The organism is Selenomonas sp. KH1T6 (genome assembly GCF_900108415.1).
Taxonomy (GTDB): domain Bacteria; phylum Bacillota; class Negativicutes; order Selenomonadales; family Selenomonadaceae; genus Selenomonas_B; species Selenomonas_B ruminantium_A.
Genome location: NZ_FNWN01000009.1, coordinates 1 through 113888, shown reverse-complemented (window position 1 = coordinate 113888; position 113888 = coordinate 1). Strand labels below are relative to the sequence as shown.

Sequence of the window (113888 nt, the reverse complement as noted above, 5' to 3'; positions counted from 1 at the left end):
ATTTATATCCTTACCACTACCAGTCACGTCAGTAGCTGCAGTTACGTTAACAGCCTTCAATTCGTTGGTAGCCGTCATGGTCACAGCGCCGCCCTTGGCTTCGACCTTGCCGGTGGTATTTACATCATTGCCTTCGGCTTTTACATTCTTGCCAGCAGTGACATCAGTGGTCTTCAGTGTTTTTCCAGCCTTCATGGAGACTTCACCATTGGCTGCATTAACAGCAACATTGATAGTTGCATTATTACCCGCCTCGGCGGTGAAATCCTGGCCAATAGTAACAGCGCCGTTAACATTCACATTATTGTTAGTTGCAACAAGCTCAATCGAACCATTTTCAGCTTTGATAGCGCCTGCTTCTGCCGTCGTTACATTGTTGCCAGCATGAGCAGACATATCCTTGCCAGTGGTAACTGCAGCATTGATATTTACATCTTCGCCTGCCGTCAGGGTGACATTATCCTTCTTTGCCGTAACAGTGCCAGAAGTTGTCACGCTGCCTTTTTGGGCATCCAGATTGACATCGAGCGCTTCGGCAAGGACAGCGCCATTGGTGATTATATCACCATCTGTAGAAGCATGCACATAATTGCCAGCGGTGATATTTTTCTCTGCCGTCACATTGCCAACAGCCTTCATGTCAACATTGCGGACTGCAGTAACATCGCCCTTGGCCAACACATTGCCCTTAGCATCCATCGTAACATCGCGGCCTGCTTTGACTATGTCACCGGAGGTCACATTTTTTCCGGCATTCATGATGATATCAGTGCCGGCTTTAACAGCACCGTCAGCAGTCACGTTGCCTTTGATTGCTTCAAGTTTTACATAATCCTTCTTTGCATCGATAAACTTGTTGAAGGTGGCATTATTCTGAGCTTTGGCATCCACATGGTTATCCACCTCAATGGAGCCATTGACAGTAACAGAACCGGTGGAGTCAATGTTCAGGTTGTTCAGCTTGTTGGTATTACCAACAGACCCTTTGATAAGGGTATCATCAGCTTTGATATTCAGTGAAGTATGATCCAGGTCAGTCTCTACGACATAGTAGGTAATAGGGTTGCCGGACGTATGGTCATTGATGTCATCCCACTGTGAATACAGCAAGTCTTTACGCTGATTGCTCTTGTAGGTATCATAGTTCACAGCCAGAGCCGTCTGACCGGTCTGCGACTTATCATCATTAGGCTCGCCGGGAGCAAAATTGGTATAGTATTCACGGCCGAACTCATCCTTCAGCGCGTAACCATGTGACTTGCTCTGCCAAGCAGTATCACTATTACCTTCATGATTTTCAATGACTTCGCCCACAGTCTGCACATAGAAGATAGTACCTTTCTCCTCACCTTCCGTCCAGGCCCAGAAGCGGGCATGGCTGCCATCCTTCAGATTGTACCAGCCACTTGTATTGCCAGGAACATTTTCGGAGATGCCATCCAGAGTCTCTACCGTACCCTTACCATTCTTCGGCACCGGGTCAGCGCTCAACACACCATCGGTCATGGTAATGAAATTGCCGTTGGCATCCACAGGATAGGAATTGCCATCTGCATCCTGCTCCATGGCTACCGCCACCACATGGCCGCCAATAAAGGCCTCGGCAGTATCCGAGAAGTCTGTATTGATAGTGGAGGTGGCAACTGCATCCTCCAGCGCCCCTGTAATAACAACCAGGTGTGATTTCTCAGAAACATCTTTAGCTTTTTGGGTAGCCTCGCTCCAGATCAGCCGCTTTGACTCATGCTTGGACTGATAAGCATTGGCAGAGTTCACGGAGCCTTCGATGGTCACCGTGCCATTTTTACCTTCGGTGGTTGTAGTATCCAGCTCCACTGTGCCGCCAGTAGCTAACAGCACCTCTTGGCCGCCCAGGCTGATGTTACCACCATTGGTCTTGACATACCTTTTGGCATCCGAGCCTGCCTGAGCAACCTCCTTCATGCCAAAGTAAGTACCCAGCTCGCCCGTAGTAGTGAAATCACCACCATTGGTTTCAATGTCTGCCTTGATGATGTTGGCACCATCCGTACGACCAGAGTTGGTAATCTCATCCTGAGTATTGTCTTCTGCCGCATCATTCTCCGTATGCTTTTTCACATCGGAATTCAGCTTTACATTCAACGCACCGGCCGAACTCTTAATGTCGTCTTCCACAATGACATTACGTCCAGCAGTAAGCGTAAGGGTCGTCGTCTTGTCCCCGGATGTTTTTTCAACAGCCTTGTTTACACGTACATCAGAGTAATAAGTTTCCTTGTCAGGGCTTGCCTCCACACTGACATTTGTATTTGCCAGGGAATTGCTTACGACAGTGTTGCTGATTTTATTGACACCCTTGGTAACACCATTATTGTCATTCGACAGGTCTGTACCCGTCACGCCACTGTCAATAGTTGCGTTTTTGCCGATTACATTCCAAGTGCCTGCTTCACCATCCTTCGAAGCTGCATGTACTTTAGAACCATCGTTGACCTGCATCACCTCATAGCCTGAGGTGGTGATTGTGCCGCCCTTGTCGCCATCTGCGTTAAGCTCACCGTTCACCAGCACCCTGGCCGCTACCATGTCAATTTTGCCGCCATCGCCGGAAAGAGTCAGCTTGCCGTCCTCATCCTTCTCAATTTTGGTGGCAGCGTTGATGGTACCGCTGTTGTTGATGATGCTGTCACCTATAATATTGCTGGCATCTTCAGCAGTCATCAGCACGTAGTTGTTCTTTGTATCAACAGTCGCCTTCTTGCTGTCGTTGGACACATTCACAACCAGGTTTATCTTATCGTCATAGCTGAGCTCTATGCTCTTGCCCGCTGCCATGGCCACTTCCGGTGCCGTGATCGTGCCCGCATTATTTATCTCATGGGCAAAGATTGCCACATAGCCGTCGCGGGCTGTAATATCTGCACCTTTTTTTATTGTAACGGCTTTGTTTTTTCCCGTTTCGTTAAATAAAAAGGTATTATTAATAAAGTCATCCGGTTCGATATCCATGGTGGAAGCCACCAGGCTGCCCACATCCACCTGAGCACCCTTACCAAAAAGAATGCCATTAGGATTCACCAGGAAAATCGTGCCATTGGCACCACTGGTAAGACTGCCGTAAATATCTGATGACTCCGTGCCAGTGACACGGTTCAGTACCATCCATCTAAGAGCTTCCGGGCCGTTAAAATTGACCTTTTCACCAGAGGCTATGTCAAAGCTTTTCCAGTCCACTGCGCCTCTGGTGAACCCCTCTTTTAGGGTTATTTCCAAGTCCTTGCCGTTTATCTTGCCATTTTCAGGCAAATTCTTTTCATCAATCGTCATGTCAAGATTCTCGACGTTCCCCGGATTCTGCGGCAATGCCCAGGCTGTCGGCGTCCACGCCGAAGCAACCACAGCTGCCGTTAGCAGCGCTACCTTGCGTTTTCTATATTTCGCAATATCCCCCATTTTCACATCTCCCTTTTATTTCATCAACCAGTTTATTTTCAGATTATTCATCCCACGGAGAGGTATTGACCTCTCCGCAAAGCCATGAAGCAACTTAGAATTAGAAGTAAATCCCGCCGCGAACCCAGAAGTGGCCTCTATCGTGGTGGGTATCGCTCAAAGGATGCTCCTTGCCTACACGCCAAGCGTAGTCAAGACGGAGGAACCAGTCTTCCCAGCGGGACCAGATAAGGCCAATGCCTACACCATCCAGATGGCGGTAGTTGCCACCATAAGAGGTGTTCTTATCCTTGTTGATACGCAGGGCGCCATGGTCGAAGTAGGCAGCCAGCTGGAGCTGCTGATCCTGCTTCTTTAGGGGCAGGAGCCAGCGCAGCTCGGCGCGGGCGATAAGGCCGCAGTCACCGGAAGCCTCACTCTGGGGATAGGCACGGACACCGTTGAAGCCGCCCAGGCTGATATGCTCAGAGCTGTCCAGATTGTGGTCACTCCACTGGCCACGAACGGAAAGCAGTGCATAGGCTCTTGGTGAAAGATCCTGACGGCGCAGGAGGCTGCCTCTGAGTTTGAAGAAGCGCCCGTTGGTGCGGGAGCCGTCAGCAAACACTTCCGTTTCCCAGCTGTCAAAGCCCACACTGCCCAGCTTGTTCTCCAGGCGCCACCAAGTAGTACCGTGAGCATCACTCTCATCACCATAGATGGAGAGGATGCCGGCATTGCTGTGCTTTTTAGCATAGGTCAGGCCCAGTTCACGATACTCATCCTTCAGCTTGTTGTACTCATATCTGAGCCCTGCATAGAGGTTGTACTTCTGGCTGCGGCGGATGGCATAGTCAAGTCCCAGCGAAGCCACCCGGGCGGTGCCACGGCCATCCAGTTCCTCATACTCCTTGCCCAGATGGTACTGAAGCACATTATAACCCAAAGACAACTTCAGACCATCTGTGAGAATGGGCGTAGTGTAGTTGAAACCGTAGTTGTTGAGGTGACGGCCGGTGGTAAGGCCACCCACAGCGAAGTGGTCACCTTCCTTGGCCAGGTTCAAAAAATCGTAGTCGAGGCTGAGTTCACCATAGCCGGTATAACGGTTGCCATAGTTGTCCACGGTGACAAGGCCCTGCTTGCCCTTGTGGTTATTCAGGTCAATCTCCACATGGACAGTGCCCGGCTCGCTGCCCTGGGAAAGGGTAGCCTTGGCATCAGCCCCGGCCAGGTCTGACAGCAGCCAGACAGCCCGCTGGAGCTTGTCTTTCGTCAGATACTCGCCTTTTTTCAGGCAACGGATTTCACGATTCACGGCCCGATCCCTGATTTTCGTATGGTTCCTGATTGTCAGCTGGTCGAAGCGTCCCACCACGATGGCATATTCCACTATACCATCGGTGATCTTCTGCACCGGCAAATACACACGCACAGCTACATAACCACGATTACGGAAATAAGCTGCCAAATCATCGGCTCCTGCCTCCAAATCCTTGAAGGACATTAGACCTCCCTTGCGCTTCTCCAAAACAGCCTGCAAATCTTCCTCAGGGAAAAGATCCTGACCGGTAATCTTGAAGCCATTTACCTCGACTTTCAATTCCTCAGGCAGGTTCAGCTGGGGCCGTTCCTCCGGCGCCTCAACTTTTGCCTTGCCCGGGTCTTCCTTGAATTCCTGTGCCTCACGGTTTTCCCTCTGCTCGTTTGCCAGCTCACCAGAGGTGGGTGGCAGTTCGAATTCAGGCGCTGCCTGAGCCGGTGAAACTGTCAATCCCCCAGCCAGCAAGCTGATAGCCACAGCACCGGAAATTTTCTTCAGTTCACTACCCTTTTTGAGTTTAAGCAATTAAATCAGCCCTTCTAAATTAAATATCCTTGATTTAATAAATATCCCTAAACCTGTCAATTCCCCTCTTTCGGCAATTGCCACCGAAAGAGGGGAATCAAGCAAATGTAAAATTATGCGTCCTCAGGACAAACAGCCAAGGCCTCTGCATCCAGCACTATGCCGTCATCGCATTCAGCCACCTTGATGGGGCCGCTTCTGTCCTTGATATCCTCAATGATTACGGCCGCTTCATACGTCTCATTAGCGACGAAAGGAGCGCACCTTTATGCTTTCGAAGTGGGTGTAAACACCGTCCAAATCACCAAGGGAAATGCCCATGTGGTTGAAAACCTCGTAGAGAGCCTGGGACTCGATGTCCTCATTCTTTTTCCCCTCACCTGCTACAAGCATGTCCTTGGCAGCGCTATCCGCCGGATAGATGTCCAGGGTAGAGCCGTTGTAAGTAAGGTGGAACATCCCTCTGCCGTTCTCAGTCACCAGCTCACGCTCCAGTTCACGATACTGAGTCCTGGGCTGATCCGGCTCAGGCAGAACCTTGGCCACAGCTTCCATCTTCACCTTGTCCAGGGCAACGGACACATCATAGGTACCGTAGAACTTCACTGTGCCACGCTTCTCATTGAAGAAGGGAAGCTCAACGCTCTGCAACCCCAATACCCTGTCAACACCGGGAACCTGCGATTCCTGTCCCTCAGCGACAGCGGCATTACCGGCAAGATTCGAGGTGGGGAGAGCATCAAGCTGCGGCTGCTCCATCTGATCTGCGATAGTTGCCTCCGTCTCCACCAAAGGTTCCGTGGTTTCGGAACCACCGGAACCCGCAGACTGTGATTCCGCCTGTGGCTCAGGCTGCGGTTCCGTATCAGGTTCTTCAACCTTAGTGATATTCGTACTTGTAACAGGTGTCCCCTCTTCTACTTCCGAGCCGTCAACTGCATAGTTGACGGAAGTTGTATTACTGGACGCGCCATCTATACGCTCAGATTTACCGTCCAGTTCATTATTAGAGTTCAAAGTGAGATTTATTTTGCCGTCCGTACTCGTAATACCTGCATCCACACTGATACTACGTCCGACCGTCATGGTAAGGCTTGTGTCTTTTCCTTTGTCCTTGTTTATTTTACTGGCAACCTTTATGTCTGCGCAATCAGTCGGGCTGCCCCATTTCGCCAAAACATTGACATTGGTGGTCCTTAGCGGTGAGTTAATGACTCTGTTGTTGACCACATTACCGCTGTCTGTTATTACATCTTGGCTGATATTGTGCTCCTCCTGCGGCAAGGCCAGCGCCGTGGGCATATACGCCATCGCCATCACTGCTGCCGCGAGGTATCCCATCTGCCTCTTTCGGAATTTAGCAATACTCCCCATTTTCTTGCTCCCTCTCAAACAATCATTTACGGAATCTTACGCTCAATTACAACTTTCTAATTCTGTTTTAATACTCAGGCGTAATTATACAACACAAATAAACCTATACGCAAGCAAAAATTCAGTAAAAGATTTTATTTTCAGAAATATTTGTAAAGCAAAAGTGACTATATCTACTTTTTCTTTTTAAAAAACAGAGCAAAAATCCCCCTTCCCGGCAGGTCACCCGCCGAAAAAGGGGATTCAAACAATGCAAAATTAAAAAATACGATGTTTTATGCGGTTTCCTTGTCATTGGTTCAATAAACAAAAAGAAAAAGGACTATAGCAATATCTGCTATAGTCCTAATGTCCTAAGTCTGGGAGCACCGATCAGGCTCCTGCGAAGAGCAGTGACCAGTAGTAATGCCCATCTGCACCTCTCTGGCAATCAACGCCGATATAGGCGTAATGGCGGTTGAGGATATTTGCCCGGTGGGTAGGAGATCCCATCCACGCCTTGACAATTCTCTGGGCATCATTGGCCTGGCTTACGGCCAGGTTCTCGCCAAACCAGCCGCAGTCTTTATTTACAACTGACTTCACATCGCTCCCATCGGGTCTCTGGTGAGCAAAGTTCACCTGAGCTTCCTGCGCCCTTACTGCAGCGCCAGAATTCATGCTGCTATCGAGCTCCACTGGCCTAAGGCCGGCGGCAGCCCTTTCTACGTTCACATAGTACAGTACCTCTGATTGGATGCTGGAAGCAAAAACGGGAGTTGCTGCTACAAAAACCATCGCCATGACCAGAAAGAAAAACACACGCTGTGCAGCTTTCATTAGAATCGCTCCCTCGTTTTTTATCCAGATCCCTTCGTCTTTGAGCACATTGTCTCCACACGCTATACCTTCCCACCTCCAAAGAAGCAGGATGACTCCAGTTTCTGTCTAAAAAACCAGCGATACTCCAGCTGTATTACTACAACCAAAGCCGTAAACTTACCGGCCCAGCTATCTCATAGCTGACATGACGCTAGTATTGTTTTTATATTCAGTTATATCTAGACTACAGTTTTATTTTAGCACCATATCATTCCCTTGACAAGATGGTTTTTAATAATTCATTAATTTTTTGTGCCTTTTATGTGCTACGAGCACACAAAAACCTCCCCCGCAAAAGGGAGGAGGCTGTCCTGTCAAACTTGTTTTTACTTCTTTTTCTGCCCGTAGTAAGCATTGGGCCCATGCTTTCTCAAAAAGTGCTTGTCCAGCAGCACCTGGGGCATGGGATCCCGATCGCTGGTGAGCATCTGGGTGTGGAAGGCCATCATGGCTACTTCCTCCAGTACTACGGCATTGTGGACTGCATTGAAGCAGTCTGTGCCCCAGGTGAAGGGGCCGTGGTTCTTCACCAGCACAGCAGGTACATAGTCAGGATTGATGCCGTACTTCTCAAAGCGCTCCACTGCCACTACGCCGGTGTTGTACTCATAAGCGCCCTTGATTTCTTCCTCGGTCATATCGCGGGTGCAGGGAATCTCGCCGTAGAAATAATCTCCCTGTGTTGTGCCATAAGCACGCACACCCTGACCGGCCTGTGCGAAAATTGTGGCCCACCGGGAATGAGTGTGCACTACGCCGCCGATGTTCTTGAACTTCTGGTAGAAAATGCGATGTGTTTCTGTGTCGGAGGAAGGATTGAGGTCACCCTCCACCTTCTTGCCCTCCAAATCCACTACCACCATATCCTCCGGCTTCAACTGGTCATACTCCACCCCGGACGGTTTGATGACGAAAAGCCCCTTTTCACGGTCAATGCCTGACACATTGCCCCAAGTGAAAGTGATCAGGTGATGCTTCGGCAGAAGCATATTGGCTTCGTAGACTTTTTTCTTGAGTTCTTCTAACATATTGAATTCCTCCCGATTGTTCTATCTCATTTGCACGCCTTTTACATTATACTACAAAGTGTGCTCGGACAAAATAGCGAATAATATTTTTTATGAGCAAAAGTTGCTAGCAGGCCTTACCTGCCCCCGTGAAACGGGGAAGGCGGTGGAAGGGGCGAGAAGGGCAAAACGGCTTCGAAGCCCCCCCTTCCGTCAGCCGTCGGCTGCCACCGCCCAGGGAGCCCACCGGGCTCCCGCGCTTACGCGCCCCCGCAAGCGGTGGAGGTAAGACCTACTATATACTTTTGCTTTTATATTTTTCGTGCTTATATATAATAAGGAAGCTTTTAGCACGAAATTTCGTATCTTGCTATCTCATTGCTCTCCCTGTTGGCAGCCATGAGGATGTTCTTGTCGCCCAGATGATACATGAGCACGTTGGCTGCGCCGTAACCTTCATCCAGTTTCTCGGCATGGTAGCCCTGCTCTTTGTCATAGGAGAAAGCCAGCAGGTCGCGGTTGCCCTTGCGGTTGCCCAGGAACCAGTACGGTTTTCCGTTTATTACGTCAGCGCAGATGGCATGGAGGAATTCCAGCTTCTCGGGATAGGTGTAGTCCAGCACGAACTTGCCGCCTTCCTTGCGGTAGATGTTCACCGTGTCGCCATGGAAAGGAGCAATGGTGCAGAGCTCCTCTACCCCGTCGCCGTTCAAGTCAACCAGGAGGCCGTCGCTGGCAGCATCGGTGGTGAGGGTCTCGATGGTCCAGTCAGCTCCGTCGCTGGCAGGAGGCACGAACTGGAACACGCCGTTGTCCGTGGAGACGATGGCAGAGGTCTGGCCTTCCCCATCCTCATGGACATAGTAACCGTGGTTCTTCAGCAGGTCTTCCTTCAGCACCTTCAGCTCCAGCTCTTTGCCGTCGCCATAAGCAGACAGGTCCGTGGGCAGCTCAGCACCGAAGACCTTGCCTGGGAAGCGCCAGTCATCGCGATACTCAGCATCAGACTTCAGAGCGCAGGCAATGAGATAGTTCTTGCCATGGGACTGGAGGATGCCGAAGCGGTGCACAAAAGGCAGCGTGCACAGTGTGCGCACCTCCCAGTCACCTTTCCCCTTCGGGGTGCAGATGATGATGGAAGCTTCCTTGCCATCATTGGGAGAGTAGAACTTGCGGGTAGCCAGGAACTGCCCGTCGGGAGCGCCTTTCGGCATCTGGATCATGGTCATAACCCCGCCGGGGCCTTCCCAGACGGTATCTTCAATCTCACCCTCAAGAGAGATCAGGTAGCACTCATTCTGCTTCTCAGCAGCACAGAGAAAATGGTCTTTGCCCTGATAGTTCAGGACAGCCAAAGAATAGCATTTTTCCAGTTCGCCTACGACTTTTTTAGTTGCTTTCATGTTAAAACCTCCAATTAGAAAGGTGAATGTAAATCGAGTTCATACCTCCACCGTGAAACGGGGGAGGGGGACCGTCGAAGACGGTGGAAGGGGCGTTAAGGGCAACGCGGCTCCGAAGCCCCCCCTTCCGTCAGCCTCCGGCTGCCACCTCCCCCGCAAGCGGTGGAGGTAGGGCCTGCTCATCATTTTGCCTCAGCTTTGTCCAAATACCCTCTAAGGAAATCATTGGCCTCTTTCTGAATCTTTGCCCAGTCGGTGCCTTCCTTATACCAGAACTCACCCACGAAGCGCCTTACCCCCAGGGCAAAGGCGGTATCAGCAATTGCCTGGAAGTCCACATGGCCGGTGCCGAAGGGAATCTCGCGATACTTGCCGGGGACGGTTTCCTTCAGATGCACAGCCACCAGATGGCCCTTGCCGGTCTGCAGGTCCTCAGAAGGAGTGCCGCCATAGATCAGCTTGGCATTGGTGATGTTGCCGGAGTCGGGATAGACACCCAGGTACGGGGAATCCACCAGCTTCACATACTCCATGGCCTTTTCCGTGGTGTCCATGAAGGGAGTCTCCATGGTCTCAAAGCCCATCTGCACCCCATACTTGGCAGCCAGGAGAGCAGATTTCTTCAGCCCTTCGATGAAATCCGCACGGGTCTGCTCGGAACCTTCCTCATAATAGACATCATAGCCAGCCAGCTGGATGGTGCGTATGCCAAGTTTCGCAGCCAGGATAATGGCCTTTTCCATGATCTCCATACTGCGGGCCCTGTCCTCCGCCTTGGTAGCCCCAAGAGGGAAGCGGCGATGGCCGCTGAGGCAGATAGAGCCAAAAGGCACGCCAGTTCCCTTCATGGCAGCCTTGATTTCCTCAATCTCAGCTTCGCTCATGTCAAGACGGGCAAGTTTAGCATCCGTCTCATCAATGCTCATTTCCACATAGTCGAAGCCTGCAGCCTTGGCAGCTTCCAGTTTTTCCTTCCAGGAAAGCGTTCCCGGCATGGACTTCTCGTAAAGTCCCAATAAGTAACTTCTCATAAAGCACCTCATTCTAAGGTCATTTGCTCGCACTAGCCCCCCTTCCACCGTCTTCGACGGTCCCCCTCCCCCGCAAGCGGTGGAGGCTTGAGCTAACCGTAACGAACCAATGACAAATCAAATATCCGAACCCCGGCGCCCCATGGATGGGGCGCTCTCGCAGACCTTTGGACTCGCGTGAAGCGATCCAGGTCTGCAGTCTCTTTTGGTACTTTTCTCTGCATCAGAGAAAAGTACGGGCGCAGCCCGCAAAAAGGGCGAAAAATAATAGAGGCCGCCACCTTTCATGCGGCGGCCTCCACTAATTAAAGACCTAAATTTTACTTCGGCAGGTTAGCTGCCTCGATCTTCTCCGTCATCTCAGCCTCGGACAGGAGGTTCTTCAGACCAATCACAGTAGCCTTGCTGCCGGTGAAGGTGCCTACCAGAGACTCGGAGCAGAAGACCACATCGTAGTTGTTAGCCTGGGACTTTGCATCACCAACGTTGGTATGATAAATCTCTGCCTGATAGCCCAGCTTCTTGAAGACTTTCTCGAGCTTCATCTTGATGATCTGGGAGGAACCCATACCGCTGCCGCATGCTGCAATAACTTTTAACATATTGATGCACTCTCCTTTATATTTGGGAAGCCGCCAGGCCCGGCGGCCTCCCCATACTATATAGCTTAGTTACTATTCGCCACAAGGCGGGCTTATTCCTGCCATAAAAGTATTTTTTATGAAGGAATTTAGTCAATAACCACCTGATCAACAGGCACGCCCTGCTTCTTGGCCATGATTTCCTTGTACTTGTCGAAGTCCTCGGCAATGACGAAGTAGGTGTCCTTATGCCGCTGATAGAGAATCTGCGGGATAGCCAGCAGGAGGATTACCACCGCTGCTACGCCTACATACTGCAGGTTCTCCATGATGACGCCGATGATGGGCCATACGGTATCCCAGTCGAAGTTGCCATGCCAGCCGCCGAAGTTACCGGTGGTGAAGTGATAAGCAGCAAAGCCGCCGCCCAGCACCTGAATCATGCCGCTGAAGAAGGGGATGATAGCCGCTGCGCGGATGCCGCCCAGACGGTTTGCGAACACTGCAAAGGTTGCGTTATCGAAGAACAGAGGAACGAACCCGGAGATGATCAGGATGGGGCTGTTGAACACAATCAGACCCATGATAGCCAGGAACTGGCCGAATGCACCGAAGAGGAAGCCGAAGGTCACAGCGTTGGGGTGACCGAAGCCGTAAGTAGCGGCGCAGTCTACTGCAGGCACGGAGCCGGGCAGCAGCTTCTCAGAAATACCCTGGAAGGAGTTGGTGAGCTCGGATACGAAGGTACGGACACCAAGTTGCAGGATGGTGAGGTAAACGGCGAAGTTCAGGGACTTCTCAAGGATGTAGAAACCGAAGTTCTGCTTGGCACCGAAGCCCTTATCAATCTGATGCATGAGGTCCGGACCAAGGATGGTGATGATGGTACCGAAGAAGATGGTCATGAGCACACCGGTTGCAACCATGTTCTCATTGAAGATGGACAGGAAGCCGGGGAGCTTGAGGTTCTCGAGGGAGTTCTTGGGGTTGCCGATTTTCTTGGCAATCTTGGAAACGATGAAGATACCGAACATCTGCTGATGACCAGTTGCGAAGCCGCCGCCTTCGGTGAGCTTTGCTACAGGCTCAACGGTGAGGTTGGAAGCAACTGCCCAATAGGTACCCAGGAGGATACCCAGCATGACAACGACCTGGGGATCCTGGAGGCCGGGGAAGCAGAAGAGCACCAGCCAGAGGGCGGTGGAGGACTGCTGCACCATAACGTGGCCCGTGATGAAGAGGGTACGAATCTTGGTGTACTTGCGGAAGAGCACCAGGAGGATGTTCATGGTGAAAGCGATGAGCAGCACCATCATCATCATGGAGAAGGAGCGCCCGATATTCTCAACGGAGGCCTGGGCTGCAGCCTGGCCGAAATAAGGATCGATAACTGCTGCGGAAAGTTCAAAACGGTCTTTCAGACCTGCCAGCACCGGACGGAAGTTGCCTACCAAGCCGCCGCTTGCTACGTTCAAGATCATGTAACCGACAGTACCTTTGATGAAGCCTGCCAGACATTCATACCATTTCTTGCCCAGAAGTGCATAACCTGCGAAGACGATAAAGCCGATGAAGAAGGCCGGTTTCGTCAGGATGTTGTTCTGGAAAAATTCCCATACGGATAACAAGATTTCCATAACTTTCTTTCCCCTACTTTCTCAAATTGCTTACTCTAAGGCGTTCGGGTCACAGGCACAGCAGCGCTTCACTTGGAATTTTACGAATGAATCTAAGCTCCCACTGCGCCTGACGGCTTGTGCTCGCTAAGAATCATTGTAAAATTCCACACGTTACGCTTTTGCTGTGCCTGCGTCCCTCACTTACTCCTTATCCCTCTACTGCCAAGAGGTCATCCCCCGTCTTGGCCTTCAAGAGTTTGTCCACGATTTCCTCGTCGGAAAGGGTTTCCGACAGCTGCATGAGGTTATTCAGATGAACCTCATCGTCGGTGGCTGCCAGCACTACGAAGATGCGGGCATCCTTGTCCGGGTCATTCGGGTCGAAGGACACGGGCTTCTCGGTCTTCATGAAACACATAGCCGTATCGTTCACGCCGCGGCCGCGCTCTGCATGAGGAATGCAGATGTTCGGGGCGATGACGATGTAGGGGCCAAGCTCCTCCACCTTCTCGATGATGATCTCAGGATATTCCTTCTCGATGGTGCCATCAGCCAGCAGGGGTGCGCAGGCAGCCCGTACGGCATCACGCCAGTCATCGAAACCTTCATGGAAGGAAAAATGCTTTTTCTCAACGATTTCCTTGAACATTTATCTGTATCTCCCTTCGCATAATTACAGGCAGGAACGGAAGGGGATGTTCTGGGGATGCTCGAAGCAATCCTCGAAGCCCCGACGATGATGGAAGTAAATCTTATCCTTATCCTGCGGATAGGTGTAATGTCCGCCCACCTGCCAGAAGAAGGGGTGGAACTTGTACTCGTTGCGATCCTTCTTGAAATCGTAGAGGAGCTTGATCTCCTCGCAGTCAGCCTGGAAGTTGGTCCATACATCCCAGTGAATGGGAACGACGACCTTGCACTGGAGGTTCTCAGCCATGCGGAGCACGTCGATGGAGGTCATCTTGTCCTGCATGCCGATGGGGTTCTCGCCGTAGGAGCCGAAGGCCACATCGATGTCGTAATCCTTGCCATGCTTTGCAAAGTAGATGGAGAAGTGGCTGTCACCGGAGTGGTAGATGTTGCCGCCCGGAGTCTTCAGCAGGTAGTTGACTGCCTTGTCGTCCATGTCGGAGGGGCACTTATCAGTGAGCTCTTCGCGGTCCGGACCAGTGCTGTCGGTGGTGACGATGCAGGTGCGGTCGAAGCTGTCCAGAGCTACGATTTCGATGTCCTTCAGCTTGATGACATCGCCGGGCTTCACAACCTGGCAGCGCTCTTCAGGTACGCCCCACTTGACCCAGGTCTCAACGGACTTCTTGGGGCCGATGAAGGGAACCGGTATCTCTTTGCCGTTCTCATCGGTGGTGGTCATGCCGCTGTTGATGACGTGGGCAGCCCACTCAGCAGACATGTGATCCTGATGATAATGGGTGGCCAGCACTGCATCAACCTGCTTGAAAGCGAAGGGGTCAATGACGAAGGGCACGTTGCGGAGATTCGGCTGCATGGAGCGGCATCCGCACATGTTGGCCATCTGATGGCCGACCTTCATCTTGCCATCGCCGTGGGTGCGCTTGCCATTGCCGCACCAGAGGTCAACGGTCACATTTGCACCGCCCGGGGTCTTGAACCAGATGCCGGTGCATCCCAGCCACCACATACCCACATTGCCTTCGGGGATGACGGCGTTCTCGATGTCTTCCACCAGCCAGGTGCCCCACTCGGGGAAGGTGCTCTTGATCCAGCTGTCTCTGGTCATCTCGCTGATCTTGCTCATTGTTTTGCCTCCTAATCCTAAACTGTTCAAACTGCTCATAAACAGCTTCACAAACAAATCGTATACAGGGTAATTTTTCGCTTGTTTTTGTTTACATGCTTATCATACGCTTATTTTATGCTCAAGTCAATACCCAATTTGATAAAAATACATAAAAAAATCATCCGACAATTTTTATTGCATATTTTATGCTCGTTTATATTGATATTTTCCATATAAAGGGTTATAATGTGGGTAAGGTCCCAAAGGAATGGGCAGAAGCAACATATAAAAGCAAAAAGCGTGGCGAAAGGAGCCATTATATATGAAGAACAGCAAGAGTGTAGTCTTCAAGCGCCAGCAGGCCTTGCTCAGACTATTAAAAGAAAGAAAGACCATCGACGTGGATACTGCCTCCCAAAAGCTGGGGGTCTCCCCCACTACCATCCGCAGGGACCTGGATATGTTCGAGCAGCAGCATTTAGTAGAAAGATTCCACGGCGGCGCCAAGTTATTGGAAGGAACCCTCCACGAAGAAGACACCACTTCCAAGGACAGGGCCTTTGTGGACAGGGAACAGAAGGAAACCATCGCCCGCTATGCAGCAGGCCTTATCAATGATGGGGATACGATCTTCATGAACTCCAGTTCCACGGCGCTTTTGATGCTTGACTACATTAAAGACAAGCATGTCATCATAGTCACCAACAATACCGGCGTCATCGGCTACCCCCATGCTCCTGGGGTGAGCATCATCCTCACAGGCGGTGAAATCTACCAGCGGCGCAAGACCCTCATTGGCGAATTCGCCCTGCAGACCCTCACCAAGATCAATGCAGACAAGGTCTTCCTGGGTGTGGGCGGCATCAGCGTAGAGGGAGGCCTCACCACCTCCGTGCTGCCTGAGACGGCCATCAACGACATGATGATGCGCCGCTGCCAGGGGCCCTGCTATGTGCTGGCCCCCACTGGCAAGATAGGCCAGGAGCATAACTTCCTCTCCGGCCCCATCAGCAACATCAGCACCCTCATCACCTGCGAAGGTGCCGATCAGGAAGAATTGCAGAAAATGCGCAACCAGGGCCTGGAGGTCATAGAGCTGGGACCGGAAGCGTAAAGTCACAAGCGAAAACGTGCATAAAGCAAATAAAACAGAGCAGCTTTCCCACTTGAGAGAAAGCTGCTCTGTTTTATTTGCTTTATTTTATTTTCTCCAGCATGGCCTGGCATCCCAGCAGCACATCCTGATAGGTAGTCTCAAACTCCCCGGTATACCAGGGGTCAGCCACCTCCCGGTCAAGTCCTGCCCAGGAAAGCAGGGAGCTGCACTTGCCCGCAGGGTCCTTGCCCGTCAGCCGCATCAGGTCACGCCTATTCTCCTCGTCCATATAGACGATATAGTCCCAAGCCTCGTAATCCGCCCGGGTAATCTGCCGTGCCTGCCGGGGCGTGAAGGGCACCCCATGCTCCTTCAGCGCCCGTTTGGTACCGGGATAAGTATCATTCCCCAGCTCATCCGTGCGGCAAGCCTTGGAATCCACCTCTATCTCCTGCTCCAGACCTGCTTTCCTGACCAGATCCTTCATGACAAATTCGGCCATGGTTGACCTGCAAATATTGCCATGGCAGACAAATAAGATTTTCTTCATACTTTGAAAACTCCTTAGTCCCTAAATATATAGGGCCTCACAGCCGTCAACAGTCACCCCAAACCAGCCTTAGGTTCGGGGCACCACTTTCCTTTAGAATAATTCACCAGTTGTTATCCACAAAGGACGCAGCCTCTTCCAGAGGCATATTATACCGCTTAGACAGCTCTTGAACCGCTACGTCTTTACTGAAGTTGAGTTCTCTTAGCATGGCTATGATATTGAGCCTTCCCTCGTTGATGGCTATATTTCGACCTTCGTTACGGGCATCGGTGAGCATATCTTCTATTGCCTTGCACATTTTGCTCATTACCAATCACCAATTCTGATTTACAAAAGACATAGCATCATCCTGAGACAAAGTATATCTCTTTGCCAGTTGCTGTACGGCCGCCTCCTTGCCAAGATTATAGTCTCTTGCCATAGCTATGACATTGAGCATTCCCTCATTGGTAGCCTCCTTACGCCCCTTGTCCATTCCTTCATTTAGGGCATCAGTAAGCATATCATCTATCGCCTTGCACATGTCAATCCTCTCCTCTCCCACCGGAAGGTTGAAATTCAGACCAGCACAGACGCTTATGGTCTGGGCTGCCAGCCGATCCAGTGATTTATAAGCCTTGTTGCTGTTTACCAAGTTGGCCAGCTCTGCCTTGCTGACGGAGTGCTTGATGAACTTCAGCACATCCTTCAAATCTGACTTGAAAATATCCAACTGCTGATCTGTCATCATAGCCGGAGCAACCAAATTCACCTTATAATCATTGGCGTACCTCAGCACGCTCTCGCCTATCCCCTCAGGATACATCTCCCGCAGGGTAGTTGGCGCATCCCATGCCTCCGCGCCCCAGTATACCACTATGGTTATGACTGGCAGGATTTTATCTTCACGGTGGAAGCCGCTCAGATACTCAGCATCATCACTGCCATGGTTATTCGCCTTTCTATGGGAACTTGCCGTAGCCACCACCTGCTCAGTCAATGTCATTGCATCGTACAGCATATTCCGGACTGGCATTGCCAGATGGATTTTGGACTGGTTTTCCACGCCCAGTATGCAGTAAGCCACCCTGCCATCTGTTTTCAAGGCCAGCTTCAGCACATCCCTGGCCTTCTGCTCCGGCAAGGCTGCCCCAGCAGAACCATAGGGCAGGACAATGCTCGCGGTATCCATATCCCTAAGGTCTCCCGGCTGAATACGCTGCTCCCCGCCATAGCAGAAACCATTGAACAGGTCAGCAAAGCGCTCAGGCTGCTTCATGTACTCTTTAGTTACAGAATCCTTGTCGCCCAATTATCGGCACCTCGTTTCTTACCTACGATTATAGCACAATTGTTCAGTTTGCCATAGCCAAGGCTCTTCCCATTCAAATGTTGTAAAAAAGTTGTAAATTCATGACCGCACTGCTCAAGGAGCCTGTAATATCAAGGGTTGGAAAGTTCAAGTTCGTATGCTGCCGTGACAAACAAAAAGCACTTTTTTCATTGCCAATCTCCTTTGCCTAAATCTCATTCCAGCTTCAATCCCCCGGTAATCTCCTGCATGAAGGCCTTGGGGGTGGTATGCAGGTATTTCTTGAATACCTGGGAGAAATTCTTGTAGTCACCAAAGCCTGTTTCCTCGGCTATCTCGTAGACCTTCCAGGTGCCCGCCTGCAGCATCTCAATGGCTTTCTGCAGGCGGTACTGGGCCAGCAGGCTGCCGAAGGTCTGGCCTGTTTCCTCCTTCAGCTTGCGGGAAAGGTAGCTGGCAGAAACGCCCAGTTCATCAGCCAGCGCCTCGCTGCTCAGACGCTTCTGATACCCCCCCTCAATCCGTTTGAGGACGGACTGGACGTAAGGATTGCCCGTGTGGTAGGCAGCCCGCAGGCCCTCATCCCAGGAGAGCTCCTCCTGCTGTGGAGCTGCGGGCTGTTTTTCAATTTTCTGCAGGGCCTTGGCCAGGTCCTCTTCATTGACAGGCTTCAGCAGGTAGTCACTGACTTCCAGCCTCAAAGCCTGCTGGGCATAGGAAAAGTCGGCATAGCTGGTGAGGTAGATGATTTTAGCCTTATTGCCCTCAGCCTTCAGAGCTTCCGTCAGGGCAATGCCGTCCATGACGGGCATCTTGATATCCGTCAGCACCACATCAGGCTGTTTCTCCCGGATAAGGGCCAGGGCCTCCTTCCCGTTGCCTGCATCTCCCACCACCCTGGCCCCCAGTTTCAGCCAGTCAATGGTGCAGACCAGGCCCCGGCGGATGATTTCTTCGTCTTCTACTATTACCAAGTCAAGCATGACTTTCTTCCCCTCACAATTTTTCCACCAGCCATGCAATAAGATGGTCTTCCACGGCTGGCCCTTTCAGTTTGGCAGCTTTTCCTATCTCTGCGTGAGCATTCTCCGGTGCCACGGAAATGTCCGCCGCTTCCAGCATTTCCTTGTCGTTGAGGTAGTCACCGCAGGCGATGATCTCAATGCCGGGGAGCATTTCCCTCACATGGGAGAGCATAGAGCCTTTGGATACCTCCCTGGCCACGAACTCGTAGTAATTGTCCTCGGAATAGAAGCCGTTGGCCAGCTGTGCCACCCCCATTTCCTCTGCCAGCTTCACATACTCCTCCAGATGCTCATGCTTGTCGCAGGCAAAGAATTTCAGCCAGGGGGTTTTCTTCGTATCCACCAGAGTTTCCAGCTCTGTGTGGTCATAGCGGTAGTATTCGAAGGGCAGTCGGGGGTCATCGTTGGCCTCCGGGGTCACCACATGGCAGTTGTCCGCCGTGTAGACCTCCAGGCAGGCCTCGGGAAAGCGCTTGAGACATTCCCTGGCAAAGGCAGGCCAGCGATTCTCCTCATCTCCTGCAGTCAGGGGCAGGGTCTTCAGCACTTTCTGCCCCTGCCAGTCGTAGAGCATGGCCCCGTTGAAGAACACTCCGGGGGCATTGATGGGCAGGCCCTCCACATAGCCCGCAGCCGCCTCAGGGGTGCGGCCCGTGGCAATGGCGAAAAGGCCGCCCTCGCTGACGAAATGCCTGATGGCCTCTCGGTTCTCCACGGAAATCTTCCCTCCGCGGGGAATCAGGGTTCCGTCCAAGTCAGAAATGATAAGTTTGCCTGTGAATTTACCCATCTTCTTCTACCTCATCCTTCTTTTTCAAAACTCCCGGCAATCTCAGGGAAATCTCCGTGCCGCCCTCCGGGGGGCAGGCAATCTGCAGCCCGTATTCTTCCCCATACAGCAGCTGCACCCTGCGCTGCACATTGAACAAACCTCTGTGGTCAGTCTCATTGGACTGGGACTGCAGCAGTTCCAGGAGCTCCTGCAGCTTCCCTGCCTCCATGCCCCTGCCCTTGTCCTTGACCAGGATCATCAACTGATTGTCTGTGACGCTGACCTTGAAGGAAATCGCCAGCTTCCCTTCCTCGTCCTCTCCATACTTGATGGCGTTTTCCAGCAAAGGCTGGAACAGCAGCTTGGGAATGGCAAAATCCATGGCTCTGGGGTCAATATAGCGTTGGAACTCCAGACGGCTGCCGAAGCGGTATTGCTGGATTTTCATATAGCTTTCCAGATATTTCAGGTCTTCCCGGAACTCAGCCTGCCGCCCCCCGCTGCCGATGCTGTAGCGGAGCAGCGACGACAGAGCCATAATCATCTCCACCGCCGCCGCAGGATCCAGACGCACCATGAACTTGATGTTTTCCAAAGTGTTGAACAGGAAATGGGGATTGAACTGGGATTCCAGCTCCTTGAGTTCTGCAATGGCCGTAAGGTTGTCCACCGCCTGGGCCGTCAGGCGGCTCTCCCGGGCAATGCTCCTGAGCAGCAGGGGTATCATCAGCAGCACCGCCAAGAGAAGCGCCCCTGCACCGATGGCGTAACGCACAAAGAGGTCAGACACGTTGGAAATAACATAGACCCTGTACCTGCCCCCGGCAAAATTCACGGGCTTGCTGGTTTCGTAGTAGATGTTTTTCTCCAAAAACACCAGCCCGTTTTCCTGGTCCAGGAATTCCCCTCTCAGCTTGCGGAAATCCGTCAGCTGCTCATTGCCGCGCAAAAGGCGGGCGTTATCCAGCTCGTCCACCAGAAAGATATCCGCCTTGCCGTCCCCTGCCAGCTGGCTGAGATAAGCTTCAGGCAGGACATAGAAGAGGTAGCCTGCCACCTGTCCGCCATGCTCCACCGCCTGACCGCAGACCAAATCGCAGGGGCTGCCCTCCGCTTCCTGCAGGAACTCCTGCCTTGGCAGCCCCGGCTCCTTTTCAAGCCTGGAGGCAATGCCCCACCCCTGCCCCACATGGAGCAGATAGTCCGGCAGGTAATCCCGGCTGCCCAGCACCAGCTGGCCCTGCCTGTCCAGCAGGTAGAAGTCAATCTTCCTGTGCCCCGTATCCCTATAGAGCTGCCCATAGGCCTCCGCCCGCTTCGCTGGGACTTTGCCCCAACTAGAAAAGTCCTTCTCCTGCCCAAAGAACTCCGCTTCCTCTGCCGAATACCAGAGAAATTCCTGGCTGACATCCGTCAGCACAGCCGCCGCCAACTCCCGGGAAGTATCACTGACCCGCACCACAGAATACTGCCAGCTGATAAGCATCAACGCCGACCCCAGCACAGTCATAACCAGCACAGGCACCAAAGCATACCAGGCCAGCGCCCTATGAAAGCGTGATTCAAAATAACGGTGCATGAACGGAGCTCCCTTCCTAAATCTCTATCCCTAGTATAACAGAAAAACGGGGGCCAAATGACCCCCGCCCTGCAAAAACTTGCTTACTGCACGCTGGTGAAGATATCCTTGAACTTATCCAGCCATGCCTTCTTGTTCTTGTTCACTACTTCCTCATCATCAGTGATGGACTTGATCTCAGCCTTCGGCAGGAGCCCTACGGGTGCATCCACATCATCGCGGACGCTGCGGCGATGGAGCTTCTGGGTGATGAGGGTCTGAGCCTCTTTGCTGGTGATGAAGTCGATGAACTTCTTGGCATTTTCCATGTGCTTGGCATTCTTGATGATGTAGATGCCGTCCGGCTTGGAGATGACGCCTTCCTTCATGTAGACCAGCTTCACGGGAGCGCCGTCAGCCACGTACTTGGCGCCGCCTTCCTCGAAGGTCAGGCCCACGGCATACTCGCCGTCAGCCACACCTTTGTAAACAGCGGAGGAACCGGAGAGGAGCTTGCCATCCAGGTTCTTGGCCAGCTTCTCCACATAATCCCAGCCGTTGTCCGGGTTGCCATTGCCCATGGCGTAGAGCATATTGATGATGTGCTCATAGGAGGAGGAGGACTTGGAGGGATCTGCAAAGGCAATCTTGCCCTTGAGAGCAGGATTCAGCAGGTCCTCATAACCTTCCACCTTCACATCACCGATGAGGTTGGTGTTCACCATGATGACGCTGGGGATATCCGTGAAACGGGTGATGGAGCCTTCCACGTTCTTGAAGTCCGGCTGCACATGGTCTTCGTTGACGGAACGATATTCCTCAAAGAGGGCTGCCTTAGGCTTCATGGTGGAGAGGGAACCGCCCCAGAAGATATCTGCCAGGGGGTTGGCCTTCTCGGATTCCACGCGCTTCAAGAGCTCGCCGGTACCGGCTGCCACTACTTCCACCTTCACACCGCTCTGCTTCTCAAACTCTTCCACGAGGGGATTGATGAAGGCCAGGGGGTGCGGGCAGTAGATAACTACTTTGTTCTCCCCGCTGTCAGCGGTGGCAGAGGTAGAGGACGCTGCCTTGTCCCCGCCGCCGCCACAGCCTGCAAAGCAGGTGGTGAGCATGGCGGCGCCCAACAGGCTTGCCAGGATCTTTTTCAGCTTCATGATGAAACCTCCTTAGAAAAAACAGCTGTTTGGACAACTTCCAAGAAATCCCATACCTCATCTGCTTGTCTAAATTCGACAATACTACGTCATCGTCGGTCGACATAGCGCCGCTATGCCTCCCTCCTCTTCCTTGTCTTGACGAATTTATCCTACGCATCTGTGGCATGTTCTTTCTTTACAGTTGCCCCCTAATGAGTTGCAACTCACAACGTCACATCACGGCGGCCGGAGACTTTGAAGAAAATCACCATGGCCAGGATGGTTGTTGCCGTAAGGATGGTAGAAAGGGCTGCCGCCGTGCCGTAGCTGGCCCGGATGACCTCCGTGTAGATGGCTACGGACATGGTCTTGGTGGCCCCTGTAAAGAGGATTACCGAGGAACTCAGCTCATTGATGGCAGTAATCCAGGAAATGATGGCCCCGCTCATGACCCCGGGCAGCATCATGACTGCCGTGATCTTAAAGAAGGTCTTCACAGGAGATGCCCCCAGGCTTATGGATGCCTCTTCAAGGCTGGGGCTCAGCTGATAAAGGATAGCGGAGCTGGAGCGCAGGGTGTAGGGCAGGCGGCGTATCACCAGGGAAATGATGATGATGATGGCCGTGCCGGACAGCAGCATGGGCTCCTCATTGAAAGCCAAAAGCAAAGTGATACCCAGGACAGAGCCGGGGATGATATAGGGGAACATGGTCAGGGTGTCAATGACATCCGTGAGCCAGCTCTTCTTGCGGGTAGTGAGATAAGCCACCGTCATGCCCAGGAAGACAATCATCAGCATAGCCGCCGTACTGTAAGCGTAGGTGTTGCTGACAGCCGTGCCCAGAGACTCAAAGATGGTGCGGTAGCTGTCCAGAGAGTAGCCCTCCACGAAAATGGAGCCGTTGGTCTTCAGGAACGAAGTGTAGATGACCACCAGCTGGGGAATCATAGACAACGCCACTAAGAGGTAAATAGCCACATGCATAATGACGTTCTTGATGCCCGTCATCTCCCCCACAGGCAGAGGCCTCAGGGAGCTCATGGTAAAGGACTTCTTGTTCACCACATACTTCTGCAGCATGAAGATGGTAGAAGTGATCAGCACCATGATGGCAGCCATGGCCGCCGCGAAGTTGGCCTGGTCACCCACCTCGTTGATGAACTCGGAGTAAATCATGACCGGCATGACGTTGAAGCCCTCGCCTATGAGCATGGGGGTACCGAAGTCTGCCATGGCGTTCATGAAAACCATCAGCGAACCTGCCAGGATAGTCGGGGTAATGAGTGGCAGCATGATGGTGACCACCTTCTTGATGCCGCTGCAACCCAGGCTTTCCGCCGCCTCGATAAGGGCCGAGTCGATGTTCTTCATGGCCCCAGCCACATAGAGGTAGATGAAAGGATAGAGCTTCAGAGTCAGCACCAGCAAGATTCCCGCAAAGCCGTAAATGGAGGGGAAGTCGATGCCGATACTGGCCAGCCACTGGGTCAGGATGCCGCTGCGGCCGCCAATCAAAATCCAGGAATAAGCTCCGATGAAGGGCGGTGACAGCAGGGAAATGATGATGCAGATTTCCACGATGCTCTTGCCCTTCACCTTGAACAAGGTCATGAAATAGGCCAGAGCCGTACCGATGATTACCGCCAGGAGCGTCACGCAGGTGGTGACACTGAAGCTGTTGATCATGGACTGGTAGTAATACTTCCGCTCAAAGAAAAGGCCGAAGTTGGACATGGTGAATTCCCCGGTCATAGCGTCCTGGAAGGCGCTGGCAAACAGGGAAAACAGGGGATACATGAGGAACAGGCCGAAAACCACGATGGACAGCAGGGTAATCCATGCCCAGAAGTCCCACTGGAATTTCTTATTCATGCTCCACCACACCTTCCATCAGGCTCTTGGTACCGTCAGCTCTGAAGACATTGATCTTGGCAGCATTGGGCTTCAGATAGACTATATCTCCCTTCTCCAATACCTTTTCCGCATGGCCCAGGTCCTGACTGAACTCGATGGCAGGCTGGTCAGGCACGAGCATATCCTCAGGGAACTCCAGTCCGTAGGTGATGTACTTGCCCAAGAAGACTTTGGTCTTGATGGTGCATTTCACGCCCTCACCCTCGCCGCAGATGGCAAATTCTTCGGGGCGCACGGCGATGGTCACATCGTCCCCCACCTTGGCTTCCTGGGAAAGGTTCGTCATGGGCAGCACAAAGCCGTCGGCAAAGACCACAGCCTTGCCGCCCCCCTGCTCCTCGATGCGTCCCTTGAACAGGTTGGAGTGGCCGATGAAGGTAGCCACGAACACATTATAAGGTCTGGTGTAGATGGTATGAGGGGAGGCAGTCTGCTGGATCACGCCCTTCTTCATAACGGCGATGCGATCCGAGATAGCCAAAGCCTCCTCCTGATCGTGAGTGACGTAAACGGTGGTGATGCCCACCTGCTTCTGAACTTCACGTATAGCCGAGCGCATTTCCACACGCAACTTGGCATCCAGATTGGAAAGGGGCTCATCCATCAGCAGCACGCTGGGATGGATGACGATGGCGCGGGCCAGAGCCACACGCTGCTGCTGTCCGCCAGAGAGCCTTTCCGGCAGCCTGTCCTGGTACTCGGTGATCTGCACCACATCCAGGATCTTGTCCACCTTTTCCTTCATCTCATCCTTGGGGATGCCCCGCAGTTTCAGGCCGTACTCCACATTCTGACGCACGGTGAGATGAGGGAAGATGGCGTAGCTCTGGAACACCATGCCGATATTGCGCTTGTGGGCAGGGATATCATTGATGACCTGCTCATTGAAGCGAATCTGCCCGCCCTCGATGGTATTGAACCCCGCAATCATGCGCAACAGGGTGGTCTTGCCGCAGCCCGAAGGTCCCAGCAAAGTAAAGAATTCCCCGTTTTTGATCCCCTCTGTAAGCTGGGGGATGATGGTCAGGTCCCCGTACCGCTTCACCACTTTGTCTGCCGTAATGGCAACACTCATTGACCTCTCCTCCATTCCGAATGCCTATTGTTTCTTAGGTTATATATATTTTACAGCCCTCAAAAATAACAAACAATCCAGAATAAAGGATAAATGTCAGCAAAAATGAACTAGCCTCCCTTTTACGGGAGGCTAATATTCTGGCTGCCCATGCGGTAGCCTGTCATATCCAAAGTCACATAGGCAAAGCCCAATTCCTTCAGCCTGCCAGCAATCCCTGCTCTCTGCTCTGCCACCAGGCCAAAGGCTTCCTCTGCCACCTCTATCCGTGCCAGATCCCCGTGGTCCCTCACTCTCAGCTGCCCTTTGACCCCCAGCTCTCTGAGGAAGGTTTCTGCCATATCAATGCGTTGCAGCCGCTCCGGCGTCAGCTCAAGGCCATAGGCCACCCGGGAGGCCAGGCAGGCGACGCTGGGCTTGTCCCAGACAGCCAGCCCCCACTCCTTCGCCAACTTGCGAATATCCTCCTTATTGAAGCCGCACTCAGCCAGAGGGGAGCGAATGCCCAGCTCCTGCAACGCCCGGGCCCCGGGCCGGTAGTCGCTCCTGTCCGACACATTGGAGCCGTCCGCCACCACGGCAAAGCCTGCCTGCTTCGCCCAAGAGAGCATCTTCTCCATGCGGTGCCGCTTGCAGAAATAGCACCTCTCCCTGTCATTGCGCCTGATTTCCTGCAGGGCAAGGTCATCTGCTTCCAATATGACATGACGGATGCCAACAGCCTCAGCCCCAGCCCGGGCATCCCTGCGCTCCTCCTCTGACAGCAGCTCAGACGCCGCCGTCACCGCCACAGCCCTGTCCCCCAGGGCCATATAAGCCGCCCTGGCCAAAGTCATGCTGTCCACGCCCCCGGACAGGGCCACGGCTGCGCTGCCGTAGCTTTCCAGCAGCGATATGAGCTTTTTCTTCTTTTCTTCCATGCCAACCTCAAGCCTTTTCATCAAGTTATCCGCTTCCAGTACCAGCCCTTCAAAACCGCTCACATACGCCTGGCATATCCATCCTTCACCTTTTCCTGACCGCCAATAACAAGCGGTTGCCCAAGGGCTCCCCTTCCCTGAACTCATACTCCACAATATCTGCCATGCTGCGGATAAGTCCCAGTGACAGAACGTTATCGCTGAACCTGATATCGAAGGGCTTTCCATTGTAGTCAATCCTGACCATTACCTGCTCTTCAGCTTCTGAGTATTCTGCCACCCATCTGATGTCAGGCATCAAAATACGCTTAAGCAAAATCTGCACGCATATTTCTTCGAACAGCAGCAGCATGGAGTAGTTCATGCCCAAAGGAATGTCATTCTTCCGGCAGAAGAAGGCAATGCTCTCATTGCAGCCGTAAAAATCGAAGTCCTGGGAGTCGACGTGGATTTCCAGCACCTTCATCCGCCCTACGAACTGGCGGGTGCGCTCTTTTTGTGGATTGCCGAAGATTTCCTCCGGGGTGCCCTCCTCGTAGATGCCCCCTTCATCCAGATAGAGGATGCGGCTGGACACTCTCTGAGCCAGTTCCATGCTGTGGGTCACCATCATCATGGTGACGCCGGAGGAAGCTACCTTGCGGATAACGGCCTCCACCTCCCCTGTCATGGTGGGGTCCAGCGCCGAAGTGGGCTCATCCAGCAGCAAGAGCTCAGGCTCCATAGCCAGAGCCCGGACGATGGCCACCCGCTGCTGCTGGCCGCCGGAAAGTTCATCAGGGTAATTGAAGGCCTTGCTCCCCAGGGCCACACTTGCCAGCAGTTCTTTCGCCTTGTCATAGGCCTCCTGCCTGGACATTTTCTTCAAATCAAGGGGAGCTGCCATGATATTCTCCACCACTGTCAGGTGGGGAAAGAGATTGAAAGACTGGAAGATCATGCCGATTCTCTGGCGCACCCGGCTCATATCGCAGCCAGGCGAAGTGATATCCTCCCCCTGCAGATAGATTTTCCCGGCGGTAACTTCTTCCAGCCGGTTGATCATGCGCAGCAAGGTGGACTTGCCTGTGCCAGAGGGGCCTATGATAGAGATGACCTCCCCAGGGCTTACCGTCAGATTCACATCCTTCAGGGGAGTTACATTGCTATAGGCTTTTTGCAAATGCTCGATTCTCAGCAGGCTCTCACTCATGGTGTCACCCCCCGCAGGATTTCTTCTTTGGTGCGGGCCTTGGGATTGAGTTTCCCCAGGATTATGCCCGTGACTTTCTGCAGCAGCCACACAAAGGCCAGATACAGGACAGTGATGACAATCAGCGGCGCAAAGGCATCAAAGGTCTGGGCCCTGACGATATCCGCCATCTTGGTGAGATCCTGCACCGCAATATATCCCACAATGGCGGTGGATTTCAAAAGCCCCACGATTTCCGCCTGATAAGTGGGAAAAGCATGGCGCACCGCCTGAGGGATAATGAATTTCACAAAGGTCTGCCGCTCCGAAAAGCCCAGAGCCAGAGCCCCCTCTGTCTGCCCCCTGGGAATATTGGCTGCAGCATTTTTCAGCATTTCAAAAACGGAGAAGCCAAAGAGCAGGGAGAAGGCCGCGATAGCCACAATAGTGCCGCTCACATCCCAGCCGCCAAAGACGATGTAGTAGAAAATCATCAGCAAAACCACCGTGGGCATCCCCGCAAAGAGACCGGAGAGGAAATCCAGCCCCTTGTTCAGCCATGGCTTCTTCTCCCGATAGGCGAAGCACTCCCCAAAGCCCAGCACCGTGCCTATGAGGACAGAGGCAAAGGTAATGACTACAGTGGTGACCAGGCCGTTGGCAAAAAGCTTCCACCTGCTCTCCCGCAGGAAGGTGTCGTGGAGCTTCTTCTTGAGACCGGCCAGGAACCCCGACCCCGCGCCTCCGTCGGAGCGGACTGCCAGCACGCAGTCGGCCTCACAGGTCTTGTCCGAGAAGTGGAAGTGTTCCTCCCGCTCAGGCCGGCATTCCACGGCGCTGATCCCCAGGTCAAACTGCCCCGTGCTCACCCCTGCCATGCCCGTCTCAAAGGCTGCCACGGTGACCTTGCAGTCATAGCCGTACTTCGCGCAGAAGTGCATGCACAGCTCCATCTCGTAGCCTGAGATCTTATTGTCCTGCATATATAGCATGGGAGGAAAAATCGGGTTCATCACGATATTCAGACTGCCATTCTCCCCGGTCAGAGGAATATCCTCCAACGCCCGGCCTTCCCCCTCCCCGGCCAGCCACTTGTTCTGCCAGGCGTAGAGATTGCCGTTTTCCCGGCTTTCCTGCAGGAAAGCATTGAACTCACGGCAGAGCTTACCGCCCTTTTCCGAGTTGGGAAATACAAAGCCGAAGCCGGTCCTGCCCAGGGAATCCCCCAAAATTTCCACGTCATTTTGCCCGGAAGCCATCAACTCGTCCACAAAAATGCGGTTCATGGCAAAGGCCTCTATCTTTTTCTGCCTGAGGTTCTGGGCCATATCTGCCACAGTTTCAAAATAAACTATCTCAGCCTCCGGTAACCTCGCCCGGGCATATTCCTCCGCCATGGACCCCGGCCAGGTGCCAATGCGCCCATGAGACACCTCATCCTCCGTGGTCAGAGGAGCAGCCAGGCAGACACCGGCCCAAAAGACTAAGCAAACGGCAAGCAGGATCTTTTTCATGGACATCACCTCGGTCTGGTATGAATATGGCAGGAAATATCAGTTCTCCGCCCCCGGCTTGTTCACAGGAAAATCCTTGCGGATAATCATCTCTATATTGTCATCCTGCACAGAGACCCTCACATCATCGGCAATATTGGCCACCAGGGATTTTTCCAGTTCATCCAGCAGTTCAGCTGCATCGTCACCCTCATACTGCCCCTGCTCCAGGCAACGGCGGTATTGTTGCAGAGACCACATCTGTATTTCCTCATAGCTCATGCAGCCTGCCATGTGATAGTCCCCCACTGGTACCTTCCTGCCACTGCCCAGGAAAAACATGCAGCCTTCTATGAAATCCTTTACCTTGCCCATAACCCCCACAGAAGCTTCATTGCGCTGGGCTGTAGAGGTATCGATGAGTTCCTGCCTTTTCCCATAATCCATATCAGCCACAGCCAGCAGGTGCATCTCACAGCTGCAGTCTTCCGTGCTTTCCACCCAGAATTCAGCCTCAAAATCCTCCACAATGGCCCTGACCATGCTCATGGTCTCCTCAGCCAGCAGCCGCCCACGCAGGGTGCTGCGCTCGTCAAAGCCCATGGCCTGGCTGAAAGCATCCACTTCGTCCAGGGCTTTCACCATCCCGATGCCCTTGCTGCTCACCTTTATCTTATTTGTCTTGATGTTCATGTCTCAACCACTCCTATTTTCTAGCAAGAATCATTTCGGAACGCCGCCCAAAGTCATAGCAGCTATGATGAATAAACCCTTTCCTCCACCTTGCCCTCCAGCCGCGCCAGCATGAATGAGGAGGAAATATTTCCCGCCGCATTGATAGCATTGACAACACTCTCTTTCAGCCATCAGCCTTGGGGCTGAATATCCATCAATTTCGTAAAGCCCGTGATGCTGAAAATCTCCATCAGATTATCGTTTACCCCCATAATAATCATAGGTCCCTGCTCCTTCATGCTGCTTTCAGCTGCTATCAGCACCCTGAGCCCTGCGCTGGAAATATAGTCCACCCCGCTCAAATCAAAGACCAGCCTGGTCAGGCCGGAAATGCTATCCATCACTTCCTGGCTCAGCTGCGTAGATGTACCGGCATCAATGCGTCCCGTTATTTTCAAGGTCAGCTCCGTGCCGTTTGCCTCTTTGACGATTTCCATGATGATTGTCCCCCTTATATATCTGTTATCTACGCCAACCAACTACTGCATCCTAGATTCTATATATCCATTGAAAATCCTGCACAGATAGGTCTTCGCCCCTGGTGAGAACCCACATCATCTCCGAGTAAGCATACCTCGTGACATAATTCAGATAGGCATCTTCTCTCCTTGCCAGCAATCCTTGGCAACAACCTCCCCATGCCTAAGTTTCAGTAAACGGGCATGCTTTTTACCTTTGCAGATAGGCGTTGACTTCCTTCTGGAGCTTGCGCAGCCCCATGGACAGGGGGCGTTTCCCTGCATAGATTTCCTGGATGGCATTCTCCGCTATGATGATGGCAGCCCAATGGTCGCGGAACTTGGGATGGCTGATGGCTTCATCCATGACCCGGCTGATGGCTTCCAAATCTACGGACTCAGAACCTGCGCTGCCCCAGCCCCACTTAGCCCTGGCTGCACTCAGCACCACTTCCCGGCGCACGGGAAGCCCCTGGGACTTTTCCAGCACGGCCTGCTGCACCTCCGGGTCCATGGAAATCTTCTTCATGAGCTGCCAGGCCAACCCTGGCTCTGCCGTGCGTTCACTCATGGCAATGAGCAGGGTGCTCACAGGAGAGACATTCTTGCCAGAGGGCCCTGCCGGCAGGCGCACGCAGTCCCACTCAGAATCAGAGAACTTCTTGATGCGCCAGGGGTAGGGCTTGTAAGTCTTGTACTCAGCGAAGGTGAAGGGGCGGAAAGCCACCTTGCCCAAATCCACCTCACGGCTGGTGACCTCATGCCCCTGCTGCAGCTTTTTCAGGCTCATGACAAATTGGACACACTGCTCGATATTGGGAGAGGCAAAGAAACAGGCCCTGCGCGAGGGGTCGAAAAGGCCGCCCCCATTGGTGGTCACTGCCAGCTGCCAGTCATAATCATACATACCGAACTGGTCAAGATCCCCATCCCCGTTAGTGTCCTTGGTGACTCTGGCGCAGATATCGTAAAAGTCCTGCCAGGTCCAGTCATCAGAGGGCATCTCGATACCCTCCCGTTCCAGCAGGGTCTTGTTCACGAACATCAGGGTGGGAGCGCACTCCACCGGCAGGGCATAGAGACTGCCGTCCTTCCTGCCGTACTCCAGCACCGCAGGATAAAATCCCTCCTCGTCGAAGCCCTTGTCCCGGGCTATGGTATCGGAAAGATTCCTGATGGCCCCCATGGAGGCATAGGCCTCGAAATCATCATCGGGCATCAGGAACACATCCGGCTCTGTCCCGGCCAGGATCTGCTCTGCCAGCCACTCCTCATAATCCTCCGGCTTGATGCCGCTGACGTAGGTCACATCCACATCCGGATGCTCTGCCTCAAAGCTCTTGATGGCCGTGTCCATGACAGCGTAGCCGTCGCTGCTGGGCACATCCCAGGCGCTGCCTACGAAGGTCCCCACCCGCAGGTGAGTGCGGGCATGGGCCGCCTGCCAGCTCCAAAGGCCAAAAGCCGCCAACAGGATTATGACCAGCAGATGCCCTCCAAAGGAGAGTTTGCGTTTCATCCCCATCATCTTTCCACCGCTTCAGCGGCCAGCCCCGTCTGTACGGCCCAGATAGCCAGCTGGGTGCGGTCACGGAGCCCCAGCTTTGAGAGTACAGAAGAAAGTCCGTTGCGCACAGTGCCCTCGGAGAGCTTCAGCTTGTCAGCGATTTCCTTATTAGAGAGTCCGTGGCCCACCAGCAGGGCAATATTCCTCTCCGTGCGGGTGAGGAGCTCCACTCCCCCCAAAGTTTCCACCGTGGAGGAAGAACTGCTGCCTTTCTGGGCCATCTGGCTGAAAAGCTTCACCACTTTGGTGACCACCTCGGGATTGATCATGGCGCCCCCGGAAGCCACCGTGCGAATGGCATTGGACAGCTCCGACACGGACACACCTTTCAGCATATAGCCGCTGGCCCCGTACTTCAGGGCATTGTAAACATACTCATCATCATCAAAGGTGGTGAGAATAATGATGTACACTTCAGGATACTTTTTCTTGATGATGCGGGTGGCCTGCACCCCGTCCACCTCAGGCATGCGCACATCCATTAGAATGACATCCGGCCTGTCCTGCTCCAGCATGTCCAGGCACTCCTGGCCGTCCGAAGCCAGGGCTGACACCTTCATATCACCGTTCTGCTCCAAAACTATCTTCAAGCTGTCCCGGATAAGCTCCTGGTCGTCAGCTATCATAACCTTAATCATGTCTTTCCTCCTTAGCCCCCTGGCCTACTGGTATCACAGCCTCCAGCTTGAAGCCCTTATCCGACTGGCAGGACAGGCTGCCGTGCAGGAGATCAAGCCGTTCCTGCATGTGCCGCAGGCCAAAGCCCGGCACTGCCTCCTTGCAGCCCTGTCCGTTATCCACAATGGCAATAGTGAGCCTGCCTTCCTCCATTTGGAAAGTGACAGAAGCCTTAGTGGCATGGCCGTGACGATTGGCATTGGTAAGACCTTCCTGCACAATGCGGTAGATGACCTCCTCCACATCCTGCCGCATGGCCTCGGGCCAGCCCTCGATGGAGAGCTTCACTTCCATGGAGGTGGTATCAGCATATTCCTTCACCATGTGGGTCAGTGCCTCCCTGAGAGGCAGCCGCTCCAGATCGTCCGGGCGCAGTTTCTTCACGGAGCGCCGCACATCCTTGAGGCCGTGCTTGGCCACATCCCTGAGCTTTTCCATCTGCTCCTTGGCCTTCTGGGGAGCCACATCCACCAGCACCATGCAGGCATCCATGCCCGCCGCCAGCCCTGTAAGGGTATGGCCCAGAGTATCGTGGATCTCACGGGCCAGACGGTTGCGCTCACGGGTCTCTGCCGTACGCTCCGCCTCGGCAGCGTAGAGCCTGAGCTTCTCATTGGCAGACTCCAGCTGCTCATTGAGGGACTGGATGCGCTCCTTTTCCTGATGCTTATTCTGTATCAGCATCACCAGATAGAGGGCAAAGAGCACCACATTCACCGAAGACAGGCCGCTCTTGAGGGCGGAAAGCACGCCGCGCACAGAACTGTTATAATAGGCGGCATAAGCATCAAAAGGCTCCACGCCTCTCAAAAAGCCCAGCATATTGTAGTCAGCCAGGAAGAACAGCAAAAGCATGGCTCCCACCAGCAGCCCCCCCGTATTCTTGCCGTCATAGCGGTGCATGAGGTCAGCCACCACCAGCAGCACCAGCCCGTCATAGGCCAGGCTCAGGGTGCGCATGACCACCAGGCAGGCAATGGTCTCTGCCAGCAGGGCCAGATACCTGCCGCTCTGGGTGATATCCTGCCTGTGGTAGATCCTGCCGCAGACAAAAAGCACCCCGAAGGACAGCCAGGAAAGGGCCACCACCTCATCAGCAGGCAACGGCAGCACCGGCAAAGCCTGCAAGAAGGAACGGGCGGTCATGGCCTCGATGATCTTATGCTGGGTCACATAGTAAAAGCCGGAAAAGAGCACTACCACCATGCCGTTGTAAAGCCACAACAGCTGGTGCAGCCGCCCTGCCAGGCTCTTGGTCTTGAAAAGGCTGCGCCAGAGGAAAAAATCTATCTCCATCATTCCCATCCTTCCCCATTGGACGCCTTCACATTCTCACGGGTAATCAGCACCGTAGGCAGCTTCACCAAGGGTTCCGGCTGCCCGCCGCCAAGCACCTTGTAAGCCTGCTCCACCGCCATGCGCCCCAGTCCCCGGGGGTCCTGGCCTGCCGTGGCCTGCATGTGGCCCTGGGCGATGAGGTCCCGGGTCTCCGTCACCCCGTCCACCCCGTAGACAGCCACCCCTTCCAAGCGTCCCGCCTGCCTGAGGGCGGCCATAGCTCCCATGGCCGCCGGGTCATTGAGGGCCATGACGATATCTATTTCCGGGTGGCGCCCAATCATCTTTTCCATAGCAGGCATGGCAGTTTCCAGCTGGCCCTGGCACTCTGCCTGGTCCACCACCTGAAAAGCCGGATAATGGGCGAGGGTGTCCAAAAAGCCCTGTATGCGCTCCTGGGCCGAGCGGGCCTGAACATGGGTCAGCAGCGCCACCTTGCCCCCCTGGCGGGTACCCACCAGATGCTGGGCGCACTGCTGCCCTGCCAGATAATTGTCGGACACCACCGTAGAGGCCACCAGAGACTCGTCCTCCACATTGGTGTCAATGACAATCACCTGCACCCCTGCCCGCCGCGCCTTTTCTATGGCAGGCACGCACTTCTGCCAGTCCACCGGGTTGATGAAGATGAGCTTCACCCCATCTTCGATAAGCTCCTCTATCTCCTCATTCTGCCGCTCCACGGACAGGGCCGGGTCCCGGGAGATGAGCACATCTCCCCGGTTCTCCACCGCTGTGCGGATTTCTTCGTCCACCACTTCATAAAAGGGATTGTTGAGGGTCATGTAGACGGCACCCAGTTTCCGCCGTCCTTCTGTCTGGCGGGCAGAAAGATCCTGCCCCGCCAGGCGCATGAAGCCCAGGACTACCAGCGCCAAAGCCATCAGGACCATCAGGGCCCAGAAAGCATGCTCCCGTCTTTCCAAAAAGATACCTCCAGAAAAATTACGTTATGTTTAATCTTTTCTATTATATGCTTTTAATAGTTGGATAGCTAGCCCCCTAATAATAGTTACGGCTGTTCATTTTCTTTGGCGCAAAGAAAACGAACCAAAAGGTAAACATGCCGGTGGCATGTTTACGCGGACTGAAATCACATCGTGTGATTTCCGCGTCCGCGGGGCCCATCCATGGGCCCTGGGGTTCGAGGGGTTCGGGGGATGGGGGTTCGGGAGTTCGTTTTTTTGGGGGTTCGGGAGTTTGACATTTTGCAACAAAAAAGGGCTGCCGCATTCGCGGCAGCCGAGTAGAGAATCAATGGATTGTGAAAAATTGTATCTTATGCGAAGAGACCGATGGCGTAGCCACAGATGCCCAGCGCAAAGAGACCGATGATGATGATGAGGGGGTTCACGCCCTTCTTCAGGAGAGCCATGCAGGCGAAGGTCATGAGCAGTGGCACGATGCCAGGCATCAGGCTGTCCAGGATGCTCTGGACGGTAACCACTACCTGGTCGCCCTGGCTGTTCACATAGGAGGACATGACCAGAGGCATATTGACCGTGGTCCACTTGGCCACCAAGGCGCCCATGACCAGGAGGCCCAGGACGCTGGCGCCCTCAGTGAGGTAACGCATGCGGTTGCCGCCCACTTCGTCCACCAGCTCCGTGCCCTTTTCAAAGCCGTACATAACGCCGTACCAATGAGTGAGCAGACGGATGGCATTGAAAGCGATGAAGAAGATCAAGGGACCGATAATGCTGCCGGTGAGGGCGATGCCTGCACCAAGAGCTGCCAGCACCGGACGGAGAGTACCCCAGAAAATAGGATCGCCTACGCCGGCCAGAGGACCGATAAGACCGACCTTCACGCCGGAGATGGTCTGGTCGCTGATGTCAGCACCGTTGGCACGCTTCTCCTCCATAGCGGCAATGATGCCCATGATGGGGGTTGCAAGGAACGGCTGGGTGTTGAAGAATTCCAGGTGGCGCTTCAGAGCCTGGTTCAGCTCCTCGCCCTTGTAGAGCTTCTTCAAAGCCGGGATCATGGAGACGCAGAAGCCGATGGACTGCATACGCTCGAAGTTGAAGGAACCCAGCAGGAAGTTTGAACGAATAAAGATATTGATAAGGTCGCCCTTAGTAAGCTTCTTTTCCATATTTGCTTTCCTCCTTACATGAGATCGGAATCATCAATGTCATCCACGGGGTTGCCGCTGCGCACAGGGCCAGCAGCAGCGCTCTCCAGCTCACGCTGCAGGTTCTTGATGTGGAAGAAAGCGCAGATGAGGCCGATAGCACCGAAGCCGATGAGGTTGACGTTGGTGAACACAGCAATGAGGAAGCCCAGGAAGAAGTAAGGCATGAGGCTCTTGGCGTTCATCATGTTGATGACCATAGCATAACCTACGACCACGATGAAGCCGCCGGAAACCTGGAGGCCGCGGGTGATGACTTCAGGAATGGAAGCCAGCGCGCTGTTGACAGTGTCGGTACCAGCCACAGCAGCGATAGCCATGGCAGGCAGGGCCACACGGAGAGCCTGCAGGAGCAGACCGCCTACATGGCACATCTCGATAGCGAAGCAGTTGCCCTTGGCAGCAAAGCCATCCGCAGCATGCTGGAAGAACACGGTGATGGTACGCACGAAGATGGTGAGCACCTGGCCGGCAGCAGCGAGAGGCACGGCGAGAGCGATACCAGCGCCGATGCTCTGATGGCCCACGATAACCAGGATGGAAGAAACAACGGAAGCCAGAGCGGCGTCAGGAGCCATGGCGGCGCCGACGTTCATCCAGCCCAGAGCCAGCATCTCCAGCGTACCGCCCAGGATAATGCCGGTGGTGACGTCACCGAGAACCAGGCCAACCAGCGTGCAGGCCACCAGCGGACGATGGAACTGGCACTCATCCAGCACGGAGCCCATGCCGGCCACAGCAGCCACGATAAACAGCATGATAAATTGCATTGTGGTCATAAATTAGCACCCCTTTAAAATTCCCACATAGTTCAATAAAAGATAAATCCCAAAAATACCTCAAACTTCAGCCCATGGATGGGCGTTAATGCGGCCGTTGGCTTTCATGGATGAAAGGCAAGGCCGCGCTTTCTTTTGGTTCGTTTTCTTTACTATAAAGAAAATGAACAGCCGAAACCTAACAAAGCGTTTGTCCCTAGACAGCCAGGGCAAATCCCTACGCCCTGGCCAGTCACGAATTAGAGCCCCTTGGCATCCAGAGCTGCGATGGCATCGCCCTTATTATCAGCCGGAGTCTTCTGGATCTCCACCTTGATGCCCATCTGCACCAGCTCGCGGATAGCAGCTGCATCCTCCTTATTCACAGCCACAGCCGTGGAAATAAGGGTATCGCCTTCCTTGTAGCACATGCCGCCCAGGTTCACATAGGTAAAGGGAATCCCGCCCTTCACAGCACGAACCACATCGCCGGGCTTCGTGAAGAGGAAGAGAGTCTTGAAAGCTTCGTACTTCGGATTCTTGTAAGCCTCTACAGCCTTGTCCACAGGCACCACATATCCCTTGAGTCCGGGAGGAACAACCTGCAGGAGGAGCTTCTTCCTCATCTCGTCCTTGGCCACCTCGTCACTGCAGCACATAATGCGGTTGCAGCCCGTAATCTTGCTCCAGGTAGTAGCAACCTGACCGTGAATCAAACGATCATCGATACGGCAGAATGCGATTTCCATTTTGCATAAACCCCTTTCAATAAATCCCCAAAATCACAAATCATCCAAACTCAGTCACGAAAACTTCATCGCAGTTAATTATTTTCTGACTATACATATTATATTTTACAATCAATAAAAAGTCAGCTGAAAGCTGTCACAATCTGAAAGGATTTTGTATGACATTTGTCATAGTAACCGTTACCAATTCATATTTTTTTCAGCGAAAATCTCAAACAGCTTCACAGAACGTCAAAAAAAGCCAGCCCTCAAAGGACTGACTTCTTCATAATTATGCAATTTAATCAGAGCAAACAGGTAAGGCTTCAACTAATGTCAGTCCTGAACAGCACGTTCAGCACTGACTTCCTCATCCTTTCCCAAATAGTGCTCTGTCTCAGCCACTACCACCCCGGACAGGGCGATCAGGGCAATCAGGTTCGGTATGGCCATGAGGCCGTTGACGATATCTGCCAGAATCCAGATGGCCTCCAGCTTCAGGAAAGCACCGGAAGCAATGAGGGCAATGAAAATCAGGCGGTAGGGCAACACGCCCTTGGTGCCCATGAGGTAAATCACAGCACGCTCGCCATAATAGTTCCACCCCAGGATAGTAGTGAAAGCGAACAGCGCCAAAGCGATGGTCAAGAGCCAGGTGCCCACATCACCGTAAGCGGAAGCAAAGGCAGCACTGGTCATGGCTGCACCTGCATTTTCTCCCTGCCAGACACCCGTGAGCACGAGAGCCAGGCCCGTCATGGAGCAGATGATGATGGTGTCGATGAAAGTGCCCGTCATGGAGATAAGGCCCTGCTCAGCAGGTTCCTTGGTCTTGGCAGCCGCAGCTGCAATGGGAGCGGACCCCAGACCAGACTCGTTGGAGAACACGCCGCGGGCAATACCGTTCTGCATGGCCATCATGATGGTGGAGCCTGCAAAACCGCCAGCAGCAGCAGAACCGGTGAAAGCACTCTCAAGGATCAGGCCGATAGCCGCAGGCACAGCCTCGATGTTCATGAGGATCAAACCGAGACTTATAATAATGTACATAACCGCCATGAAGGGAATGACCTTGCCGGCCACTTTCGCAATGCTCTGGAGGCCGCCAATGGTGATGGCGCCGATAAGCACAGTCAGGACAACGTCCGTAGCCAGCTTGGGCACCCCGAAGGAAAGCTCCACGCTGTCCACGATGGCGTTCACCTGGGGGAAGGTGCCGATGCCCAGCCAGGCCACCAGCACCGTAGCAATGGCGAAGAAGGTAGCCAGAGGCTTGTACTTCTCGCCCATGCCGTTCCTGATATAGAACATGGGACCGCCTGCAATCTCGCCCTTCTCATCCGTGGTGCGGTACTTCACAGCCAGGAGGCCCTCAGCATACTTGGTAGCCATGCCGAAGAAAGCCGCCATCCACATCCAGAAGATAGCACCGGGGCCGCCCACTTTCACTGCGGTAGCCACACCGACAATGTTGCCCGTACCCACAGTAGCAGCAAGAGCCACGCAGAGAGCCTTGAAACTTGACACATCACCCTCGCCGTGGTTCTTGGCCTTGAAGATGAGGCCCAGAGCCTTGGGCAGGCGCATGACCTGAAGAAGCTTCAGCCTGAAGGTCAGATAAATGCCGGTACCCACCAGCAGGGTGATAAGGGGCGGGCCCCACATAAAGGAATCAATCGCGTCAAGTGCAGGTATAAGTCCTTCCATATTGTCCTCCTCAGAATGATGTTTACACTCACTGTCCGCAATACACGGACATTAGTTTGCCTCTCTCGAAGATGTTTCTTATATTACCACACTTGCGGACATTTGTCTTTAGGTTTCTCAAAAAAAATTTTATATTTCTTTTTCATTTTCGGCTGTTCATTTTCTTTGGCGCAAAGAAAACGAAGCAAACTGCGTGTGACACACCGTGTCACACTTCGCCCTCGCACTAAATCTAAGCGATTACAAGTCCTTCGGACTTGAAATAGCCAAGATTTCGTAGCGAAAGAAAACGTGGCCTTGCCTTTCATCCTTGAAAGCCAACGGCCACAGAACGCCCATCCATGGGCTGAAGATTGAATTGTCTTTAATGTGGTTCAGTAGATTATTCCTGCCATTTTCAGCAGGTATTGGGCATTGGTGGTGGTGCAGCGGCCTTCCTTCAGTTTGAAGTCAAATTTTATCTTGTCATCTTCGTAGTGTTCCTCGAAGTGGAAGTTGCGGAGGGGCTGGCCTTCCGGGCCTTGCAGTTCACACAGCTCGAAATCATGGGTTGTGATGAAGGCCAGGATATGGGGACGGGTCAGGTGCTGGATGGCTGCCCTGGCGCCTACTATGCGGTCGGCGCTGTTAGTGCCCTTGAAAATCTCATCTATGCAGCAGAGCATGGGACGTCCCTGCCCTGCCGCCTCCACCATCTGGCGCACCCGCAGGAGCTCTGCGTAGAAGGTGGAGATACCTTTGGAAAGGTCGTCACTCACCTGTATGGAGGTGTAGATATCCATCAGTGACACCTCAAAGCTCTCCGCCGGCACCGCCGCCCCGGCATAGGCCAGCACTGCTGTCCCTGCCAGAGTCCTCAAGTATGTGGTCTTGCCGCTCATGTTGGAGCCGGTGATGATGATGCTCTCACCTGTGAAGTCTGCCCCATTGCCCACAGCCCTGCCCTCCTCTATCAGCAGGGATTCCGCCCCCCGGGCCCTGAGCCTGGGGGCACTTTCCTCCAGCAGGACAGGCAGGGCGGTTTTCTCACGGGTCAGGGCAGGTAAGGCCAGGGACAAGAGCATTTCCATCTCCTGCAGGGCTGAGAGCCAGCCGGAGAGCTGGCACCCTGCCCCCCGCTGCCACCTGAGGAAGCCTGCCGTCAGATGGCTGTCCATCAGGAAAAGGGCATTGAGCAACACGAAGGCCAGGATATTCTGCCGGTAAAGGAACCGCTCCGCCAGCCCTGCCAGCCTTGCCAGTCCCTCAGAAGCCTTCATCCCCCTGTCCTTGCCCTCTGTTTCCCCCAGGAAGTGGCGGCGCAGGTCTCTTAGGTAAAGGCTTTTGTTTTCCCTGGTTTCCAAAAAGGCAAAGACCCCCGCATAGCCTCTGAGGGCCTGCTGGATTTCCAGCAAAGGGGAGAGGATTGCCCCATGGGCCCCTGCCGCCCAAAGGGAAAGCAGGAGGTTCAGCCCCCAGAGATAAAAAGCAGCTTCCCAGGGCAGCCTGCCCACCAGTGACAGGGCCAGAGCCAGCCAGGGCAGCAAAGGCAGGACATAGCGAAGTTTCCCAAGAACCCGGCAGGGCAGGGCTTCCTCTGCCCCCTCCCCCTTTATTTTCTCCGCCAGAGGTGCCAGGTCATGCCCCTCCGGCACCGCCTGCAGCAGGCCGGCCAATTTCAGCGCCCCTTGCGGCTCTTTGGCAAGCTCCGCCACGGCCTCCTGCCGCAGGAGGATAACGTCCCGGCTGCCAGGAAAGGGAGAGAGCACCTCCGCCAACCTCTCCCTGCCCCCCAGTGTCCGGGCAAGGCAGAGATACTGAAAAAACGAGGCCCTGCCAAAGAGGTGCAGGTCACGTCCCTGGGGCCGTTCCTCCTGCAAAAAATCTTCACCGTCCAAAGCCAACTCCCGCCAGCTGCCCTCCATACGGGCAAGAAAGGCCTCCACCGCCTGCAAACGCTCCTGAAGGGCGGCCATTTCCTGCCTGAACCTGCCGTGCCGTCTTATCAGCAGGACAAACACCGTCAGCAAGGCCGCTCCTGCAACGTAACCAAACAAATAGCCATCATACCCCGCCGCCAGCGCCAGCACCGCCAGCATAAAGGAAAGTGAGCGCCACAAACTCAGCCGGCTGTCAATCTTCCCCGCCTTGAGCAGGGCATCGCAGAGTTCTTTATGCTGTTTCTGAAAAAATTCCTTTTTCTTCATCTTTACCATCCTAAAGTCCAAAAACCGCCGCGGTTGCCCGTGGCGGTTCTCTTGCGTTCATTTACTTATTGAAGACAGAAAAATCCAGTGCATCGAAGCCTGCCAGGAGTTCCTGCACCTGGCCTGCAATCTCCTTGGCACCGCCAGCCTTGCGGCTCTCGATATTGAGCGGCATCTGGGGGTCATGGAGGGAGAGGCGCAGGAGAGCCCAGCCCTGGGGAAACACCAAGCGCACGCCCTCGAAGGAAGGCTTGGCAGCCTTGATACCCTTCTCTGCCGCGCGGTTCTCAAAGGCCTGCAGCACATTCTGCCCATATTCTTTGAAATCTTCACGGGCTATCTTCATGCGGTATTCCACCGCCTCCACCGGCTCGCCCAGCGTTGCCACCAGGCCCTCAAGCTTCTTGCCCTTGGCCTTGGCTTTGGCAGCAGCAATCAGGAGCTTCACAGCCAGATAGGCGCCGTCATCCAGATAGTAGTTCTCGGACAGGGCTCCGTGGCCGGAAGTCTCGATGGCCAGCGGGGACACAATGCCGCTGTGGTTCAGGCGGACACACTCGTCAATGACGTTCTTGTAGCCGCGCATATAGCGGTGATGCTTGAGGCCCAGCTCCTCCTTGAGGAAAGTGGTGAGCTCGTCAGAGGTCACGGAGTCCGTGACAATGGTGCTGCCGGGATAGTCCGGTGCCAGAATGGCGGCCATCATGGCAATGAGGGCATTGCGGCTGATTTCCTTGCCATTCTTCAGCACAGCGCTCATGCGGTCCACGTCCGTATCGAAAATCAGGCCCAGGTCTGCCTTGCTCTTCAGCACGGCCTCCCTGATGGCGGCCATGGCCTGCTTGTTCTCGGGGTTGGGAATGTGATTGGGGAAATGTCCGTCCGGCTCCAGGAAAATGCTGCCGGTGGTGTCAGCCCCCAGGCGGCCCAGAATCTGGCTGGCGAAGAAGCCGCCTGCGCCATTGCCTGCATCCACTACCACGTGCATGCCCTTGAGGGGTTCATTCTCGCCCCCCAGAGCCTGACGGATTTTCTTCCGCAGGTGATGGCAGTAGCGCTCCATCAGATCATACTGCTGGACCTTGGACAGATCGCCCTGGGCTACCGGCTGGCGGGCAGCAGCAGAGAGAATGGCATCGATATCCTCATGCTCCACGCCCCCGTCCTTGGTGAAGAACTTCAGACCGTTGCGGTTATAGGGCAGATGGCTGGCGGTAATCATGATGGAGCCATCCATGCTGGTTTCCGGGAACACCGTGGACATGAACATGGAAGGGGTGGAAGCCATACCGCAGTCCACAGTGACACAGCCAGCGGCAGTCAGAGCCTCCAGCACAGCCTTCTTGAGAGCCGGGGCAGAAATACGGGAATCGTGTCCCACCGCCACCCTCAGCTTCTTCTTCTCCTTGTCGGCCTTCTCAGCCAGGAATTCCAGAAAGCCACCGGTAATGACATTGGCTGCCTCTACAGAAAGAGTCACCGGCTCATCGGGCACGCCTTCCACAGCTACCCCTCGCACATCACTGCCGTTGGCAAGTTTCTTGAGTATTTTTTCAGATACTAGCATAATAAAAAGCCCCCTACCATGATTTTTACGATTTACTGCTACTCATACAGTTTATCATAATTCCACGCCAAGGGGGCTTTATCCTGCTTATAAAGTTTTATTCTCCAAAGAATTCATTCTCTGCCGCAATGCAGAGCATGTGATAGACAGGCAGATGATACTCCTGAATCTTGAAAGTCTCGTCCTCAGGCACGCAGATGGTGATATCTGCCATGTTCTTCGCCTTGATCTTGCCGCCTGATTTACCGGTGAGGGCAATGGACTTCACGCCCTTGGCCCGGGCCATGTCCAGGGCATAGATGACATTGGTGGAGTTGCCGGAGGTGGAGATGGCCAACAGCACATCACCCTCATCCCCCATGCCCAGAAGCTGCTGGGCAAAGGAAAGGTCCGGCGCCTGGTCGTTGGCAAAGGCAGTGTTGAGGGCCACCTGATTCACCATGGAAAGGGCAGGCAGGGCCCCCTGCAGATTCTCCATGAAGTAATCAGCAGAATCCGGGCAGACCTCACGGAAGCGCTGCTCCATCTGCTTGTCCAGCTTGCGGGGCAGCAGAAAGCCCTTCATGAGCTCACCTACCACGTGCTCTGCATCAGAAGCGCTGCCGCCATTGCCGCAGGCAATGAGCTTGTGTCCTGCACGGTAGCTCTCACAGATGACCTCCACTGCAGCTTTCATATCCTCCTTGCAGACAGCCAGGGCAGGATAACGCTCAATGAGATCATCAACTTTTTTGATTGTACTTTCTTTTACCATAAAAATTCTCCTTACCGAAAAAGCCTCCCCCGTAAACAGGGAGGCTATATATCACCTGTTACGATACCTGTCCGCCATGGACTTGGCATCGTACTCACCGCTGGAAATACGGCTGATATCCTGATAGGCAGGACGCCCCTGGCTGTCCCGGGGTGTCACATCCACAGGCTCTGATGAACGCTGCCAGCCACGGTCATAGGAAGGGCTGCTGCCCTTTCCACGGAACCTGTTCCAGGCCCAGCGAAGGAGCATGATCAAAGCCCCGAAAAGAATGACATTGGCCACCAGGCCCAAGATATCCCCCAAAATTCCGCCAGAGCCAATGAGGCTGGCCAACATGTGGCCCAGGAACATACCGCCTGCCAGAATGCCCACCTGCCTCAGAGCAGAGCCCCAGCCGGAAGAGCTTTGGGCAGCGGTGCCAGCAGCCGCCGCATTGCTTTTGGCTGCTGCATTAGTCCCCGGCGCATCCTTTTCCAGGCTCTTGGCATCCTTGGACGGCTTGTAGTCCTTGCCATTACCGGACACGGATTTGGAATCAGAAGCCTTGCTGCTGGGGGAACTTGCCTTGGGAGCCGCCGGCTTCGGTGCCGGTTTCGGCGCCGAGAACTTGGCCCCGCCCTTGGCTGCCGCAGCCACAGAATAAACAGCCTGATTATCAAGAGCAACGCCTGCAGGCGCTGCCACTGCAACCATAGTTCCAACCATTAACGAAGCAAGGATTTTCCTAGCATTTACCATAAAAAATTCTCCTTCAATAAATAACTGAACTCATCCTTCGTAGGATTTGATATCGTCTTCAAAAGCGTAGATTTCACCCACAGTGTCCAATTCCCCGGACAGATACCTGTCGATATCATCCACATCAATGTAGAGCTTGCAGTCAATATCCAGATAACCCTGTTCCCGGCCGCCGGAAAGGTCACGTATGGCCATGAGCTTTTCCCTGAGCTTCAGGAGCTCCGTACGGGTAGCGTGGATATCCAGCTTGATCTGGGGCACACCGTATTCCTTCAATACCTCATCCATAGTCATGCGCTGGGACATATCATTCATCCTCTCTTTGACCTTTTGATGTTTAGTCTAACAAAGCAGTTTGTAAAATATCTGAAAGACTTATTCCCCGGCATCATTACCATTCATATGGTCCAGTATGCTCTGGAGCTCCCTCTTCTGCCGCAGGTGGCTCTCATAATCCAAATCGTTGGAATCCACCCTCATGCGCCGCGTCAGCTCATCAATACGCGCCTGCAGGCGCCCCCTGATCTTGTCATCCATCTTAACTTTCATCCCTTCCCAAATAAATAACGTATTTATTATAACGCAGTTGTTCAAATTTTGTCGACAGACAAAATATACATATTGGCGTTTCAACGGGGCTTGTCCCCGTTATAACGCTATTGTTCAGATTTTGTCGACAGACAAAAATTCGCTCTCTTTTTCTTTCGCCGCCTTTTTCGCCTCTGCCTGCTCTTTTTTCAGCGCCTTATAATCCTTCTCGGAAATCTCCTTCAGGTACTCCTCGGGGATTCTCCTGAAAGCCTTGGGGCGGAGCCTGTAAAGCTCCTTGTAATTCAGCAGGGCATTTTCCCCGTCTCCCATCTCCTCGTAAATCTGCGCCGTCAGCAGCCAGGCCACAGCATTCTTCTTGTCCAGGGACTTTGCCTTCTCGCAGTCGGAAAGGGCCGCCTCCCTATCACCTCTCATGCGGCAGACATCGGCGCGGTTCAGGAAGTTGTAGATATTCTTGTCATCCATGGACACGGCCTTGTTGGCATCGGCAAGGGCACCTTCGTAGTCTCCCTCCACCGCCCGGGCACGGCCGCGAATGGCGTAGTTTTCCGCAGCATTATCCTGATGTTCTGCCGCGAAGGCGCGCTCCATCTGAAAGAGGGCAGCACCGCCCATGCCGTAGTCGCTGTAGGTATCGGCGTTTTCCCGCATCTTCTTCACCACTTTGGCAGGAGCGGCCAGAGCCTTTGCCTGCTCCTGCTGAAGCTCCTCACGGCGCTTTGCTTCTGCCAGCTTCATCTGCTCCCGGAAGCCCGTGGCCTTTTCCACTCTGTAGGCCTTGGTCACCATTTCCTGCAAGCGGGCGCCAGTGCCGGTTCTTGCCAGGAAGTCATGGAGCACCTCATTTACCCGGCTGTCCTCCAGACAGGTCACGCCGCCCCTGCCATCGCTGCGGAACTGCCATTCCTCCGGGCTGTCGTAATCATGGAAAGCCTTGGACAGGGCTCCTGCCACATAGTAGGCATTTTCTGCCGTATTGTCGAACTCATCCCCGGTCCAGTCCACGGTGAGCAGCCATTCTCCATCTATATAGATATCCTTGCGCCCCTGCACCGTCACATGACCTGCCCCATAAGCACTCATGAGCTGTGAAAGCTTCGCCTCCCGCAGATCCGTATCAGGGTGGTCGTTGTAGTTCTCCTGCTCCTTGAGCTTGGGGTCAAGGTCCTGATACTCCATGACATTCTTTGTTTCATAAGTCAGGTAATAGCCCATGCGGTACATGGCCGCTGCCCCGCCACCGGGATTGAAGCCAGCTGAGGCCATGAGGTAGAAGCCCCCCTCGTCAGCCTCGTACTCCGTGGGCAGGGTCACATTCTTGGCAATGGAATAGTTCACCAGTGCGTTGAGCTTGTTCCAGTCCATAAGTCCTGCATCCATATTGAGGAAGGCCATGCCATAGTACTGAGCCACCGCCTTGGCATAGTTATGGGCGCTGTGCTGCCTGAGGCCGTGGGTCATCTCATGGGCCAGCACCGCCGCCAGCTCATCCCTGTCGCACTGGAGCCCCCGCACCAAAGCCCGGTTGATGCTGATGTAATTGGTGGGATAGCAGGCAGCATTGAAGTCATTGCTGTCATTGACGCTCCACAGGAAAGGCAGGGAATTGACCTTCAGGGCATAATCCCCCTTCTCCACCAGCTGCTCCATGACTTCGTTCACTATGGCCCAGTCATGGTCATTCCTGTCCCTGCCATTGGCCCGCAGATCCTGGATCCGCCCGCTGACCTGGGCCCTGGGGTCATTGCCAAGCAAGAGCACGCTCTTGAGACTGGACTTGTAGGCGGCATAGACTCCCAGAGCTTGGGCAGCTGCCGCCCAGGGGTCCACTCCTGCCTCCACCCGGGCAGCAGGCAACGCCACGCCCATGCTCATCATGACAGCAAGGCACAGGGACAGGGCTTTATGTTTTATTAAAGAAAGTTGATTTTTCATATCATATCCTCCGTGCCCCCATTGTACCACAAAGAAACCAGAATTCAATCAAAAGTGGAAGAAGTTCAGGCACTTCATAGCCAGCTTCCTGCCCTCCTCCTCAGGGTGTGCCAAAATATGCTCCAATGTGTACACGTAAAAAAAAGAAGATATGGGTACATAGCGGCGGCCCTTCACCATATCCGCCTCCCGCAAGAGCTTCTTGTAGGCTTTCATGAAATCTTCCTCCGTAGCCTGATATTTTTTTATGATTTTTTTCAGTTTCCGGTCACGGGCACAGTAGGCATATATCCGGGCAATGAGCTCCTGCCTCTTAGGGCCCGGAATTTCGCCTGCGTACTCATTTATCAACTCATTTGTCAAAGATGAGCGCTCCAATGACCTTTTCATCTCAAAAACGAAAAGTGTGCACAAAGCAACAAGCACACCAACCAGCAATACATTCATCATTCTCTCTCCTCCTCAGCAAACAGCCGCGCATTCATCTTTAATAATAACAAACTTTTTGCTCATTTTGGCACTTGGTTACATATTTTTTTCATATTTCTCTGTTAGTATAATACCTGTCAGCGAGAGGGATGCCTTGTCAATCCCCTAGGTATTCGGGACTCTTGTTGATTTCCCTGCAAGGGGGTTTATCCCACCCTCCTTGTTATCCCATTTCTCAAACGCTTTATCATCCCTTCCAAGCGTTTGTCCCTCCTGGATCGTGCAGGAGGGACTTTTTCTTTGCGCAAAAGAATTTTGTGCCCGTATCACAAACGCCCGGTGTGCACACTCGTCAAGTGTGCCACCGGGCGTTTTGTTCAACATATCAGTTCATATCAACTGCCTGGGTGTCGTTTTTTACCGTTACTTCTCCCCGCAGAAAGGAAATGCCAAGACCAATCCCTGCACCGATGATGGCCGGAATCAGCCAGCCCAGCATCAGGCTGTAGAATGGCACGTACTGAGCAAGGATGCCGTTCAGCACCGGCAGCTGGAAGCCAGCGGCATTCAGGGCATCCACCACGGCAAAGGCCAGAGTGAAATCAAGGGCCCAGCGATACACCGTACGGCGCTCGCCGATAACGCCATGGAACAGGGACAACACCACCATCACAATCACCAGCGGATAGATACCCACCAGGAAGGGCACAGCCAAGGTGATAATCTGAGTGAGACCGATATTGGAAACCACGAAGCTGAACGCTACGCCGAAGCGGAGCAGATTCTTATAAGTTACCTTATTATTAAAGAGTTTGTTGAAGAACCAGGCAGTGCCGGAAATGACGCCGCAGCTGGTGGTCAGGCAGGCCAGGCCGATGATGACTGCCAGCAGGAGGTTGCCTGCAGGTCCAAAGAAGATGCCCACTGCCTCAGCCAGCAACTGGCCGCCGTTGGCAGAATGGCCCAGGACGCTGGCGCTGGTAGCACCCAGATAAGCCAGAGAACCATAGACAAGAGTCATGAGGAACAGGGCGATAAGGCCAGCCATCAGGCAGACCCGGCCAAGGGCTTTGGACCCCTCCACCCCACGGGCGCGCACGGCATTGACCACGAGAGTACCAATGGCGATGGAAGCCAGAAGGTCCATGGTCTGGTAGCCGTCCTGGAAGCCCTGTGCAAAAGCGGACTCTACATAGGAACCGGTAGCGGGCATGATGTCACCCAGGGGTGCGCCGAAGGCCCGCAGGAACATAATCACCAGGAAAACCAGCAGCACCGGGGTCAGCATCTTGCCCACCCGGTCGATGAGCTTGCTGGGGTTCAGCGCCAGCCAGTAGGTGGCACCGAAGAAAAAGGCCGTGTAGATGGCCTGGCCCATAGTCATGGTATCTTCCGTGAGGAAGGGGCGGATGCCGATCTCAAAGGACACAGCCCCCGTGCGGGGCACGGCAAACATGGGACCGATGGTGAGATAGAGAATCACCAAAAGGGCCGTAGCGAAAGCCGGGCGGGTCATGCGGGAGATAAACTCAATGTACTTGCCTCCCTGCATGGCGATAGCGGCAATGCCCATAAGGGGCAGGCCCACGCCGGTAATGAGGAAGCCTGCCATGGCGGGCACCACATTATCCCCTGCTGCCTGTCCCAAGGCCGGCGGGAAAATCAGGTTGCCTGCGCCGAAAAAGATGGAAAACATCATGAGCCCCACACCCAGGAGCTCTCCTTTACTAAGGCTGTTCATTCTGCACTCTCCTTACAACATCATACATTGTGCGCTCGCAGTGTACATCTGATGACATATAAAAAATCATGCCCCATGATGCCCGAGCACGACCGAACCCGTATGACTATTGATTTTTGCTGAAGTAATTATAGCACAGGCCCATGTTACAATGCAACACATGATGCAAGAAAATCTCTCTCCAAAGTACACAGCCAAAATTTTTACATCTTCCCTGAAAATAACTATTTTTTCTTCATTAAGTGTAAACTTGACAGTCTTTTCCTTTCATCATTCTTCCATTGACTTTCTTTAGTACCTAGTATAAAATTCAATTTAAGTCATTTTATTATGTTTCGAAGTCCATTTCTATAGAAAAGGATGTGCACTATGCTGGTACATGAGCTTATCAATCAGGGCGCAGCGAGTGATCTTGCCATCATCGATCATGAGCGCCGTTTCACTTATGCCGAATTGCAGGAAGCGGTAAAAAATTGCCGCAACCGCCTCTACGCTGAGGGCGTGAAGCCCGGCGACCGGGTTGCCATCTTCTCCCGCAACAGCGCGGAGTTCGTCTTTGTCTACATGGCTGTGGCTTCCCTGGGCGCCATCTCCATCCCCATCAACTTCCAGCTGTCCAACCGTGAGATTGCCTACATTATAAAAGACGCCGGCGCCCGCTTCCTGGTGACCTATGAACTCCTCAATCTGGTAGATGCCATGGCAGCCCTGCGCTGCGATATCCGCCTGAAGCAGATCGACACCAAGAACATCGGCACGAAAAAGGAAGGGCTGGAAGAAGCCCCCAGCTTCCCCTCCCATCTGGATGAGCACGCTCCCTGCGTCATCATCTACACCTCAGGCACCACCGGCAACCCCAAGGGCGCAGTGCTTTCCCACCGCAATCTGGTAGCCAACTGCGAGCAGATTGTCTACATGGGCTGCAAGTCAGAGCACAATGTGCTCTGCGTACTGCCCATGTACCACTGCTTCGGATGGACCTGCGCCGTGCTCTATCCCCTGCACTCCGGAGCCACCGTGGTTATCCTGGACTCCTTCACCCCGAAGGAAACCATCAAGACCATCCGGGAAGAAAAGGTCACGGATATGTACGTGGTGCCCTCCATCTGCTCCCTGCTGACCAAGCTGGCCACCAAGGAAGACATGGCCTCCATGCGTCTGGTGGTCTCCGGCGGCACTACCCTGCCCTTGAAGATTGCCGAAGACTTCATGGAGAAGTTCGGCCTGGAAATCTGCGAGGGCTACGGCCTCTCCGAAACCTCCCCGGTTGTCACCATGAACCCTCCCGGCGCTTCCAAGGTGGGCTCCAGCGGCGTGCCTGTGCATGACATCGAAGTGCGCATCGTGGACCCCCAAAACAACGATGTGCCCCAGGGTGAACCCGGCGAGCTGATCTGCCGGGGCGAAAATGTGATGCTGGGTTACTGGAACCTGCCCGAAGCCTCAAATGAAGCCCTCAGAGGCGGCTGGTTCCACACCGCTGATGTAGCCCGCATTGACGAAGATGGCTATGTCTACATCGTGGACCGCATCAAGGACATGATCATTTCCATGGGCGAGAACATCTACCCCCGTGAGGTAGAGGAAGTGGTCTATCAGTTCCCCGGCATCGCCGAGGCAGCCGTCATCGGCATTGAAGACAAGCTGAGAGGCCAGGCAGGCGCCTGCTTCTACAGCCTTCACGAAGGTGCCAGCGTGAACATCCGTGAGCTGAAGAAATTCCTCCAGGAAAACCTGGCCCTCTACAAGATTCCCCGCGAATTCCACGAACTCCCCCACCTGCCCCGCACTTCTACGGGCAAGATTGCCAAGCGCATGATCTGGGACGAGTTCCAGAAGAATAAGTCTTAACTCAGACAGGATTCATACCTCCTTCCGTCGAACTTATGCCGTAAGAGCAACCGCAAAGTTCCCGCGAAGGAGGTATTTTCATGAGCAACAGCCGCAAGTTCCTTAGCCTGCGTCCCTTCCTGCTGGCCCTGTGCCTGATTTTCGCCGCCACCCTGCCTGCCAGCGCAGAAAAGACCAACTGGGTGGACGATAGCTACGATTTCCACAAAATCCAGAAGGCCCTTATCTACGATATCGAGTTGACGGATACGGAGGAATTCGAAAGTGACCTGCTGGAGCAGACCTTGCAGGAGGACTACTGGAAAAATGCCATGCGTCCCAAGTACCAGGTGCTTGACGCCGCCAAAGCTTCCCTGCTGTCGCCGGAAAACCCCCAGCTGGCAGCTGATGCCTACATCAAGGCAGAGCTTCTGAAATGGCACGATGATTCCTATGTGAAACCCGCCTACACCTCCTGGGAAACCCGGAAAGCCACCCGCACCAAAAGGATGCCCAACGGAGAGAAAATAGAAGAGACCTACTATACAGAAGTACCGGTCTACCATCCTCCCCAGACTGTCTATACCTCCACTGTGCGCCTGCGCTTCGAGGTCTTTGACAGCAAGACGGGGAAGAAAGTCATGGCCCGGGACGAGCTGCGGCTGCGGGACGATTCCCACCACGGCCAGAAAGGAATTTTCGGGCGCATCTGCAAGTCCTTCTTTGACGACCTGAACAAAAAAATCACCAGATAGCCCCTCACGGCACCTGTCAGCAGGCAACCCCTTCACCGACGTTCCCCGGGAGCACTGGGCCTACGATGCCGTCGAGCAGCTGGCTGCAGACAACGTCATCGAGGGTTATGGCGATGACACCTACCGTGGAGACCGCCTCCTCACCCGCTATGAAATGGCCCAGATAACAGCCAGAGCCATGAACAGGACCATGCTTCCCCCCATAGACCAAGTCCTGCTGAACTGCCAGAGGCTTCCTGGGAGAAGTGCGCTGCTACTTCTGATGACAAATCCACAGAAAAAATAGCCCGAAGGCTGTTGGACCGCTTCCCATCAGGAAGCGCCACAGGCCTTCGGGCTTTTCTACGCCTTCAAGCAAAAGCAAGCTCAGTCGCGCAGCTCGCACTTGATTTTCACGATAGTCCCATTCACTACTTTGAATTCCATCTTCTTGCTGTAATCGCTGCTGTAGTAAACGTACTCCGTATCATCGTAATCACGGTCTACCTTGTCTGCCCTGCCATACACATCAGACAGCACAGCTTCGCTCATGCCCACCGTGACACCGCCGGGAGTAGCGCCTGCACTATGAGTCTCGATTTCCTCCACCAGATTGGGGTTATGGTCAGCTACATCAATTACAATGCCATTGGGGAAGTAGATCTTGTCACCGGCGACAGCGTCAGGAGTGCCCAGTTTCGCCCTGGCAGACTCTAAGGTGGAGCCAGGAGCCACTCCGTCGATGGCGATGCTGTCACTGGAAACGCTTGCCACACAAAAAGCTGAAGCCGTAAGCATAAGCCCTGCCAGCAGAGCTGTTACCTTCTTTTTCATCTCATTTCCCTCCTAACTCACTCGAGCAATCTCTCCGTGCGCCGGATTAGTTCTATAAAACCAACCAAAAATCCTGCCCTGAGTACTGCTCATTAAGCATACTTGTATAAAAATCCCTTCAGTAGTCTATACGATTGAGAAAGGAAAGCATTACAAGAAATTCAAAAAATCACAGAGGTTTTTTCGTAGGCGTGCCCGCTTTGCGGGGATAGGCCTTCGGCGTGAGCTTCAATTTCTTCACCGTCACAATAGCCCGCTTGTCCTCAAGGCCCGGCAGGGCCACTTCCTGGCACCTGGAAGCAGACCCTCCCAGCAGGGAGAGGGCCCGGACTGCAGCCTCCGCTTCCTCCGCATATTTAGCCCCCTTGAGAGCCACCAGGAAGCCGCCTTTTTTCACAAAAGGCAGCGTGTACTCTGCCAAAACAGGCAAGGCCGCCACGGCGCGGCTTACAGCAAGGTCGAACTTCTCGCGATAGGCCTTATTCCGCGCCCCCTCCTCAGCCCGGGCATGGACACAGGCAACTTCCTGCAGGCCCAATTCCTCCACCACTGCTTCCAGGAACCCCACCCGCTTCTGCAGGGAATCCATAAGAGTGAGCTTCAGGTCTGGCCGGTAGATTTTCAGCGGCAGCCCCGGGAAGCCGGCTCCCGTGCCCACATCAATCACCGTTGCCCCCTCTGCAAATAGCCCCGTCTCCAAGGCCGTCAGGCTGTCCACCATGTGCTTCACCGCCACTTCCTGCGCTTCCGTGATGGCGGTGAGGTTCATCTTCTCATTCCACTCTATGAGCATTTCATAATAACGGGTGAACTGCTGCAGCTGGTTATCACTTAACTGCAAACCTGCCGCCTCTGCAGCCTCTGCCATAAACTTTTGAAACATTTTGTCTACCTCTTGCACACTAATATACTTATTACAAGCAAGTTTCCATACTTGCAAACTAGCGAAAACTCCTTATGAAATCAGTATAGATTGCCCCTCTTGCTCTGTCAATGCACCCATTGTTTATGATTACTTTTGTCCTCTTATTAAAAACTATAGTTTACAGTTATCATTCTATTCTTTTTAAATATTGGCCTTTCTGTCAAAAATCATTATAATAGGGAACATCACTATTTTACATAGTTGATATACCGGTAACATATATCATAGCATTTTGCCGGTCAGAGAAGGAATTTATACTCTGTGCCTCCGCAAGTGAGGGGCACAGGTACAGCATAAACGGAACGTGTGGAATCTGGCCGCAGGCCGGAGTCCAATTGCAGCGTTGCTGTACCTGTGAACTGAACGCCTTAGCGCAGAAAGGCCGGCCATACAGAAAGGATGTTACTTATGAAAAAGGAAAATGTAAACCAAGCTTCTCTCGAACTCCATCAGGAAAGCCAGGGCAAAATCGAAATCATGAGCAAGGTGCCCCTGAACACCCAGCGCGACCTGACCCTGGCCTACAGTCCCGGGGTGGCGGCCCCCTGCCTGGCCATCAAAGACGAGCCAGAGAAGATTTACGACTATACTTCCAAGAGCAATCTGGTGGCAGTGGTCACCAACGGCACTGCTGTCCTGGGCCTGGGGGCCATCGGCGCAGGCGCAGGCCTGCCTGTCATGGAGGGCAAGGCCATCCTCTTCAAGGGCTTCGCAGGTGTGGACTCTGTCCCCATCGCCCTTGACTCCAAAGACCCCCAGGAAATCATCCGGGCCGTGGAAATGATGGCCCCCACCTTCGGCGGCATCAATCTGGAGGACATCAAAGCTCCCGAGTGCTTCGTCATCGAAAACGAGCTCAAGAAAAGACTTGATATCCCCGTCTTCCACGATGACCAGCACGGCACCGCCATTGTGGTAGCTTCTGCCCTCATCAACGCCCTCAGAGTGGTGAAGAAGGACATGGGCGCCATCCGCGTAGTAGTGAACGGCGCAGGCGCCGCCGGCCAGGCCATCACCCGCCTGCTGGTCTCCCTGGGCGTGCAGGACATCCTGCTCTGCGACACCAAGGGCGCCATCTACGAAGGCCGTCCCGAGGGCATGAACCCCTTCAAGGACGACATCGCCAAGATCACCAACCGCCAGATGCACAAAGGCAGCCTTGCAGAAGTGCTGAAAGGCGCCGATGTCTTCGTAGGCGTTTCCGTGGCAGGCTGCGTCACCGAAGAAATGGTGCGCTCCATGGCCAAGGATCCCATCATCATGGCCATGGCCAACCCCACCCCGGAGATCATGCCGGAGCTGGCCAAGGAAGCCGGCGCTGCCATCGTCTGCACGGGCCGCTCGGACTATCCCAACCAGGTGAACAACCTGCTGGCTTTCCCGGGCATCTTCCGCGGAGCCCTGGACGTACGGGCCAAGGAAATCAACGAAGAGATGAAGCTGGCCGCCGCCCATGCCATTGCAGGGCTGATTTCCGAGAAGGATTTGGATGCCGACCATATCATCACCAGCCCCTTCGACCCCAGAGTAGCCCCTGCCGTAGCCAAGGCCGTAGCCAAAGCCGCCCAGGAGACCGGTGTAGCCAGAAGGCACGACATGACCCCTGCCGATGTGGCCGCCCATACCCGGGCACTGCTGGCTGCCCAGAATGGCAGACAGCAGGCTACTGCATAATTCCCTGAAAACAAAGAAGCAAACTCTAAAAGAAAGGCAGCTGCCGCTTATCACCTCCGATATGCGGCAGCTGCCTTTTTTATTGTGCAAGATTTATAGTAAACATCTGAATAGTTGCCAATAAGCCTTCCCCTTGAGGGGAAGGTGTCAGCCACAGGCTGACGGATGAGGTGGCCTGCTAAGGTGAATTTCGCTTGGCGAGACACCTCATCCACCGCTGACGCGGTCCCCCTTCCCCTCAAGGGGAAGGCTTTGTTTTTTCAACGACGTTTACTATAATTCACGCCTTGCCCCGCAAAAACTTCACGGCAGCCAGTCCGGCCTCAGCCCCTTGATAGACCGCCTTGGCAATCTGCAGAAGTCCCCCTGTGCAGTCCCCGGCGGCAAAAATCCCCGGCACATTGGTGGCCATCTGCCCATCCACCTTGATATTGCCGCCCTCCAGCATCACGCCCAGCTTTCGGGCCAGTTCCGTACTGCCAGCAGTGCCCAGGGCCACAAACAGGCCGTCCAGAGGCAGTTCCCTGCCATCGGCAAAGACGGTTTTTTCCACCCTGTCCGTACCTTGGAGGGAAGCCAGCTTTCCAGGAATGACCTCCACCCCGGCAGGAACTTTCCCTGCTTCTTCTCCATTGGTAAAAAGATAGACCTTGGCGGCATGAGGCAGCAGGACTTCTGCCTCATGGAGGGCATAGTCCCCCGCCCCCAGCACCGCCACAGTCTTGCCCTTGTAAAAGAACGCATCACAGGTAGCACAATAGCTGACTCCATGCCCCTCCAATTCCTTCAGTCCCGGCAAAGGCAGGCTGCGCCGGGAGGCACCGGCGGCAATAATGACTGCCTCAGCCCTATATTCCGCCTTGGCAGACTTGGCCTTGAAGCTCTTGAAATCATCGCCATAGCCAAGCTCCACCAGCTCGTCCTCTACAAAATCGATGCCCAGAGCCTTGGCACCTTCTATCCCCCGGCGCTCCAGCTCCTCCCCGGAAACGGCCTTTTCCAGTCCATAGTAATTCTGAATCAACTCCGCCTTGCCCAAGGCCCCGGTATCATTGCCTTTATAAACAACAGTAACCTCAGCTCCGCCCCGCTTGGCATAAAGGGCGGCAGAAACACCTGCGGGCCCGGCCCCCAAGATCAAAACCTTCCCCATTATCACACCTCCTAAAAATCCCTGTGAGCCAAAGCCCGCAGGGACAGAATTCATGCCAGCAGGCTTTCCACCTGCTCCTTAGGCATCAAGCCCACAGCCTCATTTACTTTCTTGCCATCCTTGAACACCACCAGGGTAGGAATGGACATTATATTGAACTGCTGTGCCAAAGCCTGCTGCTCATCCACATTGACCTTCCCAACCTTCACCTCGGGATGGCTGGCTGCCACCTCGTCAATGATAGGTGAAAGCATGCGGCAGGGCCCGCACCACTCAGCCCAGAAATCCAAAAGCACCGTGCCCTTGGCCTGCAATACTTCCTCGGCAAAATTTGCACTCGTAATAACCTTTGCGCTCATATCATAAACCTCCTAATTCACTCATTTATCTTCTGCAAACAATATTTCCAGTATTTTTTCCACTCGCTTGTCCTTCAGGGAATAGCAGATCTCCAAGCCCTGCCTGTCCCCCTGGATAATCCCTGCCTGACGCAGTTTGCCCAGATGCTGGGACACGGTAGACTGGGGAATGTCCAGACACTCCTGCATAAAGGTCACATTGCAACCGCCTCCCCGGCGCCAAAGCCCCCGCACAATGCAAAGCCGCACCGGATGGCCGATGACCTTCAGCAGTTCCGCCAGCTCGCAGAGCTTTTCCTTGTCCTCAATCATGTTTCCTGCCTCGCCCTCCTAACTTTGTGTCGCCGTCTGTATTTATATATTACGATTTTTAAATATAAAAGTCAACCATTATTTTGAGCAAGCAAAAAATGCCCCTTGAAAGGCCCATCGAGCCTGACAAGGGGCATTTGCCACCATAAATTAAAGCTTTTTCTTTTGCAGATCTGCTACTTTATAGGTTTCTTTTTCACCATACTCATTGATAAGGTTAAGCGAAGAATTCACTCCCACATCTTTCAGCCACAAAGCGCCATCACCTACAGTAAGGAGAACATCCTGCACATCACCAGTGCCGTATTTAGAATGTATTGAGCCAACCTCAACACTGCTCACGCTGCCAGACATAATCTTGATAGTCTGATTGCTCGTATACGAGATAATGGTGTCAAAGCCGTCCCCATCTGCATAGAGGTATATATCGTTGCCAGGACCTCCATTCAGTGTGTCGTTCCCTTTGCCGCCACGCAACGTATCATTGCCTGCACCACCAATCAGGGTGTCATCGCCGTTGCCACCTTCAAGCCAGTCACGGCCCTTGCCGCCCACCATTTTGTCATCGCCATCCAGACCGTAAAGTTTTGTGTTGCCACGCCCGGCTTTAAGCACGTTACCTTTGGCATTGCCGTAAATGGAAAGCTTTTTGGTTGTCTTCGTAGCATCTACATTCTTGATGCTGTCAGCATACAAACCAGCATTAAACGTGGTGCCAGCATATGCTGAGCCCAGATTCACCTGCTTCGCTGCCTTGCTGGTATATTTGGCATGATTTGGCAAACTGTTGACCACGGGCTTCAGCACTGATTTATTGCCATTGGCATCCACCACCGTGATTTTCTTGCCCACGGCATTCTTCAATGTCATGGAGCCGCTTCCCACACTCAGTATGACATCCTTGCCCTTTGCCTTCTTGCCTGTGATAGTGCCCTTGATGAGCTTTATAACATCCTTGCCTGTCTCGTAGTCCTTGATGATATCCTTGCCCTCCCCGGCTGCGTAAGCAAAGGTATCCTTGCCTGTACCACCGACAAGAGTGTCCGTCCCTGCGTCGCCACGCAGGTAATCATTGCCTGCACCGCCGACCAAACTGTCATTGCCCGTGCCGCCGTCAAGGGTATCATTGCTCTTACTGCCCACCAGCGTATCATTGCCACTCATCCCGTAAAGCTTCGCCTTAACCGCACCAGCCTTCAGGACATTGGCCTTGGCATTGCCTTTGACCGTAAGGTTAACTGCTGAGGTTTCGGTATCAAACAAGCATATGCTACCTTTGCCCACCTTCAGCACTACATCAGAGCCGCTGGCTGCCGACGTGAAGGAATCTGCTGACAGGATCTGAATGGCATCGGTGGAATTATAACCCCTTACACCATCTTTTCCGTCTCCACCGCTATAGCGCAGAACCTCCCTATTGCCCTGCAAATGAATCGAATCATTGCCCGTTCCACCGATAACAGTGACACGATTGCCACGAGCTATCAGGTAATCCGCTCCCGCACCGCCATTCAGCACAGTTTTGTGGGCATTTTCTCCTACAAAGAGATAATCACTGCCAGCCCCGCCGCTGAGGCTGTCACCTTCACCATAAGCAGTCAGAGTATCCATGCCCTGGCCACCAACCAAGGTTACTTTGCTGCCGCTGGCCGTCAGAACATCATCCCCCTGGGTTCCGTCGATGCTCACGGAATCCTTCCAGGAATAGGTTTTGGAAGCATCATATGAATCAGCAGTCTGCTTGGCCAAGTAACGCCAGAAAATATAGCCGGCCGCATAAACTTCCTTAATGGAACCGGTTGAGTTATACGAATTGAGATACTCCCTAAGCTTTGCAGGATCTTTGGCAATTTTCTCAAGGACTTCACGATCAGAATAATCATATTGCTTTCTTCCTGCGGTAAGCTCCGTCATCCCCTCCAGCATATACTGAGGCAGTTTTTCGTCCAACCCCATTGCCGACTGCACCACATGGGTAAGCTCACGCGCAAAAAGCCGGCCAGCTTCGTCGCCGCCATCAAAATGATCTTTATTTATTGTTATTCTTCCATTTTCAGTGCGCGCCTCATCATCGTCATCTGGCAGCCAATCAAAGTCCAGTTCAAGATATTGGGGATTTTTTTCGAATGAAAATCCATAGGTTTTTTCAATCAAATCTAAGGAATCATCCATTCCCCAAGAATAAATATCATCTACTGCCCCCCGGCAATAATACTCCAGCTGCTTAGAATTAGGAACAGTTACTGTAAGTCCACGTTTAGTAAAAGTATCCGCATTACCCCTATCCCCATATTTCTTGGGCATAAGCTCATCAAAATTCCTTGCCGAGCCACCAGCCCCCCAGCCTGTAATAGCCCCGCCGTAATACTCTCCTTCGCTGTCAGATATGCCGCAGTATTCTCTCAAGAAGGTATATGGCCCTGCTTGCCAACAGTCTGTCACCATGCTGTTGACCAGTTCATCAAAACTGCTGTACGAAGAGCATGCTTTCACTGCTTCATCGAGGGCTGCCTTGCCTTTCAATGGTGATTCACTGACAGTCTGGATAAAGTTCCTTACAACCTCAACACCTGAGTAATCAGTGCCATAATACTGGGAGAAAACATTGCCGTATTCATCCTTGAGCCTGACCTCACGATTCTTCATATTCTTCAAGGTTATGCTTCCGTCGGCATTCTTTCCATCCCCAATTTCTAAAACCACATCATTTCCTTCAAAGTGGCAATCTTGTACACTTCCAGATTTAAGATAAATAATGTCGTTTCCATCATAGTACTCAATGACATCACGCCCGTCACCAATTTCATACTGGAATACATCTCCACCAAAGGTTCCAGTTATAGTATCGTTACCCTTACCCATATTCCAGGTTACTGGCATATTTTCTACATAAGTGCTTTCAAATACGGATACTTTATCATCACCATTGCTGCCTATAATCTTGGCATTTGCACTTGATTTTTTCCCAAAGTCCAAATCAAAATGGATATATTTTTCCCCACTATCCACATTAATAGTGGAATTACTGGCATGGACAAATATTGAATCGCGACCAGTTCCAGTATTCACAATAGAATTTTTATTATTAACTTCAAGAAGATCATCCCCTGAAGTTCCATTTACAATGGAAGCGTCATATATCATAGATGCATTATTATTTTTTAATGCCACAACTAATTCCCCCTAATTTGCTGCTATTACTTCCGATTTAACGGATTATCACTCTTATCCGCACAGGCTGATATTTTCGCCGTTTCCTCCATAGGCGAAGCTCCTGTAGCCAATGGCATAGTGCCAATGCCTGATGTTTCTTCACTAGAAAGAATCGCCATATCCTGCCCAGGCAATGAGGTAGCGTTTTGAGATACTGCCTCCAGCTTCATGCTGTCAGAATCAACATATGCTGCACTATCATCAAAATACAACGAGGTATCTCTCTTGTCAGCACTTAAATTATCGGATTTGGAAATGACTTCGGCGGTCTCCTGCCAATTTGTTACTTCATTGCCATCAGAATCCAATATCGTAACATCCGACACCATAGTGTTTTTTAGTGTGAGTTTTAAACTACTATATTGGTCTTCATTCCACAAAACCAAGTCATTTCCATTAATTTCATAGCGGCTTACGCTATCCTTATATCCCAGTTTTATATTATCCTGTCCTTTTTGATAACCATATACTGTAATCTCACCTTCATAGAAATTATCGAAATATAGATTATCCTCGCCTTCGCCAAAGTATACCGTATCACTGCCACTGCCTGTATGAATATAGCCACCACCACTGCTGGCTATGATGGTATTATCGCGTTCATCGCCCCAAATGCTAAAACCATAAGGACGGTTCACAGCCGATGCATCCACAGTAGCTGTAGTCGTGGGGAGTGAATGAAAATCAAACATATCATTCTCATTGCCAAAAGATGCACTCACTACATATTGACCTTCATTGCTGTCGTAGTATATCCCCTCTGGCAGTTTTCCATCATACCAATATGTATCATACTGCCCAGAAAAACTATTATATACCGTTATGTCTTCTGGCTTGACATCTTTCACAGTTAATGTAGCTTTCCCGCTTTTGAGAATCACATCACTGCCGGATAACTCATAGCCATCAACTCTGCCATAATACACATTTATCCTATCCTGACCTTTAGTATAGTTATACACAATGTCATTGTCGTCATTGTGGTTCCAACGAAAATCATTCTTCCCACAACCACCGTAAAGGGTGTCATTGCCCCAGCCTCCATATACGTCCATGTCGCCACTGCCTGCAATGAGCACATCGTCGCCATTGCTCCCCCAAAGGAGGCTATGGCCTTCTTTATAAGCCGTAGCATTGCCTGTATGGACACCTTCACCATAATTACTTATGTTAAAGATATAATCAAAATATGTATTCTCTCCCAGAATTACTTCCGTCCCATCATCATTGTATGACACACCAGAATCCATGGGAATATTTTCCGCTACCTTATAGGTGGCCTTTACCCCATTCCCATCAATCACACTAAGAATCTTGTCCTTCGTATCGGCCAGGCGAATATCACCCAACGTACTCTTGAAGACAACATCATTATCAACGAGAGAGAACTCATCAATGGTACCTTCGCTCAATACCAGAGTAAGATTCTGGCTATCATAGGTGACACCATCGGGAAGGCTGGTCGTGGTAGGTGCATTGTAGATTTTCTCAATCTTTTCCCCATCCGTTCCCTGAATGGTAATCACTTTGCCAACAGCTTTTTTTATAGTGAGGGTATTGCCTGTATTGGATGTAAGAATAACATCCTCTCCGGAAACCTCGCCACTATCCAGGCTTCCAGCACTAAAAATCACAACATCCTTGCCACTGGCGTAGTTATAGATCGTATCATTGCCCAGGTCAGCGCCCCAGTAGAACTTGTCACGTCCCCTGTTGCCATAGAGCTTATCATTGCCCATGCCACCAATAAGAGAGGCCCCGCCACGTCCGGCCTTCAAGATATCATTCTTTGCGCTGCCATACAACTTGGAGGCTTTAGACCCACCGGTCAGTTTAACAGCCTTCTTGGAACGTCTGGCGTCCAAGGTATCAATAGCATGATACAATTCAGTATTACCCAGAGAAACTGTTGCCCCTGTTTTTATCTGCAACGTGTCTTTATATTTAGTGCTGCCATAGTAATGATTACTATACCCGTAAACAAAAGTATTGGCTTTATCCTGACGGCCAAAATAATAAGCCGCAGTATTATCATCAGCATCAGTAATATCTACCCGCTGATTAGTCTTGCCCACCAATTTCACCGAGCCAGTATCAGATTCCAGGACAACATCAGTACCAACGGTTGCAACACTGTCCAGGTATGCCTCATTATAGAAATGAAGCATATCCTTGCCGCTCTGGAAATTGTGAATGGTATCTGCGCCATCACCATTACCGTACCAGAAGACATCCGTGCCAGCACCACCATATATGATGTCATCGCCACCCTGGCCATATATATTACTGCCCTTCTTGCCAGCTTTGATGGTATTATCATTGTTGCCAGCCTTAATGGTAATATTATAGATCTCCTTGGAAGCATCTACCGTAAGCACAGTGTCTGCATAAGCCTCTGCATCCCAAGTGCCCTTAAAAGGAGCTTTGATAATGGCGGTAGTTTTATCGTCATCATAGGTGACACCAGCGGGACTGTAAGTCTTATTAGTCACATTACCCTTAGTATCTGCCACCACAATTTCCTTATTGGCAGCATTTTTAATTCTGAGCGTGTTGCCAGAAGTAGAAGTCAGTATTACATCAGAGCCGGAAGCCTTGCCACTCTTCAGACGGCCTGCACTTAGCACAATGATGTCCATTTCGCTATCGTACCCATAAAGGATATCATTGCCCAGGCCGGCCCCCCAATAGATCTTATCTGCGCCAATGCCGCCATAAAGCAGGTCATTGCCCTTGCCGCCAATAAGGGAAGCTCCGCCACGGCCGGCTACCAGGGTATCATTCTTCGCACTGCCATAAAGTTTGGAAACCTTAGCCCCACCGGTGAGCTTCACTGCTTTCTTTGACTTTCTGGCATCCAGATTATCAATATCATGGTACAGCGTAGTGTTCTCCAGAGAAACATTTGCCCTGGTATTTACCCGCAGTGTATCCTCATATTCGGCACTGCCGTAATAGCTCTTATTGACACCATAGACAAAAGTATTGGCCTTATCCTGGCGGCCAAAATAATATGCTCTGTTCCTGCCGTCAGCATCAACAATATCTACCCGCTGATTGGCCTTGCCCATCAGCGTTACTGAACCACTGGCAGAACTCAGGATCACATCGTTGCCAGAAGTGGCCACACTTGCCAACTGGGCATTGTCATAGAAACGCAAAACATCCTGGCCGCTCTTGAAATTGTAGACGGTATCCTCGCCGTCAGCATTGCCATACCAAATGACATCTTTGCCAGCACCAGCATATATGGTATCATTACCACCCTGGCCGTAAATATCCCCGCCATTGCGGCCAGCCTCGATCATGCTGTCATATCGCCCTGCCTTAATGGTTATGCTGTCATCTGCCTGGGATGCATCTATATCACGCACAGTATCGACATAATCTGCGGCATCCCATATACCTTTGAAAGGCGCTGTTATGGTGACAGCCGTCTTTGTTTCATTGTAATAAACGCCCTCCGGCAGGCTGCCAACCACATCATCAGCGGCCTGCTTGGCCAAATAGCGGAACAGCATATAGCCGCCGGCATAAGTATCGGAACCGCAATCATAATAAGTGCCACGAATACTAAACAGACTTTTAAGATAATCTTCATTGCCCGTGACCGCCAAATCGCGGATTGAATACTCACGCTCATCGTCTATGCCATGAACCAGTTCTGCCAGACCTTCCTTCACAAACAGGGGCAGATTGGCAAAGTTATCTATGTTGGCAGCCATTACAGCATGGACAAACTCATGTGCCAAGGTACGATCAAGATAAAAAGATGCTTCTTCAGCAGCACCATTCACATCCTGTTGGTCAAAACCGCCGTAATAACACATATTCACTTTCAGTGTCAACTCTTCAGTTAGCCCTGTAAACATATCATAGGAAGACCTCACCGCAGCAAGAACATTATCGTCCTCGTTGTAGAAGCTCAGGGAAATATCTTTTACTGAAGTGCCTGCTTCCGTGAAGTTCAGGCCAAAAGATTCCTGAATAAGGTCCAAAGCGCCCTTGGTCCACCAGCTATAAAGACGGTCCACAATGGCCTGCTCATCGCTGCTCAGGGTACTCCTATCCGGCCAATGAAAGGTCAGACCATTGATAGTGCTGCTGCCACCGTCAGGGTAGGTCTGAACTTCGCCAGATTCAGGCACAATACTATCAGCGGTTTTAGTCACGGCAGCACCTGCATCAGAACCGGTAATTGCCCCAGTATCCTCATTATCCAGAATTATCCCACAATAATCCTTCAAGAAGCTGTCTATTTTTTCATCATAGCCACGGTAAAAGTCATAACTGCCGCCATGATTACTCACATCACTAATAAAACTGTCAATCAGGTCCTGCATGTCGGAGAATCTTCCTCCTGAGCAGTTTTTGATAGCCTCGTCCAAAGCAGCAGCACCAGACAGGGTGGTGTTGTCCAATGAACGCATAAAGGCCTTGATCACATCCTGTTGCGTAGCCATTCCCTTCACATCCTTTTTCTCGTGGGAGAAGGAGTTCATTTTGCAGCACTGACTATCCTTCTCATTAAACAAATTTATCATACCATTAAACCTACATTAGAAAATTTTACACCTGTTCACACCATAAAGCAAGTGCCGCCCTCTTATTTCCAACAAAAGCCGGCAGCAAAACAAGCGCCCCCAACAGCCGGCTAAAAGGCCAGAACTGTCAGGGGCGCTTGTTGTCAGGTCAGTCACTTGCTGCTAAGAAAATCATCCTTCTTCACGGAACCTGCATACAGGGGGCCGTTTTCCCCTACAGGGGCAAGCCCCTGGGTTGTCACAACATTCCCTGCCAAGAGTGTCCCGGCAGCATCAGAGTTCATTTCATTAGAATAGGCCACCATATCCTGAGCCAGCTTCTGGGCAGCCAGGTCAGCCTGATTCTGAGAAACAGACTCCATCAACATGCTGTCATGGTCAACATAAGTCTTGTCATCATCTAAATACAAAGATGTGGTGTCTGCCGATACAGAACCCATATCCTCCGAAATACCAGCTTCCTTCAAGGTTACCAGGCATTCTTTCTTTTCCTCTGCCACAGCCAAAGACTCGTTGCCATTAGCTAACGTTTCTTCAGTTGTTACTGCGCAAGCGGAAGTAGATGTTTCTAACAATGCAGCGTTCTGCTGCCAGGCCGTCACTTCCTTGCCGTAGGAATCCAACACAGTAACATCTGATAACTGAGTATCTTTCAAGGTAAGCTTGGATTTCCAATAACTGCCTTCATTCCACATAACCAGGTCATTTCCATTGATTTCGTAGCGGGTTACAGTATCACCATATCCCAGTTCTATAGCATCCTGTCCTTTCTTATAGCCATATACTGTAATTTCTGCCCCATAAAAGTGACCCCAACCAAGACTATCCCTGCCATCACCAAAATACACCGTATCACAACCACTGCCTGTTTGAATGTAGCCACCGCCACGGCTGGCAATAATGGTATTGTCACGCTCATCGCCGTAAATACTAAAGTGAGAGCTATTTACAGCTGTAGCATCCAAAGAAGCGGTCAGATCAGGAAGAGAAGCCATGTCTACCAAGTAGTTTCTATTGCCAAAGAAGCTGCTTAATATGTACTGGTTCTTAGCACTATCATAAGTCACACCATCTGGCAGTTTTCCATCGTACCAATAGGTATCATACTGATCTGAGAAGTCATTGTATACCGTAATATCTCCCGGCTTGACATCTTTCACAGTCAAAGTAGCATTGCCACTTTTTAGGATTACATCGTTACCAGATACCGTATAACTCTCAATTCTGTTAGATTCCAGCTTAATCCTATCCTGGCCCGTCGTATAATTGTAGACAACATCATTCCCAAAGCTGCGACTCCAGCCGAAATCATTTTTGCCGCTTCCACCATAAAGCGTGTCATTGCCAAAGCTTCCATACAATTCCATCTCTCCGCTGCCAGCAATGAGCACATCATCATGGATGCTACCCCAAAGAATACAATGGTCTTTCTTGGAGGCCGTGGCATTGCCGGTACGGACAGTTTGTACATCCTCGTTTATATCGAATATATACTTAATGTACGTATTCTCCCCCAGGATTACCTCCGTATTACCATCATTATATGCGGCCTCGGTGCCTGTGGGGATATTCCCAGCAACCTTATAAGTGGCTTTAACCCCGTCCCCATCTACCACACTAAGGATCTTATCCTTGCCATCGGCAATGCGGATATCGCCCACCGTGCTCTTGAAGATGACATCATTACCCTCCAGTGAGAAACTATCAATGGTGCCATTGCTGATCTTCACTGTCAGTGTATTACTGTCATAAGTGACACCGGCAGGAAGTGATGTATCAGTAGTGGGCACATTGTAGATTTTCTCCACCTTTACTCCATCGGTCCCCTGGATGGTAATGGCCTTGCCGGCAGCTTTTTTGATGGTAACCGTGTTGCCGGTGTTGGAAGTGAGTACTACATCCTGCCCGGAAACCATGCCACTCTCAAGGCTTCCTTCGCTGAAAACTAAGATATCCTTACCGCTGGTGTAGTTATAGATCTTATCGTTACCCAGATTAGCACCCCAATAGAACTTATCCTTACCTTTGCCACCATAGAGCGTATCATTGCCCATGCCACCGATAAGAGAAGCACCACCGCTGCCGGCTACCAGTTTGTCACTTTTTGCGCTGCCGTACAATTTCGAGGCCTTCGTACCACCTGTAAGTTTCACAGCTTTCTTGGAGTTTCTGGCATCCAGGGTATCAATATCATGATACAAGGTTTTATTAGCCAGGGAAACCGTTGCCCCCGTATTTATCTGGAGAGTATCTTTATACTTGGTACTGCCATAATAACTCCGGTTAGCAGCATATACAAAGGTATTGGCCTTGTCCTGGCGGCCAAAATAATAAATTGTGTTCTTCCCGGCATTATCCGTAATATCTACCCGCTGGTTGGTCATCCCCACCAGTTTTACCGAGCCAGTACCGGATTTCAAAACCACGCTGGTGCCTGAAGTCGTCACACTATCGATTTGAGCTTCGTTGTAAAAACGCAGGACGTCAGTGCCGCTCTGGAAATTGTAAATAGTGTCCGTACCATCGCCAGTGCCATACCAGATAACATCCTTCTTGGCACCGCCGTAGATTTTATCATTACCTCCCTGGCCGTAGATATTGCTGCCGTTCCCGCCGGCTTTAATGGTGTTATTGTAATTGCCAGCCTTAATGGTAATTTTATTGGTTTCTTTTGATGCATCAATAGTGCGTATGCTGTCAGCAAATTTGGCAGCATCCCAGGTGCCGCTGTAAGGAGCCTTAATGATGGCTTTAGTTTTAGCGGTATTATAAGTTACACCAGGAGAAAGATACGTCTTCCTGGTCTGGGTGCCCTTGGTATTTGCCACCACAATTTCCTTATTGGCAGCATTTTTTATCTTGATAGTATTACCGCCACTGGAAGTCAATATCACATCGGAGCCAGATACCTTGCCACTCTTCAGGCTGCCTGAACTAAAGGCGATGATATCTTTACTGATTTCATAATTATAAACGACATCATCCCCCCAACCTGAGCCCCAATAAAATTTATCCGTACCTGCACCACCGTAGAGGGTATCATTCCCCTTGCCGCCGATAAGAGAAGCACCGCCGCTGCCAGCCGTCAGTTTGTCATTTTGTGCACTGCCGTACAACTTGGAGGCCTGTGTCCCACCGTAAAGTTTCACGGCCTTCTTCGACTTTCTGGCATCCAAAATGTCAATATCATGATACAGGGTGGTATTAGCCAGGGACACTGTGGCCCCCTTATTTACCTGCAGGGTATCTCTATATCCGACACTGCCATAATAAATACGGTTGGCGGCATAGACAAAGGTATTGGCCTTATCCTGGCGGCCGAAATAATAGCCCATGTTCTTCCCGTCTGTATCCGTAATATATATCCGCTTGTTGGTCCTATCCGTCAATGTCACCGACCCATTACCGGATTTCAGGATCACATTAGTACCATCAGTCGTGACACTGTCCAGTTGGGCCGTATCGTAAAAGCACAGAATATCAGTGCTACTCTGAAAATCGCAGATGACATCATGCCCATCACCATTGCCGTACCAGAAAACATCCTTCCCGGCGCCGCCGTAAATGATATCATTACCGCCCTGTCCGTAAATATTCGTGCCATTCACGCCGGCTTTGATGATGTTATTATATTCTCCCGCCTTAATGGTAATGCTATTGGTTGCCTGGGAAGCGTCCACCGTACGCACAGTAGAGGCATAATCCTGCGCATCCCAGGTTCCCTCAAATGGATCTTCGATGGTTACGGCTGTCTTGTCGTAATTGTAAGTGACGCCAGTTAGATCATAGACCTTCTGGGTGGTGATGGTGCCATCGGCATTCTCCATCACGATAACCTTACCACGGGCATCTTTTATGGTAATTACACTGCCGGTATTGGAAGTCAGGACCACATCATTGCCGACTACCGTACCACTCTCCAGTTCTCCCTCCTCGAATGAGATGACATCCTTGCCGCTTTCATAGCCGTAAACCACATCGTTGCCAGGGTAAGCCCCCCACCAGAATGCATCTATTCCGCTGCTTCCATAGTAAATATCATCCCCCGGTCCACCCAGCAGGGCTGCATCTCCAGGTCCGGCTGTCAGGGTATCATTTTGAGTCCCACCATATAACACCGTATGCCTGGCACCGCCAGTGAGGTTCACTGCCTCATTGGAGCCAGTGGCATCCACTATATCAATATTATGGTACAACTCGGTATCAGCCAAAGAGACCGTAGCCGCAGAATTTATCTTCAGCCTGTCCGTATGTATCAGGCTGCCATAATAGTGGCTGCCAGCTTCATAAGTAAAGATGTTATCTGCACCCTGCCGGCCAAAATAATAAGCTGCATTATTCCCACCTGCATCCGTAATATCTACCCGCTGATTGGTCATGCCAACCAGCTTCACTGAGCCATTGCCAACAGTCAGGAGAACATCGGTACCGGAAGTAGCAACACTATCAAGCTGCGCCGAATTGTAAAAGTGGAGGACATCAGTGCCACTCTGGAAATCATAAATGATATCCGCACCGTCACCAGTGCCATACCAGATAACATCTTTCCCTGCGCCGCCGTAAATAGTATCATCGCCACCCTGACCGTAAATATCGCTGCCATTAAGACCAGCCTTGATGGTACTATCATTACTTCCTGCCTTGATGGTAATATTGTTAGTTTCCTGGGAGGCATCCACCAATTGCACAGTATAAGCATAATCCAGGGCATCCCAGATACCGACGAAGGGCGCTACTATGGTAACAGCAGTCTTATCAGCATTGTAGTAAACACCACTGGGCAGTTCCACCACATCAGAGTTAGCAGCCTGCTTGGCCAAATAGCGAAACAACATATAGCCGCCGGCATAGGAATCACTCCCGCAGTCATAATAAGTGCCACGGATGGTGAACATGCTCTTCAAGTAATCCACCATGCTGTTCGTTGCCAGCTTGCGGATTCTCGAAGTGCGTTCATCATCAATGCCGTGAACCAGCTCCGCCAGACCTTCCTTGACAAACTTAGGCAAATTGTGAAAATGATCAATATTCGCAGCCATAACAGCATGAACAAATTCATGCGCTAAAGTGCGATCAAGGTAAAAAGAAGTATTACTGGCAGCACCATTCACATCCTGCCTGTTGAAGCCAGCATAATAATACATATTTACGCTCAGTGTCAACCTAGTTGCTTTACCTGTATATGAAGAGTACCTATGGTTTACAGAAGCCAAAATAGACTCATTTGCATTGGTATAGAACTCTATCGAAATCTCCTTTACCGACGTGCCTGCCTCCATAAAATTCAGACCGAAAGATTCCTGAATAAGCTCCAAGGCCCCCTTGGCCCACCAGCTGTAGATGCGGTCCGCAACGGCCTGTTCATCACTGCCAAGACTGCTCCTGTCCGGCCAATGAAAAGTCAGTCCGTTGATGGTAGTGCTGCCGCCACTGGGATAGGATAAAAGGGAGCCTGATTCCACCACAATGCTTTCAGCAGTTTTTGTCACGGTGCCACCCGCATCGGAGCCGGAAATTGCCCCCGTATCATCATTTCCCAGAATTATCCCACAGTAATCCTTCAAGAATTTTTCGGTTTGGGAATCATAATAGGTATAGTTCCCGCCATAATTCTGCACATCACTAATAAAGCTGTCAATCAAATCCTGCATATCGGAGAACCTGCCCCCGGATGAGTTTCTTATAGCTTCATCCAAAGCATCAGCACCAGACAAAGTAGTGTTATCCAGAGAACGCATAAAGGCCTTAATAACATCCTGCTGCGTAGCCATCTCCTTAACCCCTTTCCTTAGAAAGCATTCCTCTTAGCAGATGTCTTTTTCAAACTCAAACATACACCTGTTAAATATTTCTCTTCTCCAGCGTTGCCACACCATAACTTGTCCTTTTATCATTCGCATCTATAACACTAAAAGAGGAATTACAGCCCATATCTTTCAGTGTCATGCTCCCAGTCCCAACGGTCAGTATCACATCCTGCACACAACCGGCTCCGGCCAGGGAATGTATCTGGCTGGCGTACATGTCATCCACATTACCGGACATAACCTTGATGGCCTGATCACCTGTGTAGGATAAGATCACATCATCGCCGTCACCGTCGTAATAAAGGAAGACATCTTTGCCAGTGCCGCCATAGAGAGTGTCGTTGTTCTTGCCTCCACCGAGGGTATCATTGCCGGCTCCACCAGAAAGGGTGTCCTTGCCAACACCGCCGTAGAGACAGTCATGACCTTTGCCCCCCACCAGGCTGTCGTTACCATCCTGGCCGTAGAGCTTGGAACCTTTGCTGCCTGCCTTAATGACATTGTTGTTGTCATTGCCATAAATAGTGAGTCTCTTGGTTGTTTTCGTAGCATATATCTTCTTGATACTCGTAGCATACAGGCCAGCATCGAAGCTGGTGGAAGCATAGGCCGAGGCCAGGCTCACCTTGGTCTGCTTGGTGTCCGTATACTTGGTATTATCTGGCAAATCATTTACCAAAGGAGCAGTAGTTGACTTATTGCCACTAGCATCTATCACCGTGATTTTCTTGCCTATGGCATTCTTCAGTGTCATGGAGCCGGTGCCTACGGTCAGGATTACATCCTTGCCACTAAGCTCATGCCCGGTGATGGCGCCTTTTGTGATTTTAACCACATCTTTGCCAGTTTCATAATCACGAATGATATCTTTGCCATCTCCCGTTGCATAAAAGAAGGTATCATTTCCTGCACCACCGACCAGGGTATCAGTCCCAGTTCCGCCGTACAGGGAATCATTTCCGTCACCGCCGCTCAGGCTGTCATTCCCTTTGCCACCTTTTAGCAGATCATTTCCACTGCCGCCAGACAGTGTATCCTTGCCGACACCGCCATATAGGCTGTCCTTGCCATCCTGTCCGTACAGTTTCGAGCCAACCTTCCCTGCTTTCAGCGTATTGGCATTTGCATTACCGTAGATCGTGAGGCCCTTTTCAGTTTTCGTTGCATCTACGGTCTTTATACCCGTTGCATACAATTCAGCGTTAAAGGTGCCTGAGTATCCCGCAGCCAGACTAACCTTGGTCTGCTTGGTGTCCGTAAAACTGGCGTTATTGGGCAGATTATTTACTATGGGGTCAAGGGTTGACTTATTGCCATTGGCATCTGCCACCGTAATTTTCTTACCCACGGCATTTTTCAAGGTCATGGAGCCACTACCTACCGTCAGGATAACATCTTTGCCACTGGCTTTCTTGCCAGTAATTGTGCCCTTCGTAAGCTTAATTACATCTTTTCCTGCCTCGTAATCTTTGATAATGTCTTTCCCATCACCTGACGCATAAAGGAACGTATCGTTGCCGGTGCCTCCTACCAAGGTATCTGCCCCTGTGCCACCGCGCAGACAGTCATTGCCGGTACCTCCATCAAGATAATCCTTTCCTTTGCCGCCTATCAGGGTATCCTTGCCACCCAGCCCGTAAAGTTTAGTTCCAGTGCTTACTGCTTTAAGCTTATTGGAACCACTGGTACCATAGATACTAAGCTTTAATGCTTCATCCTTAGCATCTTTTAAAAGAATGCTATCTGAGCCAACCTTCAGGACAGCATCATTGCCACTGGCAGTCACCGAATAGGATTTTACTGATTCGAGCTGGATAGTATCCTTCGCATATTTGTAGCCAAAGACTACATCGCTGCCATCACCATTTACATAACGGACCACCCCGCCTGAGCCCTCCAGATAAATGGTGTCGCTCCCAGCCCCACCATATAAAGTAGATTTGTCACCTACTGCTTTTAAGATATCTTCTCCAGCACCACCATCCAGCACCGCTTTGCTGGCACTTGCTCCGGCAAAAAGATAATCATTGCCCACGCCGCCGCTGAGGCTGTCGCCTTCCCCGTAGGCCGTCAGCGTATCCATACCATCGCCGCCAGCCAGGGTTACTTTAGCCCCTCTGACTGCCAGCAAATCATTTGCGGATGATCCGCTTATCTTCACACTGTCATCCCAGGCGTGCGCCTGGGTGACATCGTAGGAATCAGCAGCCTGCTTAGCCAGGTAACGCCATAAAATAAACCCTGCTGCATAATTGCAAATATCAGTCGCATTATCAGACGCAGAACCATAAATATACTGCAATAGCTTCGCTGGATTGTCTGCCAGATACTCAAGGGCCCACCTTACATCATCTTCCCGGCCTGCAGTGAGATCAGCCATCCCCTCCACCACTGCCGGGGAAGCATTGCCCATCTGTCCAAAGGTGTTTTGGGCAACATGGGTGAGCTCATGGGCCAAAACAGCATCCATCCCTCCGCCACTTTTATCTGATGCAGTAAAATCGGCGTAAGCCAAATTCAGCCCGATCGTCCCCCATCTGGTAACCCCTAAAGTCTGCGAATCCGGGTCATTATAAAAAGTCAGGGCAATAGAAGTTGGATTGTCCTCAAAGGAGATGCCATAGGACTTTTCAATCAAATTCAAAGCGTCATCCAGCCACCATGAATACACAGCCTGTACAACCTGCTGTTCTTTTTCCGTCAAGGTGGACTTCTTGGGCACAGTCACAGTAAGGCCGCGTTTAGTAAAGGTTGTTTCCGCAGGATATACCGCTGCCCCATTTTTGGGCATAAGCTCGCTTATGCCGGCGGCTTCCGGGTTGCCGGCTTCCCAGCCTGTGATAGCCCCCGTGTCCCCATTGGCAAAAATGATTCCGCAATATTTTTGCAAAAAAGTCTCCGCATTTCCGGCAGCCTTGCAGTCAGCAAATAGTTTGTTTAATAGATCATCAACGCTCTTGTAGGAAGAACACGCCTTCACAGCCTCTTCCCGAGCCTCAAGGCCTTCCAGGGGGGATTCACTCAGAGTCCGCACGCAGTTTTGTATGACAGCCAAAGGAGAATAACCCGTGCCATAATATTTTGTGGTAACTTTGCCCTTCTTGTCCATAATATTTATGTTGTGATTGGTCATGTTTTTCAAGGTAATACTGCCGTCCCCTACCTTCAGCACCAAATCACTGCCTTCAAAGGAATAGCCGTCCACCTTCCCTGATTTCAGCTGAATCGCGTCCTCAGCACTGTAATTTTCAATAACATCATTTCCATCACCGCTTGTATACTGGAATATATCCCGCGCCTTGGAGCCATATAAGGTATCATCACCTTTGCCGCCCTTCAAGGTCATACTCTCTATATTTGAGGTGTAGAAGTAAGATTCATCAAATTTGATTTCTTCAGCACCATCACTGCCAAAAATCTTGGCCTTTTTCATATTGTAGCCCAAACTGATGATTTTCTTCCCACCTTCAGCATAAATAACAGGGCAGTCATTTTCATCTCCGCTTATGCGAATGGTATCATTGCCGCTCCCGGAATGCACTGTAACTTGGCCAGTGCCAGCAAAAATAGAATCATCACCAGCCCCCATATCCACCAAAACTTTCATAGCAAGGCAATTGATAGAATCATTGCCTGCACCACCGATGATGGTTACATTGTTGGCACCATTGGAAATGTAATCATTTCCAGTGCCGCCATCTATGGATGATTTCACTCCGTAATTTATAATGGAATCATCGCCTGAACCTGCCTTGATGGTAACATTTGTGCCTTCGCCAAAATTAACAATATCATCCCTGCCGCTTCCGGCATCGATTACCGATTTCGCCCCGGAATTCAGGACAGTATCATCCCCTGCGCCGGACTTTATCTTCGCCCTTATTCCACCGTCCGAATTATGGATAATATCGTTACCCTTCCCAGCATCTATCACCGTGCGTGCCTCAGCATTATTGATACAATCCGCTCCTTCTCCCCCATATATACTGGCCTTGACTCCATTATTTACGACAGAATCATCCCCGCCTCCAACACTAATACGCACGCTTTCCCCTTCATTGTAAACGTAATCTATTCCAAGCCCCGCATTGATCCGTGCCTTATTACCAAAATTGGTAACAGAATCATTTCCCATATCAGAAGTTATTGTTACCATTTCTGTCTCTCTATGGTTATATATGTAAGTACCGTCATTCACGGCATTAATTGAAGCCCCGTTTCCAAAATTTATAACAGAATCCTTCCCTGCTCCAGCGACTATTGTTACCTTGTTTCCCTCGTTATATATGGAATCATCGTCTTTCTCGCCATCTATCAGGACATAGTCGCCATAATTTCTAAGATTATCATTGCCAGTGCCACCTTTTAAAGTGACATTAGTGGATTCTTTGCTATTTTCTATATTATCATTACCTTCTTCACCATAGACTACAACGCCTGACCCAAAATTATAAATACTGTCATCTCCCGCACCGCCCTTAATGGTCGCACCAATACCATTATTAAAGATCAGGTCCGCATCGCCACTTCCGTAATAAACTATATAATCTTCAAGCGTCAATGCCATGATAATTACCCCCTCCAGATAGACGATGAGCTACACCATCCTGTACAAGAAGCACCTTCCTTTGATAAGATAAAACGTTCGTTGTTATTTATAGTTTAATAAATAACATTTATCCATTTAAGCTATCATTTATGAGTATATTCCACCTTAACGTTATAAAATATTATCGTTAAATTAAGCACCATTCTTAAATTTTTATGTTTTTTTATGATTGCATCAAATTTCACTTATTTTTCATATACAAAACAGCCTTTTCCTTAAGCTCTCATCCCACTGTATGCAAAAATGCCTCCATCAACCTAAAAACTCAGGCTGATGGAGGCGTCTACTTTTTTCATTAGCTATACGGGCAGTGCAAGTTAGGGGGTGTCTTGCATCATTTATTTGTGGTTAAGTGAATCATCACTTTTTGCATTACTGGTTGAAAAGGCTGCAGTTTCCTCGATGGGCGAGACTCCTGGGACAGCCGTAACATTACCTGCAAAAAGCGTCCCTGTAGATGCATAAGCATTTTCTTCGTAAAGAGCTCCCATATCCTGAACATAATTTGAAGAAGCCACGGCCGCCTGGCTCTGGGAAACAGCTTCCAGTCTCCTGCTGTCAGAATCAACATAAGATGCTTCATCATCAAAGTACAAGGAAGCGCTTTCTGCAGAAGCAACCTTCTCGGACAAGGTCGCAGATTCCTGCCAATTTGTCACTTTATTGCCACTATCATCTAGGATAGTAACATCCGATAACTCAGCCTTCTTCAATGCAAGCTCGGAACTGCGATACTGATTTTCATTCCACAAAACAAAGTCATCTAAGTTAATTTCACCAAAATCGATACTATCTACCGTGATATCCCTAGGTTTAGCATCCTTCACAGTCAAAGTTGCAGTACCGCTTTTTAAAATCACATCGTTGCCAGATACCGTACAGCCGTCAATTCCACCATCATACAAATATATTCTATCCTGTCCCTTAGTATAGTTGTATACAACACCATCGCCATATATATTCCCCCACAAGAAATCATTCTTGCCAGCACCACCGTAAAGCTTATAATTGCCAGACCATCCACATAGGTCCATATCTCCGCTACCAGCAATAAGCACATCATCATAGGAGCTCCCCCAAATAGTATAATGATCGCCTTTATAGGCTGTAGCATTACACATACGAACATCATTTCCATAGTCGCTTATTCTAAAACTATAATTAACGGATGTGTTCTCCCCAAGAATTACTTCCGTCCCATCAGCATTATAGGACACGCCATCCCCATCAGGAATATTGCCAGCAACCTTATATGTAGCTTTTACCCCATTTCCATCGACTACACTCAATATCTTGTCCTCAGTATTGGCAAGGCGTATATTGCCCATAGTACTCTTGAATACCACATCATTGTCCACAAGGTAAAATTCCTCAATGGTGCCCATGCTGAGCTTCACAGTTAAAGTCTTGCTGTCGTAAGTAACGCCGGAAGGCAAAGAAGTCGTTGTATAAGTTTTCTCCACCTTTTTCCCATCCGTTCCCTGAATGGTAATCACCTTGTCAACAGCTTTTTTAATCGTGAGGGTATTGCCTGTATTGGATGTAAGAATAACATCCTCTCCGGAAACCTCGCCACTATCCAGGCTTCCAGCACTGAAGACCACGACATCCTTGCCACTGGTATAGTTATAAATCGTATCATTGCCCAGGTCGGCACCCCAATAGAACTTATCACGCCCCTTGTTGCCATAGAGCTTATCATTGCCCATGCCACCAATAAGAGAGGCCCCGCCACGTCCGGCCTTCAAGGTATCATTCTTTGCGCTGCCATACAACTTGGAGGCTTTAGACCCACCGGTCAGCTTAACAGCCTTCTTGGAAAGTCTGGCGTCCAAAGTATCAATAGCGTGATACAATTCAGTATTCCCCAGAGAAACCGTTGCCCCTGTTTTTATCTGCAGCGTGTCTTTATATTTAGTACTGCCATAGTAACGGTTATTAGCTCCGTAAACAAAAGTGTTGGCTTTATCCTGACGTCCAAAATAATAAGCCGCAGTATTACCGTCAGCACCCGTAATATCTACCCGCTGATTAGTCTTGCCCACCAGTTCCACCGAGCCAGTGTCAGATCCCAGGACAACATCAGTACCAACGGTTGCAACACTGCCCAGATATGCCTCGTTATAAAAGTGCAGCACATCCTTGCCGCTTTGGAAATTGTGAATGGTATCTGCGCCATCACCATCGCCGTACCAGAAGACATCCTTGCCGGCACCACCATATATGATGTCATCGCCACCCTGGCCATAGATATTACTGCCCTTCTTGCCAGCTTTGATGGTATTATCATTGTTGCCAGCCATAATGGCAATATTATAGGTCTCCTTAGAAGCATCTACCGTAAGCACAGTGTCTTCATAAGACTCTGCATCCCAAGTCCCCTTAAAAGGAGCTTTGATAATGGCGGTAGTTTTATCGTCATCATAGGTGACGCCTGAAGGAATGTAAGTAATTCTAGTCACATTACCCTTAGTATCCGCCACCACAATTTCCTTATTGACAGCATTTTTAATTCTGAGCGTATTGCCAGAAGTAGAAGTCAGTATTACATCAGAGCCAGAAGCCTTGCCGCTCTTCAGACGACCTGCGCTTAACACAATAATATCTTTTTCGCTATCGTACCTATAAAGAGTATCATTGCCCAGGCCGGCTCCCCAATAGATCTTATCTGCGCCAATGCCACCATAAAGCAAGTCATTGCCCTTGCCGCCGATCAGGGAAGCTCCGCCACTGCCAGCCACCAGGGTGTCCTTCTGCGCACTGCCATACAGCTTGGAAACCTTCACCCCACCGGTGAGCTTCACAGCTTTCTTTGACTTTCTGGCATCCAGATTATCAATATCGTGGTACAGCGTAGTGTTCTCCAGAGAGACCTTGGCCCCGGTATTTACCCGCAGTGTATCACTATATTCAGCACTGCCGTAATAACGTTTATTGGCACCATAGACAAAAGTATTGGCCTTATCCTGACGGCCAAAATAATACGACCTGTTCTTGCCATCAGCATCAACAATATTGACCCGCTGATTGGTTTTCCCCATCAGTGTTACTGAGCCATTATCAGATTCCAGAGTTACATTGGTACCAGAAGTGGCCACACTCACAATTTGAGCATCATCGTAGAACTGCAGGACATCCTGGCCGCTCTTGAAATTGTAGATGGTATCCTCACCATCACCGGCACCATACCAAATGACATCCTTGCCAGCACCAGCATATATAGTGTCATTGCCGCCCTGACCGTAAATATCACTGCCATTGCAGCCTGCTTCAATCAAATTATCATATTGGCCAGCCTTAATGGTTATGTTGTTATCTGTCTGGGATGCATCTACAGTACGCACAGTGTCAGTATAATCCTTGGCATCCCATATACCCGTGAAAGGTGCTGTTATACTGACAACTGACCTGTTATCATTATAGGAAATACCCTCCGGCGCCCCTGCCTGCTTAGCCAAATAACGAAACAGCATATAACCGCCAGCATAGGCATCCAAATATTTTACTTTATTGTTGCCCAACTCGGTTTCCAGCATCTCACGAACATATGATGCATTTCCCTTAGTGGACAGCGATTTAATGTCGTAAGTGCGTTCATCGTCAATGCCATGCACCAATTCTGCCAGACCTTCTTTTACAAAATGAGGCAGTTTATAAAAGTGGTCAATGTTGGCAGCCATTACAGCATGGACAAACTCATGCGCTAAAGTACGATCAAGATAAAAGGATGTTTCCTCAGAGGCGCCATTCACATCCTGATGGTCAAAGCCGCTGTAATAATGCATGTTTACCTTCAATTGCAACTCATTGGTTTTTCCTGTAGATTCATAATAGGAATAATTTACCGCAGCCAGGATATCATCATCCTCATTGTAGAACTTAAGGGAAATGTCCTTTACTGAGGTGCCTGCTTCCGTAAAGTCCAAGCCAAAAGATTCCTGAATAAGGTCCAAAGCACCTCTGGTCCACCAGCTATAAAGGCGATCCACAATGGCCTGCTCATCGCTGTCCAGCGTACTCCTATCCGGCCAATGAAAAGTCAGACCATTAATAGTGCTGCTGCCACCATCTGGATAAGACTGGACTTCTCCAGATTCTATCACAATGATATCGGCACTTTTAGTCTTGGCACCACCTGCATCAGAACCAGTAATTGCCCCTGTATCATCATTGTTAAGAATTATCCCGCAGTAGTCCCTAAGAAAACTATCTGTTTGCGTATCCCCGTAATAATCGCCTCCGTTACTGCTGACATCACTAATAAAATTATCAATCAATTCCTGCATATCGGAGAACCTTCCTCCGGAGCAGTTTTTTATGGCTTCATTCACGGCATCAGCACCTTTTAACTGGGTGTTGTCCAATGAATGCATAAAAGACTTGATTACTTCCTGTGGCGTAGCCATTTCCTTCACGTCTCCTATCTAAAACAAAGAGCACACATGTGCTATATCAATAATACCTCTCATTTAAACACAGCATCCACGCTATCAAGGAAACGATTATCAGCGTTTCCTTAAGCTTTCATTAGAGGATTTTACACTACCCGCGACCCCAAGGCAAGCCTTTTTATCATTTTGCGACAAAAGTCCTATCTATAATGTCACCAACATAAAGCCCCCTAACGGCCTAGCTCTCCCCCCATAGCCGTTAGGGGGCTTTTCATCATCCACTCCTATTTTAGTAAATCATCTCTCTTACTGGGACTTTCGGACAAAGTCGAGACTTCTTGGAGAGGAAAGATTAGTGTCTTAATTTTTTTAATCTTCCATATTTTACTCCATGCTGTACCGAATAACTAAAAACCACAAATAATTCCAGTTAAATATGAAAAAACTGTTGACACGTCCTTGTCACTGATATATAATTATTTGTGTTCTTAAGGGATGAGTTTTCCATAAGGATAGATAACTTCAAATAGCCATCATGACTCAGTAGCTCAGCTGGATTAGAGTATTTGACTACGAATCAAAGGGTCGGGGGTTCGAGTCCCTCCTGGGTCACCATTTGAAATTGCAAGCCCTGTCACACCTAGTGTGGCAGGGCTTTTTCGTACGTCAAAGATATCTCGAGGACTGAGCTTCCACGGCAAAAGAGCCGCTGCATCCGCAACGGCTCTCACTTTTATGAACTTAGCAGGTATGGCACTCCTCGTAGATGCCAGCCTTCTTCAAGGTTTCCACTACCGTATCACCGATATGGGCTACAGTGTCTGCCACCTCGATGCCCACTTCGTTGAGGGCCTTGATCTTGTCAGCAGCGGTGCCCTTGCCGCCGGAGATGATGGCGCCGGCGTGGCCCATGCGCTTGCCCGGAGGCGCCTGACGGCCAGAGATGAAGGCAGTCACCGGCTTGTCCGGCATATTGGCCTTGATCCACTCAGCAGCAGTCTCCTCAGCGTTGCCGCCGATTTCGCCAATCATCAGCACAGCCTTGGTCTCGGGGTCCTCCTTGAAGAGGGCCAGGGCGTCAATGAAGTCAGTGCCCTTCACCGGGTCGCCGCCGATGCCGATGGCAGTGGTGACGCCGATGCCGGCGTTCATGAGCTGGAAGGCAGCCTCGTAGGTGAGGGTTCCGGAGCGGGAAACCAGACCTACATGGCCTTTCTTCTGGATATTGCCGGGAATGATGCCCAGCTTGGCTTCGTCAGTGGTGAGGATGCCGGGGCAGTTGGGGCCGATGAGGCGGGTCTTCTTGCCCTCCATGTAGCGGCGGACTTTCACCATGTCCTCCACGGGAATGTGCTCGGTGATGCAGACCACCAGGTCAAGGCCTGCGTCTACGCCCTCCATGATGGAGTCAGCAGCGAAGCGGGCAGGCACATAGATGACGGAAGCAGTTGCCCCCGTAGCCTCCACAGCATCCTGCACCGTATTGAAGACGGGCACGCCCTCCACTTCCTGGCCGGCCTTGCCCGGGGTGACGCCGCCTACGATTTTCGTGCCGTAGTCCAGCATCTGGCGGGTGTGGAACGCAGCCTGCTTGCCGGTAATGCCCTGAACGATGACTTTTGTATCTTTATTTACTAAAACTCCCATGATATAGGCCTCCCCTGCTCACGCCTGTGCTTCTTTGACCAGCTTGACAATCGTCTCTGCGCCGCCCTCCATGGTGGGGGCCATGATGACGTTCTCAATGGGCGTATTCTTGAGGATTTCACGACCCTGAGCGGCATTGGTGCCCTCCAAGCGCACCACTACAGGCACCGGCAGGCTCTTGCCGTCCGGGGAGATGATCTTGGCAGCCTCCAGTATGCCCTGAGCCACCTGGTCGCAGCGGTTGATGCCGCCGAAGATATTCACAAAAATGCCCTTGGACTGGCCGCCCTCCAGCATGATGTTGAAAGCCTTGGCAATCTTCTCGGGATTGGAGTCGCCACCTACATCAAGGAAGTTGGCCGGCTCGCCGCCGAAGTATTTGATGATGTCCACGGTAGCCATGGCCAGGCCTGCGCCGTTCACCATGCAGGCCACGTCGCCGCCCAGGTTGACATAGTTCAGGTCAGCTGCCGCTGCCTCCAGCTCCTTGGGATCTTCCTCGGTCTCGTCACGGAGCTCTACGATATCCGGATGACGGAACAGGGCGCTGTCGTCAAAGTTCAGCTTGGCATCAAGGGCCATGACATCATTGTCCCCGGTGAGCACCATGGGGTTGATCTCAGCCAAAGAACAATCCTTGCCTACGAAGGCATTATACAGGCAGCCCATAAGCTTCTGGGCCGGGCGTACAGCCTCTTTGGGCAGGCCCAGCTTGTAAGCCATGCGGCTGGTCTGGAAGGGCAGCAGCCCTACAGCCGGGTCAATGGTTTCCTTGAAAATCTTCTCCGGGGTCTCAGCGGCCACCTTCTCGATTTCCATGCCGCCCTCGGTGGAAGCCATCATCACCACGCGGGCAGTATTCCTGTCAATGACGAAGGAAAGGTAATATTCCTTCTTGATATCTGCTCCAGCCTCGATGAGGAGACGGTTTACTTTCTTGCCCTCGGGGCCGGTCTGGTGGGTCACCAGCACCTTGCCCAGAATCTCGGAAGCGTAGGTCTTGACCTCGTCCAGAGATTTTGCCACCTTGACGCCGCCTGCTTTGCCGCGGCCGCCGGCATGGATCTGGGCCTTCACCACGCACACAGGGGTGCCCAGTTTCTTGGCATTCTCCACCGCCTCTTCCACGGAAAAGGCCGGCAGCCCTTCCGGCACCTTTACGCCGTAGGACTTCAGAATCTGCTTGCTCTGATACTCATGGATGTTCATGTAGCACTGCCTCCCTTATGGGTAACTCCAGGCTGGGATTTCATCTTAATTTATCCCAATTCATAGTTAAATTTTACCCCTTTGCCAGTAATTTGTCCACTATTTTCGCGCAATAATATCATTTTGTTTATTTAAGGCAAAAATAATTGAAAGGTATCCAACCATGACAGACACAACAACACACTATTATGCTATACTATAGGCGCTACCCCTTCATTCTACGGAAGGAGGTGAGTTTTGTGTCGTTCGAAGAATTCATGATGTCAGTGTTGGCAAGCTTGGTGGCTTCTCTGATTGTCCACCTTGTAAGCAAATGGTTAGAGTAGCAGCAATCTAGCCTCTCAAACAAAAAGACCCCCAAGGGAGATTAGGCCCTCCCTTGGGGGTTCTTTTTGTTTGTGAGTAAGTGTCGTTTACTCGAAGAATTCTATGCCTTGATTATACCACCCATAATATACAAAAACAACATTTTTATCAATCCTTCAGAGCCACAGTGTAGATCGTCTGCGCCTGATACTTCTCGCCCTTCTTCAGGATAGGCTGGGGGAAGGAGGGATTAGCCAGGGCATTGGGGAAATACTGGGTTTCCAGACAGAAGCCGCTGCGGCAGGGGAAGGTTACGCCATTCTTGCCTGCCAGGTCCCCTTTCAGATGGTTGCCGCTGTAGAACTGCATGCCGGGCAGGGTGGTGAAGCAGGTCATGGTGAGGCCGCTCTCCTCGGACTCAACATAAGCAGCCTTCTTGAGACCCCCTGCATTGTAGTCAATGGGGCAGGTGGGGTCATAGCCGAACATGCCGGGCTTCAGCTCGATTTCCACCGGCACGTCCCTGAGCACCCAGTTGTGGTCATAGCCGTGGCCCATCTGCAGCTCATCGAAGTCATCGTCAATGTGCAATCCAATGGGAGTAGGCTCCCGCAGGTCCATGGGGGTGCCCTCCACAGGCAGGATGCGGCCATCCGGCAGGGACTCGGCATCAGCCCAGGTGTAGCTGTCGGCAAAAATCTGCATCTTCTGCTTCATGGCAGCTTCTGCGCCTGCCTCGTAGCCGTCCAGGTTGAAATAGGCATGGTTGGTGAGGTTGCAGATAGTGTCTGCATCGCACTCTGCCTCGTACTTGATGGACAGCTCATTGTCATTGGACAGGGAATAGAGAGCCGTCACCGTCATGTTGCCGGGATAGCCGCCCTCACCGTCCTTGGCATGATAGGTGAATTTCACGCCCTCAAAGAGCACCTCATAATCCCAGAGGTTCAGATGGAAGCCCTTGAAGCCGCCGTGGATATGGTTCTGCTTCTTAGAGCCGGTGTTCAGCTCCAGCTGGTATTCCTTGCCACCTATGACTGCCTTGCCCCCGGCAATGCGGTTGGCATGGCGTCCCACTACACCGCCCATGCTGGTGGTGTCCTTCTCGTAGGCCTCGGCGCTGTCATAGCCCAGGACGATATCACGCTTCTTGAAGTCCTTGTCCCGCACGATATAGCTCACCAGCCGTGCGCCGTAGGAAGTGACCTTCACCTCCGTACCCTTGGTATTCCGCAGGGTGAAGAGGAATACCTCACGCCCGTCTGAAAGCTTGCCGAAAGATTCTTTTTTGATTTCTGCCATAATGATACCTCCGGGAAAGAACTTATTTTCTATGAATCGACCTATATTTTAGTCAATTCTCTACTATTTGATACAATTCAACTTTACTCCTTCCTGATTGCTTTGTCAACAATTTGTTAAACGTTTACTATAAGACAAAAAGAAGAGAGGTTCTCTTGGAACCTCCAAAATTCATTCCTCGTCCCGCAGAGCCAGCAGCCTTGCCACCCGCTTCTGCTTGACTTTCTCAATATGGCGGTGATTGAAGATATTGGGAATCGCCACTCCCACGGCTATGCCTATGATGATGATGATAGCCTCCACCCCGCTCCTGATGCCGTCCAGCAGGGCCGCCGGGGTGATGGTGGAGATATTCAGCAGGGCAAAGAGCAGGCGATAGAGCAGCACGCCGGGTATCATGGGTATGGCAGAAGGGATAGTCAGCACCACATTGGGAGTGTGGAAGATATGGATGGCCTTCAGGGCTATGATGCCAACCACCGCCGCCCCCAGGAAGGAGCCAAAGGCCTGGGAGGCCCCCAGTTCCATAACGCAGAAGTTCCTGAGCATCACGGTGATGACGCCCCCCACCCCAACCACAGGCAGGAGCCGCCGGGGAATGTTGAAAATGATGGAAAAGCCCATGGCGGAAATAGCCGCAGCCACCACCTGCGCCAGATAAAGGCTGTGAGGAGACAGGCTTACCTCCGTGAAATCCGCCACATTCCCCAGCCGGATAGCCAGCACGATGCCAAAGGTCATGCTGCCCACCACCAGCAGGGTGTGGATAGCCCGGGTCATTCCTGACACAATGAAATTATTGAGAAAATCGTCAATGGCATTGATGAGCGGTATGCCCGGCACCAAAAAGAGAGGACAGGCAATCAACGGGTACCAGTGCAATTCCCCCAGGGGAAACTGGGTGGCCCAGGCCAAGGTGGTAGCGGCAAAGGAAGTGATGGCGATAGCGGCATACTGGTTGAAAGCATAGGAATTGCAGAGCCGCCGCACATAAAAGCCAAAGCAGGCACAGAGGGCCGTGAGGAAAAAGTCCAGCAGGCTGCCCCCGAACAGCACGGCAAAGCCCCCGCAGGCCGCCCCCGCTCCCAGGGCCGTCTGCCCCACAGTATACTCCTTGGGAATGCCCTTAATGCGCATGATATGGCGCTCGAAGCTCTCCAAAGTGTAGTTCCGGGCCAGCGCCTTCCAGGTGAGCTTGGACACCGCCGAAAGCGTAGTCATGTTCACCCCGTGGTTCCTGCACTTGCAGAATTCCGTGTAGCTGTGCTGGTCGTCATTGACATTCAGCATCAGGGTAGTATACATGGTGTGCTGGTGGATGCGCTCCGGGGGAATGCCCATATAGGCCGCCGCCCGCTTCATGTCCCGCACTGTCCTGTCCGTATCCGCCCCACTCTCCATCAGGGCCTTCCCCACCTGCAGGAGCAGGTGCATCTTATAACCGATGCGGCTGAAAGGCTCCTGCAGATCGTCCACGGGAGATTTACTTCCTTCCTCCATTACGTCCCTCCATTAATTCAACAATATATACATTGTTTATCATACACCCATACAATCATAAATCAATAGGCAAATTCCCCTCAAACGTGCCTTTCCACCTCAAAGCGATAGAGCTGCACCTTTTCCTTCTCCCCGATACCGCCCTTCCGCCTGGCAATGGAAATCTGTTGCTCTACAGTATCTACGCCCTCCAGGTCAGGCAGCAACAGCCCCCGCCGATTGCCCGCCTGCACGATGACACCATAGCGGCGCACATCCAGCTTCGCAGGGCTGTCGATGGGCTCAGGCTCCGTCAGCACATCAACATCATAGACCAATTCCTCCAGTTCCGCTTCTGTTACCTGGGAAAAGCGAGGGTCATTGAGGCCAGCGCTGACAGCGTTATAGATGATCTCCTGGGCCAGATTGTCACGGGTGGGCAGGAAGGTGCCGATGCAACCACGCAGGGCCCCGTCCTTCTTGATGGACACAAAGGCCCCGTGGCGTCCCGTAAGTTCCTCAGGCAAATCCTGAGGCACTGGCAGATATTCATGACGCTTCACGAAGTGCTCCAGGGAGGCCCGGGCCAAAGCCAGATGAGCATCTTCTTTGGCTCGCAAGCTGGCAATCTTCTCCCGCTGTTCCTGCTCATAAAGGTCCAGGACAGCACGGCTTTCGTCCCGCTCCCCTGGCTCAAAGATGGCTGTGCCATAGCCCACGCCGAAGGGCCCTTCATAGGCCAGCAGCCTGGACTTAACCTGCCGCCTGTCCATAGCTCCCGCCATAATCCAGAAGGAGCGCAGGCCGCACTCCGCCGCGCTGTCTGCCAAAGCATTGGGGGTGGCAAGGAGCTTTAGGAAATCCCCGTCACGGAAGCATTCCTGCATGCGCTCATCAAAGACAGGCCCGGCCGGGTCAAAGCCGTAAGGCCCTTCTGCCAGCAACTTATGGGATAGGTCACCGCTGGCCACCAATACCGTGGGGCGCTTCAGGAGCCGTGCAGTCTGGGCTATCATCTCTCCCAAGTGATAGTGATGGCGGCGGGACAGCCCGGACAGGCCTATGCGGATGACTTTCCCCTTGAAACCAGCCTCCTGCAGGAAGTGCAGTGGTATCAGCGTGGCATGGTCAAGGGCCGCAGACTTCTCCCCCATGATGCCTGCAGGGAAGTCCTCCTTGTCCGCCAGGGCACAGAGCTGCTTGCGGAAAGCCGCATCATACTCGACTGTGACCTTCACCTCCGGGGCACGGAAATTGCCAAAATCCCCTCTGGCCCCCTCCCCCGGAGATATATGGAAGTAGTCGCCATACATGACGCTATGAGGGCTGGTGACAACCACCGTCTCCGGGTCTTTCTCCACCACCCACTTCGCCGCTTCGCGATAAGCATCGATAGTAGACTGAATCCCCTTCTCCTGCCCCCGGCCTACTTCCGGGATAATCAACGGCGGATGGGGTACTGCAATAGCACCTAAAAGCATATTAAGACCTCCCTTATATACTTAATCATTATAATTATACTGCAATTCTTGAAAAAACTTAAGCAAAAAAGCCATGAAGCCCTTTTAAGGCCTCATGGCTCAAATTTTCTATTCGCTTTACTCCACCGTCACGGACTTGGCCAAGTTCCTGGGCTTGTCTACGTCGGTGCCGCGGGTGATGGCGGCGTAGTAGGCCAAGAGCTGCAGGGGCACTACGGAGAGGATGGGGGAAAGGAGCTCGTCGGTAGCGGGGACCTTCATGACGTGGTCCACGTACTTCTCCAGTTCCTCATCGCCTTCGGAAGCGATGCCGATGACCACAGCGTCACGGGCCTTGACTTCCTTGATGTTGGAGAGGGTCTTTTCGTAGACGCTCTTCTGGGTAGCCAGGGCGATGACGGGAATGCCCTCGGTGATAAGGGCCAAGGTGCCGTGCTTCAGCTCGCCTGCGGCATAGGCCTCGGCGTGGATGTAGGAAATCTCTTTCAGCTTCAAGGCACCCTCCAGAGACACGCTGTAGTCAAGGCCGCGGCCGATGTAGAACACATCCTCGTTGAAGCCATAGGCCTTGGCAAAGGTCTTGATGGGGTCAACGTCAGACAGGGTCTCGGAAATCTGAGCCGGAACCTTATGCAGGAGACCCACCAGCTCTGCAGCACGCTCCTGGGTGACAGTGCCCTTCATCTCAGCCATGTAGAGGGCCAGCATGAAGAACAGCACAATCTGGGTGGTGTAGGCCTTGGTGGAGGCCACGGCAATCTCCGGGCCAGCCCAGGTGTAGAGCACCTTGTCTGCCTCACGGGCAATGGAGGAGCCCACCACATTGGTGATGGCCAGGGTAGTTGCTCCCAGGCGCTTGGCCTCCTTCATGGCTGCCAGGGTATCAAGAGTCTCACCGGACTGGGAGACAGTGATGAACAGGGTGTTCTCGTCAATGATAGGCTCGCGATAGCGGAACTCAGAGGCCACATCCGTCATGACGGGAATGCGGGCCAGCTTCTCGATGTAATACTTACCCACCAGGCCTGCATGATAAGCAGTGCCGCAAGCCACGATGTAGACCCGGGTGAACTTGTCCAGATACTCCTTGTCCCACTTCAGCTCCTCCATCTGGATGGCCTTGCCATCAGAGGTGATGCGCTGGCTCATGGTGTCACGGACAGCCTTGGGCTGCTCATTGATTTCCTTGAGCATGAAGTGCTCGTAGCCGCCCTTCTCGGCAGCCTCGGCGTTCCAGGTGACCTCGAAGACCTTCTTCGCTACCTTCTCGCCCTTGCGGTTGGTGACCTCTACGCTGTCAGCGGTGACGATGGCCAGCTCGCCGTCAGCCAGCACATAGTTCTTGCGGGTGTGGGCGATGATGGCAGGCACGTCGGAGGCGATGAAGTTCTCGCCTTCACCCAGGCCGATGATCAGGGGGTTATCCTGCTTGGCGCAGATGAGCATATCCGGATGCTTGGCGCTCATGAACACCAGGGCATAGCTTCCCTCGATGCGGGAAAGCACCGTGCGCACAGAAGCCACGAAATCGCCGTTGTAGACTTCCTCCAGCAGGTGTGCTACCACTTCGGTATCAGTCTCGCTCTTGAACTCATGGCCTGCCTCAATGAGTTCTTCTTTGAGGGTCAGGTAGTTCTCGATGATGCCGTTGTGGACAATGACGAAATCCCCGCTGCAGTCAGTATGGGGATGAGAGTTTTTGTCAGACGGACGGCCATGGGTAGCCCAACGGGTATGGCCAATGCCCAAAAAGCCCTGAGGCATCTTGCCCTTGATCTTGTCCCGGAGAGCAGCCAGACGACCCACGCTCTTCTCCACGCGAATCTTCTCGTTCTCCAGCACTGCAATACCCGCAGAATCATAGCCGCGATACTCCAGCTTGGAAAGACCATCCAAAAGAACATTCGCAGCCTTATCTGCCTTGTGTTTGCCAATGTAACCAACAATACCGCACATAATGTGTACCTCCTATAAATGGGTACACTACGCCCCTCTAAGATCATTCAAACTTCAGCCCATGGATGGGCGTCCCGTGGCCGTTGGCTTTCATGGATGAAAGGCAAGGCCACGTTTTCTTTTGGTTCGTTTTCTTTGCGACAAAGAATAATGAACAGCCGAAACCTTACAAAGAGGGCATAGTTCCCCTAACAGTACACCTGCTGTGTCCTCCATCCCCTTTGTCTCCTTTCTCACGAAAGGGATTTAAGAGATTTCTCTCGACCGGACCGGCCGGAAGGCATCCGCTGAGTTCTCGACAACCTTCTCCTCGTCCTCTCAGCTTTTCACGTCCAAGCTGAGAGCCTGCGCTAAACATTTCTGCTTTTCAATACACCGGTACAGCAGGTTTTGCATTTACACCGGATTTCCCTCGGGATTATCCCGATTCCCCGCCTATTGTAGCCTAAAGCAATCACAAAGTCAAGAAACATCCATAAATAATGGGAAACTATGCCTCAGGGGTCGCTTTTTCCTCATAGTTTGCTATACTTGTCATAGTAACAATGTAACCTTAGGAGGCCTTTTCATGATTTTTCTTGCCATGCTCATCATGGGTTCTGTCATTGGCTTTGTAGGGGCAGGCGGCGCAGGAGTCACCATTGCGCTCCTTACCCTGGCCTTTGATGTGCCCATTCATACTGCCGTAGCCGTAGCCCTGGCCGCCATGACCTTCACCATGCTTTCCGGAGCCTACAGTCATTTCCGTGAAAGGGAAGTAGAAGTGTCCACGGGCCTTGCCATGGGTATAGGCGGCGTCATGGGAGCCTTTATCGGCGCCAATGTCTCAAACCTCATGCCAGCGGCCTTCCTGAAAACCATGACCGCCATCATGCTCTGCGCCAGCGCCGCCCTGCTTTACACCAAAGTCTATCAGGCCGAATGGCTAAACCGCCATTTCCATCCCAGGCAGGAACTCCTGACAGGCGCCCCCCTCTACCGCAAGGGCATCCTGGCAGGTCTCGTCAACGGCTTCCTCTCCGGCGCCTTCGGCATCGGTGCCGCCGCCTTCATCCAGATTACCCTCATGGTGTCCTTCGGCGTGACCCTCCTGAAATCCATCGGCACCTGCATGATGATCATCCTGCCCATGTCAGCCTCAGGCGGAATCGGTTACTTCTTCACAGGTCATCTGGACATGATGATTTTCCTCCAAACCCTCGCAGGCCAGGCCATCGGAGCCTGGTTTGGAGCCAAGTACACCCACCTGGCGCCCCTGCCGCTCCTGCGCTTCGCCATCGTGGCCACCCCCACCATCGGCGGCCTGAGCCTGCTGATGATGTAAACAAACGAGCAAAGAACCTCCATCCATCCCCAAAGGGCTTCGATGGAGGTTCTTTGCTCGTTTATTGCAGCAGCGAAAGGACACTGCTGCTATTCTGATTGGCCTGGGCCAACATGGACTGGGCCGCCTGGGAGAGGATGTTGCTCTTGGTATACTCCGTCATCTCCCTAGCCATATCCGCATCACGGATGACGCTCTCGGAGCTGGTTGTGTTTTCGTGATTGATGGTGATGGTTTCCTCCGTAGCCTCCAGGCGGTTTATGTAGGCCCCCATCTGGGTTATTTCACCCAAGGCGTAGTTGATGGCTTTGTCCAGGGGTCCTTCGATGCTGGGATCATGGAGATCCCCCAGCAGACGCTGAGCAGAGACACGGGTGCGGACAGTAGCCACTGCTGCCAGTTCTTCATCGGTTTTGACACCAAACAAGGCTTTGGCGCCAAGGTTTTCTATGAAGCAGTTGATGCGCTGGTTGGCCTTGGTGCCGGTGTGTATTTTCAAAGGGTTGCCGTCAAGGTATACAGCCACAGTCTCATCAGGTACAGGGTCAATATCAAAATTTCCGGTACTATGGCCACGGCCTTTGCCAATCCCCGGGATCTTATGCGTAGAATCCACATAGGCATTTGAAGCATCCAATAAATCAAGTGATGATTTGTCGATATGGATTTTGCCCACATGTCCATTTTCCCCTGAGCCAATTGCTGCCCCATCAGGAGATTCGTGCTGAATTTTTGTTGCATTTGTTATCCATATTTCCCCGGCCGTTGCGTTGCGCCCAGAACCTACGGCAGCGCCATGATCACTATAGCCTATGATATCGGAATTGGAAATGAAAATATCTCCGCAGCCCCCATCGGGATCACCGGCATCGCCAGCCCCCACCAGAGCACTGTCGCTGTTTTCTGCATGGACAATACAGTCCTCAACTCTTATATCGCCACAGGAAGATCCACTATAACCTGAACCAATACAGGTATCTATGCTTCCCACAGGCCTGCCCGAAGGCGAAGCATGCTCAGGATATGAAGCATCAAACAAATCATTGATGGTTGAATGCCTTACAGTAATGTCACCGCATGCAGCCCCACCTCCCCCTGACCCAATTCCAGCAAATGTACCACCTGTCATATTGACCGTTGCATTATAAATACTGATATTCCCTATTGTTGCGCCATCACCGCCACTACCAATAGCAGCTCCATAACCCGAATGCAAAGTAAAAGTTCCGTTAGTAATTGATAAATTCCCAGCTGAAGCACTGCTATCCCCATCAGTTCCTATACAAGCACCAGAGCCGGCAGTGTTGGCTATGGTAAGTGAGGAACCGTTGCCTTGTATTTCCAAATTCTTGCCCATATTTATAGCAGCTTTGGTCGTTGCGTTAGACAACTCAATATTGTTATCGCCAATCAAAGTCAACACATTGACACTGGAATTAGCTGAGAATTGTATGACATTGTTATTTGTAGAATTTGTGATATTAAGATTCTCAATCCAAAGCTTCGCCGTGCCAGACTGTGGCGCATCAACTACTATATTGACATCAGTAAGCGTTGTACCCGAGACCTGTGAAAGCTTAACCCCTCCGGCAGCCGCCACACTGCTTATGTTTATGGTGCCTGTAAAGTCAGCCGGTATGGTATAAACGCCACCATAATCTATCTGGCCATTGCTCGGAACATTAGTCGCTGCCCCTGTTGGGCCTGTAGACGTCACAGATGTAGCCGTAGCTCCTCTGGGGCCTGTAGATGCGCCTGCATTCTGATTGCTGCCAGTGATACCACCCTCTATAATTCTCGCATACGTCCCATTCAGCAGCAATTTGCCATTATAATTCGTAGTGGACACGATATCGTCAATCTGCCGCAACTTCTCATCAAATTCCTTCTGTATGGTAGCCCGGTCTGCATCTGTATTGGTATCATTGGCCGCATTGATGGCCAGCTGCTTCATATCCCGCAGTTCATCCACAATCCCTTGTATGCCGCCTTCGGCTACCTTTAGAATTGAGCGGCCTGTGCGGGTGTTCTCGATATCCTGCGCCAGGCTCCGGAGCTGAACCTGCATCTTCTCTGCGATGTTATACTCCGCCGCGCCATCCCCAGCACCGGTGATTTTAGTCCCCGTAGCCACTTTCTTAAGCTGCTTGCCCAGGTTCGAGACATTCTTGTTCAGTTCCCCCAAAGTCATAGCTGCCGCTGTATTATTCAAAACTGTCAAAGCCATAACATCCAGCCCTCCCTGCGTCCTGCAAAAGGTTTTCTTCCGTTCATATCAAACGAATCGATTCCGTAAACATCAACCGCTATCTATGTTATCGTCAGAAAGGCACTTTTCCTTAAGCAAAACAGCCCCGTCATCGACGGAGCCGTTTGCTGTATAAATCTCTATAGCTTTCTATTCCTTCTCCACCTTATATACCGCCGCATACATGGCTGGCAGCACCAGCAGGGTCAGCACCGTAGCGGCCAATAGGCCGCTGGCTATGGCTACTGCCATGGGGCCCCAGAAGTCGCTGGGCATCAGGGGCATCATGCCCAAGATAGCCGCTGCTGCTGTGAGCATGATGGGACGGAAGCGCAGGATGGCAGAGTCGATGAGGGCCGCCCAGGGGGTCTCCCCCTCTGCTATGTGCTTCTGTATCTGGTCTATGAGGATAACGGAGTTTCTGATGATCATGCCGAAAAGGGCCAGGATGCCCAGATAGGCCACAAAACCTATGGCCTTGCCCGTCAGGAGCATACCCCAGGCCACGCCTATGAGGCCCAACGGTGCCGTCAGCAAAGTCAGCAGCATCTGCTTGATGTCCCTGAGCTGGAACATCAGCAGGGTCATGATGATGAACACCATGGCGGGGATGGGCTTCACCAGATGCCGGAGGGATTTGGCACTGTCCTCCAAAGAGCCCGCGGGCTTGATGGAAGCCCCCAGAGGCAGGTCTTCCCTGAGGCCGGCGGTGGCCTCAAAGGCTTTTTTCGTGGCATCCACGGCCGTGCCGCTGTGGATATTGGCCTGCACCGTAATGGTGGGGCGCAGGTCCACGCGCTTGACCAGCCCCTCCTCACCCTCATAAGAGATTTTTGCAATCTGGGCCAGGGACACATAGCCTGCCTGCCCCAGATAAATGGGCAGGTCTTTCAGCTTGTCCAGGCTCTGCCTGTCCTTCTCCGCCGTCCGCAGGTCTATGTCAATGGTGCGGTCGCCGGTGTAAAACTCGGCTGCCTTGGCACCAGTGATTTCCGTATGGAGCATCTTGGCCACATTCTGGCTGGAAAGCCCCAGAGCCCGCAGCTTGTCCTGGTCAAGCTCAAGGTGCATGACCCTGGACTTGTAGCCCCAGTTCTCATTCACATTGTAGACATTGGGGTCTTCTGCCACCAGCGCTGCGGTCTTGCGCGCCAGTTCCTTGGCCTCCTCCACAGTGCGGCCCGTGACCCGCAGCATCACGGGATAGTCAGCAGGGGGGCCTGTCTGGATGGTCTGGATATTGGGCTGCACATCCGGGAAGTTCTCTGCCAGTTCCTCCGTGAGCTCCTGCCTGAGCTTTTCCCGCTCCTCCGTGTTTTTCGTCACAATGACGAACTGGCCGAAGTTATCTGAGCTTTCCTGGGGACTCACGGTGAGGACAAACCTTGGAGCGTACCTGCCCACATAATAGGAGTAGTTCTCCAGCCTGTCCTTGTGCTCATCCAGAAAGCTGGCCATGCGCTCCATTTCCCTGCCCGTGGCCTCCATGGAGGAGCCCTCGGGCAGTCTCATTTCCATCACCAGCTCGGGACGCAGGGAACCAGGGAAAAATTCCTGCTTCACAAAGGTCAGTCCATAGAGGGACAGGACAAATGTGGCGGCAGTGGCGGCAAGCACCATCTTCCTGTGCAGCAGGCAATATTCCAGCACCTGCCGGAACCACTTGTAGAACTTATTCTGGTAAGGATCTATCTCGCCATTCTCGTCACGCTGCACCTTGACGCGGATAAGATAAGTGCCAAAGAGAGGCGCCGCCATGACGGAGACAATCCACGAGAGGACCAGGGCGATGAGTATCACGGGGAACAGAGCCCCGCAGAACTCAGAGGCCATGCCCTTGGAAAAGGCCACGGGAATGAAACCGGAGCAGGTGATAAGGGTCCCTGTGAGCATGGGCTTGGCGGTGGCCTTGAAGGCGTAGCAGGCCGCCTCGAAGCGGCTGTGCCCCCGCTCCAGCTGGACGCTCATCATCTCGATGGCGATGATGGCATCATCCACCAGCAGTCCTAGGGAAATTATCAGCGCACCCAGGGATACCTTGTGCAAATCAATGCCCAAGAGGTACATGCCCACAAAGACACCGGCCAGCACCAGCGGTATGCAGCAGGCCACCACCAGGCCTGTGCGCCAGCCCAGGGAGGCAAAACTCACCAAAAGCACGATGAAGATGGCCTCGGTGAGAGTTTTCATGAACTCGTGGATGGATTCTTCCACCACCTGGGGCTGGTCAGAAACCTGATGTATCTCCAATCCCACGGGCAGGTCCCCGGAAATGGCTTTTATGGTCTTCTTCAGGTTTTTGCCCAGTTCAAGGATGTTGCTGCCATCCTTCATGGAGATGGCCAGCCCCACGGCAGGTTCCCCGTTGAAGTACATCTCAGGGTCAGGAGGGGCGCTGTAGCGGCGCTCCACTTTGGCAATATCCCCCAGACGGAAAATCTGGCCGCCGGCTTTCACGGGCAGTTCCCTGATGGCTTCCACATCCTGGAAATTCCCCGTGACCCGGAGGTACACGTTGTCCGATTCCGTCTCCACCTTGCCGGAAGGCACCATGGAGGCAGCCCCGGCCAGAGCATCGGAAATGGCAGTGGGCGGCAGGCCCAGACTGGCCAGCTTGTCCCTTGCCACCTCCACGTAGATTTTCTCCTTCTGCACACCCAGCAGCTCGATTTTCTGGATGGAAGAGTCGGAGGCCATCAAGAGGCGCCGGGCATCCTCGGCGTATTTCCTCAGCTCCTCATAAGAATAGCCGTCACCTGTGACAGCGTAGACAGAGCCGAAGACGTCGTCAAAGCGGTCATTGAAATAGGGGCCGTAGACGCCATCGGGCAGCTCCCCCTGGGATTTCAGGTCGTTCACGAGGTTCCTGAGGTCCCGCCAGGTAGTGCGTATATCCTCCTTGGGCATGGTGTCCTCAAGCTCGGCGTAGATGACCGTATTGCCTGGACGGGTGCTGCTGGTAATGCGGTACATCCCCGGCACATCCTGGAGCTTCCGCTCCAATTTGTCCGTCACCTGGTCCTGCATTTCTGCAGCAGAGGCACCAGGCCAGAGGGCATTCACCACCATGATGCGGATAGTGAAGGTGGGGTCTTCCATGCGCCCCAGCTGCTGGTAGGCGAAGATGCCCCCGATGGCGGTCATGATGATGAAATACCAGACCAGCACGGAGTTCTTCAGGGAGACTTCACTGAGATTCCTCACGGCTCACCCTCCCTGCGCACTTCCTGCCCCTCCCGGAGCTTGTGGACACCGGCGGTGACCACAATGTCACTGGGGGAGAGCCCTTCCACCATCACAGTGCTGGAGCCAAAGCGCTTCACGGTGATATTTTTCAGATGGACTTTCCCGTCCTCCACCAGCCACACCTGCGGCTGGTCTTCTGTCTGGTAGATAGCCGTGAGGGGCAGTTCCACCTCCGCCTTCTCTGCCGCTCCGGCATCAGCGAAGCTGACACTGGCGGTCATGCCCAGCTGCATTTCCTGGGGAGGATTGGGGATAGATACGCGTACTTTATAAGTCCTGGACGCATTATCTGCAGCGGGGGAAATCTCCCGCACCACGCCCTTGGCGCTTCCCTTGAAGGCCCAGAAGGTGACATCAGCCTCCTGGCCTGGCTGAAGTCTGGCCACCCTGTCCTCAGGTACGGCAATCTCCACCTCCAGCTCGTCAGTCTGCACCAGTACCGCCACCGTCTGGCCGGCAGCCACCACCTGTCCTTCCTCGGCGCTGATGGAGGAAATCACCCCGTCAGCCCCGGCGGCCAGGTTGGTATAGGACAGCACATTATGGCCCTGGGCCGACTGGGCCAGGGCTGCCTGATAGTTCGCAAAGGCAGCATCGTAATTGGTCTGATACTGGTCCAGGGTGGCCTTGGGCACTACCTCCTGACGATAGAGTTCCGTATAGCGGGCAAGGTTGCTCTGAGCCAGATTCAGCTGGGCACGGGCCTGGCTTACCTGGGCATCCCCGGCGTTGGCCTTCTGCACCGCATCCCGGGCATCGATGACCATAAGGGTGTCTCCGGCCTTCACCCGGCTGCCCGCATCAATGTTGCGGGAGAGGATCTGCCCCCCTACCTGAAAGGAGAGATTCGTCTCGTAGCGCCCCCGCACAGTGCCGGAATAGCTTTCCGCGCTGAGGCCGGCCTTACCTGCCTGCTGTGTCCTGACCACAGGGGGCTTCTGGGCAGGAGCCTCCTCCTTGCTGCAGCCCCCCAAGGCTGTCATTGCTAGTATAAAAAGGGCAGCTGTTGCTGCCCCCCAGAATTTACTTCTCTTTCCTCTCAAGCTCATGCTGCCAGTCCTCCTTGGAAAACTCCTCAGATATACCCTTGGCCAAATCCGGCAGAACTGCTTCACAGGCACGGTCCGTAAAATGCTGAAACAGTTTTTCCGTCTTGTCTATGTCTTTCTGCTTCATGCCCTCACAAAGATAATCCACCCAGCGCTTCAGCACATTGTGCAGGAAGGGATAGTAGCTTTCTGCTTCCACAGAAAGGTAAACATGCTTCACCCGCTTGTCCAGCTTGTCCTGGCTGCGCACGATGAACCCCTTCTGCTCCAATGCATTGATGGTGCGGGTAACCACTGCCTTGTCCAGGAACAGGACTTTGGCAAGATCATCCTGCTTCACTCCCGGTGTGTCATGAATCCGCAGCAGCAGGGTAAATTCGGAAAAAGTCAGGCCCATCTCCTGGCAGGCCTCCACAATGAACTGCTGGGAGCGCCTGTAGAGAATGGAGAACCAACGTCCCGCATTTACATAATTATCCATCTGAACACCCTCCACCCTGTCGAAAGATTAAAATTACAAACGTTGCTTTTGTCAATAATTTTAACAAGAAGATGTAGAAAAGTCAATAAGAGCAACGCTTTTCCTGTATTTTCCATAAAATTAAGTTTATAATAGAATAAGCAGGGCCTCAATGGCCCGGAATCCGTTATCTTTGGTCGACATGGTGGGAGGTTTTCCTTTTTATGAATACTTCTGCTCCTCGCGTAGGGCATATAAATTTTCTCAACACCTTGCCGCTTTCTTATAGCTTCGCCAATGGGGGTGATGAAGGACTTGAAATCATCCGGGGCGTGCCTTCGGTGCTGAACAGCGACCTTATCAGCGGACGGCTGGATGTGGCGGAGATTTCTTCCATCGCCTATGCCCGCCACGCGGAAGAACTCCTGGCCCTGCCCAAGGTCTGCGTAGCTTCTGACGGGCCGGTGCAGAGCATTGTCCTGCTTTCGCGGAAGCCCATCGAGGCTTTGGGCAAGGACAAGGTGATACTGACGGCGAAATCCGCCACCTCCCACTGCCTGCTGAAGATCATCCTCAGAGGAGCCTACGGGGCCATTCCCAACTACTACACCCGCAACATCACCCCGGAGGAGCCCATACCGGCAGATGCCACCGCCTCCCTCTTTATCGGGGACGACGCCCTCTGGCTTTACCATCACCCGCCTGCAGGCCTCTACCTCTACGACATCGGCCAGGAGTGGAAGAACCTCACGGGACAGAAGATGGTCTTTGCCCTCTGGGCAGTGCGCCGGGAGTTTGCCAATAAGAATCCCGAGGGCGTAAAGCTCATCCAGGAGCGCGTTCACGGGGCATTCCTGAGTTTCATCCGCAACGCCCTGCCGGGACCTGCGCGGCCTGCCGGCGGTCTTTCCTACCGGGAGACCATCATCCGCTCGGCCCTTGAGGACAAGCCCTTCACCTACGACCAGCTGGCGGACTACCTGGGACCTGCGGTGCGCTGGGATCTGACGGAGGATTATCTGCAGGGACTCAGCACCTTCTACACCATGGCCCATGAGATGAATCTGATAGAACACATGCCAAAAATACAGTTTGCCAAAATAGACGAATGAGCATGAAAAAGGCGGCCCATGTGAGGGCCGCTTTTTCGCGCTTAGAAACCATATATCTGCTGTGCTTCCATGGCCTCGTAGAGAGCCTTGTAGATGTAGAAGTCCGCGGGTTCTGTGATTTTCATATTGTTCCTAGTGCTGTGCAAGAGATGCATGTGCCGTTTCTGGATGCCGTACAGGTGAGAAGAATCTATGGTCTGATATCCCGCCTGCTCCGCCTGCTCGTAGGCACCATACACTTCACCAAAGCGGAAGGACTGGGGGGCCTTGGCCACATACATGAAATCCCGGTTCGGCACCTGCTGGATATCCACACCGTTAGTGCTCATGACCACACTTTCCCGGGCCGCCTCACAGGTGATGGCATTGCCATACTTACGCACTGCATTGATATTGGCTTCGATCAACTCATCGGTGATGAGCGGTCTGACCCCGTCATGAATCAGCACGATATCCTGGTCATTGGTGCTGCTGCGCATGGCCTTCAGGCCCTCCCAGATAGACTTGTGGCCAGTCTTGCCGCCGGGCACGATGATGGTGACCTTGCGGATGCCGAAGCGGTTCAGCATGCCCTTGAGCTCACTGATCCAGTTCTTGATGCAGACAATGACAATCTCATCTATCATGTCATGATACTCAAAATGCTCCAGCGTATGTATGATGACCGGCTTGCCATAGACCTGCAGGAATTGCTTGGGCAGGGAGCGGGCATTCATGCGACGGCCCGCTCCGCCTGCAAATATCAAAACTTTTACCTTCTCATTAGCTGCCATATTACCCAATATCCTTTCCCTCAGGTAAGCCAGACCTTCCTGGCGTGCATAATCTTCAAATCATCGTGGAGCATGAAATAAAGGGAGGTCAGGAGCTCTCCGATATGCCCCACAGGCCGGTCCAGTCCCATTCCCGGTCCTTCTCCCGCTCCAAAGATCTCTCCGGCCCGCTCCATGCGGGGGAAAAGCCAGGCAGCGTAGTCATCAAAGACCGCCTCTCTGGCCACTACCATATTGTAGTTATAGACCCAGGGCCCCCTCAGCTTTGCCATAGCGCGTCCGGCTTCCTCCGGCGAAAACTCCCTCAGGGCCTGCTCCATGGCCGCAAGGGCCAGGGGATGATTGTACCTGCCATACTGGGCAGAAGCATCGGGCCAACCAATGTAGGGCGTGGGCAGAATGGCATCCACCGTTCCGGAGGCAAGCAGGCTGTAATCCTCCTGCCCCAGCACCAGGTAGCGGCGATAGTGGGCCAGTCCCTTGATCCCGGCCCGACGATTCTTCCAGCCCCAATAAGTGACGGTAAGTTCCGCATAGTCACGGTTCATGGCGGAGATATTCTCCCCCTCATCATCACGAAAGGCACTATCCAAAGCCACACGATCCAGCGCGGCCCCTGCCTGCACATCGAAAAAAGGAGGCTGCAGGGGGAAGGCATTGCTCAGCGCCTTGTCCACGCCTGAGCGGGCCACATAGATTTCCACCTCCAGCGGCTCTGCCTTGCCCGCCGGGGCATAGTCTTCGACAAATTTCAGACCCCGCGTGCGGTAATAGCTTTTCATCAGGGCAAATTCCAATTGCGAATCCATGGGCACGACCTGCTGGAACTCCCGTGCGGCCAGCTCCGCCTTGATCTCCGGGTGCAGATACTCCGGCACAGACAGCAGGAATGCTGTCTCCTTGTCCCGTGGCACCTCATCGATGGTCCTCACGGCCACACCGTCCAGTGCATCAGGATTGCCCCGCCTGCTGGTCACCACATAAGCCTCGGGCTTGACCCCCAACGACCGCAGAGCCAGATTCGCCCCATAGGCTATGGGCTGGGCACCATAAATATAGACCTTCCTGCCCGCCAGAGCCGCCAGTGCATCCGCCAGAACCTTCTCCATTGCTTCCCTTCCTCTGCCTTGTTCTTGTTTCAAATCCTTTTTATTTTATCACAAGGAAGAATCTGCTTCAATCGGCCCCATTTATAAAAGAAATAAAATATTCTCTCCAAAGCCTGTCTTTCGCTGCCCGTACCGTATTTTTCCCAAAAACTCACTCCTGGAAGATGATGCAAAATCCACTTCTTCCATTTTCATCTGGCAAAGCGTTAGAGTATGACGTAAAATAGAGAATATGCTTTGTATTTTCACAACCACCTACAGAAAGTTGGTATAAATATGTTAGAAAAAGATATCCCCTCGGTGCTGGCGAAGGAGCTTTCCGTCACCCCGAAGCAGATTGAAGATACCATGACCCTGCTGGATGAGGGCAATACTGTGCCCTTCATCGCCCGCTACCGCAAGGAGGCCACGGGAGGGCTTGACGATGAGCAGCTGCGCCTGCTGTCCGAACGGCTGACCTATCTGCGGAACTTCGTGAAGCGGCAGGAAGAAATCCTCACCAAGATTGAGGAACTGGGCAAGCTCACCCCGGATCTGAAGACTGCCATCGAGAAGGCCGCCAAGCTGCAGGAACTGGAGGACCTGTACCTGCCCTATAAGCAGAAGAAGCGCACCCGGGCCATGGTAGCCAGGGAAAAGGGTCTGGTGCCCCTAGCAGAAATGATGCTGAAGCAGGAAGGCGTGCAGGGCACCGCACTGGAGGCTGCAGCTGCCTTCATTGACGAGGAAAAAGAAGTTGCCACCGCCGAGGAAGCACTGGCAGGGGCCAAAGACATCGTGGCCGAGCAGGTCATGGAGGAGGCCTCCCTGCGCCAGGAAATGCGCGACCACCTCTGGAAAAGCGCCCTGCTGGCCACTGAGACTAATCCCAAAGGCGACCCTGAGGAAGCCAAGACCTTCCAGATGTACGCCGAGTTCTCCGAGCCTGTGAGGACTCTCCCCTCCCATCGCGTGCTGGCCATCAACCGGGGGGAGAAGAAGGACTGCCTGAAGGTTTCCCTCATCACCGACCACGAAGCCAATGTGCGCCGCATTGAACGCCGGGTCATGAAGAAGGGCCGCACTTCTCCCTTTGACGAAGCTCTCCATGAGGCCATCGAGGACGGCTACAAGCGTTTGCTGTTGCCCGCTTTAGAAAGAGAAATCCGCACCGCCCTCACCGAGGAGGCCGAAGCACAGGCCATCAAGCTCTTCGGGGTGAATCTGAAGCAGCTGCTCCTGCAGGCCCCCCTTGCCGGCCACACCGTATTGGGCCTTGACCCTGGCTTCCGCAACGGCTGCAAGTGCGCCGTGGTGGACAAGACCGGCAGGATTCTCGACCACGGCATCATCCAGGTGACCCAGAGCGAGGGCGCCAAAGCCAAGGCAGCCCAGACAGTTCTCGGCTGGATCAGGAAATACGGCGTAGACCTCATTTCCATCGGCAACGGCACCGCCAGCTATGAGACTGAGCAGTTTGCCGCCAAATTGATTGCGGACAACAAGCTCACTGACGTCAATTACCTGATCACCAACGAGGCCGGGGCCTCCGTTTACTCCGCTTCCAAGCTGGCAGCCCAGGAGCTGCCGGAATACGGGGTGGAGGTGCGCGGTGCCGCCTCCATTGCCCGCCGGGTGCAGGACCCCCTGGCGGAATTGGTGAAGATCGATCCCCAGGCCATCGGCGTGGGCCAGTACCAGCATGACGTGAACCAGAAGCAGCTGCAGGGCACTTTGGACGCCACCGTGGAGGACGCAGTGAACCATGTGGGCGTAGACCTGAACACCGCCTCCCCGGCCCTTCTTTCCCATATCGCAGGCATTTCTGCCGCCGTGGCCAAGAATATCGTAGCCTATAGGGACGCGAACGGCAGTTTCACCGCCCGCCGCCAGCTGCTGAAGGTGCCCCGCCTGGGACCTGCCGCTTTTACCCAGTGTGCAGGCTTCCTGCGCCTTTCCCCCAAGGCCGCCAAGAATCCCCTGGACAGCACCAGCGTCCATCCGGAGTCCTATGAGCTGGCAGAGAAAATCCTGGGTGAGTTGGGCTTCTCTTCTGCCGACCTCCTGAAAAAGGAACAGCTGGAATTCCTGGCCGCCAAAGCCAAACTGGCTGACGTGAAGAAGCTGGCTGCCAAATTCGAGGCAGGCGAGCCCACCGTCAAGGACATTCTCGCAGCCCTGACCCGCCCGGGGCGTGACCCACGCGAAGATTTGCCTGCCCCTCTCACCCGCCAGGCCATCGTGAAGCTGTCTGACCTGAAGGTGGGCACCATCATGCGAGGCACTGTGCGCAATATAACGGACTTCGGCGCATTTGTGGACATCGGCCTCCACGAAGCAGGGCTCATACATATCTCCGAGCTGAGCCATCGCCGAGTAAAGCACCCTCTGGACGTGCTGTCCGTAGGCGACAATATCGACACGGTTATCATCAAGGTAGACGAGGAACGAGGCCGCATCGGCCTTTCCCTGAAGCAGGTTGAAGAATACAGGAAGAAAGCCGCCGGAGGGGCTGGCAAATGAGTGACATCATGCAGGAAATATCAGCAGGGCTCACCTATGCAGAGGCAGAAGCCCTCTTGCAGGAAACCCTGGATAAAATTCTCTCTCAGGATATGGAACCTGCCATGCAGGCCATAGATAAGCTGGACAAATCCCTGGGGGGAGAACTCCCCTCCCTGGGACGCCTGCCGCAGCTGCTGTTGGAATACCTCACCGCCCGTGGCAAAGACGAGGCTGAGGAACTGAAGCCCGCCACCTTCATCTTCTGCGCCGACCACGGCATTGCCCGGCAAGGGGTCAGTGCCTATCCTCCCGAAACCACCTATCAGATGGCCCAGAACTATCTGCTGCCCAAGGGCGGCGCTGCCAATGCCTTTTCCGACTATGCAGGGTCAAAGCTCTACGTTGTGGACATGGGCATGAACCTGCCGGAAGAACCCGTGCTGCCGGGAATCATCGACTGCCGTCTGGATAGTGGCACCAAGAACTTCACCGAAGGCCCTGCCATGAGCAGGGAGCAGGCAATGCTGGCCGTAGCTTATGGCATCAAAATGGCCCAGCTGGCCCACGCCAAGGGAAAGAATGTACTCCTGCCCGGGGAAATGGGCATCAGCAACACCACCGCCCAGGCCTGCCTGGCCGCCGTCTTCTGCGGCCTGACACCTGAGGAAGCCACAGGCCGTGGCTCCCGTATTTCCGAGGAGCGCCTTGCACGGAAACAGCAGGCAGTGAGGACGGCTCTGACGGCCAACGGCTTCATAGGCAGGAACAGCGAAAAGGCCTCTCCCCGGGGAGCAAAGGCCATAGATGTGCTGGCCAAAGTGGGAGGCTTTGAATTTGGCGCCATGGCAGGCCTGATGCTGGGGGGAGCCGCCCTCAGAATGGTCACCATTTTGGATGGGGCCAACACCGCCGCCGCCGCACTGGTGGCCCAGAGCATCTGCCCCCGCGTAGTCGCCTGCCTGCTCCCTAGCCACTTAGGCGGGGAAAAGTCCCACCGGCACACTCTGGAAAAATTAGGCTTAAAGCCTTATCTGACCTTGGGGCTGAACCTGTCGGAGGCCTGCGGTTCCTCCATTCTACTGCGCTTCCTGGGCACTGCCCTGCTGCTGCTGAAGCGGGCCCAGGAACATCAGGAGGCCATAAACTCCCAAGGCGAAGCCGTCAATGAGGATTTCGATGATGAGGATTACGACGGCGGCAGCGACGAGGAGACGGGACTGCCCATAGATGAGACTGCCCTGGGGGCAGGCGGGTTGCACATCTCCTTTATGGACAGCGATGCCCCGGAAGTGACGGACAAGACCTTCGACTTCTATTTGAAGACCATGCCCGACCTGGACAAGGAAACCTTCGAGGCCGCCAAAGCCAGGCTGGACAGCCTGGCCAAGCCCAGGTACAGCCTGGGGAGCCTTGAGGATTTGGCCGCCGAGTTCGCCGGGGCGGTAAGGGAGCCTCTGCCCCCTTATGACCCGCCCTCCTCGGTGCTGCTGATTTCTCCCGGCCCCCTTTCCGAGGCTCAGTCCTTCCTCAGCGATACCTTTGCCAGCAGCTTCGAGTCAGACCTGGTGGTGGCAAGGCTCAGGGAAGGCCTGCCCCTCACTGCCTATTTCAACTTTGGCCGGGAAAAAGCCGAGGAAATATCCTTTGACCTGCCCCTCCTGGTGCTGACTATGGGAGAACTTGAAGGGAAGCCCCTGGGCACTGCCGCAGAGACCTTTGCAGAAACTCTCCTCACGGACAGCGGCAAGCTGGCCTACGCCGCCGACGAGTTCCTGCAGCACACGCCCCCAGACTACCACGGCACCATTGCCGCCCTGATGGGAGCAATCCTGGCCGCCGCCCACAACAGCAGCCTGGTGTTCATCGGCGACCCCGCCACAGACATCATCGCCAGATACACCGAACAGCTCTGCCCCGACATCCGCCCCTATGTCCTGCACCCTGAGCCAAGGCTCATGCAGATGGGCATCAAGGCCCCCGGAGGACTGACGGGGTGCCTCTCCCTGCACATCCTGGAAGCGTCCCTGAGCGCGCTGAACAATATGAAGACCTTTGAGGAAACGAAGGTTTCCCTGGCATTGGATAATTAAAAGGACGGCCCATCACGGGCCGTCCTTTTGCGTGCATAGCATATATTGACTTGTCGGCAATCAAACCTTGAATGCTCCCACTGCCGTCTGCAAGCCGTGGGCCAGCTGGGCCAGTGCCTCGGAGGCGGTGGCGATTTCGCTGGCAGAAGCGGACTGCTCCTCGGCGGCTGCCGAGACGCTTTCCATTTCCGCAGCCACCTTGCGGCTGTTTTCGGAAATCTTGGCAGAGCGGGCGCGGATGTTGTCCGTATCGCTGGACACGACCTGCAGGTCCTTGCCCATGGCGTCGGCCTTCTGGGCTACCATGTCAGACGATGCCTTGATCTTGTCGAAGGATTCCTGCAGCTGTCCTACAGACTGGGTACCTTCCTTGACAGCCACGTTGCCCTGCTGCATGGAGCTCACGGCAGAGCTGGTATCCTTCTGGATGCCGCCGATAAGGTCGGCGATGCGCTTGGCGGCTACCTGGGATTCCTCAGCCAGCTTGCGCACTTCATCAGCTACCACGGCAAAGCCACGGCCATGCTCGCCTGCTCTGGCTGCCTCGATGGCGGCATTCAGAGCCAGCAAATTGGTCTGGTCAGAGATACCGGAGATGGTCTCCACAATCTGGCCAATTTCCTGGGAGCGCTGCCCCAGCTTGTCCACGGTGGCGGTGGAGCTGTTCACGATCTCCTCTACGCTGACGATCTTAGAAACGGCGCTGCCGATGGCGGCGCTGCCCGCCTGAGCCTGCTTGTTGGCTTCCACTACATTGTTGTTCACGTCCTTGGCGGTATCATTGAGCCTGTTGATGGAAGTCATGGCATGGTCGATGGAGACCATGGCATCCTCCACATCCTGCTGCTGCTCCAGCACTGCCCCGGCGGAGTTGGTGACGGACTGAGCCACCATTTCCGTGGCTTCCGCCGCCTGATGAGCGCTGGCAGTGAGCTCCTGTGAGGAAGCCGCCAGCTGCTCAGTAGTGTGCAGGACTTTCTTGATAAGGTCGTTGACGGTGATGCGCATGGACTTCACACACTGCTCCATATGGCCGAATTCGTCAGTGCGGCCATCGGTGCCTATCTTGCCGCCGGTGCGGAAGTCACCTCTGGAGAGCTTGTCGCAGACAGCCACCACCAGCCCCAGGGGCCCCATGATGTTTCTGGTGACCATGACCACGGCGAAGGTCAGCACCACAATGATGAGGAAACAGCAAATGGTCATGTTGCGGATGGCCGAAGCCATGTCATCCTCACCCTTCAGCAGGGCTTCCTCAGCCCGCTCATGGTCGATGCGCTGGGCCTCTGCCAGGTCATCGGAGATCTTCACAGCCAACGGCATGACATTTGCCTGGTAGTAATTCATGGGAGCGCGGTCATCCCCACCCTCAGCAAAGGCGTTCATTTCCAGCAGTTTCTTGCTGTTGACCACATATTCATCAAAAACCTTGCGCGCATCCGCTGCCAGGGCGGCCCGGCGGGGATGGCTGGCATTGAGTTTCTCATATTCTGCCATGGCTGCCTCTGCAGCTGCAGTAGCCTTGTTGAACTTCTCAATACGATCCTTGCGCTGATCAGGCTGAATAGTATAGGGCTGCAGCGAGCACTGAATCTGCGAGAACCGGACGTTGTAGCGCACTTCTCCCAACTGATAGAGGCTCATGGTATTGTCTCTGTAAAGATGCTCCAGATCTTCCTGGCCTTCTTTCAGATATACGTAGCCCAAGATGCCCACTATAACCGTGGCGATGAAGGCCAACACTCCTATCAGTGCCAGCTTCTGCGCCACTTTGATGTTGTTTAAGAAGCCCATAAAAAATTCCCCCTACGTCACACCTGGAACTTACCCACAGCTTCCTGCATATCCCCTGCAAGCTTGGCCAGGGCCTGAGATGCGGCGGCAATCTCTTCATTGGAAGCAGACTGTTCTTCCGTGGCAGATGAGATAGTCTGGGTATTATCAGCCGTCTTGCGGCTGACATTATCAATGGAATCAACTGCACTGACAATGTTATTCGCCCCGTCAGAAACCACTTTCACAGAATTGTTGATTTCGGACATCTGGCTGTTGATGCTCTCCACCATGCTCATGATATCGGAGAACTGGGCGCCTACCTCACGGATGGCCTTGGTGCCTTCCTTGACTCCGTCAGAACCACGCTGCATGGACTCTACGGCCTTGGCGGTGTCCGTCTGGATGGAAGCGATGCGCTCCTTGATCTGCTCAGCGGAGGTCTGAGACTCAGCGGCCAGCTTCCTTACCTCTTCAGCTACAACTGCGAAACCACGGCCATGCTCGCCGGCACGGGCTGCCTCGATGGCAGCGTTCAGGGACAGGAGGTTGGTCTGCTCGGCGATGGAGGAAATAGCCTCCACAATCTGGCCGATCTGCTGGGAGTTCTCCCCCAGCTTCTTCACCACTTCGGCGCTTTCCATGACTCCCTGCTCGATGGTGCCCATCTTCTTGATGGCGCCTTCCATCATATCCGCACCGGTCTTGGCAGCAGCTGCGGTCTGCACGGAAGCCTCGGCCACCGTCCTGGCCTTGCCTGCCATTTCCGTGATGTCATGGAACACCATGTCCACATTCTGCTTGGCACCGTCGATGTCGCTAAGCTGCTGGCTCATGCCCGCAGACACCTCGCCCACGGTCTCAGCCACATGGACAGAAGCCTCGGCTGACTGATGGGCGCTGGCGGTGAGCTCCTCTGAGGAAGCTGCCACCTGCTCGGAGGTGCGGGACATATGCTTGATCAGGTCACGGAGATTGTGTCCCATGGTATTGAAAGCATTGGTGAGGGTGCCGATTTCGTCAGAAGAAGTCACCGGGATATCATCAACCCGGAGATTGCCCTTGGCCAATTCCTCAGCATTGTGCTCCAGGGCTGCCACAGGTATGGTAATCTCATTGGAAAGCTTGCGACACATAAAGCCCATGAGAAGTATGCCGAAGATAGTAAGGATGGCGTAGGTAATCTTCATGCGGCCCAGGTTGCCCATGACAGCATCATAAGGCACCTCCAGCGCCACTATCCAGCCGGAATTTCCCAGTGTGGCATAAGCTACGATAAGGTCGCCCATATTGCCAACATTCTCGGCTTCAAAGTAACCATTCTTGGTTTTCACCATCTCATCAAGGTGCGCGCCTATGCCAGGCAGGTCCTTGTAATTGCTCATCTTTTCAGCCGAACCCGTGGTGGCAAGTATCACGCCGGAGGGTTCCATGATAGTGGCATATCCCGTGCCCCGATAGTTGATATCCTTCACCTGGGTATCCAAAGTCTCCAGCAGGATATCTACGAAGATGGCGCCGCCAAACTGGCCGTTCACCTGGAAGGGGCAGACAGCAGAGGTCACCAGCTTGCTGGTGAACTTGTCTACATAAGCCTCAGTAAAGGCCAGCTTGCCCTTTTCATGACCCAGCTTGTACCATCCGCGGGTGCGGGGGTCGATTTCCCCGGTCTTATTGCCTGCCTGACGGCCCTGGAAGAACCCCGTCTCCGTGCCGATGCCCAACTCCAGAATGTCCTTGTCCCCATCTGCCAGTGCCAGGGAATCCCTTGATTCGATGATAGCCGTATTTCCCTTGGCGGCCGTCATCAGATTAGCTGCATTAGTGGCCACCTGGCCTTTAATAGACAGCCAGCCTTCCAGCTGGTTCACCTGAGCCGCCACATTAGCTGCCAATTCCGATTCCACACTTTCCTCCAGGTTCGTGCTGGCGTTCCAGTAGCCTACAACAGAGACAATGGCTACCAAAAGACCGGACAAAGCCGTGAGGATAATGAATTTCTCCCTAAGGCGCATAGATAAGAACCTCCCTCTCAAAATTTATCCGCTAATGGACATATATCCGTCTTGATAAGAAGTGTTTTCTTTAATATTCGCCTTAGGGAGAAAAAAACCTTTTAGGAGTTGAAAATTTTTAATAGTTGTTAAAATCAGTTATTGCCAAGGCGGGAGGCTTGCCTCCGTCACAATCTCCCCCTGCACATCTTCAGCTTCCAACGACTTTAACAACCTGCCGCCCTGCTCCTTTCCCAGCACGAACAAGGCAGTAGTCAGCAGATCCGACTTCACTCCGCAATCCCTGCCATCTGCGATCACAACTACGCTGACAGTACGTTCTTCTGCCGTCACTTCTCTCCCGCACCAGGCGGGATACCCCGTGCGAGGGTCGATGATATGATGATAGCGCACACCGTTCTCTTCAAAATAACGCTCGTAGTCCCCGGATGTGGACAAGGCCGCATCAAAGAGCTCCTCCACCTTCAGATACTCCTTGGGGTCATCCCTGCGAGGATGCCGCAGGCCAATGCGCCAGGGCTTGCCCTCCCTGCTGGTTCCCATGCCGTACATGGAGCTGGAGCCCAGGTTGATAAGGCCGTTCTTGATGCCATGAGCTTCATAGATCTTCCGCACCTCGTCCAAGGCATACCCCTTGGCAATGCCCCCCAAGTCAAGTTCCATGCCTGGCTCCAGCAGGCGGGCGCTGTCCCTGCCATCAAGCTCCAGCTTGTGCCAGTCCACCTTCCCGCGCACCTGTTCTATTTCGGAAGGCTCAGGCACCCTGGCCTTGTCCGTGCCAATGCCCCAGAGCTTTACAAGGGGTGCCGCAGTGATATCCCAAGTGCCATCTGTCAGCTGCGAATACCTTTGGGATATTTCCAATAAATGATACATCTCCGGGCTCACCTTCACCCACGCCCCGCTGCCAGCAGAATCCCGCAGCCGGGCCGCATCGCTGCCCTCTTCATAATTGCTGAGGAGCCCCTCCAGCTCCTGCAGCCGGGTAAAGCTCTCCTGCACCGCCGCCTCAGCCTCCGTCCCCTCAGCCGTGAGCTGGGCCACCGTATCCATGACAATTTCGCTTTTCTGTACCATGGGCGCCCTGCCACAACCTGCACAAACCAGCAGCATGACCAACAACAGCAGGAGCTTTCCAAAACAGCCTGACCAGCTCAACCTCTCACAACCTTCCCGTATTTTCATTCCATTTTGATATTATACCTCTTATGGGAAGGATTTTCCTATAACCATGGCGAAATAGTCAAAAAACAAAGCAAACATCATGCAAAAGGAAGTGAACACCATGCAGAAACACGGAGATAAGATAGCCTACTTTTTCATAGCCTTTGCCATCATCCTGCTCGTCAGAGCCCTGGGGGGCATCGGCCACCTTACCGTCACCACCATCATGCTCTACGTTTCCATTGCCGTGTCCCTGCTGGCCAGCAATATGCCAAGAGTCCTGGACATCCCCCTGCACTACGCCTACCCTGTGCGCTGCGTAGAATACTTCACCTTCGGCACTGCCGTGGTGTGTTTCATAGCACTTTGTCTCCACCATATGATTTTAACGTAAAAAATTCCTCGTTGAGAACCAACTCAACGAGGAATTTTTTGTGCATTTAAAATCAAACAGCGGCCACCAAATCAGCCCCCAGTTTCTCGCACTGGGCCAGGCCTTCATCTGTCGGCCCGTTCTCTATGGCCAGCCCTTCACCTATGAGCTTGGCCCCATCATTTTTTGTGCGCTCGGCCCAGGACTCCATCCAGGCACCGCCGCCCCAGCCGTAGGAACCGAAGAGGGCCACGGGGATGCCGGAGAGCTTCCCTTCCGCCTCAGCGAAGAAGGGCTCGAAGGAACCTTCTTCCAATACTTCGTCCCCCATGGCAGGGCAGCCGAAGGCAAAGCCGTCAAAGGAATCCATGTCACCTACACCAAACTGATCTACCTCGAAAAGACTGACCTCCGCGCCGGCCTTTTGGGCGCCTTCCTGGACGGCCTTGGCCATCTGCTCTGTGTTGCCCGTGCCGGACCAGTAAACAACTGCGATTTTGCTCATAAGATAACCTCCATATAATCTATACTGCCTGCACCAGTTCAGGGAAAGGTTCTCCCCTCTCCAAACTGGTGCAGAAGGCATGACTGCACTCGGAATACAGCCTGAAAAGCTCCCTTGCCCGCTTCTCATTGCTGTAAACCTTCCAATACCCCGCACAGGCAAAGCCCTGCCCCCGATGCTCAATGAATCCTCTCACATCAGCCGGGGGATACCCCAGGAAAAGTCCCACCTCATGGGGAAAGGATTTTCTCACCTGCATGCGGGAGCGAAGATACTCCAGCATATCCGTCAGGCTCTCTCCTTCCCGGTAGCCCATTTCCAGCAAGATCTCCTGGGCTGCCCGCTGCCGCATGACTTTTTCCAATAACCCTGCCCGGTAAAAAAGCAGCAGCACGAACTCAGCCCCTTCGGAAAGCCGGAAGACCGAAATGCCCTTGCACTGGAAACAAGGCAGATAGGAAGCCAGCAATCCCTCAAAATCCTCAAACCTGCTCTTCTGAAAAGAGAGCAGGCAGGCAGGACGCAGTCCCGTCAGAAGAGGTGCCGCGTGAAAGCCCATGATGTGCTCAAACCCTTCTTTGCCCAAATCATCACCACCTGAAAGCAAGCCAATTGAAATTTATTCTCTTTTAACCCCATCGCTATTATAATGCAAATAATTATCATTTGCAAGTTTATGGCAAGAAAAAAGCCTTCCCAAAAGGAAGGCTCATTGCCATTATTTATGACATTGCCAGATTACCTAATCCGTAAACTTTCATCTCCCTCTCGAAGGTAGATGGGCCCCAAAGTCAGCTTGCCTTTCTCTATGGTAAAGGCATCCGTGGTCACATCACCGGTAGCCAGGCTGATGACCACATCCCGGAAGGTGATTTTCTTGCTCCTGCCTTCCTGCTCAAACTTCCCTGCCAGACTGTTGAAGGGTACCAGATGGTAGCTGCCTGCCCCGGAAAGGAAATCTCCTCTGACGCTCTTGGTCTGCCGCAGCTTGTTTTCCTCCATCTTAAGGTTCAGGGCCACCCGGCACTTGAGGGCTGAGTTGCGGACGGCGGCGCCGCCTTTGAGCCCCTCCCCCTGCAGCTCAAGCCCCCAGGCCTTTTCCTCCAGGTCAAAGTAGCCCTGAGCCTTCACTGTGCCGCCAAATATCTTTGCCCCCACATCGTGAGCGGTGAAGCGGCCCGCTTCATAATGGCAAGCCCCCGTCACTTCAGTGAATTTCAGCGCAGGTAGGTTCAGTTCATCGAAGCTGATGGTGCCGTCAAAGACCGGCTGGGGCAAATGACCCAGCAGCCTTCCCTCCACAGAGGCAAAATCCTTCAGCTTCATGCCCACATCCAGGGACTCGGGGTTGCAGTCCGCAAGCTTCAAAAAGAAATCATAGGTTGGCACCTCCTGGGCAAAGTCAAGATTGCCAGTAAGGTAAAAAGCCCCTGCCTCCACCGTGCCGGAGAACTGGCCGCCAGTAAGGTTCAGATTTGTCTTTCCTCTGGTGTTGATTTTCCCCGTCAGGTCAGCATGGCCAATGACAAAGTGACGGCGGGGAGAAGTCTTCTTATTGCCGGGTGCCTCCATCTCGATGGTGCCCCCCTTGAATTCGATCTGGCACTTGAAGGGACGCTCGCTCCCCAGGCCCACTATGGAAAGCCCCGGCTCCCTTTTCTTCTTTCCAGCCTTGGGCTCCCCCTGGGGACGAAAGCCTGTCAGTTCCATATTTTCATCGAAAATCAGATGAAGATATGCCCCTTCCGTCCTGACGTAAGTGACGCTGCGGGTCCCCACATGCCGCAGCAGGACATCCAGAGGCTTGATATGGAACTCTCCCACGGGTATATCTGCCAGCAGCACCCCCTCCGGGCTCGTCCAGCTGAGGTTCTCAAAGCTCACATCTCCCAGAGGCGTGGCAGAAAGGCTTTCCACCGTCACCGTGCCCGGGAAAAGCTGGCGATGCTCCGCCACGTAGTTGAAGATGTCAGCAGCGCGGTAGCTCAGGAAAACCAGGAATCCGTATGATATCACAGGCACAGCCAGCAGGAGCAGCAGCCCCCCCTGCAGCCAGCGCTTGTGCTCGTGCATGAATTTGTTTATAATGGACACACTCACACCTCCCCCTTTTCTTATTCAATGCAAACGCCACGAATCCTCTATCCCCATATTATTAGGAACCACTGATAAATTCAGCAGCCCATCTTGACGCATCTTGTCTGTCCTCACTGCGTTAACAAATCCTCGACATAGCGCCGCTATGCCTGCGGTTTGTCGCCTTGTGAAGAACAAACAATCTACGCCAATCTGGACAACTTCATTTTATCAGCGGTTCCTATATGATAAGTTCCAGAAAGGACGATGCAGATTGGCTGGCTCAGCTGAAAAACCAAATGTGATGATACTTGCTACCGGCGGCACCATTGCCGGCAACGCAGCCGCAGGCACCGCTACCACAGGTTACAAGGCAGGCGCCCTTGGCATAGATGTGCTCCTGGAGGCCGTCCCCGCCATCAGGGACTACGCCCAGGTCACAGGCGAGCAGATTGCCGCTCTCGACAGCAAGGACATGAGCGATGAGGTCTGGCTGAAACTTGCCAGGCGCGCCAACGAGCTACTGGCCAGGGAAGATGTGGACGGCATCGTCATCACCCACGGCACCGACACTCTGGAAGAAACAGCCTACTTCCTGAACCTCACCGTACACAGCAAGAAGCCAGTGGTCATCACCGGTGCCATGCGCCCCGCCACGGCTATCAGCGCCGACGGCCCCATGAACCTCTTGAACGCTGTGCGGCTGGCTGCCTGCCCCCAGGCTTATGACCGGGGCGTACTGGTCTGCCTCAATGACCAGATTGACAGCGCCCGCAACGTCACCAAGACACATACCACTTCTGTGGATACTTTCAAGTCCCCCCTGGGCCCCATAGGCTGCATGAACGACGGCCATCCCACTTTCTACAACACGGTTGACCGCCGGCACGCAGGAAACACCGAGTTTGACGTGATGAGTGCCGCCAAGCTCCCTTATGTGAAAATCATCTACGGCCATGCCAATGATGACGCCCTTTTCGTGGACGCTGCTGTGAAAGCTGGCGCACAAGGCATTGTCTACGCCGGCACCGGCAACGGCAGCATTCATCAGGACGCAGAGGAGGCTTTGGCCCGGGCCTCCAAAGCAGGCATCGTAGTAGTCCGCAGCACCCGGGCAGGCAGCGGTACGGTCATTCCTGCCGAGCAGTCCTATAGCGACGCAGGATTCCTCAATGGGGATTCCCTGAATCCCCAGAAGTGCCGCATCCTGCTGCAGCTGGCCCTCATGCAGACCACAGACCGCAGCCGGATCCAAAAGATGTTCTACGAGTATTGAATGACGCCCTAAAAAAAATCCCCGCAAGGTACTGTGATATGCTCCCCCTATGAGAGACAGTAAAAAATAAAACTGTCATCATAGGGGGATTTTTCATGCCATGTAAGCAAAAAGCAACAGCAGAAGAG

At 52.8% G+C, this 113888-nt stretch carries 78 protein-coding genes, 1 tRNA gene and 4 pseudogenes; 12 read left to right on the top strand and 71 right to left on the bottom strand.

The features are described 5' to 3' along the window. The 11 genes from BLW59_RS07875 to ulaG form a co-directional block, all read right to left on the bottom strand. The coding region (locus tag BLW59_RS07875) for a filamentous hemagglutinin N-terminal domain-containing protein (RefSeq protein WP_139283600.1) at positions 1–3435 on the bottom strand (3435 nt) is incomplete at its 3' end. A 100-nt stretch (positions 3436–3535) separates the two neighbouring features. After that, the gene (locus BLW59_RS07870) at positions 3536–5263 is read right to left on the bottom strand and encodes a ShlB/FhaC/HecB family hemolysin secretion/activation protein (RefSeq protein WP_318258434.1); all 1728 of its coding nucleotides are present in this window, start codon (positions 5261–5263) and stop codon (positions 3536–3538) included. Between the two features lie 243 nt (positions 5264–5506). After that, complete coding sequence (locus tag BLW59_RS07865; protein ID WP_139283599.1) at positions 5507–6604, bottom strand: hypothetical protein; 1098 nt, start codon at positions 6602–6604, stop codon at positions 5507–5509. 405 nt (positions 6605–7009) lie between these two features. Then, a complete protein-coding gene (locus tag BLW59_RS07860; RefSeq protein ID WP_139283598.1) occupies positions 7010–7456 on the bottom strand; it encodes a CAP domain-containing protein in 447 nt (148 codons plus the stop codon). A 368-nt stretch (positions 7457–7824) separates the two neighbouring features. Beyond that, entirely contained in the window at positions 7825–8526 is a 702-nt protein-coding gene (locus tag BLW59_RS07855; RefSeq protein WP_074697340.1) for an L-ribulose-5-phosphate 4-epimerase, read from the bottom strand. Between the two features lie 326 nt (positions 8527–8852). Then, on the bottom strand, positions 8853–9908 hold the full coding sequence (locus BLW59_RS07850; protein ID WP_074697339.1) for a hypothetical protein: 1056 nt from the start codon (positions 9906–9908) through the stop codon (positions 8853–8855). 182 nt (positions 9909–10090) lie between these two features. Further along, the gene (locus BLW59_RS07845; RefSeq protein ID WP_074697338.1) at positions 10091–10939 is read right to left on the bottom strand and encodes an L-ribulose-5-phosphate 3-epimerase; all 849 of its coding nucleotides are present in this window, start codon (positions 10937–10939) and stop codon (positions 10091–10093) included. Positions 10940–11259: 320 nt separating this feature from the next. Beyond that, entirely contained in the window at positions 11260–11541 is a 282-nt protein-coding gene (locus BLW59_RS07840) for a PTS sugar transporter subunit IIB (RefSeq protein ID WP_029541544.1), read from the bottom strand. Positions 11542–11669: 128 nt separating this feature from the next. Next, positions 11670–13157: a PTS ascorbate transporter subunit IIC gene (locus tag BLW59_RS07835; protein ID WP_029541547.1), complete on the bottom strand. Its 1488-nt coding sequence runs from the start codon at positions 13155–13157 to the stop codon at positions 11670–11672. Between the two features lie 190 nt (positions 13158–13347). Then, on the bottom strand, positions 13348–13788 hold the full coding sequence (locus BLW59_RS07830) for a PTS sugar transporter subunit IIA (RefSeq protein WP_074697337.1): 441 nt from the start codon (positions 13786–13788) through the stop codon (positions 13348–13350). Positions 13789–13812: 24 nt separating this feature from the next. Continuing rightward, positions 13813–14916 (bottom strand): L-ascorbate 6-phosphate lactonase, encoded by a 1104-nt coding sequence (gene ulaG, locus BLW59_RS07825; protein WP_074697336.1) that lies wholly within the window; start codon positions 14914–14916, stop codon positions 13813–13815. A gap of 304 nt (positions 14917–15220) precedes the next feature. Here ulaG and BLW59_RS07820 point away from each other — a divergent pair, with 304 nt between their 5' ends. After that, the gene (locus BLW59_RS07820) at positions 15221–16012 is read left to right on the top strand and encodes a DeoR/GlpR family DNA-binding transcription regulator (protein ID WP_029541554.1); all 792 of its coding nucleotides are present in this window, start codon (positions 15221–15223) and stop codon (positions 16010–16012) included. A gap of 82 nt (positions 16013–16094) precedes the next feature. Here the strand turns inward: BLW59_RS07820 and BLW59_RS07815 are convergent, their stop codons facing one another. The 31 genes and pseudogenes from BLW59_RS07815 to brnQ form a co-directional block, all read right to left on the bottom strand. Continuing rightward, entirely contained in the window at positions 16095–16544 is a 450-nt protein-coding gene (locus BLW59_RS07815) for a low molecular weight protein-tyrosine-phosphatase (protein WP_074697335.1), read from the bottom strand. Positions 16545–16647: 103 nt separating this feature from the next. Beyond that, positions 16648–16854, bottom strand: coding sequence for a hypothetical protein (locus BLW59_RS07810; protein WP_139283597.1), 207 nt, complete (start codon positions 16852–16854; stop codon positions 16648–16650). Positions 16855–16860: 6 nt separating this feature from the next. Continuing rightward, a complete protein-coding gene (locus tag BLW59_RS07805) occupies positions 16861–17838 on the bottom strand; it encodes an Rpn family recombination-promoting nuclease/putative transposase (protein ID WP_074697334.1) in 978 nt (325 codons plus the stop codon). Positions 17839–18053: 215 nt separating this feature from the next. Continuing rightward, the gene (locus BLW59_RS07800; RefSeq protein WP_029541621.1) at positions 18054–18821 is read right to left on the bottom strand and encodes a response regulator transcription factor; all 768 of its coding nucleotides are present in this window, start codon (positions 18819–18821) and stop codon (positions 18054–18056) included. Between the two features lie 13 nt (positions 18822–18834). After that, positions 18835–19653 (bottom strand): HAD-IIB family hydrolase, encoded by an 819-nt coding sequence (locus tag BLW59_RS07795; protein ID WP_074697333.1) that lies wholly within the window; start codon positions 19651–19653, stop codon positions 18835–18837. Beyond that, positions 19646–21214: a sensor histidine kinase gene (locus tag BLW59_RS07790; RefSeq protein ID WP_074697332.1), complete on the bottom strand. Its 1569-nt coding sequence runs from the start codon at positions 21212–21214 to the stop codon at positions 19646–19648. Before BLW59_RS07790 ends, BLW59_RS07795 begins: the two co-directional genes overlap by 8 nt. Positions 21215–21297: 83 nt before the next feature. Beyond that, entirely contained in the window at positions 21298–22350 is a 1053-nt protein-coding gene (locus tag BLW59_RS07785) for an ABC transporter substrate-binding protein (protein ID WP_029541629.1), read from the bottom strand. A gap of 206 nt (positions 22351–22556) precedes the next feature. Then, positions 22557–24206 (bottom strand): ABC transporter permease, encoded by a 1650-nt coding sequence (locus tag BLW59_RS07780; RefSeq protein WP_029541632.1) that lies wholly within the window; start codon positions 24204–24206, stop codon positions 22557–22559. Continuing rightward, entirely contained in the window at positions 24199–25323 is a 1125-nt protein-coding gene (locus BLW59_RS07775) for an ABC transporter ATP-binding protein (protein ID WP_029541634.1), read from the bottom strand. The genes BLW59_RS07780 and BLW59_RS07775 overlap by 8 nt, the downstream gene beginning before the upstream one ends. A 122-nt stretch (positions 25324–25445) precedes the next feature. Next, positions 25446–26264 carry an ATP-dependent sacrificial sulfur transferase LarE gene (gene larE, locus BLW59_RS07770; protein ID WP_074697350.1) on the bottom strand — a complete coding sequence of 273 codons (819 nt, stop codon included), beginning with the start codon at positions 26262–26264 and terminating at the stop codon, positions 25446–25448. Between the two features lie 442 nt (positions 26265–26706). Further along, positions 26707–27423: pseudogene (locus tag BLW59_RS07765) on the bottom strand (amino acid ABC transporter ATP-binding protein); the annotation flags it as partial. Positions 27424–27431: 8 nt separating this feature from the next. Further along, positions 27432–28928 (bottom strand): transporter substrate-binding domain-containing protein, encoded by a 1497-nt coding sequence (locus tag BLW59_RS07760; RefSeq protein ID WP_074697331.1) that lies wholly within the window; start codon positions 28926–28928, stop codon positions 27432–27434. 39 nt (positions 28929–28967) lie between these two features. Beyond that, positions 28968–29600 (bottom strand): hypothetical protein, encoded by a 633-nt coding sequence (locus BLW59_RS18120; protein WP_318258429.1) that lies wholly within the window; start codon positions 29598–29600, stop codon positions 28968–28970. A 173-nt stretch (positions 29601–29773) separates the two neighbouring features. Then, positions 29774–30079, bottom strand: coding sequence for an STAS domain-containing protein (locus BLW59_RS07745; RefSeq protein WP_074697330.1), 306 nt, complete (start codon positions 30077–30079; stop codon positions 29774–29776). 232 nt (positions 30080–30311) lie between these two features. Next, the gene (locus BLW59_RS07740) at positions 30312–31628 is read right to left on the bottom strand and encodes an ABC transporter substrate-binding protein (protein WP_139283596.1); all 1317 of its coding nucleotides are present in this window, start codon (positions 31626–31628) and stop codon (positions 30312–30314) included. After that, positions 31625–32305 carry a response regulator transcription factor gene (locus tag BLW59_RS07735; protein ID WP_074697329.1) on the bottom strand — a complete coding sequence of 227 codons (681 nt, stop codon included), beginning with the start codon at positions 32303–32305 and terminating at the stop codon, positions 31625–31627. Before BLW59_RS07735 ends, BLW59_RS07740 begins: the two co-directional genes overlap by 4 nt. Beyond that, the gene (locus BLW59_RS07730; protein ID WP_318258428.1) at positions 32298–33644 is read right to left on the bottom strand and encodes a sensor histidine kinase; all 1347 of its coding nucleotides are present in this window, start codon (positions 33642–33644) and stop codon (positions 32298–32300) included. The genes BLW59_RS07735 and BLW59_RS07730 overlap by 8 nt, the downstream gene beginning before the upstream one ends. Then, positions 33641–34609, bottom strand: coding sequence for a sugar ABC transporter substrate-binding protein (locus tag BLW59_RS07725; protein WP_074697328.1), 969 nt, complete (start codon positions 34607–34609; stop codon positions 33641–33643). The genes BLW59_RS07730 and BLW59_RS07725 overlap by 4 nt, the downstream gene beginning before the upstream one ends. Before the next feature lie 353 nt (positions 34610–34962). Further along, positions 34963–35781, bottom strand: a complete 819-nt coding sequence (gene manZ, locus BLW59_RS07720; protein WP_074697327.1) for a PTS mannose transporter subunit IID — start codon at positions 35779–35781, stop codon at positions 34963–34965. Positions 35782–35795: 14 nt separating this feature from the next. After that, the gene (locus BLW59_RS07715) at positions 35796–36599 is read right to left on the bottom strand and encodes a PTS mannose/fructose/sorbose transporter subunit IIC (protein WP_074697326.1); all 804 of its coding nucleotides are present in this window, start codon (positions 36597–36599) and stop codon (positions 35796–35798) included. A gap of 239 nt (positions 36600–36838) precedes the next feature. Continuing rightward, entirely contained in the window at positions 36839–37327 is a 489-nt protein-coding gene (locus tag BLW59_RS07710) for a PTS system mannose/fructose/N-acetylgalactosamine-transporter subunit IIB (protein ID WP_029546267.1), read from the bottom strand. 315 nt (positions 37328–37642) lie between these two features. Further along, on the bottom strand, positions 37643–39013 hold the full coding sequence (locus BLW59_RS07705) for an alanine/glycine:cation symporter family protein (protein ID WP_029546269.1): 1371 nt from the start codon (positions 39011–39013) through the stop codon (positions 37643–37645). A gap of 374 nt (positions 39014–39387) precedes the next feature. Then, positions 39388–41199: a MutS-related protein gene (locus tag BLW59_RS07700; protein ID WP_074697325.1), complete on the bottom strand. Its 1812-nt coding sequence runs from the start codon at positions 41197–41199 to the stop codon at positions 39388–39390. Positions 41200–41260: 61 nt separating this feature from the next. After that, the gene (locus BLW59_RS07695; protein ID WP_074697324.1) at positions 41261–42766 is read right to left on the bottom strand and encodes a phosphomannomutase/phosphoglucomutase; all 1506 of its coding nucleotides are present in this window, start codon (positions 42764–42766) and stop codon (positions 41261–41263) included. Between the two features lie 97 nt (positions 42767–42863). Next, on the bottom strand, positions 42864–43520 hold the full coding sequence (locus BLW59_RS07690; protein WP_074697323.1) for a D-sedoheptulose-7-phosphate isomerase: 657 nt from the start codon (positions 43518–43520) through the stop codon (positions 42864–42866). Between the two features lie 51 nt (positions 43521–43571). Further along, on the bottom strand, positions 43572–44261 hold the full coding sequence (locus tag BLW59_RS07685) for a hypothetical protein (protein ID WP_074697322.1): 690 nt from the start codon (positions 44259–44261) through the stop codon (positions 43572–43574). Between the two features lie 30 nt (positions 44262–44291). Then, entirely contained in the window at positions 44292–44567 is a 276-nt protein-coding gene (locus tag BLW59_RS07680) for a hypothetical protein (RefSeq protein ID WP_029546277.1), read from the bottom strand. A 69-nt stretch (positions 44568–44636) separates the two neighbouring features. After that, a complete protein-coding gene (locus BLW59_RS07675) occupies positions 44637–44798 on the bottom strand; it encodes a hypothetical protein (protein WP_029546279.1) in 162 nt (53 codons plus the stop codon). Between the two features lie 126 nt (positions 44799–44924). Beyond that, positions 44925–46748, bottom strand: a complete 1824-nt coding sequence (locus tag BLW59_RS07670; protein ID WP_175463384.1) for a M48 family metallopeptidase — start codon at positions 46746–46748, stop codon at positions 44925–44927. Positions 46749–46796: 48 nt separating this feature from the next. Then, complete coding sequence (locus tag BLW59_RS07665; protein WP_029546283.1) at positions 46797–47198, bottom strand: hypothetical protein; 402 nt, start codon at positions 47196–47198, stop codon at positions 46797–46799. 364 nt (positions 47199–47562) lie between these two features. Next, positions 47563–48918: a branched-chain amino acid transport system II carrier protein gene (gene brnQ / locus BLW59_RS07660; RefSeq protein WP_074697321.1), complete on the bottom strand. Its 1356-nt coding sequence runs from the start codon at positions 48916–48918 to the stop codon at positions 47563–47565. A 369-nt stretch (positions 48919–49287) separates the two neighbouring features. Here brnQ and BLW59_RS07655 point away from each other — a divergent pair, with 369 nt between their 5' ends. The 3 genes and pseudogenes from BLW59_RS07655 to BLW59_RS17095 form a co-directional block, all read left to right on the top strand. Further along, on the top strand, positions 49288–50769 hold the full coding sequence (locus BLW59_RS07655) for a class I adenylate-forming enzyme family protein (RefSeq protein WP_029546287.1): 1482 nt from the start codon (positions 49288–49290) through the stop codon (positions 50767–50769). Positions 50770–50849: 80 nt separating this feature from the next. Then, positions 50850–51503, top strand: coding sequence for a hypothetical protein (locus tag BLW59_RS07650; RefSeq protein WP_074697320.1), 654 nt, complete (start codon positions 50850–50852; stop codon positions 51501–51503). A 4-nt stretch (positions 51504–51507) separates the two neighbouring features. Further along, a pseudogene (locus BLW59_RS17095) lies at positions 51508–51726 on the top strand (S-layer homology domain-containing protein); the annotation flags it as partial. A gap of 143 nt (positions 51727–51869) precedes the next feature. Here the strand turns inward: BLW59_RS17095 and BLW59_RS07640 are convergent. Together BLW59_RS07640 and rsmG are read right to left on the bottom strand one after the other, a co-directional pair. After that, a complete protein-coding gene (locus BLW59_RS07640; protein WP_074697319.1) occupies positions 51870–52316 on the bottom strand; it encodes a hypothetical protein in 447 nt (148 codons plus the stop codon). A 169-nt stretch (positions 52317–52485) separates the two neighbouring features. Beyond that, a complete protein-coding gene (gene rsmG, locus BLW59_RS07635; RefSeq protein WP_074697318.1) occupies positions 52486–53199 on the bottom strand; it encodes a 16S rRNA (guanine(527)-N(7))-methyltransferase RsmG in 714 nt (237 codons plus the stop codon). 450 nt (positions 53200–53649) lie between these two features. Between rsmG and BLW59_RS07630 the strand changes: the two genes are divergently transcribed. After that, positions 53650–54915 carry an NAD(P)-dependent malic enzyme gene (locus BLW59_RS07630; RefSeq protein ID WP_074697317.1) on the top strand — a complete coding sequence of 422 codons (1266 nt, stop codon included), beginning with the start codon at positions 53650–53652 and terminating at the stop codon, positions 54913–54915. A 280-nt stretch (positions 54916–55195) separates the two neighbouring features. On the opposite strand, the gene BLW59_RS07625 is transcribed toward BLW59_RS07630, so the two are convergent. The 8 genes from BLW59_RS07625 to BLW59_RS07590 all read right to left on the bottom strand — a co-directional run bounded on the left by BLW59_RS07625 (position 55196) and on the right by BLW59_RS07590 (position 79318). Beyond that, complete coding sequence (locus BLW59_RS07625) at positions 55196–56068, bottom strand: NAD(P)/FAD-dependent oxidoreductase (RefSeq protein WP_074697316.1); 873 nt, start codon at positions 56066–56068, stop codon at positions 55196–55198. Positions 56069–56118: 50 nt separating this feature from the next. After that, positions 56119–56427, bottom strand: coding sequence for a thioredoxin (trxA, locus tag BLW59_RS07620; RefSeq protein ID WP_074697315.1), 309 nt, complete (start codon positions 56425–56427; stop codon positions 56119–56121). 21 nt (positions 56428–56448) lie between these two features. Continuing rightward, positions 56449–56739 (bottom strand): ArsR/SmtB family transcription factor, encoded by a 291-nt coding sequence (locus tag BLW59_RS07615; RefSeq protein WP_074697314.1) that lies wholly within the window; start codon positions 56737–56739, stop codon positions 56449–56451. A gap of 150 nt (positions 56740–56889) precedes the next feature. Further along, on the bottom strand, positions 56890–59910 hold the full coding sequence (locus BLW59_RS07610; RefSeq protein WP_139283594.1) for a calcium-binding protein: 3021 nt from the start codon (positions 59908–59910) through the stop codon (positions 56890–56892). Between the two features lie 26 nt (positions 59911–59936). Continuing rightward, a complete protein-coding gene (locus BLW59_RS07605) occupies positions 59937–64415 on the bottom strand; it encodes a hypothetical protein (protein ID WP_175463383.1) in 4479 nt (1492 codons plus the stop codon). A gap of 233 nt (positions 64416–64648) precedes the next feature. Further along, positions 64649–70267, bottom strand: coding sequence for a hypothetical protein (locus BLW59_RS07600; protein ID WP_074697311.1), 5619 nt, complete (start codon positions 70265–70267; stop codon positions 64649–64651). 70 nt (positions 70268–70337) lie between these two features. After that, complete coding sequence (locus tag BLW59_RS17350; RefSeq protein WP_074697310.1) at positions 70338–74870, bottom strand: calcium-binding protein; 4533 nt, start codon at positions 74868–74870, stop codon at positions 70338–70340. A 380-nt stretch (positions 74871–75250) separates the two neighbouring features. After that, complete coding sequence (locus tag BLW59_RS07590; protein ID WP_074697309.1) at positions 75251–79318, bottom strand: hypothetical protein; 4068 nt, start codon at positions 79316–79318, stop codon at positions 75251–75253. Positions 79319–79840: 522 nt separating this feature from the next. Between BLW59_RS07590 and BLW59_RS07585 the strand changes: the two genes are divergently transcribed. Beyond that, positions 79841–79918, top strand: a tRNA-Arg gene (locus BLW59_RS07585). 126 nt (positions 79919–80044) lie between these two features. Here BLW59_RS07585 and sucD read toward each other — a convergent pair. From sucD to glmS, 6 genes are all read right to left on the bottom strand, one after another. Continuing rightward, entirely contained in the window at positions 80045–80950 is a 906-nt protein-coding gene (gene sucD / locus BLW59_RS07580; protein WP_029546301.1) for a succinate--CoA ligase subunit alpha, read from the bottom strand. Positions 80951–80968: 18 nt separating this feature from the next. Continuing rightward, entirely contained in the window at positions 80969–82159 is a 1191-nt protein-coding gene (sucC, locus tag BLW59_RS07575) for an ADP-forming succinate--CoA ligase subunit beta (protein ID WP_074697308.1), read from the bottom strand. A 474-nt stretch (positions 82160–82633) separates the two neighbouring features. Further along, positions 82634–83767: an aldose epimerase family protein gene (locus BLW59_RS07570; protein ID WP_074697307.1), complete on the bottom strand. Its 1134-nt coding sequence runs from the start codon at positions 83765–83767 to the stop codon at positions 82634–82636. A 171-nt stretch (positions 83768–83938) separates the two neighbouring features. After that, positions 83939–85267: a threonine/serine ThrE exporter family protein gene (locus BLW59_RS07565; RefSeq protein ID WP_074697306.1), complete on the bottom strand. Its 1329-nt coding sequence runs from the start codon at positions 85265–85267 to the stop codon at positions 83939–83941. A gap of 80 nt (positions 85268–85347) precedes the next feature. After that, positions 85348–86727 carry an AmmeMemoRadiSam system protein A gene (gene amrA, locus BLW59_RS07560; protein WP_074697305.1) on the bottom strand — a complete coding sequence of 460 codons (1380 nt, stop codon included), beginning with the start codon at positions 86725–86727 and terminating at the stop codon, positions 85348–85350. 117 nt (positions 86728–86844) lie between these two features. Beyond that, positions 86845–88683: a glutamine--fructose-6-phosphate transaminase (isomerizing) gene (gene glmS, locus BLW59_RS07555; protein ID WP_029546306.1), complete on the bottom strand. Its 1839-nt coding sequence runs from the start codon at positions 88681–88683 to the stop codon at positions 86845–86847. A gap of 568 nt (positions 88684–89251) precedes the next feature. Between glmS and BLW59_RS07550 the strand changes: the two genes are divergently transcribed. Beyond that, the gene (locus tag BLW59_RS07550; protein ID WP_074697304.1) at positions 89252–90007 is read left to right on the top strand and encodes a sulfite exporter TauE/SafE family protein; all 756 of its coding nucleotides are present in this window, start codon (positions 89252–89254) and stop codon (positions 90005–90007) included. A 61-nt stretch (positions 90008–90068) separates the two neighbouring features. Here the strand turns inward: BLW59_RS07550 and BLW59_RS18320 are convergent. From BLW59_RS18320 to BLW59_RS07530, 5 genes and pseudogenes are all read right to left on the bottom strand, one after another. Beyond that, positions 90069–90323, bottom strand: a pseudogene (locus BLW59_RS18320) (flagellin); the annotation flags it as partial. Between the two features lie 1497 nt (positions 90324–91820). After that, positions 91821–92234, bottom strand: a pseudogene (locus BLW59_RS18315) (flagellin); the annotation flags it as partial. A 171-nt stretch (positions 92235–92405) separates the two neighbouring features. Continuing rightward, the gene (locus BLW59_RS07540; RefSeq protein WP_074697302.1) at positions 92406–95459 is read right to left on the bottom strand and encodes an efflux RND transporter permease subunit; all 3054 of its coding nucleotides are present in this window, start codon (positions 95457–95459) and stop codon (positions 92406–92408) included. Beyond that, on the bottom strand, positions 95456–96550 hold the full coding sequence (locus BLW59_RS07535) for an efflux RND transporter periplasmic adaptor subunit (RefSeq protein WP_081348447.1): 1095 nt from the start codon (positions 96548–96550) through the stop codon (positions 95456–95458). The genes BLW59_RS07540 and BLW59_RS07535 overlap by 4 nt, the downstream gene beginning before the upstream one ends. Beyond that, positions 96525–97031: a MarR family winged helix-turn-helix transcriptional regulator gene (locus BLW59_RS07530; RefSeq protein ID WP_051650455.1), complete on the bottom strand. Its 507-nt coding sequence runs from the start codon at positions 97029–97031 to the stop codon at positions 96525–96527. The genes BLW59_RS07535 and BLW59_RS07530 overlap by 26 nt, the downstream gene beginning before the upstream one ends. 203 nt (positions 97032–97234) lie before the next feature. On the opposite strand from BLW59_RS07530, the gene BLW59_RS07525 reads away from it, so the two are divergent. Then, positions 97235–98122 (top strand): menaquinone biosynthetic enzyme MqnA/MqnD family protein, encoded by an 888-nt coding sequence (locus BLW59_RS07525; protein ID WP_074697300.1) that lies wholly within the window; start codon positions 97235–97237, stop codon positions 98120–98122. Positions 98123–98163: 41 nt separating this feature from the next. Here the strand turns inward: BLW59_RS07525 and BLW59_RS07520 are convergent, their stop codons facing one another. Both BLW59_RS07520 and BLW59_RS07515 read right to left on the bottom strand, forming a co-directional pair. Beyond that, positions 98164–98895, bottom strand: a complete 732-nt coding sequence (locus BLW59_RS07520; protein WP_074697299.1) for an IspD/TarI family cytidylyltransferase — start codon at positions 98893–98895, stop codon at positions 98164–98166. Between the two features lie 20 nt (positions 98896–98915). Further along, positions 98916–100004 carry a DUF4422 domain-containing protein gene (locus BLW59_RS07515; RefSeq protein WP_074697298.1) on the bottom strand — a complete coding sequence of 363 codons (1089 nt, stop codon included), beginning with the start codon at positions 100002–100004 and terminating at the stop codon, positions 98916–98918. Positions 100005–100280: 276 nt separating this feature from the next. Between BLW59_RS07515 and BLW59_RS07510 the strand changes: the two genes are divergently transcribed. Together BLW59_RS07510 and BLW59_RS07505 are read left to right on the top strand one after the other, a co-directional pair. Continuing rightward, the gene (locus BLW59_RS07510) at positions 100281–102506 is read left to right on the top strand and encodes a Tex family protein (RefSeq protein WP_074697297.1); all 2226 of its coding nucleotides are present in this window, start codon (positions 100281–100283) and stop codon (positions 102504–102506) included. Beyond that, the gene (locus tag BLW59_RS07505; RefSeq protein ID WP_074697296.1) at positions 102503–104578 is read left to right on the top strand and encodes a nicotinate-nucleotide--dimethylbenzimidazole phosphoribosyltransferase; all 2076 of its coding nucleotides are present in this window, start codon (positions 102503–102505) and stop codon (positions 104576–104578) included. The genes BLW59_RS07510 and BLW59_RS07505 overlap by 4 nt, the downstream gene beginning before the upstream one ends. A 60-nt stretch (positions 104579–104638) precedes the next feature. On the opposite strand, the gene BLW59_RS07500 is transcribed toward BLW59_RS07505, so the two are convergent. From BLW59_RS07500 to BLW59_RS07490, 3 genes are all read right to left on the bottom strand, one after another. Beyond that, positions 104639–106372 (bottom strand): HAMP domain-containing methyl-accepting chemotaxis protein, encoded by a 1734-nt coding sequence (locus BLW59_RS07500; protein ID WP_074697295.1) that lies wholly within the window; start codon positions 106370–106372, stop codon positions 104639–104641. 17 nt (positions 106373–106389) lie between these two features. After that, positions 106390–108366, bottom strand: coding sequence for a methyl-accepting chemotaxis protein (locus tag BLW59_RS07495; protein WP_074697294.1), 1977 nt, complete (start codon positions 108364–108366; stop codon positions 106390–106392). Positions 108367–108504: 138 nt separating this feature from the next. Then, positions 108505–109443 (bottom strand): FAD:protein FMN transferase, encoded by a 939-nt coding sequence (locus BLW59_RS07490; RefSeq protein ID WP_175463382.1) that lies wholly within the window; start codon positions 109441–109443, stop codon positions 108505–108507. A 208-nt stretch (positions 109444–109651) separates the two neighbouring features. On the opposite strand from BLW59_RS07490, the gene BLW59_RS07485 reads away from it, so the two are divergent. Continuing rightward, on the top strand, positions 109652–109924 hold the full coding sequence (locus tag BLW59_RS07485; protein ID WP_029546329.1) for a hypothetical protein: 273 nt from the start codon (positions 109652–109654) through the stop codon (positions 109922–109924). A 52-nt stretch (positions 109925–109976) separates the two neighbouring features. On the opposite strand, the gene BLW59_RS07480 is transcribed toward BLW59_RS07485, so the two are convergent. The 3 genes from BLW59_RS07480 to BLW59_RS07470 form a co-directional block, all read right to left on the bottom strand. Next, positions 109977–110408: a flavodoxin gene (locus BLW59_RS07480; protein ID WP_074697292.1), complete on the bottom strand. Its 432-nt coding sequence runs from the start codon at positions 110406–110408 to the stop codon at positions 109977–109979. Between the two features lie 19 nt (positions 110409–110427). Then, positions 110428–110967 carry a DUF3793 family protein gene (locus BLW59_RS07475; RefSeq protein WP_074697344.1) on the bottom strand — a complete coding sequence of 180 codons (540 nt, stop codon included), beginning with the start codon at positions 110965–110967 and terminating at the stop codon, positions 110428–110430. A gap of 179 nt (positions 110968–111146) precedes the next feature. Next, complete coding sequence (locus BLW59_RS07470) at positions 111147–112502, bottom strand: hypothetical protein (protein ID WP_081348445.1); 1356 nt, start codon at positions 112500–112502, stop codon at positions 111147–111149. A 256-nt stretch (positions 112503–112758) separates the two neighbouring features. On the opposite strand from BLW59_RS07470, the gene BLW59_RS07465 reads away from it, so the two are divergent. Continuing rightward, complete coding sequence (locus BLW59_RS07465; RefSeq protein ID WP_074697291.1) at positions 112759–113760, top strand: asparaginase; 1002 nt, start codon at positions 112759–112761, stop codon at positions 113758–113760. Positions 113761–113888 lie beyond the last annotated feature (128 nt).

What these genes read in the sequence shown, in the direction of transcription:
- BLW59_RS07865 (WP_139283599.1), bottom strand. Translation starts at nt 6,604, where the DNA reads ATGGGATACCTCGCGGCAGCAGTGATGGCGATGGCGTATATGCCCACG.
- BLW59_RS07860 (WP_139283598.1), bottom strand. Translation starts at nt 7,456, where the DNA reads ATGAAAGCTGCACAGCGTGTGTTTTTCTTTCTGGTCATGGCGATGGTT.
- BLW59_RS07855 (WP_074697340.1), bottom strand. Translation starts at nt 8,526, where the DNA reads ATGTTAGAAGAACTCAAGAAAAAAGTCTACGAAGCCAATATGCTTCTG.
- BLW59_RS07850 (WP_074697339.1), bottom strand. Translation starts at nt 9,908, where the DNA reads ATGAAAGCAACTAAAAAAGTCGTAGGCGAACTGGAAAAATGCTATTCT.
- BLW59_RS07845 (WP_074697338.1), bottom strand. Translation starts at nt 10,939, where the DNA reads ATGAGAAGTTACTTATTGGGACTTTACGAGAAGTCCATGCCGGGAACG.
- BLW59_RS07840 (WP_029541544.1), bottom strand. Translation starts at nt 11,541, where the DNA reads ATGTTAAAAGTTATTGCAGCATGCGGCAGCGGTATGGGTTCCTCCCAG.
- BLW59_RS07835 (WP_029541547.1), bottom strand. Translation starts at nt 13,157, where the DNA reads ATGGAAATCTTGTTATCCGTATGGGAATTTTTCCAGAACAACATCCTG.
- BLW59_RS07830 (WP_074697337.1), bottom strand. Translation starts at nt 13,788, where the DNA reads ATGTTCAAGGAAATCGTTGAGAAAAAGCATTTTTCCTTCCATGAAGGT.
- ulaG (WP_074697336.1), bottom strand. Translation starts at nt 14,916, where the DNA reads ATGAGCAAGATCAGCGAGATGACCAGAGACAGCTGGATCAAGAGCACC.
- BLW59_RS07820 (WP_029541554.1), top strand. Translation starts at nt 15,221, where the DNA reads ATGAAGAACAGCAAGAGTGTAGTCTTCAAGCGCCAGCAGGCCTTGCTC.
- BLW59_RS07815 (WP_074697335.1), bottom strand. Translation starts at nt 16,544, where the DNA reads ATGAAGAAAATCTTATTTGTCTGCCATGGCAATATTTGCAGGTCAACC.
- BLW59_RS07810 (WP_139283597.1), bottom strand. Translation starts at nt 16,854, where the DNA reads ATGAGCAAAATGTGCAAGGCAATAGAAGATATGCTCACCGATGCCCGT.
- BLW59_RS07800 (WP_029541621.1), bottom strand. Translation starts at nt 18,821, where the DNA reads ATGCTTGACTTGGTAATAGTAGAAGACGAAGAAATCATCCGCCGGGGC.
- BLW59_RS07795 (WP_074697333.1), bottom strand. Translation starts at nt 19,653, where the DNA reads ATGGGTAAATTCACAGGCAAACTTATCATTTCTGACTTGGACGGAACC.
- BLW59_RS07790 (WP_074697332.1), bottom strand. Translation starts at nt 21,214, where the DNA reads ATGCACCGTTATTTTGAATCACGCTTTCATAGGGCGCTGGCCTGGTAT.
- BLW59_RS07785 (WP_029541629.1), bottom strand. Translation starts at nt 22,350, where the DNA reads ATGAAGCTGAAAAAGATCCTGGCAAGCCTGTTGGGCGCCGCCATGCTC.
- BLW59_RS07780 (WP_029541632.1), bottom strand. Translation starts at nt 24,206, where the DNA reads ATGAATAAGAAATTCCAGTGGGACTTCTGGGCATGGATTACCCTGCTG.
- BLW59_RS07775 (WP_029541634.1), bottom strand. Translation starts at nt 25,323, where the DNA reads ATGAGTGTTGCCATTACGGCAGACAAAGTGGTGAAGCGGTACGGGGAC.
- larE (WP_074697350.1), bottom strand. Translation starts at nt 26,264, where the DNA reads ATGAAAAGGCTTGAGGTTGGCATGGAAGAAAAGAAGAAAAAGCTCATA.
- BLW59_RS07760 (WP_074697331.1), bottom strand. Translation starts at nt 28,928, where the DNA reads ATGAAAAAGATCCTGCTTGCCGTTTGCTTAGTCTTTTGGGCCGGTGTC.
- BLW59_RS18120 (WP_318258429.1), bottom strand. Translation starts at nt 29,600, where the DNA reads ATGAACATCAAGACAAATAAGATAAAGGTGAGCAGCAAGGGCATCGGG.
- BLW59_RS07745 (WP_074697330.1), bottom strand. Translation starts at nt 30,079, where the DNA reads ATGGAAATCGTCAAAGAGGCAAACGGCACGGAGCTGACCTTGAAAATA.
- BLW59_RS07740 (WP_139283596.1), bottom strand. Translation starts at nt 31,628, where the DNA reads ATGATGGGGATGAAACGCAAACTCTCCTTTGGAGGGCATCTGCTGGTC.
- BLW59_RS07735 (WP_074697329.1), bottom strand. Translation starts at nt 32,305, where the DNA reads ATGATTAAGGTTATGATAGCTGACGACCAGGAGCTTATCCGGGACAGC.
- BLW59_RS07730 (WP_318258428.1), bottom strand. Translation starts at nt 33,644, where the DNA reads ATGATGGAGATAGATTTTTTCCTCTGGCGCAGCCTTTTCAAGACCAAG.
- manZ (WP_074697327.1), bottom strand. Translation starts at nt 35,781, where the DNA reads ATGGAAAAGAAGCTTACTAAGGGCGACCTTATCAATATCTTTATTCGT.
- BLW59_RS07715 (WP_074697326.1), bottom strand. Translation starts at nt 36,599, where the DNA reads ATGACCACAATGCAATTTATCATGCTGTTTATCGTGGCTGCTGTGGCC.
- BLW59_RS07710 (WP_029546267.1), bottom strand. Translation starts at nt 37,327, where the DNA reads ATGGAAATCGCATTCTGCCGTATCGATGATCGTTTGATTCACGGTCAG.
- BLW59_RS07705 (WP_029546269.1), bottom strand. Translation starts at nt 39,013, where the DNA reads ATGGAAGGACTTATACCTGCACTTGACGCGATTGATTCCTTTATGTGG.
- BLW59_RS07700 (WP_074697325.1), bottom strand. Translation starts at nt 41,199, where the DNA reads ATGAAGAAAAAGGAATTTTTTCAGAAACAGCATAAAGAACTCTGCGAT.
- BLW59_RS07695 (WP_074697324.1), bottom strand. Translation starts at nt 42,766, where the DNA reads ATGCTAGTATCTGAAAAAATACTCAAGAAACTTGCCAACGGCAGTGAT.
- BLW59_RS07690 (WP_074697323.1), bottom strand. Translation starts at nt 43,520, where the DNA reads ATGGTAAAAGAAAGTACAATCAAAAAAGTTGATGATCTCATTGAGCGT.
- BLW59_RS07685 (WP_074697322.1), bottom strand. Translation starts at nt 44,261, where the DNA reads ATGGTAAATGCTAGGAAAATCCTTGCTTCGTTAATGGTTGGAACTATG.
- BLW59_RS07680 (WP_029546277.1), bottom strand. Translation starts at nt 44,567, where the DNA reads ATGTCCCAGCGCATGACTATGGATGAGGTATTGAAGGAATACGGTGTG.
- BLW59_RS07675 (WP_029546279.1), bottom strand. Translation starts at nt 44,798, where the DNA reads ATGGATGACAAGATCAGGGGGCGCCTGCAGGCGCGTATTGATGAGCTG.
- BLW59_RS07670 (WP_175463384.1), bottom strand. Translation starts at nt 46,748, where the DNA reads ATGAAAAATCAACTTTCTTTAATAAAACATAAAGCCCTGTCCCTGTGC.
- BLW59_RS07665 (WP_029546283.1), bottom strand. Translation starts at nt 47,198, where the DNA reads ATGATGAATGTATTGCTGGTTGGTGTGCTTGTTGCTTTGTGCACACTT.
- brnQ (WP_074697321.1), bottom strand. Translation starts at nt 48,918, where the DNA reads ATGAACAGCCTTAGTAAAGGAGAGCTCCTGGGTGTGGGGCTCATGATG.
- BLW59_RS07655 (WP_029546287.1), top strand. Translation starts at nt 49,288, where the DNA reads ATGCTGGTACATGAGCTTATCAATCAGGGCGCAGCGAGTGATCTTGCC.
- BLW59_RS07650 (WP_074697320.1), top strand. Translation starts at nt 50,850, where the DNA reads ATGAGCAACAGCCGCAAGTTCCTTAGCCTGCGTCCCTTCCTGCTGGCC.
- BLW59_RS07640 (WP_074697319.1), bottom strand. Translation starts at nt 52,316, where the DNA reads ATGAAAAAGAAGGTAACAGCTCTGCTGGCAGGGCTTATGCTTACGGCT.
- rsmG (WP_074697318.1), bottom strand. Translation starts at nt 53,199, where the DNA reads ATGTTTCAAAAGTTTATGGCAGAGGCTGCAGAGGCGGCAGGTTTGCAG.
- BLW59_RS07630 (WP_074697317.1), top strand. Translation starts at nt 53,650, where the DNA reads ATGAAAAAGGAAAATGTAAACCAAGCTTCTCTCGAACTCCATCAGGAA.
- BLW59_RS07625 (WP_074697316.1), bottom strand. Translation starts at nt 56,068, where the DNA reads ATGGGGAAGGTTTTGATCTTGGGGGCCGGGCCCGCAGGTGTTTCTGCC.
- trxA (WP_074697315.1), bottom strand. Translation starts at nt 56,427, where the DNA reads ATGAGCGCAAAGGTTATTACGAGTGCAAATTTTGCCGAGGAAGTATTG.
- BLW59_RS07615 (WP_074697314.1), bottom strand. Translation starts at nt 56,739, where the DNA reads ATGATTGAGGACAAGGAAAAGCTCTGCGAGCTGGCGGAACTGCTGAAG.
- BLW59_RS07605 (WP_175463383.1), bottom strand. Translation starts at nt 64,415, where the DNA reads ATGGCTACGCAACAGGATGTGATCAAGGCCTTTATGCGTTCATTGGAC.
- BLW59_RS07600 (WP_074697311.1), bottom strand. Translation starts at nt 70,267, where the DNA reads ATGGCTACGCAGCAGGATGTTATTAAGGCCTTTATGCGTTCTCTGGAT.
- BLW59_RS17350 (WP_074697310.1), bottom strand. Translation starts at nt 74,870, where the DNA reads ATGGCATTGACGCTTGAAGATTATATAGTTTATTACGGAAGTGGCGAT.
- BLW59_RS07590 (WP_074697309.1), bottom strand. Translation starts at nt 79,318, where the DNA reads ATGGCTACGCCACAGGAAGTAATCAAGTCTTTTATGCATTCATTGGAC.
- sucD (WP_029546301.1), bottom strand. Translation starts at nt 80,950, where the DNA reads ATGGGAGTTTTAGTAAATAAAGATACAAAAGTCATCGTTCAGGGCATT.
- sucC (WP_074697308.1), bottom strand. Translation starts at nt 82,159, where the DNA reads ATGAACATCCATGAGTATCAGAGCAAGCAGATTCTGAAGTCCTACGGC.
- BLW59_RS07570 (WP_074697307.1), bottom strand. Translation starts at nt 83,767, where the DNA reads ATGGCAGAAATCAAAAAAGAATCTTTCGGCAAGCTTTCAGACGGGCGT.
- BLW59_RS07565 (WP_074697306.1), bottom strand. Translation starts at nt 85,267, where the DNA reads ATGGAGGAAGGAAGTAAATCTCCCGTGGACGATCTGCAGGAGCCTTTC.
- amrA (WP_074697305.1), bottom strand. Translation starts at nt 86,727, where the DNA reads ATGCTTTTAGGTGCTATTGCAGTACCCCATCCGCCGTTGATTATCCCG.
- glmS (WP_029546306.1), bottom strand. Translation starts at nt 88,683, where the DNA reads ATGTGCGGTATTGTTGGTTACATTGGCAAACACAAGGCAGATAAGGCT.
- BLW59_RS07550 (WP_074697304.1), top strand. Translation starts at nt 89,252, where the DNA reads ATGATTTTTCTTGCCATGCTCATCATGGGTTCTGTCATTGGCTTTGTA.
- BLW59_RS07535 (WP_081348447.1), bottom strand. Translation starts at nt 96,550, where the DNA reads ATGAGCTTGAGAGGAAAGAGAAGTAAATTCTGGGGGGCAGCAACAGCT.
- BLW59_RS07530 (WP_051650455.1), bottom strand. Translation starts at nt 97,031, where the DNA reads ATGGATAATTATGTAAATGCGGGACGTTGGTTCTCCATTCTCTACAGG.
- BLW59_RS07525 (WP_074697300.1), top strand. Translation starts at nt 97,235, where the DNA reads ATGAATACTTCTGCTCCTCGCGTAGGGCATATAAATTTTCTCAACACC.
- BLW59_RS07520 (WP_074697299.1), bottom strand. Translation starts at nt 98,895, where the DNA reads ATGGCAGCTAATGAGAAGGTAAAAGTTTTGATATTTGCAGGCGGAGCG.
- BLW59_RS07515 (WP_074697298.1), bottom strand. Translation starts at nt 100,004, where the DNA reads ATGGAGAAGGTTCTGGCGGATGCACTGGCGGCTCTGGCGGGCAGGAAG.
- BLW59_RS07510 (WP_074697297.1), top strand. Translation starts at nt 100,281, where the DNA reads ATGTTAGAAAAAGATATCCCCTCGGTGCTGGCGAAGGAGCTTTCCGTC.
- BLW59_RS07505 (WP_074697296.1), top strand. Translation starts at nt 102,503, where the DNA reads ATGAGTGACATCATGCAGGAAATATCAGCAGGGCTCACCTATGCAGAG.
- BLW59_RS07500 (WP_074697295.1), bottom strand. Translation starts at nt 106,372, where the DNA reads ATGGGCTTCTTAAACAACATCAAAGTGGCGCAGAAGCTGGCACTGATA.
- BLW59_RS07495 (WP_074697294.1), bottom strand. Translation starts at nt 108,366, where the DNA reads ATGCGCCTTAGGGAGAAATTCATTATCCTCACGGCTTTGTCCGGTCTT.
- BLW59_RS07490 (WP_175463382.1), bottom strand. Translation starts at nt 109,443, where the DNA reads ATGGTACAGAAAAGCGAAATTGTCATGGATACGGTGGCCCAGCTCACG.
- BLW59_RS07485 (WP_029546329.1), top strand. Translation starts at nt 109,652, where the DNA reads ATGCAGAAACACGGAGATAAGATAGCCTACTTTTTCATAGCCTTTGCC.
- BLW59_RS07480 (WP_074697292.1), bottom strand. Translation starts at nt 110,408, where the DNA reads ATGAGCAAAATCGCAGTTGTTTACTGGTCCGGCACGGGCAACACAGAG.
- BLW59_RS07475 (WP_074697344.1), bottom strand. Translation starts at nt 110,967, where the DNA reads ATGGGCTTTCACGCGGCACCTCTTCTGACGGGACTGCGTCCTGCCTGC.